Here is a 115,343-nt window from a genome sequence, read left to right as displayed (position 1 = left end):
AATTTCAATAAAAAGAGCTGGTGCAAAAATGATAATCACCTACCATGCAAAAGAAATGGCAAAAAAATTGAGGGGAGAAATATAATGAGTCTTTTTGACCAAGCAAAAAAATATATACCAGGCGGAGTAAATTCTCCAGTAAGAGCCTTTGGAGCAGTTGGTGGCAATCCACTTTTTGCAAAATATGGAAAAGGATCAACAATCGTTGATGAAAATGACGAGGCTTATATAGATTTTATTTCATCTTGGGGACCAATGATTTTGGGCCACGGAAAAAAAGAATTAATCGAAAAAGCAAAAGGATATTTGGAAGAAGGCTTAACCTTTGGGCTTCCTACAAAAGTAGAAGTCGATATGGCAAAATTTTTGGCAGAAGCCTTCAACACCGATATGATAAGAATGGTAAATTCTGGAACAGAAGCAACCATGTCAGCCATAAGATGTGCAAGAGGATTTACTAAAAAAGATAAAATAATAAAATTTGAAGGATGCTATCATGGCCACTCTGATGGACTATTGGTAAAATCTGGATCGGGAGCATTGACTTTTAATGTAGCCACATCAGCAGGAGTTCCAAAAGAAGTAATAAAAGATACTCTGGTTTGCAAATATAACGATATAGAATCTGTCAAAAAAACAATTGAAGAAAACAAAGATCAAATTGCAGCAGTAATCTTAGAACCAATAGCAGGAAACATGGGAGTTGTTCCGATAGATTTGGAATTTGTAAAAGAGCTTAGAAAAATTACAGAAGAAAATAAAATAATTTTAATATTTGACGAAGTAATTACAGCTTTTAGATTAAAATTCGGATCAATTTCTACAGAATTTGGAGTAAAACCAGATATGTTTTGCTTTGGAAAAATTGTAGGAGGGGGAATGCCAGTTGGAGGCTTTGGAGGAAGACGAGAAATTATGGAAGTTTTATCACCAATTGGTCCAGTCTACCAAGCAGGAACCCTATCAGGATCCCCATTTATAATGAAAATGGGCCTAGATGTTCTAAGAATTTTAAAAGAAAATCCAGATATTTATAAAAGACTAGAAAAATACGCAAAAATGCTAGAAGAAGGATTCAAAGATAATTTAAAACAAACGGGAGTAGACGGATTTGTAACAAGGTATAAATCAATGATGTCAATATTTTTTGGAGAATTTGACCAAATAAAATCATACGACGACGTTCAAAAAGCAGACCTTGAAACCTATTCAAAATATTTTAACTACATGAAAGATAAAAAAATCCTCCTACCCCCAGCCCAATTTGAAGCCATGTTCATGTCAGACGCTTTAGATGAGGATATAATAAATTACACAATAGAACAAAACAAAAAAGCCCTAGAATATATTAAAAAAACAAAATAAAAAGAAAACCCATCTTGAAAATAAAAATTAAGATGGGTTTTTCTATGTATATATTAAATATTTTGGGATAAAATTTTTATAAAAAAATAAAAAATTCCTTAAAAACAAAGTAAATAAAAAGGACACAAATCTCGAGCGAACCAAGTGAGTTTATAAATCTTTTATTAAATTCAAATGAAAAAAATTTACTCTTTAGCAATTAAGTAGAATAATCCATACCCCATCTCGACCTTGTGGAGAGATCTCATAAATTAAATTAATCAAAAAATAAAACTAAGCTTTTAGCAAAGAAAACAAAAGAGATCTCTCTGTGCACTCCACTACGTTACGTTTAGTCGAGATGGGCGTTGGGGATATTTATTTAATAGCTAAAGTTTATATTATTAAAACGATTAGGAAAAATCTATTAAATACAATCTAAATTAAGATGATTATTTAGTAATAAAAAATTTCCAATTAAGCCCATCTCGAGCAGATAAATATGCCTTGATTTGGCATATTTATCCCTAAAACTAGTGCAGATTTATAACCGTTGATTTCGGTTATAAATCCTGAAAACTAGTGCGAGAGCACGGAGGAATTTACGTAGTAAATGAGTTTTCATAAGCACGGAAGAATTTGCGAAGCAAATGAGTTTTAGTAGTCGAGAGATCTCATTTATTAAATTAATCTAAGAATAAAACTAAGCTTTTAGCAAAGAAAACAAAAGAGATCTCTCCGTGCACTCCACTTCGTTACGTTTAGTCGAGATGGGTGTTTGGGATATTTATTTAATAGCTGAAGTTTATACTTATTAAAACGATTAGGAAAATATATTAAATACAATCTAAATTAAGGTAATTATTTAGTAATAAAAAATTTCCAATTTAGCCCATCTCGAGCGAAGTCGAGAGATCTCATGATTAAGTTTATCAAGAAACAGAATCAGCCTTTAGCAAAATATAAGAAGAGATCTCATAAATTAAATTAATCAAAAAATAAAACTAAGCTTTTAGCAAAGAAAATAAAAGAGATCTCTCCGTGCGCTCCACTTCGTTACGTTTAGTCGAGATGGGTGTTTGGGATATTTATTTAATAGCTGAAGTTTATACTTATTAAAACGATTAGGAAAATATATTAAATACAATCTAAATTAAGATGATCATTTAGTAATAAAAAATTTCCAATTTAGCCCATCTCGAGCGAAGTCGAGAGATCTCTTATCAAATTCAAATATAAAAAAAATCTATCCTTCAGAAATAAACCAAATAAAATCAGCACCCATCTCGACCTGATAAATATGCCTTGATTTGGCATATTTATCCCTAAAACTAGTGCGAGAGCACGGAGGAATTTACGTAGTAAATGAGTTTTCATAAGCACAAAGGAATTTGCGAAGCAAATGAGTTTTAGTGTGGAGAGATCTAATAAATTAAATTAATCAAAAAATAAAACTAAGCTTTTAGCAAAGAAAATAAAGAGATCTCTTATGCACTTCACTACCTTACCTTTAGTCGATATTGGCTATATATATCTTTATTAATTGATCAAAAAAATTCCTACCTAACATTTTTAAGCATCTTATACATAGGATCAAACTCATCATAATAAATTTTCTCCTTATCAAAAGCTTCCATAACTTTCTTGGTCAAAAATTTCTTATCAATTATCAATTCAAAAGTATTTTCCCTAAACCATTCGTCAGTCATGGAAAAATATCCATCCTTTCCGTCATCTTCTCCCCAGGAATTTTCGATTTTCCAAAACTTAACATCCTTTTTAATTTTATCAAAACCAGTTAAATTCATAGCGTGGCAGGCTGTTGAAAATCTTGAATTAATTCTTTCTTCCTTAGTCATTTTTGGAAAGTTTGTAAAAGTTTGGTCGAAATTAAATAAATTTTCATCCAAAACGCCACTTTCCCTGTCTTCATTTATATCAACATCACAGGCAAACCACATTGTCTCATTATTTTTTATAGATTTTTGGGCAAATTTACTCATGGTATCCATATCAACATTAATTCCATCAAGATCTGGAAGATCAACCGCATTTTTTGCGACCTTATCAACCAAAATCCTATTGTAAGGATGTCTTGGATCGTTTAATAATTTAACTTTTCCATCAAAAAAATCACCCACATACTTTTCAAAAAAAGATTTTGGAGTCATATTTTTTTCGATGTGATATTTGTCATCCTTGTCATAATATTTAAAATCAAAATTTTTCACAGGCTTTCCAATAGATTTAGCAAAAATATTATAGGCATAAGAAAGTCCTTTTCCCCTCAAAATTTCAATTTCTTTTTCATTATCCGTTGCCCTTATTTCCATGGCGATTTTTTTTAAGGCATATTCCAAAACATAAAACATAAACTGAGATACCTCAGTATGAAAAACTTCACCCATATTAGTTTTTGGAAGAATTCCATATTTTTTAATCAAATAATAGAAAAATTCAAAATACCCCCCGTCTTCAGGAGTAGAATAAAATACATCCTCAACTTTTCTATCCTTAATATCCAAATTTTTTGTATCAATAACCCTTTGCAAAAACAAATTTGTTTTTTCCATATTGTCATAAAAATACAAAAAAGACTCAGAAAGCTCAAATTTTTCCATATTAAGTTTTTTAGCAATATGCATCCTAACCATATTAAGCCCCGCAAACATCCAACATCTACCAGTCTTTTTTTGATTAGTCACATCTTTAGTTTCAACTTGGTTAGAAAAAATAAAATCGTGCTTGTTAATAATATTTTTATTAAGCGAAGCCTCCCTAATCCCCATATTTGAAATAGCATTTTCAATAACCTTGTTTTTAGGCTCAAGGTCATAAGTTTTTTCTAATTTATCAAAAATTTTGTCATCTAATATCATAAGTCACCTCTTTATAATGATTAATTATACTTTATTTGTTTTTTTGTAAAAATAAATTAGAAAAAGAAAAAAATTTAATATACTTTTTTAAATATTACAAAAGTGTAAAATTTCAAGGAACAAACATTATAATTCATTGACAAAAGTTACAAATTAGTATATTCTATATTGGAATAAGTACAAATTATGTACACAAGGAGAAATAGAAAATATGTCAAAGAGCATAATATCAAAAATTTCAATCATCTTATCTTCTATTGTTTATATAGGATTTTTTTATTTTTTGAATAAATATAATATCTTGCCACAAACAATGAGATTTATAATTTTGGCAATAATATTGCTTTTGATTTTGTGGTTTTCGTATTTGGTTTTTAAAAAGGAAAATGTAAGAGGATAGAAATAAAATTTCTAATTCAGTTAATGTAAAAATTAGAAATATTTGAAATTTTGAATTAAATAAAATAATAGAAAAGAAAAAGGAATAAAATGAATTCTAAAAAAATATTAAATAAAAAAACTTTTATACTATTAATGTTTGACATATTTATTGTTAACACAGCATATTTTTTGGCTCTATATTTAAGATTCGATATGAATTTTAGTCAAATTCCATTGATGTATTTAAATACTTTTAAAAATTATGCACTAATAAATACAGTTATTACTATAGCAATATATATTGTGTTTAGGCTCTATAGAATCATATTGGAGTATTCTTCATACAATGAATTAATAAAAATAACACAAGCAGTAGTTCTATCTCTATTAATTCATATTTTTGGCATATCAGTATTATTTCAAAGAATGCCAATTTCATATTTTGTATTTGGATTTTTAATTCAATACAATATGACAGTAGCTATTAGATTTTCTAAAAAAATGTTAATGCAAAAGGTCTATAATTCAATAGACAAAAATCCATCCTTTAAAAAGGCAATAATAATTGGAGCAGGTTCAGCTGGACAAACTATAAAAGAAGACATAAATAAATCTAATAAACAAAAAAACACTGCAATAAAAGTAGTAGCCTTTATAGACGACAATCCAGAAAAAAAAGGTCAATATATAGACGGAACCAAAATATTTGGTGGGAGAGACTTAATAAAAGAAATCGTTAAAAAAGAAGATATAGACCTCATCTTGGTTGCTCTACCATCAGCCCAAGAAAATCAAAAAAGAGAAATCCTACAAATATGCAATGAAACAAATTGTGAAGTAAAAGTCCTACCAGGAATTTACCAATTAGTTTCAGGAAGCGTATCAATGTCAGGAATGAAAGATGTCCAAATTGAAGATTTACTAGGACGTGATCCAGTGAAAATTTTCTCAAATGAAACCTTCGATTACCTAAACGACAAGGTAGTTCTTGTAACAGGAGGAGGCGGATCAATAGGGTCAGAATTATGTAGGCAGATTGCCCAATACGGACCAAAACTTTTGATAATATTTGATATATATGAAAATAATGCCTACGAAATTGAGCAAGAGTTAAAAAGAAATAATAAAGATTTAAAATTTATAACCTTGATTGGTTCAGTAAGAGACTATGCAAGAGTAAAAAAAGTATTCGAAACATACAAACCAGAAATAATATTCCACGCAGCAGCGCACAAACACGTTCCATTGATGGAAGTAAGTCCAGTAGAGGCAATAAAAAATAATGTAAGAGGAACCTACATAGTAGCCCTTCTTTCATTAATATATAATGCAAAAAGATTTGTCCTAATATCAACAGACAAGGCAGTAAATCCAACATCAGTAATGGGAGCAACAAAAAGAGTTTGCGAGAAAATAATCCAAGGAATAAACGATATAAGACAAAACAAAGAATACGAAAAACTAGCAAAAGTAACAATCAACGATGGAGATAGAATAGTTACAATAAATCCAAAAGATTACCTACAAGGAAAAACACCACAAACAGAATTTGTTGCAGTAAGATTTGGAAACGTCCTAGGTTCAAACGGATCAGTAATACCACTATTCAAAGAACAAATAGCATCAGGTGGACCAGTAACAGTAACTCACCCAGAAATAATCCGTTACTTTATGACCATAAAAGAAGCAGTAAAATTAGTATTACAAGCAGGCTCAATGGCAAAAGGCGGAGAAATATTTGTCCTAGATATGGGAGAGCCGGTAAAAATAGACTATTTGGCAAGGCAATTGATAAAATTATCAGGCTACAAACCAGACATAGACATGCCAATAGTATACACAGGACTAAGACCAGGAGAAAAACTATACGAAGAAAGACTAATGGATGAAGAATTATTATCAGATACAAAAGTAGAAGGAATATCCGTAGGAAGACCATTAGAATTTTCAAAAGAAGAATTTTTCCAAAAATTAGATAAGGTAATAAATCAAGAAAACATAGACGAATTAGACATAGTTGTTACGATAAATACTTTGATAAGTACATTTATAGGAAAAAATGATAAAAAGGTGAAATAAATGTTAAATAAAAATGAAAAAATTAAGCCTCTAGATAAAAAAGTTTGGTTATCATCTCCAACTATGCATGGAGATGAATTAAAATATATGACAGAAGCATTTAAAACAAATTGGATGTCAACAGTTGGAGAAAATATTAATAAGGTAGAAGAAGAAGTGGCAAAAATTACAGGTTCAAAAAATGCAGTTGGACTTGCAAGCGGTACTTCAACACTACACTTGGCTATAAAACTTGCGGGAGTAAAAAGAGGAGATAGAGTTTTTTGTTCTTCTATGACTTTTTCAGCAAGTGCAAATTCAATTTGTTATGAAGGTGCAGAACCTATATTTATAGATTCAGAATATGATACTTGGAATATGGATCCAAAGGCACTAGAAAAAGCTTTTGAAATATATCCGGATACAAAATATGTTTTATTAGTACATTTATACGGAACCCCAGCAAAATTAGATGAAATAATAGATATCTGCAATAAAAACAATGCTATTTTAATTGAAGATGCAGCAGAATCATTTGGTGCAACTTACAAGGGAAAAGAAACAGGAACTTTTGGTCTATATAATGCAATTTCATTTAATGGAAATAAAATTATAACAGGATCTTCAGGCGGCATGCTTTTAACAGATTCAAAAAAAGCAGCAGAAAAAGCTAGAAAATGGTCAACTCAATCAAGAGAAAATGCTCCTTGGTATCAACATGAAGAAGTTGGTTATAACTACAGGATGAGTAATGTTATAGCAGGTGTTGTAAGAGGACAAATACCTTATCTTAAAGAACATATTAGGCAAAAAAAAGAAATTTATTATAGATATAAAGAAGGATTAAAAGGTTTGCCAATTTCAATGAATCCTTTTGATGAAAAAAATTCAGAACCAAACTACTGGCTATCCTGTATGATAATAGATAAAGATTATATGTCTAAAGAAGTTAGAGGAGATTTTGACTATTTATATAAATCAGAAAAAGGAAAATCATCACCTCATGAAATATTGGATGCAATAGCAAGCATAAATGCAGAAGGCAGACCAATATGGAAACCAATGCATAAACAACCTATATTTAGAAATAATGATTTTATAAATAGATATGGAAAAGCAAAAGCTCTTACAAATGCATATATTAGAGGTGGATTTGTAGATGATAGAGACGATCTTCCAGAAGATATATGTTCAGATATATTTAAAAGAGGACTATGCCTTCCAAGTGATAATAAGATGGCAGAAGAAGAGCAAGATAAAATAATTGAAGTTATTAGAGCTTGTTTTGAGTAGGAGATATATTTGAGTAAGAAGAGACAAAGCATATATCAAAAATATATTAAAAGATTATTAGATATAGTTATTTCTTTGTTGGCTATTGTTGCATTGTTGCCTGTTCTTTTAATTGTTGCTATAATAGTAAGGACAAAATTAGGTTCGCCTGTAATTTTTACCCAGAATAGACCTGGAAAAGATGAGAAGATTTTCGAATTATATAAATTCAGATCAATGACAGATCAAAGAGATAGTGAGGGCGAATTACTATCTGATGATATAAGATTAACAAGTTTCGGAAGAAAACTTAGATCAACATCACTTGATGAATTACCAGAGCTGTTCAATATTTTAAAAGGCGATATGTCTATTGTTGGGCCTAGACCACTTCTAGTAGAATATTTAAATCTATATAATGAAGATCAAAAACATCGACACGATGTAAGACCAGGGCTTACTGGACTTGCTCAAGTAAATGGTAGAAATGCAATAAGTTGGGAAGAGAAATTTGAATTAGATGTCGATTATGTAAATAATACATCTTTCATTAGAGATATAAAAATCATTTTAGATACAATTAAGGTTGTGCTAAAAAAAGATGGTATAAGTTCAGATACTTCATTTACTATGGAAAAATTCAGAGGTAATTAATAATATGAATAATCAAGATACTAAGAAGTTAATATTAGTTGGTGCAAGTGGATTTGGTAGAGAAGTTGCATGGCTAGTTGAAAGAATAAATTCAGAAAAACAAAGTTGGGAAATTTTAGGATTTTTAGATGACAACCAAAAACTAGTAAATGAAAAAATAAATGGATATAGAGTTCTTGGTCAAATAAAAGATGCTGTCAACTATAAAGATGAATATTTTGTTTGCTGTATTGGTTCATCAATGATTAGAAAAAAAATCATTGATGAGTTAGTTCATTCAAATCCAGAAATTAAGTTTGCTAAACTTGTAGATCCTGATGTGATAATGTCCAACTATGTAAATATAGGTGAAGGTAGTATTATCTGTGCAGGTACAATACTAACTGTAAATATTGATATTGGCAATCATGTTATAATTAATTTAGATTGTACAATAGGACATGATGCGATATTGAATGACTATGTGACACTTTATCCTAGTGTAAATATTTCGGGTCAAACAGTAGTAAAAAAATGCACAGAAATAGGCACGGGTTCTCAAGTAATACAAGGCAAAAATATAGGTCAGAATTCAATAATAGGAGCTGGCTCAGTTGTAATTAACGATCTAGAGAGCAACGTTACTGCTGTAGGAGTTCCTAGTATACCTATAAAAACTATACATTAGTAGAGGTTAAAGGTGAGAATGTTAGCTGTAACAACAATTATTGGAAAATATACATGGATAGGTTTATGTAGTAATGTAATAAATAATGTTACGATAGCAGAAAAATGTATGATAAGGGCTGGATCTTGTGTTATAAGTGATATTTATTATAGATGGATTTATATAGGAATTCCTGCTAAGAGTTTAGATTTTTAGATTCTGTATAAATAGAAATATTTTAAAGAGGAGAACAAATGAAGATTTTATTAATATCTAATTTTGCAAGAGGTCTTTATAATTTTAAAAAAGAATTAATTCAAGAACTACTACACCCAAATTCATATTTGAATAATAATTATTTAAGTAAGAATGAAGTGTTTATATGTGTACCCCATTCTGAAATTGATGCTAAGTTTGAAGAATTAGGATGTTTTGTTATCAATGTTGATATGGAAAGAAGAGGTACTAATCCTTTTAAAGACTTCGTTTTATTAAAAAATTATCACAATATAATTAAGAAAGTTAAGCCAGATGTTGCTATGACATTTACAATAAAGCCTAATATATATGCGGGAATCGCAGCACAATTAACACAAACAGAATACATATCAAATGTAACAGGATTGGGGTCATCTATTAGGAGTGATAGCAAACTTAAAGGTTTTATTAGTAGACTTTATAAAATTGGAGTTAAGGGTGCTAAATATATTAACTTTGAAAATCAATCAGATTTGGATTTTTTTAATGACTATATTTACATAAACAATAAGTCTAAATTGATGGCGGGATCCGGTGTGAATTTTGACAGATTTAAATTTCAAGAATATCCAAGTGGTAAAAAGAATATAAAATTTCTTACAATCGGCAGGATAATGAGGGATAAAGGTAGTTTTGAACTGTTAGAAGCAGCAAAAGTTATAAAGGAGAATTATCCGAATGTAGAGTTCAATTTAGTAGGAAGTTATGAAGAGGGTTATTTTAAAGACATTATTAAAGATTATGCTGGTAAAGGAATTATAAACTACCTTGGTGTAAGAAATGATGTGCCTGATTTAATTAAAGATTGTCATTGCGTAATACACCCATCATATCATGAGGGTTTATCAAATGTTTTATTGGAGGCGGCCGCATCTGGTAGACCTGTAATTGCAAGTGATGTTCCAGGTTGCAGAGAAACTTATATAAATAATGTTACTGGATTATCGATTAGTCCTAAAAATATTGAGTCAATAGTGGAAGCAATAGAAGACTTTATTGAGAAAGATTATGAATCAAAAAAACTTATGGGGATAAAAGCGAGAAAATATATAGAAGATAGGTTTGATAGAAAAGATGTTGTAGCAAAGCACATTGAGCAAATTAATAACATAACATTTAATGATTGAATTAAATGAAAAAATAGTCTATTCATTAATTTGAACCATGTGCCCTAAATGATATGTTTAAAGACTAATTTGTTAATGTAAGAAGTAAAGTATAATTAACTACAAGCTAAGCTTATATATAAATATTTATATATTGGATCACATAACTTTATAATGGAATTTATTGCTAACTACTAATATTTTAATCATTGTTATCTGATTATAAGAGATTATAAGTAATTTAATTTAATTATTAATCCTTTTTGTGGTACGAGATTTTGCAGAGTTATACTTTAAATATTTTGTATCGGTGCAAGAGAGATTTTTAAGAAGAATATAAAAATAATTATAACTTGAAACATATTTATTATAAAAACATGACAGAATATACTTATAAACTAATAAGCATTGTAGTATTTTAAGGTTTTTTTGGAGGGATTTTGGTATATTTAATTTCTATGATTATGTGTTGCTTTTTTTATGCAATTTCAAAAAGGTCAACGATAAGATTGGGTAAAGTAAAATTTAAATTTAATATTGCAGAATTACTCACAGTTATAATTTTTACAAGTTTAACAGCTCTAAGATCTTATTCTGTAGGAACTGATACTATTAATTATTATTTCAGTGCCGAAAATATTTTATATAAATATGATAGCATGTTTTCAATAATTAGTAGCTACTATATTGAGCCAGGATATGGAATACTGGAGTACTTTGTAATGAAAAATTTCGGTGACGTGCACTATCTATTCATGATTGAATCCATAGTTTTATTTATAGGGTTATTTGGTTTCCTACACTATTTTGATAAAAAAACACCTGTAGCTATGTCACTGTTTTTGTTTCTTACCTTGTATTATAATACTTCATTAAATATAAGCAGGCAGTTTATTTCAATTGGTATAGGATTATATTCAATTAAGTATTTATTTGAAAATAATAAAATTAGGTATTTTTTATTTTGTATAATAGCCTCAATATTTCATAAAACTGGTTTAATTTTGTTTGCTTTATATTTTTTAAAAAGATTTTTTCAAGATATAGATAATGAAGTAGATTACTATAAAAAAATTCTGGTGATGCTATTTTTAGTTCTATCTTTTATTATATTACTTAAACCGATAGCTAACTTACTCTTAAATATGGGATTATTATCATTAAAATATTATATTTATATAGTAAATACAGAAATGCAATCATCCTTAATATTTAATATTGCATCATGTACACCAATGCTATTAATAATAATGTTTTATCATAAAAAGTTGATAAATCATGATGAAAGAAATAAAGTTTTAATTGTTTTTTATTTATTAGGAGCTGGCATTACGATATCAAGTTCATTTTATATTGTAGTTGGAAGAATGGCTTTGTACTTAATATCCGTTCAAATTATATTATACCCTCAGTTTTTATTTAGTATTGGTAAAAATAAAAGTCAACTTTTTAAACTGATAATTTATTTATTATCCGTTGTTTTTTTAGTGTCTTACTGGATATACTGTATTTATTATAGAAATTTTGGTGGAACTTACCCGTATGAATCAGAAATTCTACCACTACTTAATTTTAATATTTAATAATTAAATATTGATACTTTATAAAATAAGGAGAAAAGATGCATTATAATCATAAAGTTAGTATTATAATGGGTGCATATAATGAAGAAAAAAATATCGGGAAATGCATAGAATCTATTTTAAAACAAACATTTTCTGATTTTGAGCTGATTATTTGCGATGATTGCTCAACTGACAGCACACGTGAAATTATTCGATTTTATGCGAATAAAGACAATAGAATAAAGTTAATTAAGAATGAAAGAAATTTAAAACTTGCTGCTTCACTAAATAAGTGTTTAAAATATTCTAAATCCAAGTATATAGCAAGAATGGATGCGGATGATATATGTTTAGAAGATAGGATTTTAAAACAAGTAAGGTTTCTTGATGAGCATCCTGAATATGAAATGGTTGGAGGAGGTGCTAGAATATTTGATGGCAATAATATATCAGAGTTAAGATTACCTAAAGAATACCCATCTAAAAACGATGTTATATATGGACCGCCATTTATACACCCTACGATTATGATTAGAAAGGATATTCTATTAAGTTTGCAGGGATATGATACATCTGATAGAACTATAAGAGGACAGGATTGGGATCTTTGGTTTAGATTTTTTTCAAAAGATTATAGTGCATATAATATTCAAGAGCCATTAATAATATATAGCGAAACTAAAGAGGATTTAAAAAAAAGAACATTTAAAACATCTATAATGTATTATAATACAGCTATCAATGGTTATAAATTGTTGAATGTACCTAAACAAAAATATATATTTGCACTTAAACCAGTTGTATTTCACTTTATGCCTAATAATATAAAGAAAATTATTAGGACTAGATTAAATAAAAATAACTAAGGAGTAGTAATAATTATACTAAACTAAAATGAAAAATAACATGTTAACAAAAGCGTACAAATTAATAAAGAATCCTAAACTAATAACTTTAGCTATTTCGAAATTTGGTCTATATAATAGTATGGATGATAAGACATATATAGAAAAAATGTTCAAATCAATTATGGGTCATCCTATTAATTTAAAAAATCCAAATACTTTTAATGAAAAACTACAATGGCTGAAGTTATATAATAGAAAACCTGAATATACCATGATGGTTGATAAATACAAGGTTAGGGATTATATATCTGAAAAAATTGGGGAAGAGTATCTAATACCTTTATTAGGAGTATGGGATAGTCCTGATGATATTGATTTTGATTCATTACCAAATCAATTTGTTTTAAAATGTAATCACAATTCTGGTAGAGTATATATATGTAAAGACAAGGAAAGCTTTAAGATAATTAAAGTTAAAAAAGAACTAAAAAAAGATTTAAAAATTGATTATTATTTGCCTGGAAGAGAGTGGCCTTATAAAAATGTTCCAAAAAAAATTATTTGTGAGAAATATATGCAACAAGAAACAGGTGAAGATTTGATTGATTATAAATTTTATTGCTTTGATGGTCAAGTTAAATTAGTCGGGATATATTCAGGAAGAAATTCCAAGGCTGGAACAGTAGTTGATTATTTTGAAAAAAAATTTAATTGGGTGGATATCAATTGGGGCTACGATCATGCTGAAATTAGACCTAAAAAACCCGAAAAATTTACTGAAATGGTTAGATTAGCAGAAATCTTATCTAAAGACATACCTCATTTAAGAGTGGATTTTTATTATACAAATAATAAAATTTATTTTGGGGAATTAACATTTTTTGATGGCAGCGGATTTGATAAAATTGAACCAATAGAATGGGATTATAAACTAGGTGGCTGGATAAAATTACCAGATAAAATTATAAAAGGTGTATAGAATACATGAATAGAAAAAAACTCTTAGCGCTTAACACAATTTCATCATTGGCATTACAGCTGGTTTCCATTATTAGTGGATTTATAGTTCCTAGATTGATTCTTCAATCCTATGGATCTGAGGTAAACGGACTTATTAATTCTGTAACACAATTTCTAGCAATTATAGCTTTTCTTGAATTAGGTGTAGGAGCAGTGATTCAGTCGTCGTTGTACAAACCATTATCAGAAAAAGACGATGAAGAGATTAGTAAGATTGTTGTTTCTGGACAGAAATTCTTTTCTAGGCTTGCAACTATTCTCCTAGTTTATGTGATTATACTTATTGTTATTTACCCTCTTGTAGCGAAAAGTGATTTTGGTTTTTTATATACAGCTACAATGATTCTAGTAATAAGCATAAGTTCATTCGCACAATATTATTTTGGAATTGTCAATAGTTTGCTTATAACAGCAAATCAAAGAGGGTATTTTTCTTTTAATATCCAAACTGTGACATTGATATTAAACACTATAGCCTGTCTTATCCTAATAAAATTAGGAGCTTCTATTCATATAGTAAAGCTAACTACGTCTTTAATATATCTACTTAGACCGATATTGCTTTCTCTATATGTTAAGAAAAATTATAATATTGATTGGAATGTTAAATACTCAGGAGAGCCTATTAAACAAAAATGGAATGGAATAGCCCAACATGTGGCCTCTGTAATACTTGATGGTACCGACAATATTGTCCTAACTATTTTCATGGGGCTAGAAGCTGTATCAATTTATTCTGTATACAACTTGGTAGTATCTGGAGTTAAGAAATTGTTATTATCTATGACAAACGGAATACAGTCTTTAATGGGAGAGATGCTTGCAAAAGAGGAATTCGATAAATTAAGAAAATTTTTCGGTTGGGTTGAATGGAGTATACATACAGGGACTATATTTATATTCGCTGTGACGAGTGTTCTAATAGTTCCATTTGTAGAAGTATATACATCAGGAATAAATGACGCAAATTATACACAACCGATGTTTGCTTTGCTTATAGTAGCAGCGAATGCAGGGCATTGTTTGAGGCTACCATATAACTTAATGATACTAGCAGGGGGTCATTATAAACAAACTCAGAGCAACTATGTAGTAGCATCTATTTTGAATATTGTTTTTTCGATATTATTAGTTAAATTTTGGGGGCTAGTCGGAATTGCTATTGGGACATTAATAGCTATGCTTTATCAAACTATATGGATGGCGATTTATGATTCCAAGAATTTTATAAAATGGCCTATTAGAAATTTTGTAAAGCAGTTTCTGATAGACTTCATTACCGCTATAATGATAATTTTGATTGGAAAGATAATTAGTATAAATGATATAACATGGGCTGGTTGGATATTATATGCAATAAAAGTCTCTTTGATTGCTGTTGTATTTATTTTATTGATTAATTACATTTTCTATAAATCTTATATAATCAAGATGTTCGATAAGATAAAGAGATAGTTTTTAAAATTAGTAATATATTATAAAAGATTTTGATTTATTGATTAACAAAAACCTTAAGAAATTAAATTAAATATTTCTTAAGGTTTATTTTTGTATACTATTAGATTTTAATCAATCAAATCTCATAAAATTCCTTATACCATTCAGCAAACATTCTAATTCCATCTCTAAGGCTAGTATTAGGCTTAAATCCGAAATCTTTTTCTAAGGGTTTGGTGTCAGCGTATGTTATTGGGACATCACCTGCTTGCATTGGGACTAGTTTTTTATGAGATTCGAAATCGTAATCTTCTGGCAATACTTTTGCTCTTATTAATTCTTCTTGAAGTATTGTTACAAAATCTAGTAAATTTTCTGGATTGTTGTTTCCGATATTGTAGACTTTATATGGTGGAATTGGTAGTCCATCTTCTCCATTTTTTCTTTCTGGTGCTTTTTGCATAACTCTTTTTACACCTTCAACAATATCGTCAATATAGGTGAAATCTCTTTTGCAATTTCCATAATTAAATATTTCTATTGTTTGATCATTTAAAAGCTTGTTTGTAAAGCCAAAATATGCCATATCAGGTCTTCCTGCAGGTCCATAAACTGTAAAAAATCTTAAGCCAGTTGATGGAATATTGTAAAGTTTACTGTAGGCGTGAGCCATAAGTTCGTTGGATTTTTTTGTTGCAGCATAAAGTGAAACAGGATTGTCTACCTTATCATCAGTGCTGTAAGGAACTTTTTTGTTTGAGCCATAAACTGATGATGAAGAAGCATATACAAGATGTTCAACACCTTTTGCACCATTGTCATAAGAGTGACGACAAGCTTCCAAAATATTATAAAATCCAATCATATTTGAAGAAATATAGGCATCTGGATTTGAAATCGAATATCTTACTCCAGCTTGGGCACCCAAATTTACAACTATATCTGGTTTGTAATCTTCAAATATTTTGTCAATAATCTCTTTATTTGAAATATCTTCTTGGTAGAATTTGTAAGTAGACTTCGAATTTTCTTTTAGACACTTTTCAATTTCTTCAAGTCTCCATTTTTTTATATTCACATCATAATAATCATTCATATTATCAATCCCAATAATATTAATTGGTGATTGAGTTTTCAATAGCTCAAGTATTAGGTTTGATCCTATAAAACCTGCAGAACCTGTAACAAAAACTGTTTTATTTTTTAAATCTATATTATTCATTTTTTTACCTTAATCTCTTTTAAAAATATCTCTTGTGTAAACTTTGTCAATTACATCATCAAGACAAGAATCATATCTATTCGCAATAATTGCTTGGCTTATTTTTTTAAATTTCTTTAGGTTATTTACTACTTCTGAACCGTAAAAAGTTTCTCCGTTTTTAAGAGTTGGTTCATATATAACGACCTTTGCTCCCTTTGCTTTAATTCTTTTCATAACGCCTTGGATTGATGATTGACGGAAATTGTCCGAATTAGATTTCATAGTTAATCTGTATACACCAATAACTTTTTCACTTTCTTTTTCTGGATCCCATTTGCTATTTGAAACATAGGCACCAGCTTTTGCTAAAACTTGGTCAGCAATAAAATCTTTTCTAGTCCTATTAGAATCTACAATAGCAGAAATCATATTTTGTGGAACCTTATCAAAATTTGCAAGAAGTTGTTTGGTATCTTTTGGAAGACAATAGCCACCATAACCAAAAGAAGGGTTGTTGTAATGAGAACCAATTCTTGGATCAAGACAAACACCATTGATAATCTCTTCAGTATTTAAATCTTTGCTTTCAGCATAAGTATCAAGCTCATTAAAATATGAAACTCTTAGGGCAAGATAAGTGTTTGCAAATAATTTTACAGCTTCAGCCTCAGTAAATCCCATAAACAAAGTATCAATATCTTCCTTAATAGCACCATCTTGTAAAAGATGAGCAAAAATCTCGGCCTTTTCACGACTTTCATCATCACAAGAAACTATTATTCTTGAAGGATAGAGATTATCATACAAGGCTTTGGATTCTCTTAAAAATTCCGGAGAAAAAATTATATTTTTTGTATTATATTTTTCTCTAACAGACTTGGTATATCCAACTGGTATAGTTGATTTAATAATCATAGTAGCTGAAGGATTAACATTCAAAACCAATTCAATAACAGATTCAACAGCAGAACAATCAAAAAAGTTCTTCTTAGAATCATAATTGGTAGGAGCAGCAATAACAACAAAATCAGCATCCCTATAAGCAGCCTCACCATCAAGAGTAGCAGTCAAATCAAGGTCTTTTTCCCTCAAATATTTTTCAATATATTCATCTTGGATAGGAGATTTTCTCTCGTTAATCAAATCCACTTTTTCTTTAATAATATCAACAGCAGTGACATGGTTGTGTTGAGATAACAAAGTTGCAATAGAAAGACCAACATAACCCGTACCAGCAACAGCGATATTATATTTTTTATTAGAAAAATTCTTAGAAGTTTCCCTTTTCTCCTCAACAAACAAATCAACAACATCAAAATCCAAAACCTCACCAAGCTTTTGAAGTTGATCAATAGAAGGAGTATAGTCGAGGGATTCAAGACGACTAATCATAGTCCTATTAATTCCAGAAATTTCAGCAAGCTTAGTTTGAGTAATATTTTTTTCTTTTCTTTTATCAGAAACAGTCTTAGCCATTTTTTCAATAGATAATTTTTTCATATATTCTCCATTTCAAATTATAAATTGTATAATAATATTACCAATTTCACCAAGTTGTGTCAATTTAAATAACAAATGTTTATATCAAATTTTAAATTCACCAAAATGTGTCACAATTAATAACAAATATTTTTTGATATTCTGATAATTTAATTTTATATTTTTTAGAGAATAATTGCTATAAAATATTGAAATTTGTATTATTTTGTTATAAACTAAAGGGTAGTGAGAATTTTTATGTTCTTTTGAGTTTAAAAAAATTTATATAAAGGAGAGATAAATGGATCAAGAAAATATTGATTTATTGGAATTGGTTAGGAAGTTAAAAAAGCATCTGTTTTCGATTGCTTGTTTGGCTATTATATTTGCCGCTTTATCTTATGCAGCTTCTGTTTTTATTATTACACCTAAATATGAGGCTGTTACTACTATGATTGTTAGTAATTCTAAAAATGAACAAAATCAAAAAGATGGAGATGTGGATATTAATCAAATCAATGCTAATAGAGCTTTGGTTTCTACTTATTCTGAGATTGTTAAGAGCAAGGGCGTTGCTGATAAGGTAATTAATAATTTGAAACTTGATATGGATTTTGAAGAATTTTCTAAAAAAGTTTCTATTGAACCTGTTAAGGATACTCAAATTATTTCTGTTAAGGTTGTTGATACTGTTCCTGAAAGATGTATGGATATTGCTAATGCAACTTCTATGGTTTTTAAGGATTCTGTAACAAAGATCATGAAGGTTGATAATGTTCAAATTCTTGATAAGGCTAATTTGCCTGAAGAACCTTCTTCACCTAATGTTAAAAAGAATACTGCTATTGGTTTGGTTTTAGGTTTTGTTATTGGTGTAGGACTTTCTTTGTTTAGGGAACTTATGGATACAACTTTTAAGACAACTGATGATATTGCTGAGGCTTTTGATATTCCTGTTCTTGGCATGGTTCCAGATAAGAGTAAAGGAGAGTAAGATGGCGAAAAAACACGGTTATTATAGCACTTCTTCTGTTTTTGATGAGGCTATTCGTTCTGTTAGAACTAATATTCAATTTTCTGATATTGATGATAAGAAAAGGGTCATTGCTATGACTTCTTCTAAACCTAGTGAGGGCAAGACTACTGTTTTGTATTCTATTGCTAAATCTTTTGCTGAAAATGGAAATTCTGTTGTACTTTTGGATTTTGATTTGAGAATGCCAAAGGTTGGCAAGGTTGCTGGTATTGAAACTAATATGGGTATTACTAATGTTATTACTGGTAAGGTTGATCTTAATAGGGCTTTGATTAAAGATCAAAAAGAGGATAATCTTTTTGTTTTGCTTTCTGGTCCTGTTCCTCCAAATCCAGCTGAAATTTTGGCTTCTAATCATGTGAAAGAATTGATTAAGGAGCTTTCTCAAAGATTTGATTATGTATTTTTGGATACTCCTCCTGTTGGGTTATTTACTGATGCTTCTATCGTTTCAACTTATTGTGATGGGGTTATTTTTGCTATTAAATCAAATGATACTAAAAAGGAAGAAGTAAGCCACGCTCTTGAGAATTTGAAAAAGGTTAATGGTAAAGTTTTGGGAGCTATCCTTACTTTTGCTGACTTGAATGAATCTACTTACAAGGGTTATTATTAATGATTGACGTTCACAATCATATAATTTACGGGGTTGATGATGGATCTAGGTCTTTGGATGAATCTTTGAAGATGATTGAGCTTTTTATGGCAAATGGTTTCAATAAAATTATTGCCACAAGTCACTATGATCCATCAAGATATATGGTAAAAAAGGAAGATATTTTGGAAAAATCTTCTATTTTAAATGATGAGATTAAAAAAAGATCTCTAGATTTTAAAATTTATCCAGGTCATGAAATTCAAGTTGATCCTAAAATTTTGAATAAAATTCGTGATGGCAAGCTTTTAACTTTGAATAATTCTAGATATGTTTTGTGTGAGCTTTCTTTTGTAAATAAGCCTTTATTTTTGAGGGATTTGTTTTATAATCTTTCTCTTGAAGGATATGTACCTATTATTGCTCATGCTGAAAGATATCCTTATGTTGAAGCTCATACTTCATTCTTAGATGAATTTATAAAAATGGGAGCTCTTGTTCAGATTAATTTTTCTTCTATGAATTCTCATAGAAAAACCACCCAAAGGCTATTAGAAAAAAATATGGTTCATTTTATTGGAACTGACTCCCACCAATCTGAGTGGAGAAGTCCAAATATTCAAAATGAAAAAAGAGAAATTATTGAAATAATTGGACAAGATAAATTTGATGAACTGACTTTAATAAATCCTAAAAAAGTTATAAATGATGAATTTATAGCAAGTCATTATGATGATATTGTAAGAGATGAGGATAAGAAAAAGAAAAGTAAGAAGAAAAGCTTATTTAATTTTTGGAGAAAAAAATGAAGATAAAATATATTGTTTGCTCTTTTGCTCTTATTCTTGCCCTAAGCTCATGTGAAAAAAAGCAAGAAAAATATGAAAAAAGAGATGTAAAGATTGATACTGTATTTGACAATTCAAATTCTAATGTAGAAAATGTTGATCAAAACAACAATCTTGAAGTAAATCCAAGTGAAGAAAATACTGATCTAAATAACAAGGATGGGGAAACTTACAGGGTTACAACAAGTGTAAATTTGAGAGAAACTCCTACAGTTGACGAAGATAATTATATTGATGCAATTCCAGCAAATACCAAAGTTGTTTTTATTGAAGAAGTTGAAAATAATCTTGGTGAGTCTTGGTCTAAAATCACTTATAAGGGTAAAACTGGTTTTGTTGCAAGTAATTTCTTGGAAAAAATCGTTGAAAATTAGGCTTAAAAGTAATTTTATTAATAATTTTAAAAGAGCTTTTGTAAAATTTTGATTTTTTATAAATCATTATTTTACAAAAGCTTTTTTGTTTGATAAAAACTTAAAAAAATTCGCACGGAAATTATTTTAAATTTTAAAGTTTAAAAAATTTTAAAAACTACATAAAAAATCAAAAAGAAGGCTTATAAATATAAGGCTTGATTAGCAAAATAATTGACAAATGTTGTGAATTAGTATATTCTATTGTGAGAATAAATAAGATAGTATAAGGGAGATTATTATTTAAATGTTTAAAAGTTTGATATCAAAAATTACAATTTTTTTGGCAACTATAATTTATGTTGTATTTTTTTATTTTTTAAATAGATACAATATTTTGCCGTTGAGATATAGATTTATATTATTAGGGATAATTTTATTTATTATTTTAATTTTTTCTTTATTAATTTTTAGAATAAAAATAAAGGATAAGCCATTAAAGGCCTTTTTTATATTTTTACTTTTCTTAATTAGTGCAGTTGAAGCTTTGTTTATGTCTTATGCAAGTACTTCAATCCAAACTGTTGAAAAAATCAACCAAAAAAAGAGCGATAATAGGATAAAGATGTCTTTGGTTGTTTTAAGAGAATCACCACTTGAAACTTTGAATGATTTGGAAGATGTTCAAGTTGCTATTGCAAAAAATATGGATAGCAAAAATATCAATCAGGCTTTGAAAAAATATAAGAAAGAAACTGGTGAAGACCTAAATGTTGAAGATTATGGTGATTATTTAAATTTGGGTCAAAGTTTATTAAATGGAAACACACAAGCAATATTACTAAATGAAAACTTTAGACAAATGCTTGATGAAACTCTTGGTGAATTTAGCAAACAAACTAGGGTTATTAAATCATTTTCTGTTAAAGGTGATGATAAATTTAATGAAAATAAAGAAGTTAAAAAGGGCGAGAGTTTCAATGTTTATATTTCAGGAATTGATACTTACGGAGATCTTTCAACAGTATCAAGATCTGATGTAAACTTAATTGTGAGCGTTAATCCTAAAGAAGGAAAAATTTTGATTACAACAATTCCAAGAGATACCTATGTAAATATAGCAGGACTTGGAGATTATGCAAATGATAAACTAACACATGCAGGCTTATTTGGAGTTGATACTTCAATAAAAACTTTAGAAAATTTCCTTGATATAAATATAGACTATTATGCAAAAGTGAATTTCACAACTCTAACTCAACTAATTGACTTATTAAATGGAGTTGACGTAGAAAATCCGGTGGCTTTTGAAGCCAATGGTGGGAAATATTTCCCACAAGGCACAATTCATATGGATGGAGAAATGGCTTTGGCATATTCAAGAGAAAGATATCATTTGGCAGAAGGCGATTTTGATAGAGGAAAAAATCAAGTAAGAGTAATGACAGGAATAATTAGAAAATTGTTGTCAACAGAAACTCTTTTGAATTTCAATTCTATAGCAGAAGTTGCACTAAATTCAGTAAATACAAATATGCCTTATGACAAAATGATTGAAATGGCAAACGGACAAATAGATCAACCAAAGAATTGGAAGATAAAAAGTCAAGCTGTAAGAGGTCAAGATGCGACAGGATTACCATCATATCTAATGCCAGGAAGTAATTTATATATGATGAAAGCAGACGATGAGTCAATCGATAAAATTCATGATGGGATTTTGAGAAATAATAAAAATAAAATAGAAAATTAATACTATATAAGGGTAAGATATATAAATTTTTATGATTTTTTTCAAAATTATAAGTCAAAATTTTTAGCTTACCCTATGTATATTTTTAGGTCTATTAATGATAAAATATATAAAGTGGGCATTTTATCCACTTGAATTTGCTATACATAATTTATATTTATGTTTAAGGACAATTAAAAAATAAATATTTAATAAAAAGGAATAAAAATGGAAACTAAAAAAATATTAAATAAAAAAACATATATACTTTTAGTTTTTGATATTATAATCATAAACTTGGCATATTTTTTAGCCTTGTATTTGAGATTTGATGGAAGTTTTATCCAAATACCAAAAATATATCTACAAGCATTTAAAAATTATGCCCTAATAAATACGATAATTACTTTGGCAATATATTCAGCATTTAAGCTTTACAGGATAATACTAGAATACGCATCTTATAACGAATTAATAAAAATAACACAAGCAGTAGTTCTATCCCTATTAATTCACGTATTTGGCATATCAGTATTATTTCAAAGGATGCCAATATCATATTTTGTTTTCGGATTTTTAATCCAATACACTCTAACAGTTGGAGTAAGATTTGCCAACAAAATGATTATCCAAAGCAAATACAACATTATTGACAGAAATCCAGAATTTAAAAGAGCCTTAATAGTTGGAGCAGGTTCAGCTGGACAAACAATAAAAGAAGATATAAACAAATCAAATAGAAAAGAGAATATAGGAATAAAAGTAGTAGCCTTTATAGACGATAATCCAGAAAAAAAAGGTCAATATATAGACGGAACCAAAATATATGGTGGAAGAGACTGCATAAAAGAACTAGTAAAAAAAGAAGATATAGACCTGATACTAGTAGCCCTACCATCAGCCCAAGAAAGTCAAAAAAGAGAAATCCTACAAATATGCAACGAAACAAATTGTGAAATAAAAGTTCTACCAGGAATTTACCAATTAGTATCAGGAAGCGTATCAATGTCAGGAATGAAAGATGTCCAAATTGAAGATTTATTGGGACGAGATCCAGTGAAATTTTTCTCAAATGAAACATTTGATTACCTTAATGACAAGGTTGTTCTTGTAACAGGAGGAGGTGGATCAATAGGGTCAGAATTATGTAGGCAAATTGCCCAATATGGACCAAAACTTTTGATAATATTTGATATATACGAAAACAATGCCTACGAAATCGAACAAGAGTTAAAAAGAAACAACAAAGATTTAAAATTTATCACCTTGATTGGTTCAGTAAGAGACTTTTCAAGAGTAAAAAAAGTATTCGAAACCTACAAACCAGAAATAATATTTCACGCAGCAGCGCACAAACACGTTCCATTGATGGAAGTAAGTCCAGTAGAAGCAATAAAAAATAACGTAAGAGGAACCTACATAGTAGCCCTACTTTCATTAATATACGATGCAAAAAGATTTGTATTAATATCAACAGACAAGGCAGTAAATCCAACATCGGTAATGGGAGCAACAAAAAGAGTTTGCGAGAAAATAATCCAAGGAATAAACGATATAAGACAAAACAAAGAATACGAAAAACTCGCAAAAGTAACAATTAACGATGGCGATAGATTAGTTTCCATAAATCCAAAAGAGCTTTTGCAAGGAAAAGATTCAAAAACAGAATTTGTTGCAGTAAGATTTGGAAATGTATTGGGTTCAAACGGATCAGTAATACCACTATTCAAAGAACAAATAGCATCAGGAGGACCTGTAACAGTAACTCACCCAGAAATAATCCGCTACTTTATGACCATAAAAGAGGCTGTAAAATTAGTTTTACAAGCAGGTTCAATGGCAAAAGGTGGAGAAATATTTGTGCTAGATATGGGAGAGCCGGTAAAAATAGACTACTTGGCAAGACAATTAATAAAATTATCAGGCTACAAACCAGACATAGACATGCCGATAGTATACACAGGCCTAAGACCAGGAGAAAAACTATACGAAGAAAGACTAATGGACGAAGAACTCCTATCAGATACAAAAGTAGAAGGCATATCCGTAGGAAGACCATTAGAATTTTCAAAAGAAGAATTTTTCCATAAGCTCGACAAAGTAATTAACCAAGAAAACATAGACGAGCTAGATATAGTTGTTACGATAAATACTTTGATAAGTACATTTATAGGAAAGGGTAATAAATAATGACAAAAAAAATGAACATACCATTCTCACCACCAGATATTAGTGATGAAGAAATAAAAGAAGTTATCGACGCATTAAAATCAGGTTGGATAACAACAGGACCAAAAACAAAAAAATTAGAAAAAGATTTGCTAGAATTTACAGGAACAAGCAAAGGAGTTTGCCTAAATTCCCAAACAGCAGCGGCAGAAATGACCCTTAGAGTTTTAGGAATAGGACAAGGTGATGAAGTAATCACAAGTGCTTACACCTACACAGCAACAGCCTCAGTAGTAGAACACGTTGGAGCAAAATTAGTTTTAGTAGATACCCAAGAAGAAAATTTAGAAATGGACTATGAAAAATTAAAAGATGCCATAAACGAAAAAACCAAAGTAATAATACCAGTAGATTTAGGTGGAGTACCTTGCGATTACGATAAAATTTTCCAAATAGTAGAAGAAAAGAAAAATTTATTCAAAGCAAACAATGAAATCCAAGAAGCCTACAACAGAATAATTGTAATGGCAGACACAGCTCACGCTTTAGGAGCAGAATACAAAGGAAAAAAAGTAGGATCAATAGCAGATTTTTCAAACTTTTCCTTCCATGCAGTAAAAAATTTCACAACAGCAGAAGGTGGATATGCAACATGGAAAGACAAAGAAGGAATAGATAACGAAAAATTATATAAAAAATATCAACTCCTATCCCTTCACGGCCAATCAAAAGATGCCCTAAGCAAAACAAAACTAGGTTCATGGGAATATGATGTAGTAGGCCCTTGGTACAAGTGCAATATGACAGATATATTAGCAGGAATAGGACTTGCCCAAGTAAAAAGATATCCATTACTTTTAAAAAGAAGAAAAGAAATAATAGAAAAATACGACCAAGCCTTTAGACCATTAGGAATAAAAAGTCTAAACCACTTTGACCAAAATCATAAATCATCAGGCCATCTTTATATATCACAAATTCCAGGAATAGATACAGAACAAAGAAATAAAATAATAGAAGAAATGGCAGAAAAAGGAATAGCATGTAACGTTCACTATAAACCACTTCCATTATTAACAGCCTACAAAAATCTAGGATTTGAAATAAAAGATTATCCAAACGCCTACAATCACTACAAAAACGAAATAACCCTCCCACTACACACAAAACTTTCAGACGAAGAAGTTGATTATATTATTGAAAGTTTTTGTGAGATTGTAAAGAGATATAAATCATTTTTATAAAAGATATAGGTTAGAGGGAGGATGACAAAATGTATATAATAATAGGTGCTTCAAGCTTTATAGGTGTCTATACAGTTGATGAATTTCTAAAGCAAGGTTGTAAAGTTGTTGTTACAGGAAGGAACAATAAATTTAAAGAATATTATGATAAACTAGGAGTAGAATATATAAACTTAGATTTGGTTAATAAAAAAGATTTTGATTTACTTCCTACAGAAGGTGTTGAGGGAGTAATATTATTAAGTGGATTATTACCAGCAAATTCTAAGGCTGATTTAAACAAAAAAGAAAATGCTGCAGATTATTTTCAAGTAAATACCATAGGAACTATAAATTTACTTGAATATTGTAGAAAAAACAAAATAAAAAGAGTTATATCAACCTGTTCCTACGCTGATGTGAAAGGCGCTTGGGGTAAAAAGGTTATAAGTGAGGATGAACCTCGTGATTATATATATCATGGAGATCATGCAGTTTATGTGTTTTCTAAAAATGCTGCAAATGATATAATGCAATACTACAATGAACAACATGGTATGAAAAATGCATGGTTTAGATTTCCTCCTGTATATGGAGTTGGTCCTCATGATTATATTTATATAAATGGAAAATTAAAAAAATCAGGACTAAGGACTTTTATTGATAATGCAAGAGAGGGAAAAGATATTTGCATTTTTGGAGATAAAAATTTGAGCAGGGATGTTACTTATGTAAAAGATGTGGCACATGCATTTTATCTTGCTATAAAAAGTGAGAATGCAGAAGGACTTTATAATATGACATCAGGTCGTGGAGTTACTCTACAAGAACAAGCTGAAATAATATCAGAAATCTGGGCTCCCAATATAGAAAAAAAGTCTAAAATAACTTATAAACCTGAAGTAAATAATAACACTAAATCTTATCTATTTTCAATGGAGAAAGCTAAGAATGATTTTGGATATGTTCCTAAATATGCTGATTTTAAATTGATGATGCAAGATTATAAGAAGGATTGGGATAACAATAAATATCAGGAGCTTTTTGGATATGTCGAATAAAATGAAACGATCAGGTAACTTAGTATTTAGATTTATAAAAAGAACATTTGATATAATTCTTTCTTTAATATTAATTATACCTGTTATCTTTATTATTATAATATCATATATATTTATAAAGATTGAAGATGGTGGGGCTATATTTTACAAAGCGGATAGAACGGGACTCTTTGGAATACCTTTTAAAATGTATAAATTGCGTTCTATGAAGGAGAATGCACCAGACATAAGATTAGAAGATGGCTCAACATTTAATGGAGACAATGATCCTAGAGTTACAAGATTTGGTAAATTTGCAAGAAAAACAAGTATAGATGAGCTTCCACAAATCATAAATGTTCTAAAAGGAGATATGAGTTTTATTGGACCGAGACCAGACACTCCTATATATTTAGATAAGTATACAGATGAAGAAAAGATTATTCTTACAGTACGTCCAGGGATTACAGGGTACAATCAAGCTATTAATAGGAACTCTGTTTTAACAAAGGAAAAATTAAAAAATGATGTCTATTATGTTAATAATTTATCATTAGTTTTCGATTTGAAGATAATATTTATGACTTTAAATACAATAATTAGACGAAAGAACGTAAACAGAAATACCTCTGAAAGAGGAAATGCTTTTGTTGAAAATGAATAAATCATTGGGGTAATTATATAAAATGAAAAAAATAATGATATTAGGAGCAAGTATTTTACAAGTTCCAGCTATTCAAAAAGCTATTGATATGGGACTAGAGGTTATTGTAGTAGATATGAATCCAAAAGCATTAGGATTTGAAATTCCAAATGTCAAAAAAGAAATCATTAGTACAATAGACATTGATTCTGTCTTGAGCGCTGCAAAAAAACATAATATTGATGCAATAATAACAATAGCTAGCGATATGCCGATAATGACTGTTGCAAAAGTTTCTGAAGAATTAGGTTTAGTCGGTGTTGATTTAGATACAGCTATAAAAGCTACAAACAAATCAAAAATGAGAGAAGCCTTAAAAAAATCAGGTGTACCTGTTCCTTTATTTTTTAAAGTCAATAACTTAGAAGAATGCTTAAGAGCTGTAAAAAAAATAAAAGAGGAAGGTTATAGATGCATTTTAAAGCCTTCTGATAATTCTGGAAGCAGAGGAATAGTTTTATTACCTGATTTTGATGAAGATACAATAAAAAAATCTTATGAGTATAGTAAAAGTAATTCTAGGAATAAAACTGTAATGGTTGAAGAATTTATGGAGGGTCCAGAAGTTAGTGTAGAAACAATAAGTGTAGATGGAAGATGTTATATAATTCAAATTACTGATAAAATTACAACTGGAGCACCTTATTTTGTTGAAATGGGGCATTCTCAACCAAGCCAATTGCCTGATGATATAAAGTATAAAATCAAAGAAGTTGCGATAGCAGCGAATAAAGCTATAGGTATAAAAGATGGACCATCTCATACTGAGATTAAAATTACAAATAGTGGCCCTAAAATTGTAGAAATAGGTGCAAGACTTGGAGGAGACAATATAACTACACATCTGACACCATTATCTACAGGTGTTGATATGGTTGAAAACTGTATAAGAATATCTTTGGGAGAAAAACCAGATATAAAAATAAAATATAATAAATCATCTGCAATAAGATATTTAAGTCAAAGCTACGGTAAAATAAAGACTATAGAAGGTATAAAAGAAGCTGAAAAAATTCCAGGAATAAGACAAGTATCAATTATTCATCGAGAAGGGGAAACATTAAATGGAATAAAAAGCAGTTCGGATAGGGTAGGATTTGTGATAGGGCAAGCAGACAATATTAAAGATACTATTTCAATAATTCAAAAGGCTTTAAGTCTTATAAAAATAGAATTTTTTTAGTATCTAAACTTATATAGATGGAGTTTCATTAATGAAAATTGCTATAATGTGTAATGGATTTAGTTCTAAAGGATTTGATAGAACAGAATTGGTAGATATGTTAAATGAAGAAGGCTACGAAGTATATTTAGGCCTAATTAATGATGGGAAGATAAATGCTTGTTATGAAAAAATTAATACTAAATTATTATTTATAGATGCAAATAGGAATAACATCAACCCTTTTGTAGAGCTTAAGTCATTATTAAACATAAAGAATAAATTAAAGAATGAACATATAGATTCGGTTATTATATATGGAGTTAAAAATCATATATCAATGATTTTAGCAGCGAAAATAGCTAGAGTAAAAAAAATAATATGTGTTGTTAATGGCAAGGGTAATCTTTTTATACTAGAAGGTTTAAAATGGACCTTAGTTAGAGCAATATCATTTCCGATGCTTAAATTAGCATATAGTTTAGCTGACTATATATGCTTTCAGAATAATGATGATAGAAAAGAATTTATAGATAAAGGCTTAGTTAAAAACACATCAAAAATCTTTTTGACTGGTGGATCTGGTGTTAATTTAGAAAAATTTCCACAAATGGATTTTGTAAACGAAAATTCATTTTTGTTTTTATCAAGAATAACAGAATCTAAAGGACTTAAAGAATATATTCAAGCTGCAGAAATTGTCAAAAAAAAGTATCCATCGGCTGTTTTTAATGTTGTTGGTCCGTTAGACAATACGGTAGAAGAGTCAAATCTAAATAAATTTTTAAAAAAAGCAGAAAAAGACAATATTGTAGTATATCATGGTGAAACAAGAAATGTACAAAAATACATGGCAAATTCTAGATTTTTTATATATCCTTCATATTACCCAGAAGGTATTCCAAGATCAGCGCTACAAGCTTTGGCAACTGGTAGACCAATTATAACTTTTAATACTCCAGGCTGTAAAGAAACTGTCAAAAATGGAATAAATGGTTTTGTAGTTGAAAAAAAAGATATAAGAGCATTAGCTGATAAGATGATTTGGATGATTGAACACAAAAAGGAAATAGAAATTATGGCATTAGAATCTAGAAAATTTGCTGAGGAAAAATTTAATGTATACAAAGTTAACGAAAAAATAATAAATAAACTGAAATAACTCAAGGAGAATAATGATTAGAGTATTACATGTATTAGGTGGATTAAATAGAGGTGGTGCAGAAACCATGGTAATGAATTTCTACAGATCAATGGATAGGAATAAAGTCCAATTTGATTTTATTATTCATAGTAATTCACAAAACGATTATAGAAAAGAAATAGAAGAAATGGGTGGTAAAATATATGTATTTCCTAAATTTAAAGGATACAATATTATGAATTATAGAAAAGTTTGGAAAAATTTTTTTGAAAACCATCCAGAATACAAGATTATACATTCACATATAAGAAGTTATGCAAGCCTATTTTTTCCAATTGCTAGTAAATATGGTTTAAAAACAATTATACATAGCCACAGCACTTCAAATGGTAAGGGGTTTATGTCTATTATAAAATATATATTACAAAAACCCTTAGCAAATCAGGCTGATTATTTATTTGCTTGTTCTGAAGAAGCTGGAAGATGGTTATACGGATCAAAAAAAATTAAAGGGGATAATTATTTTTTGGTGAAAAACTCTATAAATGTTGAAAATTATAAATATAATGAAAACATCAGAAATAAATACAGAGACTATCTAGGTATAAAAAATAATATAGTATTAGGTCATGTGGGAAGACTATCTGGTCCAAAAAATCATAAATTTTTATTGAGAGTTTTTAAAGGTGTTTTGGAAAGAAATGAAAAATCAGTTTTATTAATTGTTGGAGATGGCGACTTAGAAGATGAAATAAATAAAAAAATTAATGAGTTGAATTTAGAGGGAAAAGTCTATATGTTGGGCTCTAGAGATGATATAAACTGTATATTACAAGCTATAGATATTTTTTTATTTCCATCTATTTGGGAAGGATTACCAGTTGCAGTTGTTGAAGCGGAGTCATCAGGACTTCCTTGTATAGTATCAGAAACTGTAACAAATGAGGTGAAACTATTGCCTACTCTAAAATACTTGCCTATAAATAAAGGAGAAGACATATGGATAAAAACCGTTTTAAATACAAATTTATCCAGATTCAAAGGGGCATCTGAGGTAATAAAGTCAGAAGGATTTGATATAAGAGAAACATCTAAATGGCTATTAAAATTTTATAAAAGTTTGATATGCTAATAAATTTTTAGGACAGCAATCTATTAAATTGTAAATTCAAATATTTAACTAATAAAATTTTTATAACCATTACAGAAAACAACAAAATGATTTTTAAAAAGGAGTTTTTTTTGAAAATTTATATAATTTTATTAGCATTCATTTTATTAAATATTTTTTTAGAGGTTTCATTTTCATATTTAATAATATCTAGAGTAAAGATTAATACAAGAAAATTGAGTTTTTTCTTATGCTTTATTTCTATACTTATTATAGGACTTATGAGGAGCGAATATTTAGGTGTAGATGTAGCTAATTATAGGAATTATTTTTTAAAATTTTATCCTAGTAAAGATATTACGTTTTTTCTATTAAATTTTAAATATGATATAGGATATGTTTTGTTAAATAAATTTGTTAGGTTGTTTACAAGTAATTTTAGAATATTTGAAAATATAGTGTTTTGTATAAGTTTTTGTATTTTTTCTTATATTATATATAAAAAATCAAGCTATCCAGCCTTAAGTTTTTTGGTTTATATTGGATTAGGATTTTTGGGGACTAATTTGTGCATTCTTAGACAATCTATTGCATGCTCAATTTGTTTCTTGGGATTTGATTTTCTGAAAAGAAATAAGAAACTGTTTTATTTTTTATTAATATTCCTTGCTATTTCATTTCATAAGACAGCTATTTTTTTCATTTTGTCTTATGTTATTACAGATACTAATTATAAAAAAATAATGTTGATCAAAAAAAATATATTAATTTTAATAGCTATTTTAGGTTCCATGTATGTTATACCTCATTTGTATAAATTTTATTCAAATGATTATTCTAATACATCTGTATCAGGTAATGGTTATAATTTATTACTTTTTTATATAACTGTATCTTTTATATTAAGTATAATAATAGATCAAAAAAATGTAAGAGATGAAATTAAAGATTACGAAGGTTCATTCGGCTCAATATATCTTCAAATCGGAGCCTTAAGTTTTTCGTTGTTTGCCAGAGTAACAAGATATTTTGAACTGATATATACAATGTCAGTTCCTAACATAATCTATAGGTCTAAGTATAGTAGATTTTATGCATTTGTATTTTCTATAATATTTTCTATTTTATATATCTATGGGTTAATTAAAGATGGTTGTCAAATAGTGCCATACGTTTTTTTCTTTATGTAAATTTTTTATTTTTTAGGAGAATATTATGAAAATTTTATTTTATATAAATACACTAGGAAAAGGAGGGGCCGAAAGAGTAGTTACAAATTTAGCAAATCAATTTGCGAATAAAAATTATGAAGTATTACTAGCTACATCTTATATAGTTGAAGAAGAATATAAAACAAATTCAAATGTAAAGAAGATAATCTTAGGAAATCGCAATAAGTCTTCAATGAATAGAATTTTTAAGAATATAAATATTATAAGGCAATTAAGAAAAATAATTGAAGATGTGAAACCAGATTTAATGGTTTCATTTATGAGAGAACCAGTAGTTAGGGCATTAATTGCTTCTAGAAAACTGGATGTTAAAAATATAATATCTATCAGAAACGATCCAAGTAAAGAATATCCAGGGATAATAGGAAAAATTATATCAAAATACTTATTACCAAAAGCAGATGGTTGTGTATTTCAAACGGAAGATGCAAAAAAATATTTTCCAAAAAGATTACAAGAGAGATCAAAAATTATATTCAATCAAGTAGATGAAGAATTTTTCAACATTAAAAGAAAAGATCCTGAATATATAGTATCGATTGGAAGATTGACTAAACAAAAAAATCATATAATGCTAATAAATGCATTTAAAAAAGTTGTAGAGAAGTATCCTAGTGAAAAACTTTTTATATATGGGGAAGGGACCCTAAAAGAATTTTTGAAAAATCAAATAGAAGAAAAAGACTTGGAAGATAGAGTTATCCTAAAAGGAGTAACTAATAATGTTAGTGAAGTATTATCAAAAGCGAAGATATTTGTATTATCGTCAGACTACGAAGGAATGCCAAATACGCTTTTAGAAGCTATGGCGGCAGGAGTACCGTCTATTTCTACTGATTGTCCTTGTGGTGGTCCTAAAGCTATAATAAGTCCAGGAGAAGATGGTTTTCTAATTAATGTCAAAGACGAAGAGGAATTAGAAAAAAAGATTTTACTATTATTAGACAACAAAAAATTGTCAGAAAAAATTAGTAGAAATGCGAAAGAAAAATCTGAAATATTTAAACCTAATCAAATATTTGAACAATGGGAAGATTATTTCAAAGATGTTATTAATAAATAGAAAGGAAATTGTACAAAAAATACAATTACAATAAAATGCCAAAAAATATTTTGAAAAAGATAAATAAATATATATTAGATAAAGAATATAGAGTGAGAGTAAATTCGAAGCTTGGACTATATAAAAACCTAGATGATAAAAAGTTTATAGAAAAAATGTTCGCAGTTACAATGAAATATCCATTAAATTTAGAAAACCCTAAAACATTTAATGAAAAATTACAATGGTTGAAGCTATATGACAGAAATCCTTTATATACAAAATTAGTAGATAAATATAAAGTTAGAGAATATATAGCAAAAAAAATTGGAGAAGAGTATCTAATTCCTTTATTAGGAGTATGGGATGATCCAAGTGATATTGATTTTGACATATTACCAAATAAATTTGTTTTAAAATGCAACCATAATTCGGGACTTGGAATGTGTATATGTACAGATAAAAGTAAACTTGATATAAATAAAGTGAAAAATGAATTAAAGAAAGGCCTAGAACAAGATTATTATCTTAATGGGAGAGAATGGCCTTACAAAAATGTTCCTAGAAAAATAATTTGTGAGAAATATATGGCTAATGACAGCACAGAAGGACTGGATGACTATAAATTCTATTGTTTTGATGGACAAGTAAAATTATTAGGCATATTTCGAGGAAGAAATACAGATAGACTTACAACAGGAGATTTCTTTGATAGAAACTATGAATGGCAAAATATGAAATATGGTTATCCAAACTCCAAGCAAAAACCAAAGAAGCCTAATAAATTTGAAGAAATGGTAAAATTAGCAGAAATTCTATCTGAGGGATTTGCAGAAATAAGAGTAGATTTATATCTGTGTGGAGAAAAAATATATTTTGGTGAATTAACATTCTTTGATGGTGGTGGTTTTGATGAAATAGAACCAGTCGATTGGGATTATAAATTAGGAAGTTATATAAATTTAGAAAATCCAAATAAAAGTTAATATTTAGGAGAATTATTTGTTATGGGAAGAAAAAAACTATTAGCATTAAATACAAGCTCATCGCTTATATTCCAGGTTACGACGATTATTTGTGGTTTTATATTACCTAGACTTATACTAGAATCTTATGGATCAGAAGTTAATGGTTTAGTAAATTCTATTATGCAATTTTTGGCTATTATATCTTTTTTAGAACTTGGAGTAGGTGCTGTAATACAGTCATCTTTATATAAACCATTAGCAGATAAAGATTATGATCAGATAAGTAGGGTTGTAGCTTCAGGGCAAAAATTCTTCTCAAGATTAGCGATGATTCTTCTGTTTTATGTATTGATTTTGATATGTGTATATCCATTAATAGTTAAAGCTAATTTTGGATTTTTATATACAGCTACAATGATTTTAGTAATAAGCATAAGTTCTTTTGCTCAATACTATTTTGGAGTTGTAAATAGCCTATTAATAACAGCCAATCAAAGAGGGTATTTTTCTTATAATATCCAAACAATAACATTAATACTTAATACTATTGCGTGTTTTATCCTAATAAAATTAGGTGCTTCAATTCATATAGTAAAATTAACAACATCTTTGATTTATTTAGCTAGACCTTTGATTCTTTCGTTTTATGTAAAGAGGAATTATAAAATAAATTGGGATGTAAAATATGATAAGGAACCAATAAAACAAAAATGGAATGGAATAGCACAACATGTGTCAGCAGTAGTATTGGATGGTACTGATAATATTGTACTCACAATATTTATGGGACTTGAAATAGTCTCAGTTTATTCGGTATATAATATGGTTGTTATGGGAGTTAAGAAACTTCTTATGTCTATGACAAATGGAATTCAATCCCTAATGGGAGAACTTCTTGCTAAAAGAGAATTTGATAAATTAAGACTTTTTTTTGGATGGGTTGAATGGAGTATACATACAGGAACAACTTTTATATTCGGAGTTACATCAATTTTGATTATTCCATTTGTACAAATATATACATCTGGGATAAATGACACAAATTATGTTCAGCCATTATTTTCTATATTAATAGTAGTAGCAAATGCGGGTCATTGTCTACGCTTGCCATACAATATTTTAATATTAGCAGGAGGTCATTATAAACAAACTCAAAAGAATTATATAATTGCAGCTACGATAAATATTGTTATATCAATATTATTTGTTAATATTTTTGGTTTATCAGGAGTTGCAATAGGAACATTATTGGCAATGTTTTATCAAACTATATGGATGGAAATATATGATTCTAAAAATTTAATACATTGGCCTATAAAATACTTTATAAAACAACTATTAGTTGATTTTATTACAATTTTATTTTTTGCTATTATCGCTAGATTATTAAGTATAGATGAAATCACTTGGGTTTCTTGGCTAATATATTCAATAAAAGTTAGCATAATTTCTTTGTTTTTTGTTGGAATAGTTAACACAATATTTTATAAAAGATATATTATGCTTATTTTAGAAAAAATATTTAAAAGGTAAAAATAATGGATAGAAATATTAAAAGTAAATTATATTCGGATTTGTGTAGGTATGGTGGAGATTACAAAAAAATTCCTAAATTCCAAAAATGGTTTAGAAAATATCAAAATTCAAAAAATCACTTATTGAAATTTATATATAAAGTTTTATTTGTCTTAGATAGAAATAAAAACTTTATTGAAATGTCTGCTGAATCTAAAATAGGAGAAGGATTATATATAGGGCATCCTTTTGCAATCACAATAAATCCTCAAGCCATTATTGGCAGAAATTGTAATATTCATAAAGGGGTTACAATAGGTCAAGAAAATAGGGGAAGAAAAAAAGGAGCTCCTATAATTGGCGATGAAGTATGGATTGGAATTAATTCAACAATTGTTGGCAAAATTTTCATAGGTAATGACGTGTTAATTTCTGCAAATTCATTTGTGAATTTTGATGTTCCAGATCATTCTATAGTTATAGGTAATCCTGGAAAAATTATTCCTAGAGAGAATGCTACAGATTCTTATATTAATAACAAATATAAAGATATATAAAAAGGTAAAAGTCCATAATATTTCTTAAATGATCTAGCGAAATATTATGGACTTTGTTAATGTGAAAATTAAATTTTAATAAAGGATTATTTTTTAAATTTAAGTTATTATCATAATTATGTTGTCTATTTTAAAACAAATTATATCTTGTAAAACTCTTTATACCACTCAGCAAATTTTCTGATCCCCTCTCTTAGGCTTGTATCGGGTTTAAAATCAAAGATTTTTTCTAGTGGAGTAGTATCTGCGTAAGTTATTGGAACATCACCTGCTTGCATTGGGACTAATTTTTTATGAGATTCGAAATCATAATCTTCGGGTAATACTTTTGCTCTTATTAATTCTTCTTGGAGTATTGTTACAAAATCTAGTAAATTTTCTGGATTGTTGTTTCCAATATTGTAAACTTTGTATGGTGGAATTGGTAGTCCATCTTCTCCGTTTTTTCTTTCTGGTGCTTTTTGCATAACTCTTTTTACACCTTCAACAATATCATCAATATAGGTAAAGTCTCTTTTACAATTTCCATAATTAAATATTTCTATTGTTTGATCATTTAAAAGCTTGTTTGTAAAGCCAAAATATGCCATATCAGGTCTTCCTGCAGGTCCATAAACTGTAAAAAATCTTAAGCCAGTTGATGGAATATTGTAAAGTTTACTGTAGGCGTGAGCCATAAGTTCGTTGGATTTTTTTGTTGCAGCTATAAAGTGAAACAGGATTGTCTACCTTATCATCAGTGCTGTAAGGAACTTTTTTGTTTGAGCCATAAACTGATGATGAAGAAGCATATACAAGATGTTCAACACCTTTTGCACCATTGTCATAAGAGTGACGACAAGCTTCCAAAATATTATAAAATCCAATCATATTTGAAGAAATATAGGCATCTGGATTTGAAATCGAATATCTTACTCCAGCTTGGGCACCCAAATTTACAACTATATCTGGTTTGTAATCTTCAAATATTTTGTCAATAATCTCTTTATTTGAAATATCTTCTTGGTAGAATTTGTAAGTAGACTTCGAATTTTCTTTTAGACACTTTTCAATTTCTTCAAGTCTCCATTTTTTTATATTCACATCATAATAATCATTCATATTATCAATCCCAATAATATTAATTGGTGATTGAGTTTTCAATAGCTCAAGTATTAGGTTTGATCCTATAAAACCTGCAGAACCTGTAACAAAAACTGTTTTATTTTTTAAATCTATATTATTCATTTTTTTACCTTAATCTCTTTTAAAAATATCTCTTGTGTAAACTTTGTCAATTACATCATCAAGACAAGAATCATATCTATTCGCAATAATTGCTTGGCTTATTTTTTTAAATTTCTTTAGGTTATTTACTACTTCTGAACCGTAAAAAGTTTCTCCGTTTTTAAGAGTTGGTTCATATATAACGACCTTTGCTCCCTTTGCTTTAATTCTTTTCATAACGCCTTGGATTGATGATTGACGGAAATTGTCCGAATTAGATTTCATAGTTAATCTGTATACACCAATAACTTTTTCACTTTCTTTTTCTGGATCCCATTTGCTATTTGAAACATAGGCACCAGCTTTTGCTAAAACTTGGTCAGCAATAAAATCTTTTCTAGTCCTATTAGAATCTACAATAGCAGAAATCATATTTTGTGGAACCTTATCAAAATTTGCAAGAAGTTGTTTGGTATCTTTTGGAAGACAATAGCCACCATAACCAAAAGAAGGGTTGTTGTAATGAGAACCAATTCTTGGATCAAGACAAACACCATTGATAATCTCTTCAGTATTTAAATCTTTGCTTTCAGCATAAGTATCAAGCTCATTAAAATATGAAACTCTTAGGGCAAGATAAGTGTTTGCAAATAATTTTACAGCTTCAGCCTCAGTAAATCCCATAAACAAAGTATCAATATCTTCCTTAATAGCACCATCTTGTAAAAGATGAGCAAAAATCTCGGCCTTTTCACGACTTTCATCATCACAAGAAACTATTATTCTTGAAGGATAGAGATTATCATACAAGGCTTTGGATTCTCTTAAAAATTCCGGAGAAAAAATTATATTTTTTGTATTATATTTTTCTCTAACAGACTTGGTATATCCAACTGGTATAGTTGATTTAATAATCATAGTAGCTGAAGGATTAACATTCAAAACCAATTCAATAACAGATTCAACAGCAGAACAATCAAAAAAGTTCTTCTTAGAATCATAATTGGTAGGAGCAGCAATAACAACAAAATCAGCATCCCTATAAGCAGCCTCACCATCAAGAGTAGCAGTCAAATCAAGGTCTTTTTCCCTCAAATATTTTTCAATATATTCATCTTGGATAGGAGATTTTCTCTCGTTAATCAAATCCACTTTTTCTTTAATAATATCAACAGCAGTGACATGGTTGTGTTGAGATAACAAAGTTGCAATAGAAAGACCAACATAACCCGTACCAGCAACAGCGATATTATATTTTTTATTAGAAAAATTCTTAGAAGTTTCCCTTTTCTCCTCAACAAACAAATCAACAACATCAAAATCCAAAACCTCACCAAGCTTTTGAAGTTGATCAATAGAAGGAGTATAGTCGAGGGATTCAAGACGACTAATCATAGTCCTATTAATTCCAGAAATTTCAGCAAGCTTAGTTTGAGTAATATTTTTTTCTTTTCTTTTATCACAAACGGTCTTAGCCATTTTTTCTATAGATAATTTTTTCATACATTCTCCATTTCATATTTATAAATTGTATAATAATATTATCAAGTTAAGCTCATATTGTCAATTTAAATAACAAATTTAGCAGATATTTTCCAATAAAAACATTAACGAAATTTTAAATAACAAAAAATACTGATTTTATTATAGGATGTATATGTATAATTTTATATAAGTATTGATATTAAGCAGAATTTATAATAAACTATAAGGTGATGAGAATTTATAAATTAAAAAATAAAATGTTTTATTTAAATAAGGAGAAAAATATATAATGAACGATAATGAGTTAGATATATTAGAAGTATTGAGGTTATTTCTAAGAAATATTTATAAAATAATTTTTATATCAATAATGTGTAGTTTGATTTTTTTTACTGTTGGTAAGGTAAAATTGAAACCAGTTTATGAAACATCTACAACCATAATGACTGAAAAATCCTCTAATGATAGTATTAATGATACTTATGCTAATTTTTCAAAATCAAATATACTAGTATCAAAAGTAATAAAAGATCTTGATTTAAATATGTCATATGAAGAATTTACAAATAAAGTTGTAGTTGAACCTGTGTCTAATACTAGAATGATAAATATAAAAGTGAATGACACAATACCAGAAAGAGCTGTAGATATTGCTAATAAAACTGCGATAGAATTAAAAAATACTATTGGAAAGATTAATAAAAATAGAGTTATAATTGTTGATAAGGCTAGGTTGTCAAAACAACCAATAAATAAAAATTTGAAAAAGGAAGCAGCGGTAGGATTTGTTCTTGGATTTTTTATTTCTACACTTTATATTTTGATAAAAGATTTTACTAATACAAAAATTAAAAATATAAAAACTTTAAAACAGAAAATTGACCTACCTATCCTGGGACTTATGTCAAAGGAAAATAAAAAGGAACAAAAAAATTCAGATAATTTTTATGAAGACTCAATACTTTACATAAAAGCAAAGCTTCAACTTAATCAAAATTATAAATCAAAAAAAGTAATAGGAGTCACATCTTCTAAAGAAAATGAAGGTAATGAAAATATCTTGTATTCTATAGCAGAATCTATGGCTTCTGATGATTTAAAGGTAATAATGATTGATTTTGATTTGAAAAATTGTAAATTAGAAAAACTATGTGAATCAGAAAAAAAGGTTGAAATTTTTGATAAGACTAATTATGAGGATGTATTATATAAAGATAAAAATACAAAAAATCTATATTTATTGAATAGAGAATCTATTATCAAAAACAATAATAAATCTATCTCATCAAAAAACATCAAAACTTTAATAAATGAATTAACAAATACATTTGATTATGTATTTGTTAACATCCCTCCAGTTTGCTTATATGCTCATGGATTAATAGTTTCAAATTTCTGTGATGGAATAATTTTGACTGTTAAGTACAATGACACAAAAGAGGAAGAGCTTGAAAGTACAATAGATAATTTTGAAAATATTAATGCAAACATTATGGGTCTAATAGTAAGTAATTTTGATAAAAAAATTGATCCTCATAAAATTAATATTAATTAGTAAAAATAATGATAAGTTTCATTTTAAAATTTTAAAAAATCAAATTTGGAGAAATATATGAAATTAAAAAAAATACTATGCTTTCTAGTAATTATTATTAGTTTAAGCTCTTGCAAAGCTGAAAAAGAGAAATATAAGAGTAAAAATCTTGAAGTAGATACAATATTTGATAGTAATTTTTCTTATAATTACTCAAATGACGATGATGAGGAGTTAGAAAATTTAGGCAGGTTAATTAAGGATAAAGCTGACGATATATCGGATACTGATATAATAAATGAAAAAAAAGATTCTAACTTAGAAGTTTCTAAAGAATTCACTACAAAAAAAGAGATTGAATTTAGAAAAAATCCGTTTGAAGACGAAGATAATATTATAGAAAAAATACCAGAAAACACAAAGGTTGAAGTGATTAAAAATGTAAGTGTAGATGGCAAAAAATGGTCTAAGATTTCATATAATGGAAATACAGGCTATGTAAAAAGAGGTTTTTTAAAAGCAATAAAATAATAATGATAAGTCAAATTCTTTTAGAGTTTGACTTTTTCTTTTATTATTTTTGAAATTTCTTTTTGAAATGAGATTTCTAAATGAATATTTTGATTAAATCATCTAATATAAAAATTCAATTATTAATTGTTTGTTTATTTTAATAAGCAAAAAGTATATTGGTGTTATTTATATAACAATAATAAGCTTTAAGATGAAAATAATGTTGACAAATATGAACAAACTCATATAATAATAGTGATAAAAGATTAACAAAGAAAATACATAAGGAGAAAAAAATGACTATTACAACATTCCAAGTTCCTAGAACTATTGTTCACGGTGTGGACAGTCTTGAATATCTTAAAAATCTTGAAGGCAAGAAAGCTGTTCTTGTTACTGGTGGACATTCTATGAAAAAATTTGGCTTTTTGGACCAAGCTAAAAAATATTTGGAAGAAGCTGGTATGGAAGTTATGATTCTTGATGGGGTTGAACCTGATCCTTCTGTAAAAACTTGTCTTGAAGGCGGCAAGAAAATGGAAGAATTTGGTCCTGATTGGATAATTCCAATTGGTGGAGGTTCTGCAATGGATGCTGCAAAGGCTATGTGGATTTTCTATGAACATCCTGGATATAGTTTTGAAAAATTGGCAGCTTTTGATAACCCACCACTTAGAACAAAGGCAAAAATGGCTTGTATTCCATCAACATCAGGAACTGCTTCAGAAATAACAGCATTTTCTGTAATTACTGATACAGAAAAAGAAATTAAATATCCATTGGTTCATCCTGATTTTGTTCCAGATGTAGCAATTTGTGATCCAGTTATTGCAAGCAAAATGCCACCAAGAATTACAGCTCAAACAGGAATGGACGTTATGACTCACGCAGTTGAAGCTTTCGTTTCAACAGCAGCAGATGATTACACATCTCCACTTGCAATTAGAGCAATCGAACTTGTTTTTGGAAATCTTAAAAAAGCATATGATAATGGCGAAGATATAGATGCAAGAGAAAAAATGCACGACGCATCAACACTTGCAGGAATGGCATTTTCAAATGCATCTCTTGGAATAGTTCACTCAATGGCTCATAAAATCGGAGGAATTTTCCACTTAACTCACGGTGAAGCAAATGCAATTATGCTTCCATACATCATTGATTACAATAGAAAATCAACAGATAGATATGATGAATTGGAAAAAATTCTTGGAATTGATGATATAGCAGAAGAAATTAGAAAATTAAACGAATCAGTAGGACTAACTGCAAATATAAAAGACGGTAAAAATACTGTAATAGAAGAAGATAAATTCTTGGAAGTTTTGGATAAAATGAGTGAAAATGCGTTCAAAGATGCTTGTACTCTTACAAACCCAAGAGAAACTTCACCAGAAGATATAAAGAAAATCTACGAGGCTGCATATTACGGCAAAAAAATAGATTTTTAAGAAAATAAATTTTAAACATCGTAATTACTAAAAAATATAAATTGATTAGTAAAAACAGGAGCGAGAGTTCCTGTTTTTATTTTTTTCTTTTAGGTTAGAATTTTTTCCAAAGGATTGGTAAATAATTGGATAAAATTAATATAAGAGATCTCTCGACACTAAAATCCATTTGCTACGCAAATTCATCCGTGCTTATGAAAACTCATTTACTACGTAAATTCTTCCGTGCTCTTGCACTAGTTTTTAGGATTTATAACCGAAATCAACGGTTATAAATCTGTACTAGTTTTAGGGATAAATATTCCAATTCAAGGCATATTTATCGGCTCGAGATGGGTGTTGAGTGGATTGGTTTAATTACTGAAGTCTCAACAAAACTGTAATATATTTATGATAAGTTATTTATTTTTGTAGAACTTTTATTAATTTAAGTAATTATAATTATTTATTTTTGCTAAATTTTTCTGAATGAAGTTTTAATGACACTATAATTTCATTTATTAAAATTTGATTTAAATTTATTCAAAGTATAAAACTATAGCAATATTAAACCCATCTCGACCAAACGTAACGAAGTGAAGTGCGTGGAGAGATCTATTTTGTTAGTTTAGGCTTATATTTTATTTGAATGCCTACAATTTCTTCTGCCTTAGTTTTTGCATGAGATCTTTCGACAGGCTCGAGATGGGTGTTGATTGGATGGGTTTAATTACTGAAGTTTCAACGACACTATAATTTTATTTATTAAAATTTTATTTAAACTTCTTCGCAGCAAAAAAGTATAGGGTATAAACCCATCTCGAGCGAATGTCATGAGTCGAGAGATCTCTTTTGTTATATTTAGATTTTATTTCAAATTCTACTAAAGACATTTTTCTTCTTATGCCTTGGAATGAAATTAATTCTTTTGAAATTGATGAGAGATCTAATAAGGCTTTTATAAATTTTTCTCATCTTGGCAAAAAAATATCCTATGAAATTTCTTTTAAGGGGAAAATGTGCGAAGATAATGTGGAGAATTTTAAAAATTTGAAGGAAAATAATTGGCACAGGCTATAAATTTTTATTTATAGTCTATATATTTGAAAAAATCATTAAAAATTGTATAGTCTATAGTAAGTAAATAGGACTTATAGGATTTACAGTAGGAAAAATTTGGGATAATTTTTTTGAAATTACAGGATTCTTTGTCCAAAGTTGGTTTTCTACTTAGTGAAAGCGTGGAGTATAAAAAGAAGTGGTACCGCATTTAGATGCCTTCTTATGCTCTTTTTTTGTGCTTAAAAATAAAGAAAATTTTAAAAATAAAGGAGAAATATATGAAATTTAAATACCCAAAAGAATATGATTCAGTTTTTGATGAGCTAAAAGATCGTGGATATTTTGAGGCTTCTACTGATGAGGAAGAGTTAGCTGAGAAATTAAAAAATGAGAAAATAACTTTTTATTGTGGGTTTGATGCAACTGCAGATTCTTTGACAGTTGGTCACCTTATCCAAATTATGGTTATGATGAGGATGCAAAATTATGGTCACAGACCAATTGCTCTTCTTGGTGGAGGAACTACAATGATTGGAGATCCTTCTGGTAGAAGTGATATGAGAATGGTTATGACCAAAGAGAGAATTGACCACAATGCAAATTGTTTTTATAAACAATTTCAAAGATTTTTGGAATTTGAAAATGAAGGAGAAGATTCTGGCGACAAGGCTATAATGGTAAACAATGGAGATTGGTTATTAAATCTTCCATTTGTAGATTTTTTAAGGGATGTTGGATCAAATTTCCTTGTAAACGAAATGCTAAAAAAAGATGCTTATAAAAATAGGATGGACAAGGGTCTTACATTTTTTGAATTTTCCTACATGCTTTTACAATCTTACGATTTTCTAGAATTATACAGAAGACACAACTGCACCCTTCAAATCGGTGGATCTGACCAATGGTCAAATATTATCGGTGGTTATGATTTGATTAGAAAAAAAGAAGATGAAAAAGTTTATGGAATGACTTTTAAACTTTTGACAACTGCTGATGGAGTAAAAATGGGCAAAAGTCAAAAGGGAGCTGTTTGGCTTGATGAAGAAAAAACTTCAGCCTACGAACTTTTCCAATACATGAGAAATGTTGACGATAGGGACGTAGAAAAATTCCTCTTGATGCTAACCTTCCTTTCAACAGAAGAATGTAGAAGGCTCGGAAACGGAAAAGATGCAAAAGAAATTAACCATGCAAAAGAAGTTTTGGCATATGAAATCACAAAATTAATTCACGGGGAAGAAAAAGCAAAAGAAGCCCTAGAAGCATCAAAAGCCCTATTTTCTGGTGCTGGAGACGAGTCAGCAATGCCAACAACTGAAATTAAAAAAGAAGAGCTTCCAATGGGAATTTTGACTCTTTTAACAAAACTAGGCTTAACCAAATCAAATTCTCAAGCAAGAGATTCAGTAAAGGGCGGTGGAGTAAGCATCAATGATGAAAAAATAACCGACCCAAGATTTGAGATAAAGGAAGATTTGTTTGAAGAAGGAAAAATAATAGTAAAAAAAGGCAAAAAAACCTTCCACAAAGTTATAATAAAATAAAAATATTTTAAATTTTAACATAAAAAACCCATCTAAAGGATGGGTCAGACTGTTGACAAACTAAATTTTTTCCCATTTCGAGCGAACGTAGTGAGTCGAGAAATCTCGTGAGATCTCTCCATGCGTTCGTTTCACTCACACTAAAACACGTTTGCTTTGCAAACTTTTCTGTGTTATCACACTAGTTTTAGGGATAAATGTGCAAAATCAATGCACATTTATCTAGTCGAGATGGGTTAGATATTAATTTAATTCTAAATTACTAATAATTCTTAATAATTAGACTTTGTCTACGCTCTGGCCCATCCAAAGGATGGGTTTTTTATGTTGGTATTGTTGACAAAATTAATTTAAATTTATTTATTATTAAAATAAAATTAATTTACATATATTTTAATTTCATCAATTTGCTTTAATATTTTATTTTGATATAATAAATTTAAGAATATATAAGGAGGCTTACGCGAGTAAGAAATTGTTATGAAAGGGAAAAATTTAAATAAGTTAGCTATAGTAATGGCTATGTCAACTGCGTGTCTTTTTAGTAATGCAAAGGTTTCTTTAGCGGATGAAAATGTTGATTCTAATATCCAAACAAAAGAAGAAACAAACAAATCAGCCTACAAGGAAGTTAAAGATAATTACGATAAAGCAGAAGAAAATTATCAAAAAGCAGATTCTAGCTTAAAAGATGCACAAAAATCTTATGACAGTGAAAAACAAAATCAAGATAATCTTCAAAAAGAATATGAAGAGGGAAAAAATAATCTTGATTCAAGTAAAAAAGATTTAGAAAATGAAATAGATCAAAACATTAAAGATCAAGAAAACAAGGTAAAGCAAGTTAGTGAAAATATTACAAATAATGAAAAAAATTTAGATCAGGCGAAAAAAGATTTAATTGAAGACAAAGATAATATCACTTCAAAACAAGAAGCCAAAGACCTTGCAGATAAAAATTTAAAAGAAGAAAAGGAAAAAAATCCTAATATTGAAGAAATAGTAAAAGAAGATGAGAAAAATTTAAATGAAGCTAAAGCTTCAAAAGATAACTCTCAAAAGGCTTTTGATGAGAAATCTAAAGAATTAGATGGAAAATCCAATGATTTAAAGGATTTAGAAAAGAAAAAAGAAGATATAGGAAAAGATATTTCTACTAAAAATGAAGAATTATCAAAAATAAAAGAAAAAGAAGCAAATCTTAAAAAAGAGATTTCTGAAATAAAAGAAAAAATTTCAAACCTACCTGAAAATTCTGAAGAGTTGAAAAAATTAAAAGATCAATTGGATCTAAAAGAAAAAGAAATAGAAGAGATATATAAAAGTATTAAAAATAAAGAAGCTGAAAAGGCTAAGGCAAAAGAAAATCTTGATAAAATTAATGCTGATATTGAAAATCTTAAAAAAGACAACATTGAAGTTCAAAATAAAATTGATGCTTTAAATTCTAATAAAGAAAATAAAGAAAATGATAAGAAAAGTGAAGAAGATAAGCTAAGCCAAAACGAGAAAAAATCTCAAGAAATTTCAAATGAAAATAAAGAAATTGATAGTTCAGTAAAAGAAAATGAGTCTAAGATAAATGCTTTAAATACTGAAAAGACAAATGATCAAAATAATAAAACTAAACTTGAAAGTGAAAAATCTTCTTTAGAACAAGATCTTTCGGATAAAAAGAAAGAATTAGAAGAGTTAGAAAAAAATAATAAGGCTCAAGTAAGTGAAGAAGATAAGAAGAAAGCTCAAGCCCAATGGAATAGAGGCTCAATTGGATTTTTTGAAAAAATGGGATCTGATAAGGCTTTAAAAGTATTTACAGAAATTCCAGAACGAAGCAAAAATAATGAAAATAGATTTGAGTATATAGAAAGAAATAAATATGACGAAAATACTATTCTTTCTAAAGAAGATTCAAGAAGTCTTGAATATATGAAAGAAGCCATCCAATCAATAAAAGCTGTAAATGAAAAAAGAAAAAATGATGTTGGAATTGATAATAGAAAACTATCAATTGTGGGCATTACTGATTATGATATGGCTGTAGCTCAAGCCAACGCTAACTTTTCATTTGATAAATTTAAACATGCTAGTATGCATGAACCAACTGAAAATCTTGCTTGGGGACCAAGTACTAGGGCAGATCAAATTATGAACGTAAAACCTAGACCTATGAGCCATATAGAAGGTTGGTGGGATGAAGAGAAGAAAACTTTTGATTATTTGAGAAATACCTTACATCTTAAATCAAGAGATGAAATGGATGATTACTTAGATGTAGAAGCAAATAGTAAAGAATTGAAAAAAGAAGGTTATACTGATCAAGTTGGCCATTACACAAATCTAGTTGATGATTTGATGTGGAAAGAAGATGAATTAAGACAATTGAACGAGCCTAAATTGGATAGTAAAAGTGCCGGTTATGCAGTAAGACCTGGTTTATATGGATATGTTCAATCAATAGTTTTAAGTAACACTGATAATAATGGTGAGATTTATTCTGTTGAAGATTATGAAAAACGTCTTGATGCATATATGAAAAATTTACAAGACATTATCAATGGTAAAGCTTCTGTAGTTGATCAAGATACTCAAAATAAAATAATTAATTTAAAAGTTGAAATTAGTAAGCTTGAAGAAGAAATTAACGAAAAAGAAAAAGAAATTGAAAAAGTAGAAGCTGCTATTAATGATAAAAACAATCAAATAAACTTACTTCAAAAATCTAAAACAGAAAATGAAAATAGATTAGCTTCAAAGAAAGAAGGAGTTAATAAATTATCAGAAGAAAAAGCGAAAATTTCACAAAACATAAGTAATTTAACAAAGGAAATAGAAAGCTTAGACCAAGAAATAGCAAGCATAAAAGATGCTAATAAGGACTATGCAGAAAAATTAGAAAATCTAAATAATAAAGCAAAAACTTATTCGGATTCTATAAATAATATTGATGGTGAAATAAATAGCCTAGAAGCTAGTAAAAAAGAAAAAGAAAATCAAAAAGATGAAATTTCAAATAAATTAAAAGGCTTATCAAGCGATGCACAAAAACTTTTAGATGAGCAAAATGCCAAGGAAGAAGAATTAGAAAATTTAGAGATATCTTCAAATACTCTTAACGAAAAACTAGAAGAAGATAAAAAAGATTTTTCTACAATAGATCAAAATATTAATAAATTAAATGAGGAGATTAATAATATCAAAAATGAGAAAAAATCTTTATCTGAAAAATTAGAAGAAAATAAAAAATCACTTTTAAGTGCTGAGAATAAATATAAGGAAAGTAAAAAATCTTTAGACCAAGTTAATAAGGCCTTAGAAAATGTGAAATCTTGTGAAAAAGACCTTGAAGATGCGAAAAAGACATTTGAAAATAGGAAGAAATTAATTCCAAGCTTAGAAAAACAAGTTGAAGATAGCAAAGTCTATCTAGAAGAAGCTAAATCTTTAAGTGAAAAGGCGAAAAAAGTTGATATAAATGATCCAGAAACCTACAAAGATTTTGAAAATATAGGCAAAAAAATTAAAAATATCAATCTCCTTGAAGAAAAAACTGAAAAACTTGAACAAAGCTTAAATCTTGCAAAAGAAAACACAAAAAATGCTCTTGAAAATCTAAATAAGGTCAAGGAAAATCAAAAATCAGCTTTAACAGAATTTACAAAAGCTAAAAAAGCTTTGGAAAGTTTAGAAGCAAAAGAAAATAAAAATTATCAAGGAAATAGCGCAGAAAGTTCAAAAGAAAATAAGAATAAAAACCAAAGGACAGGAGAATCCTCACTTGGTGCAAAGAGAAATGAATCTCAAAGTCAAGGACAAGATAATAAAACAGGCTCAAGGCTATCATTAAGAGGTCAAAATAGTTCAAATAATAATTTACAAAATCAAAATCTATTGAGTTTAAACCAAGATAATAAAAACAAAGACTTAGAAGAAAAAGAAGATTTGGATAAAAAAGATAGTGAAGCTAAAGAAAAAGATAAAAAAGATAAAAAAGACGAAAATAAGAAAGAAACAAAAAATGATTTTTCAAGCGATGAAGAAAATAATGATTCAGAAAAATCAGAAAGTAATGTTGATGATGATAAAAAAATTGATAATAAGTCAAAGGAAAATAATAATGGAATATTTAAAATAATAATTCCACTTATAGCTGGAGCCTTTGCTATATTATTTTTTAAAAAAAGAAAAAAAGATAAATAATTAAAATAAGGGGCTTTGACCCCTTCAGTTTGTAGACAAAGTCTAATAAAAAAATTATGAGTAATTTAGAATTAAATTAAGCTCTAACCCATCTCGACTAAGTGAGTGAAACGAACGCATGGAGAGATCTCATGAGATTTCTCGACTCACTACGTTCGCTCGAAACCTGCTAGGAAAAATCAAGTCTTTTTTTTCGAGTACGGGTGTATTATCCCAAATGGGCTGCGTCTGTTACCTTCATTATATTAAAAAAAGTGTAGGTAGAAAGTTTTTTCTACTTACACTTTTATAGTACTAAATGGGTGAAAATTTAGTTTGTCAACAGTCTAATAAGGGGCTTTGCCCCTTATTTTAAATTGGAAAAAATGGACAAAAACGCTATAATATAATTATATATAAAATGAAAATAGTTTAATTATTTACAAAGGAGAATTTATGGAAAAAAATACCTACTATATTACCACACCGATTTATTATCCTAACAGTAATCTTCACATTGGTAATGTTTATACTTCAGTTATTGCTGATGTTTTGAAACGATATAAAACTTTAAGAGGATTTGATACTTACCTTACTACTGGAACTGATGAGCATGGTCAAAAAATAATGAACGCAGCTCTTTCTCATGGATCTAAGCCTCAAGAATTTGTTGATAGAATTGCAGGAGAAACAAAAGTTTTGCTAAAAAAACTTGATATTGATTATGATACTTTTGTAAGATCTACTGATCCAAAACACGAAGAAAATGTAAAAAATATTTTCCAATATCTTTATGACAAGGGAGATATTTATAAGGGAAAATATGACGGATATTATTGCGAATCTTGCGAATCATATTTTACTGAAAGTCAACTTGATGATGGAAATTGTCCTGATTGTGGAAGAGCAGTTGACCACCATTTGGAAGAATCATATTTTTTCAGACTTTCAAAATATACTGATAAATTAAAAGAACTTTTCAAAGACCATCCTGAATTTCTTGAGCCAAAATTTAGGCAAAATGAAATGTTAAATAACTTTATAAACAAGGGCCTTGATGATCTTTCTGTTTCAAGAAATACTTTTGATTGGGGAGTTGATGTTCCTTTTGACAACGAACATGTTGTTTATGTTTGGATTGATGCCTTATCTTGTTATTTGACAGCTATTGGTTATGGCTATGATATGGAAAAATTCAATAAATATTGGCCAGCTGGAGTTCATTTAATTGGAAAAGATATTGTAAGATTTCATACAATAATTTGGCCAGCACTTTTGATGGCTCTTGATATTCCACTTCCTAGAAAAGTTTTTGCCCATGGTTGGATTTTGTTTGATAATGACAAGATGAGTAAATCTAAGGGAAATATTATGTATCCAGAACCACTTGTAGAATTATATGGAACAGATCCTTTAAAATATTTCCTACTTCGTGAATTTAATTTTGGTTCTGATGGAAACTTCCTTTCAAAGAAATTTATGGATAGGTACAATTCTGATTTGGTAAATGATTTGGGAAATTTACTTTCAAGAACTGTTTCAATGATTTCAAAATATAATGATGGAATAATCAAAAAAGGTACTGAAACTGATGAGTACGATGAAGACTTAATTAATCTTTGCCACAAAACTTATGATGATTTCACAAGATTAATGGATGAATTTAAATTTAATGAGGCATTGGAATGTTTGTGGAATCTTGTAAGAAGATCAAATAAGTATGTTGACCAAACTGAGCCATGGATTTTGGGTCGTGAAGAAAAATATGACAGATTAAATACAGTTTTATATAATCTTGCTGAATCTTTAAGAATTGTTGCCCAAATGCTTGAACCTGTTATGAGAAATACAACTAAAGAAATTTTAAAACAATTGGGAGTAGAAAACCAAGGTTTTGAATCTGCAAAAGAATTTGGCCTAATTAAAGAAGGTACAAAAGTAAGTAAGGGCGAAAATTTATTTAACAGACTTGATACAGAAAAAGAACTTGAAAAACTTCATGCTCTAAATAATAAATTAATTGAAGAAAGACTTGGAGTTAAAAAGGAAGAAAAAGAAGAAGAAACTCAAGGCAAAGCACAAATTAAAATTGATGATTTTGACAAGCTTGACCTTGTTGTTGGTAAAATTTTAGAAGTAAAAGACCATCCAGATGCTGATAGACTTCTTGTTTTTAAAGTTGATATCGGAAGTGAAACTAGGACAATTGTTTCAAGTATAAAAGAATTCTACAATAAAGAAGACCTAGTTGGAAAAAATATCGTAATAATTAAAAACCTAAAACCTGTAAAAATGAGAGGAATTTTATCAGAAGGAATGCTTCTTGCTGCAGGAGACGATGCAGTTTTACTTACAACAATCAAAGACTGCAAACCAGGTACGGTGATTTCTTAATGAAATTAATAGATTCACACGCCCATTTAACGAGTGATGATTTTAATGAGGACAGATCTTTTCTTATAAAGGATCTGTCTAATTTTGCCGTAAATTATGTGGTAATGCCAGCTTGCGATTTAGAAGATTCAATTGATGTTTTAAATCTTTCAAAAAAATATGACAATTTATTTGCCCAAGTTGGTTTTCATCCTCAAAATATAGATTCTTTTAAAGATGGAGATATAGAAAAATTAGAAAATTTGGCAAAAGATCCAAAAGTTCTCGCGATTGGAGAAATTGGTCTTGATTATTATTGGCAATATGACAACAAGGATGAGCAAAAAGAAATTTTTATTAAGCAATTAGACCTTGCAAGAAAATTAAAGCTCCCAGTAGTGATTCATTCCAGAGATTCAATTGATGATTGTTTGGAAATTTTAAAAGATTATTCAGATTTAAAAGTTCAAATTCACTGTTTTTCTTATTCATATATCCACCTTATGGAATGTATGAAAAGAGGATATTATATTTCAATCGGGGGAGTTGTAACTTTTAAAAACGCAGAAAATGAAAAAAATGCAGCTATAAATGTGGATTTGGATAGGCTCATGCTTGAAACAGATTCCCCATACCTTTCCCCCGAACCTTACAGGGGAATGAGAAATGATCCGAGAAAAATTGTGGAAGTTGCAAGAGAAATTGCAAATCTTCGTGGGATGAAATTATCAAAACTTGCAAAAAGAACAAGCAAAAATGCCATGGAATTTTTTAATATAAAGTAGGTAATATGATAAAAGAAACAATAGTAGTTGAAGGAAAAGACGATATAACAAACATTAAATCAGCAGTTGATTGCGAACTTATTGCGACAAACGGCCTTGCTTTTGGCAAAGATTTGATTGAAAAATTAAAAGAAATTGACAAAAGATGTGGAATAATAATTTTTACCGACCCAGATTTTGCAGGAAAAAAAATCAGGGCGAAAATTTCCAAAGAAATTCCAAACGCAAAGCACGCCTATCTTGATAGGAAAAAAGCAATCAAAAAGGGAGATTTAGGAGTGGAAAATGCCTCAAAAGAAGATATAATAGAGGCACTAAAAAACGCCCACGCCTCAACTTGTAAGAAAAGAGAAGAATTTACCATGAAAGACCTCTTGGACAATAATCTAACCCTTACAGATGATAGCAGAAACAGAAGAGAAAAGCTCGGCGATATACTTTCTATAGGATATTTTAATTCCAAGCAACTTTTATCAAAACTAAATTCCTTTGGCATAAGTCGAGAAGAATTTGAAAGAGCGGTTGAAAAATTATGAAAAAATTATATTCACCAAAAACAATAAAATTAATCCAAGACCTCTATGGTTTTAAATTCACAAAATCTTTGGGCCAAAATTTTTTAGTAGATAAAAATTTTGTAGATAAAATTATAGATTTATCAGAAGTTTCTGGCGAAAATATTTTGGAAATTGGGCCAGGAATTGGAACAATAAGCCAAGAAATGGCAAAAACTTGCAAAAAACTTGTGCTTATAGAAATAGATAGGACCCTTATTCCAATTTTAAATGATAATTTGGGCGAATTTTCAAATGTTGATATTATAAATGCAGATATTTTAAAAACTGACCTTAAAAAAATTGTAAAAGAAAAATTTAATGGCGAAGATTTCAAAGTCGTTTCAAATTTGCCATACTATATAACAACCCCAATAATTGAAAAATTATTTGAAGAAGACCTTCCTTGCAAGGACATGACTATTATGGTTCAAAAAGAAGTGGCAGATAGGATGAAGGCGGATGAAAAAAGCAAGGATTATTCATCACTTTCAGTTTTTATAAAATATTATGCAGAAATTACTGGTCAATTTAAGGTTCCAAAATCAGTTTTTATGCCCCAACCAAAAATAGATTCCCAAGTTTTAAAATTAAATTTGAGATTGTATGATGAGGAAGTTAATAGGAATATTTTATTTTCTATAGTTAGGGCAGGTTTTAATAAAAGAAGAAAAACCATACTAAATTCCCTATCAAGCGTTATTGAAAAAGAAGATTTAAAAGAAATTTTTGAAATCTTATACCTAAAAGAAAATCTAAGAGCAGAAAATCTTTCCCTTAATGATTTTATAAAAATAGCAAACGAATACGAGAAAATAAAAAAATAAAATTGAAAGAGATTATCATTTGAGTATAATAATGATGTTAGAAAAATAGATTTAAAAGAAAAAAGATTGGAGAAAATATGAAAAAAGTAACAGTTTATACATCAAACACCTGCCCACACTGCAAGGCAGCAAAAAATTATTTAAAAGAAAATAATATAGATTTTGAAGAAAAAAACGTAGACGAAGATAGGAGTGCAATCGACTATCTAGTAGAAAAAGGCCACAGAGGAGTTCCAGTAATAAACATAGACGGGGAAGACATTGTAGGCTTTAATAAAGAAGTAGTAGATGAAAAATTAGGATTATAAATAAAAACCTATCTGGGCAAAGAGAAATCTCAAGATATGTTAAATAAATAGAAATATTTAACCAAAGAGATCTCTCGACAAGCTCGAGATGGGTTATTTTTTTCTTTATGTAATTACTTCGAATTTATTTATTACTTATTTAAATTTTATTTTTTAAAATTAGCAATTAGCTTGTTAAATTAAAAAAAATTAAGTTGTAATAAAATACAAAGGCACTAGGCTAAGTAATAAACAAATTGAAATTAAATAAAACTTTAGAATTAAAATAAAGAGAGTAGACACCCGCCTCGAGCAGATAATTATGCCTTGATTTGGCATAATTATCCCTAAAAATTAGTGGTAAAGCACGAAAAAGTTTTCGAAGAAAACTGGTTTTAGTAGCCGAGAGGTCTCATGGAAAAAAATTAACCCAAAATAAAATATAAACTTTAGCATAAAAATAAAGCACAAAAAAACCCATCTGAGCAAAGAGAAATCTCAAAATTAGTCAAATATATATAAATATTTAACAAAAGAGATCTCTCGACTACTGCTCGAGATGGGTATTTTTAATTACTTATTCAAATTTATCAAAAATTTAATCAACTACTCCAAGTATTTCGTTAATTTCATTTTTGTATAATACTGCCTTTGCTCCGTAGATTACTTGAACTCCTCCTGGGACATCAAGGACTCCGGTTGCTCCTGTTTGTTTTAATATATTTTTATCAACAATTTTTGGATCTTTTAAATTTACCCTAAGTCTGGTTATACAAGCGTCAACATCAATTATATTTTCACTTCCACCGAGGGCATCTAAAATTACAAGTGCTTCTTCATGTAAGTTTGAATCGGAATCTGTTTTAACTTCTTTTTCGTCAGCTACTTCATCATCGCCTCTTCCTGGTGTCATTATATTAAATTTCTTTATTAAGAAAGAGAATGAGAAATAATAAAGAGCTGCCCATATTAGTCCAAATGGAATTTCTAATAACCAGTGAGTTTTTTCGTTTCCTTGTAAAACACCAAACAATATAAAGTCAATTACACCACCAGAGAAGGTGTTTCCTATATTTATATTTAATAAATCAGCAATCAAGAATGATAAACCATCCAAAAATGAATGGAAAACATATAAAAGTGGTTGAACAAAAAGGAACATATATTCAAGAGGTTCTGTAATTCCAGTTATAAATGAAGTTAAAGCTACTCCCAAAAATAATCCTTTTAATTTTTTCTTGTTTTCTTCTTTTGCATTATTGTACATGGCAAGGGCTGCAGCAGGCAAACCAAACATCATTGTTGAAAATCTTCCTGCAAAAAATCTTGTTCCTTCTGTAAAAAGTCCAACGTGATTTGGATCAGCTAATTGAGCAAAAAATATTTTTTGAGCTCCTGCGACTTGTTGACCTGCAACCATTTCAACTCCACCAAGTTCTGTGTACCAAAACATTGGATAAATCATGTGGTGAAGTCCAACAGCTCCAGATAATCTCATAAGCATTCCATATAAAAATGTTCCAAAAACTCCAAGTTTTGCAATAGATTGTCCAGCAGAAATCAAAAGGCGTTGGAAAGGTGGCCAAACTATAAAGAAAAATGTACCAACAATAATTGCAACAAAAGATGTAATTATTGGAACAAATCTTGATCCACCAAAAAATCCTAGAACTTGTGGCAATTGAATATTGTAATAATTATTGTGAAGATAAACTGCAATAAGTCCAATAACCAAAGCACCAACAACACCAGTATCAATTGGATCTCCGTCAGGATTAAAAATTGAAAGAAGAGTTGATATAGTTGCATTCATTACCAAAAATCCAACTGCACCAGCAAGAGCTGCAACTCCTTTTTCCCTGTTTGCAAGACCGACCATAATACCAATACATAAAAGCATGGCAAGATTTGCAAAAACTACATTTCCAGCTCCAGCCATAACCTTAAAAATAGTTTGTAAAACGCTATTTCCTAAAAAAGGATAGGCATCAATTGTGGCTTGTGATGAAAAAGCACCACCAATACCCAAAAGTAAACCTGCGGCAGGGAGCAATGCTATTGGAAGCATAAAAGCCTTGCCGACTTTTTGTAAATATTTAAACATAAGTCCTCCTTAACTAATTACTTTATTTAATTATATAAAAACAAAAAAATGTTTTCAATATAAAAATATAAAATGAAGTTTATTTCAAAAAAATAATTAAAAACTATTTATAAAGAAAGATTTTTGAAATTACTTTCAGTTTGTAAAGAAAAAAATCGAAAATTATTTTCGAATTATTTTTTAAAAATACAAACGTTTTTACGCTTAATTTTTTTGAACATTTCAAAAAAATCAAGAAAAAACGCGAGTAAAGATTGAAATTTAAATATTTAATTTATTTGCTTTATTTTTCAAATTATTTTATAGAAAAACATTCTTTTTTTTATAGCTTGTGATATAATTTAAGAAAAAGGAGGCATTTTATGTTTGATTTTAAAAGTGCAAAAAAAAGAGTAGACGAAGCTATTAACCCAACGCATTTATTTTATTCTGAAATTTTTTCAGATTTATCAAAAAACAATGTGTACATAAAACCAGAAAATTTACAAAAAACTGGTTCTTTTAAGTTGAGGGGAGCTTATAACAAGATTTCAAAAATGGATGAAGAATCAAAATCTGTTGGAATCGTAACCGCATCTGCAGGAAACCACGCTCAAGGTGTAGCTTTTTCTGCAAACCATCAAGGCATCAAGGCAATTGTTTGCATGCCAGAAACAACTCCAATGATAAAAATTGATGGAACTTTAAAATATGGAGCTGAAGTTGATCTTCACGGACAAATTTTTGACGAAACAAATACATACGCTCAAAAACTTGCAAAAGAAAAAGGCTATACTTTTATTCCTCCATACGATGACGAAGATGTTATCGAAGGACAAGGAACAATTGCTCTTGAGATTTTGGAAAAATTAGAAGATGCTGATTATATTTTAGTTCCAATCGGAGGCGGTGGATTAATTTCTGGTATTGCAAAATGTGCAAAAGAAATTAAACCTGATATCAAAATTGTTGGAGTAGAACCAGCAAATGCTGCATCAATGCAAGCTGCTATGGAAAATGGCGGTCCAATCACTTTAGATTCAGCTGACACAATCGCAGACGGTACTGCTGTTGCAAGAGTTGGAGATATTACTTACGAAATTTGCAAGGAAAATGTTGATGAATATATTTCTGTAACAGAAGAAGAAATCATGGTAGCCTTGACTACTTTGATGGAAAAACATAAACTAGTAGCAGAGCCTTCAGGAGCATTAAGTCTTGCTGCAAGTAAAAAACTTGGTTGCAAAAATAAAAATGTAGTTTGTGTAATCAGTGGTGGAAATATTGATATGTCATTTATTTCTCAACTAATCCACAAGGGACTTTACGAAGATGGAAGAATTGCAAGATTTACAGTAGAGCTTCAAAATGCACCTGGAAAACTTAGAGATCTTCTTGATGTTATAGCTTACACAAAGGCAAATATTGTTGAAGTAATTCACGATAGCCTTGCTGCAACTAGCAGATATAAAAATATCCAAGTTGAAATAACCCTTGAAACAAATGGAAAAGACCATATCAGGAAGATTAAAGAATTACTTACTGAGAAAGGATACAATATTCATTAAATGAAAATAGAAAAGATACTAAAAGAAATTTCCTACATTTCAAAAAATATTCAAAATGATAAAGAAATTGTAGGAGTTTCTTCAAACTCAAAAGAAATTAAAAAAGATTTTATATTTGTTGCAATAAAAGGATTCGAATTTGATGGCCATAATTATATAGAAAGTGCCCTAGAAAATGGAGCATCAACTATTGTTTATACAAAAGATGATTTAGAATTTGTAGATGGGATCAATTATATAAAAGTTGAAGATGCTAGACTAGCTCTTGCCCAAATTTCAAATTTCTTATCAGACTATCCATCAAAATCTTTTAGAATGATTGGAGTTACTGGAACAAATGGTAAAACAACTACAGCAAATATAATTTATTTTCTTTTGAATGAACTGGGAGAGCCTTGCGCAAATATAGGAACAGATGGTGCGTTTTTTAATGGAAAAACTTTACCAACTGAGCATACAACACCAGAAATTACAGATATAAACTATATTTTAAGTGAGATCAAAAAAGAAGGAATTAAAAATGTAGTTATGGAAACTTCATCACATGGTTTGTGCCTAAAAAGAAATTATGGAATAAATTATGAGTATGGAGTTTTCACAAATTTATCTCCTGAGCATATGGATTACCATAAAACTATGGACAACTATTTTATGGCAAAGATGATTTTACTTAATCATTCAAAAAAACAAGTCGTAAACTTGGATGACGATTATGGGAAAAAAGCCAAAAAAATGTTCAAAGATGCCCTAACAATTTCAATAAATGAAGCTTCAGATTATAGGGCTGAAAATATAAAAAGAGTTGATATGGGTCTTGAATTTTATGTAAATGGCGTTAAATTTTATTTGAAAAGATTTGGCATGTATGACATTTACAATGCTCTTTGTGGGATAGCTATAACAAACAACCTTGGTTTTAAATTGGAAGAAATTTCCAAAGCCTTGGAAGGTTTTAAGGGAGTAAAATCAAGATTCGAATTTATAGAAAATAAGCTAGGTATTAATATAGTAGTAGATTTTGCTCACACAACAACATCTTTTGAAAGTCTCTACAAAGACTTGCCAAAAGATAAGAAAAAATTTGCTGTTTATGGAATAAGCGGCGACAGGACTCCAGATATAAGAAGGGGCTTGGGTAGAATTTCAGCAAAATATGGAATTTTTTCTGTAATTACAACAGATGATCCAAAATTTGATACTTTTGAAAATATTTCAAATCAAATAAAAGAAGGTGTCGAAGAAAATAATGGTGAGTGTATTATAATAAGAAATAGAAAAGAAGCCATAAAATATGCAATCACCCATGCCAAAAAAGGAGATTTTGTTTTAACCCTTGGCAAGGGCGAGGAAGATTTCTTAAAATTAAAAAATAATATTAAAACCTACTACAGCGAAAAAGAAACCATAAGGGAAGTTCTAGAGGAGCTATGAAAATTTTTGTAATAGGAGCAGGGGTAAGTTCGCTTGCCTTCTGCTCTTTTTTAGATAAGAAAAATATAAGAGTATTAGATTTAAATAAGGATTGCGGAAGAAAACTCCTTGCAACAGGAAATGGGAGGTGTAATTTTACAAACTTAAAGCTTTCCTACGAAAATTATTATTCAAATAAAAAAGATTTTATAAATTATTCATTAGATAATTTTTCCAACAAGGACTTGTTAGAATATTTTGAATATTTGGGAATAGAATGGACAAGTTTACCATCTGGAAGATGCTACCCTAAAACTATGAGCTCACAGACTGTAAAAGATTCTCTCATGATGAAGGCCGAAGAAAATGCAAAATTTATTTTTGACCAAAAAGTTTTGGATATAGATTTTGACAAAAAATTAATCATAACAGAAAAAAATAAATACAAATACGATATCCTCGTTATTGGGTCAGGAGGGATGACTTTAAAAAATTCTGGATCAGATGGGTCAATTTTAAAAATTTTAAAAAACTATACAAAAATTGAAGAGATGACTTTTGGAATAACAAATTTCAAGGCGAAAAATCCCCTATCAAAAAAAGCCAAGGGTGTGAAAGTTAATGCTAAGGCAAGTTTAAAAGTAGATGGAAAATTTATAAAATCTTCAAGTGATGATGTAATTTTTCAAACTTACGGCCTTACTGGAACGGCAATTTTGGACCTTTCAAATTTGATTTCTCTAGCCCTTAAAAATGGAAGAAAAGTTTGTCTTGACATTGACTTTTATCCAGAGTATAAAAAAGATGGACTTTTAATGAAATTAGAGGAAAAATCAAAAAGATTTCCTAATAGAAGTGTTGAAGAATTATTAATAGGAAATTTAGACAAAAAACTCATAATTGATATACTTAAAAGGGCTAAAATAAATACTGGTCAAAAAAATATAAAAAGAAAGGATTTGGAAAAACTTTCAAATATTTTGAAAAATCTTTCTTTTGATATAATAGACATAAACGACAAGAACAATGCCCAAGTGACTTTGGGAGGAGTATCTTGCGAGGAAATTGACAAAAAAACCATGAAATCTTTAAAAATTAAAGATTGTTATTTTATAGGTGAGGTCATGGATGTGGCTGGAGATTGTGGAGGATATAATATTCAATGGGCCTTCTCATCAGCAAAAACTGCCTCAGAGGATATAAGGAGATTAAATGTTTAAGATAAATAGAAAGCTAAAAGAATTAAAACACAATGGAGAAAGAATTTCTTTGGCAATAATTGGTTGCGGAAAAATGGGAGCAAGCTTAATTAACCAATTGGGAGATATAGATGCAATCGAAGTTGGATTAGTAGTTGAGCATACAATGAGTAAAGCAAAAACAGCTCTAATAGAATCAGGAATTTCTGAAGATAAAATTATAAATACGGATTCTTATGACGAAGCATACGAGGCTTTAAACAGAGGTTTTGTTGTAGTAAGTTCAAATTACAGACTTGCCTACAAACTTTTACAAATCACAGCCGTAATAGATGCAACAGGAAATCCACCATTTGGTGCAGAAATTGCAGCAAAATCAATTCAATATCATAAACATTTTATTACCTTAAATGTAGAATGTGACGCAGCAGTTGGACCAATTCTTTACGATATGGCAAAAAAAGCTGGAGTAGTTTATACAGGAATTGCAGGAGATGAGCCAGGTTCAATAATTGAGCTTTGCGATTTTGCCTATGGAATTGGACTTGAAATTTTAGTTGCAGCAAAAGGAAAAAATAATCCATTAGACAATTATGCAAATGCAGAGATTTTAAAAGAAAGTGCAAAAGAAAAAGGACTTTCACCAAGAATGCTAACAAGTTTTGTCGATGGAACAAATACCATGATAGAATTAAATTCAGTTTGCAACTGTCTAGGATTTTTGCCAGATACTTTTGGATGTCACGGAATTCCTACAAGCCCAGAAACAGCCGTAGAAGATTTCAAATTAAAAGAAGATGGTGGAGTTTTATCATCATATAAAACAGTAGAGTTTTCACCAGGAATGGCACCTGGAGTATTTTTGATTGTAACAAGCGATAAAAAAGAAGTAAGAGATTTGATGAAATTTTTAGGCTTTGGAGATGGACCAAATTATTTATTAAATAGACCTTACCACCTAACAAGTCTTGAAACACCAATTACAATTTATAATGCAGTAATAGAAAATGAACCAACAATTGCTCCACTTCATGGTCAAGTTGCAGATACAGTTTCAGTTGCAAAAAGAGATATAAAAAAGGGAGAATATTTAGATGGAATAGGTTCAGATAAGGTATTTGGAAAATTAACCGACCACACAAGATCAATAAGAGAAGACCTACTTCCAATAGCCCTAATCACAGAAAAAACAAAAGCCATAGTAGATATTCCAAAAGATACAGTAATAGACTTATCAATGATAGAACTTGACGAAGAAGCAACAATAACAAAATTAAGAAGAAGACAAAATTCAATGAAATTATAAAAAGAATAAAGACTGCAAATGAAGTTTCATACTTTTGATAAACTAAATTTATCCCGATTCATCGTGTGCAACGAGCGAAGAAATCTCAAGAGATCTCTCGACTAGGCTCGAGATGGGTTTTAGCGTAATTTTATTTTGAAATCATTAGTAAATTACAAAATCAATTTTGTCAACATTCTAAGGCTGCAAAAGCAGTATCAGACTGTTGACAAACTAAATTTTCACCCATTTCGAGCGAACGTAGTGAGTCGAGAAATCTCATGAGATCTCTCGACTACTAAAACCAGTTTTCTTCGAAAACTTTTCCGCGCTTTCGCACTAATTTTTAGGGATAATTATTCCAAATCAAGGCATAATTATCTGCTCGAGATGGGTTGTAGCGTAATTTTATTTTAAAATAAGTAATGAATTATAAAATCTATTTTGTCAACAGTATGAGACTGCAAAAGCAGTCTTATTTTTTTGCCTTTTATATTTGTAATTTTTTTTATTATTTTCAAAACCGATTAGAAATTTTTAAAATAAAAATTTATTCTGTGAACTTAAAATTATTTTATTTTACCAATCTACATTAGTTTTAAGTTATGGTTTTCATCAAATTTTAAAATAGAAAAATAAAATGATAAATGATTGACAAGCATTGGGATATAAATTAAAATTAATATGTAATGACAGACAAAATAAAAAAATTTTTAAAATAAGGAGGACTCTATGAAAGGGTTTGCAATGTTAGGAATTGGTAAGACAGGTTGGATCGAAAAACCGGAACCAGAAATGGGACCACTAGATGCTCTTGTTAAACCAATAGCTTTGGCTCCATGTAGTTCAGATATTCACACAGTTTGGGAAGGCGCTATTGGAGATAGACACGATATGATTTTGGGCCACGAGGCTGCAGGAGAAATTGTAAAAGTTGGTGAATTGGTTAAGGATTTTAAACCTGGTGATAGGGTTTTGGTTCCAGCTATTACTCCAGATTGGTCATCTCTTGAAAGCCAAGCAGGATTTCCAATGCACTCAGGCGGAATGCTTGCTGGATGGAAATTTTCAAACTTTAAAGACGGTGTTTTTGGAGAAATTTTCCATGTAAATGATGCTGATGCTAACCTTGCTTTAATTCCTGAAGGAGTAGATCCAGTTTTAGCTCCAATGTTATCAGACATGGTTACAACAGGATTTCACGGAGTTGAACAAGCAGATGTTCAATTTGGTGACGAAGTATTGGTAATTGGAATTGGACCAGTTGGTTTGATGTCAGTTGCAGGAGCTAACTTAAGAGGAGCAAGTAGAATTTATGCAGTAGGAACTCGTCCAAATTGTGTAGAAGCTGCTAAATTTTATGGAGCAACAGATATAATTTCTTACAAAGACGGATCAATTTCTGAGCAAGTTTTAAAACTTACAAACGGGAAAGGAGTTGATAGAGTTATAATTGCTGGTGGAACAGTTGATACTTTTGAAGAAGCAATCAAGGCTATGAAACCAGGTGCAAAAATTGGTAACGTAAACTATCTTGACGGTGGAGATTACATTAAAATTCCTAGAGTTGAATGGGGAGTTGGAATGGGCCACAAAGTAATTAGTGGAGGCCTAACACCAGGTGGAAGACTTAGAATGGAAAAACTTGCTAAACTTGTTTCTTGTGGAAAATTAGATCTTTCAAAACTTGTTACCCATAAATTTAATGGATTTGAAAAAGTTGAAGAAGCTTTATACTTGATGAAAGATAAACCAAGAGATTTAATTAAACCAGTAGTAATAGTAGCAGAAGATTTAATGGAAGAATAGATGAAAATAATAATAGTATCAGGATTTTTGGGAAGTGGAAAAACAACCTTTATAGAAAAATTATCAAAAAAATTGGATGAGGCAGTAATTTTAGAAAATGATTATGCCAAGGCAAATGTAGACAAAGATTTATTGAAAAATACTGGAAAAGAAATTTTATCCTTGGAAGAAGGCTGCATTTGTTGTTCAAAACAAAAAGATTTTGCAACAACAGTTATGAGCATAGAAAATACAATAAATCCAGAATATTTGATAATTGAGCCAACAGGTTTGGGATATCTTTCTAAAATAATTGACAATATAAGTCCAATTGAATATGAAAAAATTAAAATTTTAAAACCAATAGCCATAGTTGACTACTATAGTATCGATAAGATTATGGGAGAATATAAAGAACTTTTCCTTGATCAAATCCAAAATTCATCCTATATACTATTATCAAAAACTGAAAATCTAAGTACAGAAAAAATCGAAAAAGAAGCAAAAAAACTTGAAGACTTAACAAAAGCTAAAGTTTTTACCACTCACTACAAGGATTTTGATAAAAAAGAATGGGACTCTCTTATTGGAGAATATGACAAGGAATCTCTAATAAGAGGGGACTATAAACATTTGCACCTTGATAATTTGGCATATGAAAATGTAGTTTTCAAAGATTTCAATGAACTTGGGACAAATTTTAATGCAGTTTGCCAAAATAGGTTTGGAAAACTAATAAGAGCCAAGGGTCTTGTAAATGTAGAAGATAAAAAAGTCAAGGTAGATGTGGTCGATAATAAATTTTCAGTAGAAAAATACGAAGGAGAATCTTTTACAAATTCTTTGATATTTATTGGAGAAAATCTAGAAGAAAAATCTTTTGATATACTTTTTAAAAAATAATTAAAAGAAGCGCAAAGGCTTCTCAAAGCATAGACAAAATATAGATTCCGCCCATTTAGTACTATAAAAGTGTAAGTAGAAAAAACTTTCTACCTACACTTTTTTTAATATAATGAAGGTAACAGACGCAGCCCATTTGGGATAATACACCCGTACTCGAAACAGTCTGCTACCTTCCATTATCAAGAATTCGATTAAGCAGGTTGGGTTAATACACCCGTGTAACGAGCTAAACTGAGTGGATAATTGTGTAGGTAGATAAAAATTTATTGGAGGTATTTATGATTTCAATAGGAATTGATGTATCAAAATCTAAAAGTACAGTTGCAGCCTTAGGATTTGGGAAAGAAGTCATCTTTAAACCATTTAATATTTATCATGTAAAAAATGATGTAAATAAATTAATTGCTAAAATTAAATCTTTAGATGAAGATGTAAAAATAGTTATGGAAGCAACAGAAATTTATCATATTCCTATCTTAATTAGTTTAGTAAATGAAGGATTTTTTGTAAGCGTAATAAATCCATTAAAAATGAAAAGATTTTGCCAAGCCTTAAGTTTTAGAAATGTAAAAACAGATAAAAAAGATGCTATACACATAGCTGAATATGGTTTAATGAACTGGAATGATCTAATACAATTCAAAGAAGATAAAGAAGAATATGTAAGATTAAAACAATTAAACAGATCCTATCAACATTACCAAAAACTAAGAATAAATCACTTAAACTATTTAGACAAAGAAATAGAAAAAAGACATCCAGGACTAAAAAAACTAATCCCCCATGCAAATGGTAATTATCAAAAAGATAAACTAATAGACTTTGTAGAAAGATGGACTAATAGTGAAAAGATATTAAAAAGAAGTCAAGAGCAATTTGTAAATGATTATGAAAAATGGGCAAAGAAAAAGGGATATCATCCAAACGCACAAAAAGCAATAACCATTTACCAAAATGCCTTAGAATCAATCCCAACAATCTCATCTAGTAACTCAAAAATAGATGCGAATGTCCTAGACTCGATTGAATTTCTAAGAGTAATAAACAAAACTCTTAATAATATTCTATCACAAATGAAAGAAATCGCCACAGAATTAGAAGAATACAAAATAGCAAAAGAATTTTCAGGCATAGGAGAAAAATTAGCCATACAAATAACAGCAGAGATAGGAGATATAAGAAAATACAAAAACAAGAAAAGTCTAATATCATTTGTAGGAATAGATTCACCACCATATCAATCAGGAAACTTTAGTGCAAAACAAAGAAAAATATCCAAAAGAGGAAATCCAATCCTAAGAAAAGTACTATACATGGCAATGTTATGTATGAAAAAAGCAAAAGATGAAAGCAATTCGGTATATAAATATATAATAAAAAAAGAAAGAGAAGGCAAGGCAAAAAAAGTATCAAACATAGCAGGAATAAACAAATTTTTAAGAATATATTATGCGAAAGTAATGGAGGAAAAAAACAAGGAAGAATTACTAAAAGCTGCATAAAAAAATAGAAAAAAAAAGCCCAAACAAGAGGGCTTATTTCCTATGGTCAAATTTAGTAATAAAATTATTTGATTTTTTTAAAAAAAGACTTGATTTTTCCTAGCAGGTTTCGAGCGAACGTAGTGAGTCGAGAAATCTCTTGAGATCTCTCGACTACGCTCGAGATGGTTTATAGCGTTATTTTATTATTAAATTATTAATGAATAACTAAGCTGATATTGTCTAAATATGGAGAAGCCGAAAGGCTTCTTTTTTTGTGAAAATTTTCAAAAACTAAAAAATCTATTATAATAATTTTAAGGAGTTATTATGGATATATTTATTGTTGAGGATGATAAAAAAATTTGTGAGGAGCTTTGTTTTCAGCTTGAGCTTTTGAGATATGCTTGTTTTGTGCCGGATGATTTTTCTAATATTTTGGATGAATTTCAAAAAAGGGAGTATAAGCTTGTTTTGATGGATTTGAAACTTCCTTTTGAAAATGGATTTTATTGGTGTGAGAAAATTAGAGAAATTTCAAATCTTCCTATAATTTTTCTAACAAGTGCAGCTGATGATATAAATTTAATTAATGCTATAAATTATGGGGCAGATGATTTTATTTCAAAGCCTTTTTCAATGCAGGTTTTAAATATGAAAATAAAGGCTCTTCTTAGGAGGTCTTATGATTTTTCTGGGAAAAATTTAGATCTTTCTTATAAAAATATTTCTTTAATTAAAGATAAGATGATTTTAAAAGTTGATGATAAAGAAATAAATCTTTCTAAAAATGAATTTTTGATTTTGGAAATTCTTATGGAAAATCCTCAAAAAATTGTTTCAAGAGAAGCTATTATGGATAAGCTTTGGGCGACTGATTCTTTTATTGATGATAATACTTTGACTGTAAATATCAACAGACTTAGGAAAAAATTAAAAAATCTTGGTTTAGATGATTTCATTCAAACAAAAAAGGGAGTGGGATATTTTATAAAATGAAAAATTTTAAATTATTTTTTAGCATTAATAGGGCTTATATTTTCTCCTTTTTTATTTTTCTTATCTCATCCTTAATATTTTCTTTAGCCTTTTCTTTAGATTTTAGGATTTTTTCCTATTGCTTATTAATTTTATTTTTTATATTTTTATTTATAGGAATTTTTAGATTTTTTAAGGCGAAAAAGTGTTTGGAAAAAAATTCTTTTTCTTTTTTTGAAAAAAATCTTTATGAAAGGTATTTGAAAGATATTTTTGAAAGTAAGGAAAAAGAAATAGAAAATCTTAGAATTTCTAGCAAACTAAGGCAAAATGATTTGGAAAATCTTTTGACTATTTGGACCCATCAAATAAAAACGCCCCTTTCAAGTATTTCTCTAATTAGTGAAAGGGAAGAAAATTATGATATAAAAAGAGAGCTTATTAGGATTGATGATTATATTGCATCGATTTTATCTTTTATAAAATTGGGTCAGGACAGTCTGGACTATTCTTTTAAATCTTTTTCTATTGAAAAGCTTATTAAAGATATTGTAAAAAGATATAGGATTTTTTTTATCCATAAAAACTTAAAATTAATTCTCGATATAGAAGATGAAAATATAGTTTCAGACCCAAAATGGCTTGGTCTTGTCCTTGAGCAGGTTTTGTTTAATTCTATAAAATACACAGACAAGGGATATATAAAAATTTCCTATCATGATTTTATTTTAAAAATTGAAGATTCTGGAATTGGTATTAAAAAAGAAGATTTGAAAAATATTAATAAATTTGGATTTAGTGGAGATAGTGATAAAAGAGATGCAAATTCAACTGGTATAGGACTTTTTTTGGTAAATGAAATATTAAAAAAACTTGGCTATGCTTATAAGATTGATTCTAAAGAAAAAGAGGGGACTATTTTTTCACTAAATCTTAAAAAATCTAATATTATAGAAAATTAATCGGCATTAGTCTATTTAGTATTTTGTTAAACTAAAAATTTTCCCATTTAGTACTATAAAAGTGTAAGTAGAAAAAACTTTCTACCTACACTTTTTTTAATATAATGAAGGTAACAGACGCAGCCCATTTGGGATAATACACCCGTACTCGAAACAGTCTGCTACCTTCCATTATCAAGAATTCGATTAAGCAGGTTGGGTTAATACACCCGTGTAACGAGCTAAACTGAGTGGATAATTGTGTAGGTAGATAAAAATTTATTGGAGGTATTTATGATTTCAATAGGAATTGATGTATCAAAATCTAAAAGTACAGTTGCAGCCTTAGGATTTGGGAAAGAAGTCATCTTTAAACCATTTAATATTTATCATGTAAAAAATGATGTAAATAAATTAATTGCTAAAATTAAATCTTTAGATGAAGATGTAAAAATAGTTATGGAAGCAACAGAAATTTATCATATTCCTATCTTAATTAGTTTAGTAAATGAAGGATTTTTTGTAAGCGTAATAAATCCATTAAAAATGAAAAGATTTTGCCAAGCCTTAAGTTTTAGAAATGTAAAAACAGATAAAAAAGATGCTATACACATAGCTGAATATGGTTTAATGAACTGGAATGATCTAATACAATTCAAAGAAGATAAAGAAGAATATGTAAGATTAAAACAATTAAACAGATCCTATCAACATTACCAAAAACTAAGAATAAATCACTTAAACTATTTAGACAAAGAAATAGAAAAAAGACATCCAGGACTAAAAAAACTAATCCCCCATGCAAATGGTAATTATCAAAAAGATAAACTAATAGACTTTGTAGAAAGATGGACTAATAGTGAAAAGATATTAAAAAGAAGTCAAGAGCAATTTGTAAATGATTATGAAAAATGGGCAAAGAAAAAGGGATATCATCCAAACGCACAAAAAGCAATAACCATTTACCAAAATGCCTTAGAATCAATCCCAACAATCTCATCTAGTAACTCAAAAATAGATGCGAATGTCCTAGACTCGATTGAATTTCTAAGAGTAATAAACAAAACTCTTAATAATATTCTATCACAAATGAAAGAAATCGCCACAGAATTAGAAGAATACAAAATAGCAAAAGAATTTTCAGGCATAGGAGAAAAATTAGCCATACAAATAACAGCAGANAATAGGAGATATAAGAAAATACAAAAACAAGAAAAGTCTAATATCATTTGTAGGAATAGATTCACCACCATATCAATCAGGAAACTTTAGTGCAAAACAAAGAAAAATATCCAAAAGAGGAAATCCAATCCTAAGAAAAGTACTATACATGGCAATGTTATGTATGAAAAAAGCAAAAGATGAAAGCAATTCGGTATATAAATATATAATAAAAAAAGAAAGAGAAGGCAAGGCAAAAAAAGTATCAAACATAGCAGGAATAAACAAATTTTTAAGAATATATTATGCGAAAGTAATGGAGGAAAAAAACAAGGAAGAATTACTAAAAGCTGCATAAAAAAATAGAAAAAAAAAGCCCAAACAAGAGGGCTTATTTCCTATGGTCAAATTTAGTAATAAAATTATTTGATTTTTTTAAAAAAAGACTTGATTTTTCCTAGCAGGTTTCGAGCGAACGTAGTGAGTCGAGAAATCTCATGGGATCTCTCGACTACTAAAACCAGTTTTCTTCGAAAACTTTTCCGTGCTTTCACACTAATTTTTAGGGATAATTATGCCAAATCAAGGCATAATTATCTGCTCGAGATGGGTTCTAGCATAATTTTATTTTTAAAATTTTAATAAATAATTAAACTAACTTTGTCTACGATTTGAATCGGCATTTGCCGATTTTTTTTAATCTTACAAAATGTAAGTTTAGGAGAAAAATTGTAAGTTTAGATTAGGGATTTTTTATTTTATTTTTTGTAATATAGACTTAGGAGGATTATATGAATATATTAGAAGTTAAAAATTTAAGAAAAGTTTATAATAGTGAAAATAAAAATACAGAGGTTGTTGCCTTAAAAGATATTAATTTTGAGGTTGAAGAAGGAGAATTTGTTGCCATAATGGGTGAGAGTGGGTCTGGGAAATCTACACTTTTAAACTTAATTGCAACTTTGGATAAACAAACTTCTGGAGATGTGATTTTATCTGGTGAAAATACAAAAAATAAAAGTGACAAGGAGAGGGCGAAATTTAGGAGGGAAAAATTGGGCTTTGTCTACCAAGATTTTTCGCTTTTATCTTCTTTAAACAACAGGGACAATATATTTTTGCCTTTGGTTTTGGCAAATGAAAAATACAAAATTATGGAAGAAAAATTAGCTCCTATTGCAAAGGCATTAAAAATTTCTAATCTTTTGGATAAATTTCCTTACCAAATTTCTGGAGGACAAAAACAAAGAGTTGCTGTTGCAAGATCTCTTATTACAAATCCAAAAATATTACTGGCAGATGAGCCAACAGGAGCCTTGGATTCAAATTCTTCAATGGAGCTTTTAAATATTTTTGAAAAAATAAACAAAAATGGTCAAACAATTCTTATGGTAACTCATTCAACCATGGCTGCTGCAAGGGCCTCTAGGGTTTTATTTATAAAAGATGGGAAAATTTTCTATGACCTTTATAAGGGAGATAGGACCAATGACCAAATGTATGAAAAATTGGTCAAATCTCAAATGATGATTTTATCTGGAGGTGAGGGATTTGAACAAGCTTAATTTTAAAATGGCTACAAGGGGAATAAAAAATAATAAATTTTTGTATTTTCCTTACATTTTGGCATCAAGTTTTATGCTTTTCATTTTTAATCTTTTAATAGATTTAAAAAGTGAAAAATTTATCTTGGAAACTAGGGGAAGCGAAATTATAAAAACTCTTTTGGAAATGGGTTCATGGATTGTGGCAATTTTTTCTCTAATTTTTCTTGTCTACATGGCAAAAACCATTGTCAAAAATCGCTATAAAGAATTGGGACTTTTGTATGGACTTGGCATGGACAAAAAATCTTTGAGAAAAATTTTGATTATAGAAAATTTAATTCTAGGAATTTTAATTTTGATAATTGGAACATTTTTTACAATTCTTTTGGGACCTCTTTTTATAAATTTAGTGGCAAGAATTTTAAAAATTCAAACTCAAATCAAACTTTCTGTAAATTTTTCTAAGTTAATTTTAGGACTTATTATTTTTGCTATAATTTTTATTTTAATAACTTTGATAAGTTTAAATTCAATTAGAAAAACAAATCCAATAGAGCTTTCAAAACTTTCCCAAAAAGGAGAAAGTGAACCAAAAGCGAATGTAATTTCTATGATTTTAGCCATAATTTTAATTGGATATGGGTATTACACAGCCCTTTCAATTGATGGGGGAATATTTCAAGCTCTTCCAAAATTTTTGCCAGCAAGTATTGCTGTAATAATCGGAACATATTTTTTCTTCAGGTCTCTTGTGATTTGGATTTTAAAACTTTTAAGAAAAAATAAAAAAATCTATTACAAATCTACAAATATGACCTTTATAGGAGAGCTTATCAAAAGAAGCAAGGAATCTGCCATGGCCCTTTCATCAATTACCATTATTTCATCACTTTTTCTAATAAGTTTCGTGGTTATGAGTGCTATGTTTGTTGGAAAAAATGATTTATTAGATAGGATTGCTCCAAATGATTTTTTGATACAATACGAAAAAAATGATAAGGAAAGTGAAAAATATACAAAAAATTTCCTTGAAAAAAATATAGGAAAAGAAAAAATAAAAAATCTTGGAGAATTTAAAAGAAAAGGTCTTGTAGTTAGCGAAAAATCAGCCGGAAAATTTTCTATCCTAAAAGATGATGATTTAAGAAAAACAATAATGGATGAAAAAACTAAAATTATTTCCCTAACAGATATAAAATCTTTTAATTTGGCAAATAAGACAAATATTTCTCTTAAAAAAGATGAGGCTATAGTTTTTGATTCAAAAGCAAAAAAATACGATAAAATTTATATAGAAAATCAAAATTTGAAAGTAAAAGAAAATGTTAAAAATACCTCCTATGTCTTGATGGATCCTACAACAAGTCTTTTTCATAATATTGTCCTAGTTGTAGATGATTTGGATGAATTTTCAAAAAAAATATCTGATGGCAAAAATATTAAGACTTTCCCTAGTGTGTCAGGAATATATTTTGACTTAAAAGATAAAAGTCAAAAAAATATTGACTACATGGACAAAAATTTGAATGAAAATATATCTGATAAAGATAAAATTTTAATAAAAAATTCCATAGAAAATAGGATGGAATTTAACAAAATTCACACAGGAGCCTACATTGTAGTTGTTATTTTATCCATAGTATTTTTAATCTCAACCATAATTGTAATTTATTACAAACAAGCCGCAGAAGGCCTTGAAGATGGAAGAAATATAAAGATTTTACAAAAAGTGGGAATGAGCAAAAAAGAAATAAAAAAATCAGTCAAAAAACAAAACTATTTCACGTTTTTTGGACCCCTAATAATTTCAATAATCCATATTCTAATCGCATCAAAACTTGCCTTTGGCATGATTCAAATGTTTGCCATGCTTGATCTTAGAAAATTTATAGAAATAGAGGCGATTTGTATAATAATTTTCTCATTAATCTATATAATGATATTTAGAATAACCCTACCAATATATTTTGAAATGGGAAAATTAAATAAGGAGTAAAAATGAAAAAAATATTTAAAACTCTACTATATATAATAATTTCAATTTCAGTATTAGGATTTTTGTTTATATTTTTGTGGACAAAAATTCCGGAATTTAAAGCCAAAAAAGAAATCTCAGATTTAGGAAAATATGCTCAAAAAATAGAAGATATAAAAATTGACGACCAAGTAGAAATTATTGGTCTTGGCGAGGCTACACATGGAAACAAAGAATTTCAAGAATTAAAATTAGACTTATTAAAAAAATTAGTAAAAGATGCAAATGTTAGAGCCTTTGCCTTGGAATGTGATTTTTCAGAAGGGATGGAGATAGATTCTTATGTAAAATCAGGAAAATTTCAAAAAAATCCATCAAAAATTTTCTCCTTTCCAATTTACCATACAAATGAGATGAATGATTTAATAAATTGGATAAAAAAATATAACCAAAATCACGACGAAAAAATTTCCTTTTACGGTTTTGATATGCAAAATCCAGAAAAATCCATAAAACTTTTAAAAGATTTTGTAAAAAAAGAAAATATTGATTTTGACATAAAAAGTCTGGAAATTTTAGAAGAAGACAAAATTTCAATAAAAGATCCAAAGATGAAAATATTGGAAGAAAATTTAAAAAAATTAAATGAAAAACTTGAAAAAAATACCAAGGAAAAAAGACTTATAGAAAATATTCTATCAAGTTTTCCATATTATAAAATGGTTGATGATTATGTAAAATCAAGTGAATATAGAGATAAAAAAATGGCAGAAAATGTTTCTTGGATAAAAGATTATGAAAAAAATTCAAGAATAATGATAGCAGGCCACAATGGTCATATTGGAAAAAAAGAAGCACTTTATAAAAATATGGGAGAAAATTTACTGGAAAAATATAAAAAATCATATTTTCCAATAGGAACAGATTTTTATAAAACAAAGGTAAATATAAAAACTATGCAAAAAAATCAAAGGACAATACAAAAATTTATATCAGCAGATCCTTTTGCATACGCGGCAAAAAATTATAAGAATGCCTATTATTTAGATTTTTCAAAAGTAGAAGATGGAGATAGCAAAAATCTCTTAGATTCAAAAATAAAAATGGGTTCATTAGGCGAAGGCTACACCCCAATAATGAAATTTGTCCCATACTCATACAGAATAGAAAAATCTCCAAAAGAAATTTTTGATTCAATGATTTTTGTATATCAAGCAAGTCCGATTGAAATTATAGAAAATTAAATTTAATATAAAAATTGCCTAGAAATAAATTTTTCTATGCGATTTTTTGTTTTATCTTATGAATTTTTTTTAATTACATCCTTTATAGAATAAACAGTAAAGCCATTTTTGCCAACTACGGTCTTTGCGTGATACAAAGAGGACAAAACTGATTCACATACGCTATCTCCAACTGCTGTAAATAGAAGGTCAATTGCATCATCACTTATTGATTTTAAATTTAAAATTTTATTTGAGTCGTGTTTAATTATATTTGCAGTTGAGAAGGCTATTACAATTTCACCACTGCCATTTGAAATATAGGAACCATTTCTGCAAAGGCCTGCAACAGCTCTTTTGGCAAGTCTTTTAAGTTGTCTTGAGCTTAAAGGAGCGTCAGTTGCAAGTATGGTAATTACAGACCCCTTGTCTTTTTCGTTTAAAACCTTGTGAGGATATTTATCGGAAAAATATTTGCCATCAATTACTAATTCATTAAATCTTCCGTGGTTAGTCATCACCAAAGATCCAAGTGTATATTCTTTTCCATCAAGTTCAAAAACTCTAGATGAAGAACCAATTCCGCCTTTTAATTCATAACATTTCATTCCTCTTCCAGCCCCAACTGCTCCTTCTTCAAAGATTGAATTGGCATTTTTTATTGCATCAAAAATATCCTCTTCTTTTACATTTAAGGCTCTTATATCATTTAATCTCATGTCATTACATTCCAAAACTAGGGGATTTACAGTTCCTGTGCTTTCTCCAATTTCGGGATTATTTTTTAGCATATATTTTACAAGCCCTGTAAGAGCAGTTCCAACACTTAGAGTATTAGTTAAAATTATTGGAGTTTCTAAAGTTCCAAGCTCATCAACTTGAACCAAGCCAACGCTTTTTCCAAAACCATTTATTACATGAGAGGCACAAAGAAATTTTTCCTTAAAAATATTATTTTCCGTGGGAATAATAGCTGTAACACCGGTTTGAATATTTCCATTTGCTAAAGTTTTATGGCCGATTTTTACACCTTTGACATCTGTAATTAAATTTAATTTTCCTTTTTTAAGACGCCCAATTTTTTTGTCAATTCCCATTATTTTTCTCCTTTTTAGATTTTAATATTACTGCAATCATATTACTTATTATATTTACAAAGGATAGAGGGCTTACCCAAGAATTGTTAAATATATCGCTGTGAGTTTCACAAATTATTTTATTGTTTGTATATTTTGAAGCTGGACTATTTTTTGAATCTGTAATAAGCAAAAAATCATCAGATTTTTTTGATAAGCCTTCCCCAATTTCTTCACTTCCACAAAAATATTTAGGAAAACTAAAAAATATTGGATAATCATTTTTATCTATTGACTTAATAATATAATCAGTATGGATAAGGTCATTAAGATTTACCAAAATTGAAGATAAATTTAAAGATCTCAACCTTTCATTTAAAAATTTTCCCATATTGTAGGACCAATCGTGGCCAAAAATAATTATATACCTACTTGCTATCATTTTTTTTGAAATAGCAATAATCTCGTCAACTTTTATTGAATTGTACAAATTATTTAAGTAACTTGCTTCCGATTCTAATATATTTTTATAAAATTCCTCTTCCAAAATTGAATTATTATAATCTTTGGTTTTGTAAGATATCTTTTTGGAATTTTCTTCTATGTATTTAATAAAAGTATTTTTAAAATCAGTAAAGCCATCAAAGCCAATTTTTTTGCAAAAATTTAAAAAAGTTACCTCAGTGCAACCACATTCCTCGCAAATTGTAGCTAGACTTAGAAAGCAAATTCTAATATGGTTGTCGGTTATATATTTGGCAAGAGATTTTTGTTTTTGTGTATAATTGTCATCATCTTTAATTTTATTTAACAAATTCAATAGTTCCAAAATCACACCTCCCTAAACTAAGTTCATTATAGCACAAAAAAATTATAGTAAAAACTTTAAAAAATCAAAAAAAATCAAAAAAATTTAGATAAATAAAACAAATACTAGATTTATTTTTTTAAAAGTGCTATATTTTAATTATAATGGTAAGCTTATCATTAAATAAAAATTAGGAGGCGAATTATGGAAGATTTAGTTTTAATGAAAAAAAGACCGACTTTTGGATACTCCTTACTTTTGTTAGTATCTTTGGCGGCAATGCTAATTGTTGGATTAACAATTTTGAAAGCGCCACTTGCTGTAGTGATGTTTTTAGCGTGGTTAGTTGTAAATTTATTTGCAATTAAATTAGGTTATACATACAATGAGCTAGAAAAAATAGGAATAAAACAAGTTGGAAAATCTTTGCAATCAGTTGTAATAATGCTTGCTGTTGGAGTTTTGATTTCATCATGGATAGCATCTGGAACTGTACCAACAATTATTTATTATGGACTTAAAATTATTAATCCAAAATATTATTTAGCAACAACTTTGATTATTTGTGCTATAGTATCAATGTTTACAGGAACTTCATGGGGAACAATTGGTACGGTTGGAGTAGCTCTTTTAGGAATTGGAATTAGTATGGGAATAAATCCTGGAATGGTTGCAGGAGCATTAATTTCTGGATCATGGTTTGGTGATAAACTTTCACCTTTGTCAGATACAACAAATTTTCAATCTGGAGTAATGGGCGTTCCATTAATGACCCACGTTAAGCACATGTTGTATACAACAGTTCCTGCATTTATAATTTCTTTGATTTTATTTTTGATTTTGGGTAGCGGCCAAACTGCTGATGCAGATATTCATGCGATTGAAGTTGTTGGTGAAAGTTTAAAAAATTTTTACACAATAAGTCCAATAACCCTAATTCCCTTAATTGTAGTTGTAATTTTATTGGTAAAACAACGTCCAGCATCTCAATCAATTCTTATTGGTGGAGTTTTAGGAATGATTTTAGCTATTTTTTATCAAAAATTTGACGCAACTTTAGTTTTAAATTCTGCCCTTAAAGGTTTTGAATATGATTTTAAAGATGAATTTTTAAATACCCTATTAAACCGTGGTGGAATGGATAGCATGACAAGAACTATACAAGCTCTTATTTTCACAACGGCTTTAGGTGGAATGATTAGAGAGATGGACATATTAAATGTAATAATTGAACCAATAGGTAAGAAATTAAAATCAACTTTCTCATTGATTTTTTCAGCCATGTTCGTAGACTACTTATCAATTGCTTTGACAGGTTCTCACATGTTTGGAGCAATTATGGTTGAATCAACTATGCTTGATTTATTTAAAAAGAACAAATTAAAACCAGAAAATGCTTCACGTATTAGTGAGGATTGTGGAACTTTGGGAGTAACCTTAATTCCTTATGGAGTAACAGCAATGTTTATTGTTGATACCTTGGGAATTGATTTTGCAACTTTTATACCTTTTGTATTTTTCTGCTACATTAGTCCGCTTTTCAACTTAGTTTGTGCAGTAACCGGAATAGGAATAGCAAGATATACTGATGAAGAATTGGAAGAATTAGAAAGATTAGAAGAATTAGAAAGATTAGAAGAATTGGAAAAATTAGAAATGAAAGAAGAATAATTATGGAAGATAAAATGGATTTATTATTAAAAATTTATAGGGGCAAACTCGAAGATTTATATACATTTGGATCATTAGTAGTTGTAGACAAAGATGGAAAAATTGTTTTTTCTAAAGGAAATCCTGGTGAAATATCTTTTCCTCGTTCAAGTGCTAAACTTATGCAAGCTATGGTTCCTCTTTCACTTGGAGCTGTTGAAAAATTTAATCTTAGTCCAAAAGAAGTTGCACAAATTTGCGCATCACATTCAGGGGAAGATTTTCATATAAAAACAGTATCAGGAATACTCAAAAAAATTGGCCTTGACGAATCTTATCTAAAATGTGGTCCTCATTATCCATTTAAAAAAGATGTTACAGAAAATATGATTAAAAATAATGAGAAGCCAAGAGATATTCACAATAATTGTAGTGGAAAACATTCAGGCATGTTAATGTCAGCAATAATTTTAAATGAAAGTTTGGATGATTATTACAAAATTGACCATCCTGTGCAAAAATTAATTACCGAAATGATTTCAAATCTTTGTGAATTTGATATTACTAGAGATTATATTTCTGTAGATGGTTGTGGAGTTCCAGTTCACGCTCTTCCATTATATAATTTTGCACATGGGATGGCTAAGTTATCAGACTATGAAAATTTACCAGAAAATCTTTCAAAACACGCTAAAGAAATAATTGAAGATATCAGCGAAAATTCAGTTTATACTTCTGGCTCAGATAGGATTGACCATTTGTTAATAGAAAAACATAAGGGAGAGTTAATTGTAAAATCTGGAGCAAATGGATATTTTGGTGGTTTGTTGCCTGATAAAAAATATGGATTTGCCATAAAAACCTATGATGGAAATTCTGAAACAAGAAATGTTATATTGATTCATTTGCTCAAAAAATTGGGAGTAATAAAAAAGGATGAATATGATTACTATGACAAAATAGCTGATAAAACTATTAGAAATCATAGGGGAGAAAAAGTTGGAGAAATTGTTCCTCAATTTTAAAAATAAAAAACTGATCTTAAATTGATTTTTTTCAATTTATAGATCAGTTTTTTTATTTCTTACATACCAAAAATTTCTTTTCCAAGTTTTGTATTTTTTGGATCTTCGTCTTCAAATACTATCTTCTTGACATCATTTTGGAATTTTATGTCTTTGTAGAGGATGCCTCCTACAAAATTTTCGTCTTTTTTGAATAATTTGTAGACTTTTTCTCCGTCTTCTTTTTTAATTTCTTCGATTCCTTCGCCTGAATTAAAGCCTGCTGAAAATAATTTTATATCACCAAGTAAAAGTGATGAGAATGGTTTTGGTGTTTGGTAGGTTTTATTATCCCCTGTCATATTGCTTCCAGCAATTTCTCCCATTTCCATTGATGCTGTCCAAAGGCCTATTGTAGCTTTTCCTAATTGCATACAATCTCCTGCTGCATAAACATTATCATCACTTGTTTTTAAGTTTTCATTTACAAGGATTCCACGTTCAATTTCAAGTCCAGATTTTTCTGCAATATCTAGATTATTTCTCACACCTGTTTGAACCAAAATTGTATTTGCTTTGATTTCTTCTCCATCTTCAAGTTTTATTCCACAAACTTTACCGTCTTTTTCTAAAATTTCTGCAGTATTTTTTCCTGTAGAAGTTTTGATTCCTGCATCATTTAATTCTTTTTCTAATTTTTTGGAAAGCTCATTATCAAGTTGTTTTCCCAAAATATAGTCAAAAGTTTCAATAACAAGAACTTCACAACCAGCATTTTTTACAGAAAAAGCAGCTTCAAGACCCAAAAGTCCACCACCAATTACTACAACTTTTTTGTTTTCATTGATGTGGTTTTTGAAAGAATTTAAATCTCCAACACTTCTAATTGCAAAAACTCCATCAGCGTCAATATTTTTTATTGGTGGCACAAATGGATGAGATCCTGTTGCTATAAGAGCTTTTTTGTATTCTATTTCTTCACCGCTTTTTAAAATTGCCTTTTTATTTTCAAGGTCAAGTTTTTCTACTTCACATTCAAGTTTTTCTTCTATATTATTTTTTTCGTACCAATCTGGTTTTTTTACTAAAATTTCATCATTAGTAAAATCTTTTGCTATTAGCTCAGATAATTTTGTTCTCCAATAAGTATGTTCATAAGATTTTGAAATTATTATAATAGAAGAATTTTCTTCTTTTTTTCTAATTGTTTCAGCAGCCTTTAGGCCGGCTATTCCATTTCCAATAATTAAGTAATCGTACATATATTTTCTCCTTTGTTAACTTTTATACTAATCTCTATCTATTAATTTACCCAAATTTTGTAAATTTATCTATAAAATGGGTAAATAATTAAAGTAAATAAAAATTTTAAAAATTAAAGGAGATTTATATGATATATGATTTTGTAGTAAAAAATAACAAGGGTGAAGATGTTAAACTTGAAAAATATAAGGGAAAAGTTTTACTAATTGTAAATACAGCAACAAAATGTGGATTTACTCCTCAATATGAGGGACTTGAAAAACTTTATGAAGAATATCATGAAAAAGGCTTTGAAATTTTAGATTTTCCATGTAATCAATTTAAAAACCAAGCTCCAGAAAATGACCAAGAAATTGATTCATTTTGCGCACTTAATTTTGGGACAAAATTTGACAGATTTCAAAAAATTGATGTCAATGGAGAAAATGAAGATCCGCTTTATACATTTTTGAAAAAAGAAGAAGGAGGAATTCTTGGTGGAAAGATAAAATGGAATTTTACAAAATTTTTAGTTGATAGGGATGGAAAAGTTGTAAAAAGATTTGCCCCAACTACAAAACCTGAAAAAATTAAAGAGGATATAGAAAGTTTATTGTAATGGATGCTCATATCAAACTTGCTTATGATGCAATTGAATATTATTTAGAAAATAAAAGCTACCTTAGAGATTTTGACGAAAAATTTAAAAAAAATTCAAATGGGATTAGGATTGAAGTAAAAATCAAAGGAAGGCTTAAGGGTATTTCAGGCTCGATTTTTCCGACTAGGAAAAATCTGGGTCTTGATATAGTCCATGAAGCAGTAAACGCAGGATTTTTTGATTTAAAATTTAATCCAATTAAAAAAGAAAATTTAAAAGATTTAGAGATAAAAGTTTTTGAATATTTTGATGTAGAAAAACTTAGATTTATTGAAGATTTCAAAGATTATGATGGAATAATGCTCTCTTTTATGGAAGAAAACTATTATGTCTATAGAAAAGACTTTGCTTCTGATATAAAAATGCTAGAAAAAGCTTTAGAAATTTCTAATGTTGATAGCTGGGATAATTTTTCTATTGATAAATTTAGAATGAAAATACATAAATAAGGGAGATATTATGTGGCTTTTACTTGCGATTTTTTCATCAATTTTTGCAGCTCTAACTTCAATTTTGGCAAAAGTTGGAATTGAAGGGGTAAATTCAAATCTTGCAACTGCAATTAGGACTTTTGTAGTTTTAATAATGAGCTGGGGCATGGTTTTTATTACTTCTTCATTTTCTGGAATTTATAATATTAGCAAAAAATCCTGGATATTTTTAATTTTATCAGGCCTTGCAACTGCAATTAGTTGGCTTTGTTATTATGGAGCCTTAAAATATGGAAATGCCTCAAAGGTTGTTCCAATTGATAAAATGAGCATAGTTTTGACTTTGATTCTTGCATTTTTATTTTTGGGAGAAGAATTTTCAGTAAAATCTATAATTGGATGTATTTTAATTACAGCAGGAACTCTTTTTATGGTTTTATAATATACTTTCTATTAATTTATAAATATATATTTTTTCAGATAAAAATCAATTTGACTTTTTTCTTTAAAAATAGTAAATTAGTCAGTAGATATAAGCAATTAAAAGAAGAGTAATTTTAAAAAATAATTAACAGAGAGGCCTTTAGGTGAAAGTGGCTATGCATTTTTTATTATGAAGATCATCTTTTAGCTTAATAAATGAAAAAATTAGTTTATTACGTAAGATAGGCGTTAACTTCATACTCAATTTTTGGGTGGACCGTCCCTTCTGGGGGCGTTTTTTTATTATAATTTATTTTAAAAGAAAAATTTATGAAAAAGAAAGGGAATTATGGCAAGTTTTAAATCATTAGATACAAAAAATACTAAACAAAGAGAACTTGATCTTTCCAAATACTGGGCTGATATAGACCTATTGGATAAGACTTTTACAACAAGAGAAGATACTGAAGAATATATTATTTATGATGGACCTCCAACTGCAAATGGAAAACCAGGAATCCACCACGTTATAGCAAGAACCTTAAAGGATATGACCTCAAGATATAAAAATATGAGGGGCTTTAAGGTTTTAAAAAAAGCTGGATGGGATACACACGGACTTCCTGTAGAAATCGAAGTTGAAAAAGAATTAGGTTTTACAGAAAAAGATCAAATCGAAGCTTACGGCGTTGAAAAATTCAATCAAAAATGTAAGGATTCAGTTTTTAAATATTCAGACATGTGGAGAGATATGTCAGACAGAATGGCTTTTCTTTATGATATGGACAATCCTTATATAACTTTGGACAATGATTATATAGAAACTGAATGGTGGCTATTAAACCAAGCTTTCAAAAAAGGATTAATTTATGAAGGCGCAAAAGTTATGCCATATTGCCCAAGATGTGGTACAGGTCTTGCAAGTCACGAAGTTGCTCAAGGCTATCAAATGGATAAGGCCATAACTTTAATTTGTAAATTTAAGAAAAAAGAAGCTGATAATGAATATTTTCTAGCTTGGACAACAACTCCATGGACTCTTCCATCAAACGTAGCTTTGACTGTTCATCCAGAACTTGACTATGTAAAAGTAAATGATAAAACTGATGGATGCTATTATTATTTGGCAAAATCTTTGCTTGAAAAAGTTATGGCAGATCATGAGTATGAAGTTGTTGAACAGATGAAGGGAAAAGATCTTGAGTATGTTGAATATGAACAATTACTTCCTTATGTAAAGCCAGATGGCAAGGCATTTTTCCTAACTTGTGCTGATTATGTTTCAGCAGAAGATGGAACAGGAATTGTTCACACAGCTCCAGCCTTTGGTGAAGACGACTACCAACTTGGAAGAAAATATAATTTACCATTCGTTCAACCAGTTGACCTTGAAGGATGTTTTACAGAAACTCCTTGGAAGGGCAAATTTATTTTTGATACAAACGAAGAAATTTTCCTACATTTAAGAGATGAAGGAAAAGTTTATAAAAAACAAACAATCGAACACAATTATCCTCACTGTTGGAGATGTAAAACTCCACTCGTTTATTATGCAAAACCATCTTGGTATATAGAAATGAGCAAACTTTCTGAAAAAATGGTTGAAAATAATAACGGAGTTAATTGGTATCCACAAACAATTGGGGACAAAAGATTTGGAAATTGGCTTGAAAATGTAAAAGATTGGGCAATTTCAAGATCAAGATATTGGGGAACTCCACTAAATCTTTGGAGATGTGACGATTGTGGTCACGTTGAATCAATCGGTTCAAGAAAAGAATTGGCTGAAAAAGCAAGAGAAGATATAAGTGAAGATATAGAACTTCACAGACCATATGTTGATGATGTAACAATAACTTGTCCTGATTGTGGAAAAGTAATGCACAGGGTTCCAGATGTAATTGACGTTTGGTTTGACTCAGGAGCAATGCCATTTTCACAAGTTCATTATCCATTTGCAAAGGGAGAAGATTTTGAAAATTATTTCCCAGCAGATTTCATTTGTGAAGGAATCGACCAAACAAGAGGATGGTTCTATTCACTAATGGCAATTTCAACAATAATTACAGGAAAAGCACCATACAAAAATGTTTTGGTAAACGACTTGGTTGTTGATAAAAACGGACAAAAAATGTCAAAATCAAGAGGAAATACCCTAAATCCATTCGAATTATTTGATAAATACGGGGCAGATGCAGTAAGATTTTATTCTTTATATGTATCACCTTGCTGGGTTCCAACAAAATTTGACGAAAAAGGCCTAATCGAAGTTAAAAATAATTTCTTCAGAACAATAGAAAATGTTTATAACTTCTTTGTTCTTTATGCAAATACAGATAATATAAGCCTTGATGAGATTAAAAATTTCAAAAATGTAGAACTTGAAGAAATCGACAAGTGGTTATATTCAAGATTAAATTCACTTTTAAAAGCTTATTATGAACAAATGGAATCTTTTGACTACAACAAGGTAGTTCATTTGGTAAATGATTTTGTTGTAGAAGATTTATCAAATTGGTATATAAGAAGAAATAGAAAGAGATTTTGGAGAGAAGATTTAACAGAATCTAAAAAAGCAGTTTATAAAACATGCTTTGATGTTTTAGTAAGTCTTTCAAAAATGACAGCTCCTATAGCTCCATTTATTTCAGAAGAAATCTACAGAAATTTAACAGGCGGACTTTCAGTTCACGTTGAAAAACTTGATGAGGTTAATGAAGCTTTAATTGATGAAAAATTAGAAGAGAAAATGGATCTTGTAAGAAAAATGGTTACACTTGGTCGTGCATCAAGGGAAAAAGAATCAATCAAGGTTCGTCAACCTCTAGAAAAAATAATTGTAGATGGATCATTTAAAGACACAATCGGTGATTTAACAGGATTAATCAAAGAAGAATTAAACATAAAAGAAGTTGAGTTTGCAGATGACCTTTCAGATTTTATGGATTATTATCTAAAACCAAACTTCAGAAAAGTTGGACAAATTTTTGCTAAAAACGTGGGAGCTTTTGGAAAGTTCTTGGCTGGCGTTGATGCAAAAGAATTTGTAGAAAAGGTAGAAAATTCTCCACAAGAAATTGAAATAAATGGAGAAAAATACACAGTTGAAAAAGATTATCTTGACGTAAGAATTCAAGCAAAAGAAGGATTTGATGTTGAAATGGACGGAAATGTCTTTGTAGTTTTGGATACAGAAATCACAGAAGAGCTTAAAAAAGAAGGATATGCAAGAGAATTTGTATCAAAAATCCAAAATCTTAGAAAAGACAATGGCTATGAAGTTACAGATAGAATCGACATATTCTTTAGTGCAGACGATGAATTGAAAAATGCCTTAAAAGAATTTGAAGAAGAAATCAAAAAAGAAACTTTAGCTGATACAATGGAAGTAAAAGATCTTGATACAGAAGAATTCGAATTAAATGATAAAAATGTAAAAATTGAGCTTGAAAGAAAATAAGAATAAAAATAAAGGGAAGTGAGGAAACTTGCTTCCTTTTTTTGTGGATTGGAGAAAAAAATGAAAATTAGACTTATGAATATGGTAAAAATTTACGATGAAAAAAATAAAAAAGTTTTAGTTTTAGATAAAAAGAAAAAATACGGCTGGGAGGGCCTAACTTTCCCTGGGGGAAAAGTTGAAAAAAATGAATCATTTGAAGAATCAGTAATAAGAGAAGCAAAAGAAGAAACAAATTTAGATATAAAAAATCCTAAGCTTGTCGGAATAATTACTTGGACCTTTACAAATGATGAAGGAGAATTTCAAAAAGATGTAGGACTTTTATATCAAACAAATGATTTTTCTGGAAAATTAATTGAAACTAACAGAGAAGGAAAATTATTTTGGCAAGATTACGAAGAATTTAAAAAAATGGATAAGATGAGCGATTCGATGCCGGAAATTTTAAAAATTTATGATGGAAAATATAGGGAAATTTATTGGGATATAGACAAAAATATAAAAAAATTTTTTAATTTATAAATATTTATGAGTGAAAATATCTAAAAAAATTTAGTAAAAAAATAAAAACTTTTACGTAAAGGTAAGAGTTAAGTGAGAAATTAGCAAGCTAAATGACAAAAAAATATCAATCGGAAGTTAAAATTTCAATGAATGTCTTAATTTTAACAAAAAAAGTTGACTTTTACGTTAGGTATATTGTTAATATTTAATCAAGGAAAACATTTAGATGTTTCCAAATTAAGAAAGGGAGACGAAGTGGTGGAAAAAACAAAAAATTATACGAATGCTGTCAGCGATGCTGAAGCCACTAAAAAAAAGCTTGATAAAAATTATTTTAACAAGGGATTAAATATCGGTATTCAATCTGGTATTTATTATGGACTTTACACAGCATTAGTTACTACAGCCACAGTATATGGAATATGGAAGTTTTGGTATTCGGGTGAAGCTGGACTTTCAGATATTACCGTTGCTTTTATTCTTGGAACTCTTGCAACAGGAATAAATGATTTGACATCAGCAATCTGGGCTATAGTAAATTCAATTATTAAGGGGAAATTTTCAGATTTCCTAAAAACTTTAAAAACAAAACCAGGAATGATAATGGTTTTTGCAGCTGTAGTCGGAGGACCTATAGCAGGAGTTACATATATTCTTGCTGTTCAAATGGGAGGACCAGTTGTTATTCCAATAGCAGGTCTTAATGTTGCCATAGGGGCAATACTTGGAAGAGTAATTTTAAAACAAGAATTAACAGCTAGAACAATTCTAGGAATTGTTATTTGCCTAGCATCATCTCTATTAATAGGTGCAACAAGCCTTACTGGAGAAGTTAAAGATGGAATGGTTTTAGGAATAATTCTTGCAATAATTGCAGCTTTTGGCTGGGGACTTGAAGGAGTAATAGCAGGATTTGGTACATCAATGATTGATTCTGAAATTGGAATTGCAATTAGACAAACAACATCTTCATTAGCAAACCTATTTATAGTCTTACCAATTTTTGGATTGATTGAAGGAAGTGGAATTCATCTTATTTCAAGTCTTTTCTTTAAGGCTTTCACTGATCCAACTATTTTAATCTTATTTGCCAGTGGATTTTTTACTTTTATATCATTTGCTTTTTGGTATAAAGGAACTTCAATGTGTGGAGCAGCCTTGGGTATGGCTTGTAATGGTACATATACTTTTTGGGGACCATTTTTCTGCTGGATTATACTTGGAATAATTTTAAAAAATCCAGGTTATGAAATAGCACCAATAGCATGGCTAGGATCAGTTCTTATGGCTTTAGGAATATTTATAATGAGTGTAAACCCACTTGATTATTTAAAAAGAGGTAACAAATAATGAGAAGACCATTAAATTATGAAATATTAAAATATTTTACTAGAGTGGATAAGGCAAGTGCAAATGATGTTTATAAAGCTTTGGAAAATGAATTTAAAGATCACAAGGCCTTTACTAAAGAAAATATAATAGAAAGTCTTATGACTGCAAAAGAAAATGGCCTAGTGGATGAAGATTCTTATACCCTAATTAATGATGAGCTAGTTGTTTATTACAAAGCAAGTGAAGATCAAAAAAATACTATAAATTCTTATATTAAGTAGGTGATGATATGGAATACGAATCACAAGCAATAGGTCTTATAGAGACTTTGGGTATGTTGCCAGCTATAAAGGCATTAGATGCTATGCTAAAAGCAGCAGATGTAAAACTTGTATCCTATGAAAATGTAGGATCAACTCTAGTTACTGTAATAGTAAGAGGAGATGTTGCATCCTGTATGAGTGCAGTAAAAGCCGGAGTAGCTGAAGGCGAAAAAATTGGAAAAATAACAGCTCATAATGTTATGAAACGACCAGTAACAAATGTAAGTAAAGTAATTTCAGTTCATAAAGTAGAAGATTAGGAGAAAAGATGCAAGCATTAGGAGGCATAGAAACTTTCGGTTTAGTGTATGTGCTAGAAGCTGCCGATGCAATGGAAAAAGCAAGTGGAGTAGAAATAGTTGGCTATGAAAATGTAGCCAGCGGATATATTTCAGTACTTGTCAAAGGCGATGTTGCTGCAGTTGAATCTGCAGTAGATGCAGGAGTAAAGGCAGTAGAAGAAATGGGAGCAGAAGTTTATTCAGCACTTGTAATCCCAAGCCCACATCCAGATTTAGAAAAAGTAACCGAAATTTATAATTTAGATAATTTGATTTAGGAGGGACTATGAAAGTAATAGATACAGATCTTCTTTCAGTTCAACAAGCAAGAATTTTACTAGAGCAAGCAGAATGCTCCAAGGAAAATCTTCTTGATATTGATAAAGAAACAAGAGATGACCTATTAAAAAAAATAAAAGAATATTACAAAACTAACATAGACCAACTTGCAAAGATGTCTTTTGAAGAAACATCCTATGGAAAATATGAAGATGAGATAAAACTTGGAAAATATTATCTAGATAATTTAGAAAATGAAATAAATTCCTACCCTCAAATATTTGACATAGTAAATGAAAAAAATTCAAAACAAGTTGCTCTTTCAAAAGGTGTAAGTCTTGTATTTATAGCCCCATACCTATCAACACTTACTAGTTTTCAGGCAATATATTTTGCCATAAGGGCTTTAAATCCTCTTATTATAGTAAGTGATGTAAGATGTAGAAAAACAGTAACAAAAATGGTTTGTGATATTAAAAAAATCTTAAAAGAAAATTTTTATCCAAGAGGTTTTTTAGATATTTTAACCTACAATTCTAATTTAGGAGAAAAAACCTTATATGAAAGTGAGAAAGTTTCCTTTATATTAGAAAATCTTCTAAGTGAGAATAAAAGAGAAATTCAAAACGAAAATGCTCAAATTTTTAAAGCTGAAATAGGAAATAACATTGTATTTATTGATAAAGATTGTGATAAAGACAAGGTTAGTTATGAAGTTATAAATTCAAAAGCCTTTAACAATGGACTATTGCCAGGAGTTGAGCAATCGGTAGTAGTAGAAGAAAATGCCTATGAAGAAGTAGTTGAAAAATTCAAAGAATATGGTGCATATTTTCTAAGCAAAGACGAACATATAAAACTTGAAAAATTTTTATATGACCAAAACTATAATTGCAGGAAAGAGCTTATAGGAAGAAGTGCAAAAGAATTAGCTGAAATTGTAGGAATAAAGGTTGATTATGATACAAAAATTTTAGTTGTCACAAAACCTTATGTATCAGAAAAAAGCCCTTATTCAAAAGAAAAATATAATCCTATACTTTCCCTATACATTGAAAATGATTGGTTAAATGCTTGTGAAAAATGTGTTGAACTTATTTTAAACGACAAAAAAGGCCAAAGCCTTTCAATATATTCCAACGATTCATATGTAATAGAGCAATTTATAGAAAAAAAACCTGTAGCAAGAGTCTTAGTAAATGCTCCGACAGGTTTGGGATCGGTAGGAATAGGAACAAACCTTCCTATAAGTTTTAGCCTATCAACAAAAAAAATAGAAGGATTAGATCAAACATCACTAACACCAAATCACTTTATGAAATTTAGAGAAATAGGTTTATGCGATGAAAAAGATATAAACTCCTTTCTAAACAAAAAAACAATAAAAAAAGACAAAGATTTATTTGAAAAAATATTAAATTCATTAGAAAAAAATTATTAGGAGGAGAAATGGACTTAAGAGAATTTTCTAAGAAACTGGCAATGGCAACAGAACATATGTCAGACTCAGAAAAAGAAAGTGTACGTCAATTATTTGAAAAAGTACAAGATCAATTAAACAAAAAAGATAACAACAATTACGATTTAAGCGTAGGAATTCAAAGTGAAGGAGAAAATATTCCTGATGGTCCTACTCAAAGACTTGTTGATTTAAAAGCAAACTTTTTAAAACAAGTTCCAACTATAACCTTACATAGGGCAAAAATAGTAACAGAGCTTACAAAAGAAAATCCAGGTATGCCAAAAAATGTTCTAAGGGCAAAAGCTTTTAGAAGAAATTGTGAAACAGCACCACTTGTAATTCAAGATAATGAATTAATAGTTGGTTCACCTTGTGGGGCTCCAAGAAGCGGAGCATTTTCTCCAGATATTTCTTGGAGATGGTTAAGAGATGAATTAGACACAATTGAAAACAGACCTCAAGATCCATTCCACATTTCAGAAGAAGACAAACAATATTGTAAAGATGTATTATTTCCATTTTGGGAAGGAAGAAGTCTTGATGAAGTTTGTGAAGACCAATACAGAGATGCTGGAGTATGGGAATTGTCAGGAGAATCTTTCGTATCAGACTGTTCTTACCACCAAGTAAACGGAGGTGGAGATTCAAACCCAGGATATGATGTAATTTTAATGAAAAAAGGAATGAAAGATATCCAACAAGAAGCAAGAGAACACTTAGAAAAACTTGATTACTCAAATCCAGAAGATATAGATAAAATTTACTTCTACAAATCAGTAATAGAGACAGCTGAAGGAGTAATGATTTATGCTAAAAGATTAAGCGAATATGCAAATGAATTAGCTCAAAAAGAAACAGATCCAAAAAGAAAACTTGAATTGGAAAAAATAGCAGAAGTAAATGCTCATGTTCCAGCAAATAAACCTAGAACATTCTGGGAAGCAATTCAAGCAGTTTGGACAATAGAATCCTTACTTGTAGTTGAAGAAAACCAAACAGGAATGTCTATAGGAAGAGTTGACCAATACATGTATCCATTCTACAAAAATGATATCGAAAGCGGAAGAATGAATGATTACCAAGCTTTTGAACTTGCAGGATGTATGCTAATTAAAATGAGTGAGATGATGTGGCTAACAAGTGAAGGATCATCAAAATTCTTTGCAGGATACCAACCATTCGTAAATATGACAATTGGTGGAGTTACAAGAGAAGGTGTTGATGCAACAAATGATTTAACATATCTTTTGATGGATGCAGTAAGACACGTAAAAGTATACCAACCATCACTTGCAACAAGAATTCACACAAAATCTCCAGAAAAATATCTAAGAAAAATCGTAGATGTAGTAAGAGCTGGAATGGGATTCCCTGCTTGTCACTTTGATGATACTCACATAAAAATGATGCTTGCTAAGGGAGTAAGCGTAGAAGATGCTAGAGATTATTGTATGATGGGATGCGTTGAGCCACAAAAATCTGGAAGATTGTATCAATGGACATCAACTTCATATACACAATGGCCAATAGCAATTGAATTAACTTTAAACCACGGTGTTCCACTTTGGTATGGAAAACAAGTTACTCCTGATTTAGGAAGTCTTTCAAATTTTGATACATGGGAAAAATTTGAAAAAGCTGTTAAAGAACAAATTTCATATATAACAAAATTAACAGCAGCTGCAACAACAATTTCTCAAAGAGTTCACAGAGACATGGCACCAAAGCCATTAATGTCAATTATGTATGAAGGTTGTATGGAACATGGTAAAGATGTTTCAGCAGGTGGAGCTATGTATAACTTTGGACCAGGAGTTGTTTGGTCAGGACTTGCAACTTATGCAGATAGTATGGCAGCAATCAAAAAATTAGTTTATGAAGATAAAAAATACAGCCTTGAACAATTAAATGAAGCATTAAAAGCAGAATTTAAAGGCTACGATCAAATAAAAAGAGATTGCTTAGACGCTCCAAAATATGGAAACGACGATGACTATGCAGATGAAATTTGTAACGATATTATAAACTTTACAGAAAGAGAACATGCAAAATATAAAACACTTTATTCAAGACTTTGCCATGGAACACTTTCAATATCTAACAACACTCCTTTCGGACAAATGACAGGAGCTTCTGCAAATGGTCGTGATGCTTGGACACCTCTATCAGATGGAATTTCACCAACTCAAGGAGCTGACTTCAACGGACCAACAGCAATCATCAAATCAGTATCAAAAATGGCAAATGATTCAATGAATATGGGAATGGTACACAATTTCAAAATTCAAAAAGGAATTTTAGATTCAATAGAAGGAGAAAATGCTCTTGTAACTTTATTGCGTACAGCTTGTATGTACGGAAATGGAGAGATGCAATTTAACTACTTAGATAATGAAACTATGCTAGATGCTCAAGCTCACCCAGAAAAACACAGAGACTTAGTAGTTCGTGTAGCCGGTTACTCAGCATTTTTCGTTGAATTATGTAAGGATGTTCAAGACGAAATTATAAGCCGTACAATGCTTGAACATTTCTAGACTAGAAAGGAATATAAATGGATGTAGATTCAAAAAAAGATGGGATTGAAAGAAGTGCGAGAATTTTCAATACTCAAAAATACAACGTCCATGATGGTCCAGGAGTAAGAACATTAATATTTTTCAAGGGTTGCCCACTTAGGTGTAAGTGGTGCTCCAACCCTGAAGGATTAAAAAGCGAATATCAAGTAATGATCAAAAAAAATGCTTGTATAAATTGTGGTCAATGTGTTGGTGTTTGTCCTAAAAAAATTCATTATATGGAAAACGGCATACACAAAGTTCACAGAGATATAACTTGCATTGGTTGTAGAAGATGTGAAAAAAATTGTCTACAAAAAGCCATAGAAATTGTCGGTGAAGATAAAACAATAACAGAGTTGATGGATATTGTTAGAGAAGATAAAGATTTTTACATGATGAGCGGTGGGGGATTAACAGTTGGCGGTGGAGAATGTAGCGCCCAAGCTGAAAGTTTAAAATCTTTACTTGAAGCAAGTCACATGGATGGAATTAATACAGCCATAGAAACTTGTGGTTATACGCCAAGAAAATCTTTAGATTTAATAAAAGATCATGTAGATTTATTTTTATTTGATATTAAGCAAATGGATCCTGTAAAACATAAATATTGGACTGGAGTAAATAATGAAAGAATCTTATCCAATTTAAGATATTTACTCGAAAGTGGAAAAAAAGTTAGGGTAAGGATGCCAATTTTAAAGGGCGTAAATGACAGCCACGAAGAAATAAAAGCAGTTGTTGATTTTCTAGAAGATTTTAAATATTTTAAAAATTTCGATGGCATAGATTTACTTCCTTATCATAGGTACGGAGTTGGAAAATATGAGCAGCTCGATATGGACTATCCAATGGATACTGAAATGGAAGGCGAATTTGCCTTATCAAATGAAAAACTTGATCAGATTCAAAAATGGATTGATGAAGAAAAAATTGAAGTAAACTTAGTAAGGCATTAGGTGATAAGATGGAAAATTTACAAAGAATAGTTCAAGAATCTGTACCAGGCAAACAAATAACCCTTCTTCATCTTATTTCATCTCCCGATCCATCAGTAAATGAGAAAATCGGTTTGGATAAGGGAAATGCCATTGGAATTATGACCCTAACCCCAACAGAAAGTTCTATAATAGCAGCTGATGTAGCAGCAAAGGCTGCAAGCGTTGAAGTTTGTTTTATTGATAGGTTCAATGGATGCGTTCTTTTACAAGGAGATAACGAAAGTATAAAGCAGGCTTTGGAAGAAGTTAAAAATACTTTCGAAAATATGCTAAAATTTACCTCTTGTCCTGTGACAAAGTCATGAGAAGAAAGTGGTTGATAGCTGGCAATGATGGGGTGGGAAAAACAAGCCTTGCAAGCTTAATTGAAGGAGTTGACCTTAAAGCAAAAAAAAGTTTAGACCTACAATTTAGAGATAAGACTATAGAAGTTTCAGAAGGCTATATTGAAAATCCTTACTTAAATAGTGCCTTGATTATGGTTGGTCAAAATCAAGCTTTAGTAAATATTTTCGTGATAGACCTAGAAAAAGATTGTCATTTCCCACCAAACTTTGCCAAGTCATTTACTAGACCAACTATTACTGTAATTAATAAGATTGACTTATATGATAAAAAACAAGTTAAAAAATTAAGACAAATAGCTGAGGCTATTGGAAGCGATCATATATTTGAAATATCTATTAAAAAAGGTACGGGTCTAGATAAGTTAAGAGAATATATAAAAGAAATTGAGGATGAAAGATGCTTTTTATAACAGAAGAAAATTTAAGATACCAATACAAAAAAAGCCCTTTTGACTCATACATCATTGAAAAAGGTAGTAAGCTAACTCCACAAGCTAGACAATTTCTTTTAGATTTTAGAATTGACATAATTGATAAGTCAAAGCCTAAAAAAATAAAAAAAGAAGAAATTAAGCTAAAGGATAATCCAGATTCTAAAAAATCGGATGATGATAAATTAGATAAGAAAGCAATCCTAATAATTAAAAAACTAGCTCTTGAGCTTAGGGATTTTGATCATGAATTTGCAACTTATCTAAATAACTTAGCGATAAAAATTTATAAAAATGAAAAAATAGACCTAGAAGAAAAAGAAGGTAAAAAAGAAGAGGCTATTAATATCTACATAAACATGAACCTTGATAATCCATATCTTAAAAGCTTTGTAAGTATTGATGAAGCAATTGAGAAACTTAATAAAATCAAAGAAGAAAACAATGAAGATTTCATAGATAAATTAGCTTCTATACTTTATATCTGGTTTATAAACATTAGCAAAGGAGGATAAGCTTATTAATTTAGAAAATGTAAATAAAGTCATAAAAGACTTTGAACAATCAATAGAAAAGCCCATAAAAACAAAAAATAAAAAACTCTATACAGGTATAGACATAGGAACTGCTTTTATAGTCTTATGCGTCTTTGATGAAGACAAAAGACCAGTTGCAGGAGCTTATGAATTTGCTCAAGTAGTTAGGGATGGAATGGTTGTAGATTATATAGGAGCTTGCGATATAGTAAGAAAGTTAAAAAATCAACTAGAAGAAAAGCTAGGAGAAGAACTTCTTATAGCAGGATGTGCTATACCACCAGGAACAGAGAATATAGACGGTGGAGCCGTTAAAAATGTTGCTGAATCAAGTGGTTTTATAGTGGAAAAAGTCCTAGATGAACCAACAGCTGCAAACAAATTATTAAATCTTGATAATGGAGCTGTAGTTGACATTGGTGGTGGTACAACTGGAATATCAATAATAAAAAATGAGAAAGTAGTTAAAGTTTTAGATGAGCCTACAGGGGGAACCCACTTCTCATTAGTCCTATCAGGAGCATATAAAATAGACTTTGATAGTGCGGAAAAATTAAAAAGAGATTTTTCTAAACATAAGGAAATATTTCCTGTTGTAAGACCTGTTATAGATAAAATAATTTCTATAATTGAAAATTCAAGTAAAGACCAAGAAATCGATCAAATTGTTTTAGTAGGTGGTACAGCACTTTTAAGTGGAATGGAAGATTATGTTTCTAAAAAGACAAATATAAAAACTCTAAAACCATCAAACCCTATGTTTGTAACACCAATAGGCATAGCCTTATCACTAATAGAGGATTAAAAAAATGGATATTAGACTAATAAAGGCGCCAAGCCCAGCTACACTTGATATTGTTAAAAACAGATCAAAATTAAAAATCGAAACAAATCCTGGAGCAATGGGACTTGTTCAAGGAAAATTAATTGAAATGACTCTAGCAAGTGACATAGCTTATAAAACTAGTGGAGTTGAAGTTATAGATGTTAGAGGATCATGTCCACAAAATATGATTATGCTTGCAATAATTGGAGAGATGGAAGAAGTTAAAGTTGCCCTAAGAAATATTGAAGAAAAAATTAAGGAAAAAGATATATGGTAATCGCAAAACTTATAGGCAATGTATGGGCTACAAGAAAATATGATTCACTAAATGGTCTTAAATTTATGCTAGTAGAAATTTTAGATGGAAGTGAGAAAAATAAAAAAATTGTAGCAGTAGATACAATAGGAGCTGGAAGAGGAGATAGGGTTATTATAACTCAAGGCTCATCTGCAAGAGCTATCCTTGAGGAAAATCAAAATCAAAAAATTCCTGTAGATGCTGTTATAGTTGGAATAATAGATGAGGATTGTGATTTCTAGGAGGTTTTGATGAAAAGACTCATAAGTCAAGAAGAAGTCTTAAAGAAAAAAAATGAAAAAGAAATCTATATCGATGACAACACTATAATCACAGCTGCTGCCAAAGACTTGGCAAAAGATCTTGGCATAGAATTTAAAAAATGTGATTGTAAAGATCAAAAAAATGATATAGAAGAAAAAAAAGAAAGCAAAGACTATAAACAATCATCAGCAGTCTTATCAGAAGATCAAATATATGAAATACTTAAAAAAAGTATAGAAAAAGGCCTATTATCTGAAAATGATATTGAAAGGATGATAGGATAGGATGAATGAATTAAGTCAGTTGCTAGAAAGTTTAGTAGACAATTATAAAAAAAATGAACAAAAAGTTAATATAGACCTTTATAAAATTACTGTAGGAATATCAGGAAGACACATTCACTTATCTCAAGAAGATTTAGATACTCTTTTTGGGAAAGGATATAAGCTTACACCAATAAAAAGCCTATCACAACCAGGACAATTTGCATGCAAGGAATGCTTAACAATTGCAGCAAAAAAAGGTTGTATAGAAAAAGTTAGAATAATTGGACCAACAAGAAATAAGACTCAAGTAGAAATACTAAGATCAGATGCCTTTAAACTTGGTATAAAACCTGTACTTAGATTATCAGGAGATTTAAAAGATACTCCAGGACTAACAGTAATAGGACCAGAAGGATCAGTCATTTTAAATGAAGGCACAATAGTTGCTCAAAGACATATACATTTTAATAATCTTCAAGCAAAAGAAAGAGGATTTAAAAATGGAGATATAGTTTCAATAAGAACTAGAGGCGAAAGATCAGCAGTACTTGAAAATGTAAGTGTTAGGGTTGGAGACAATGGATATCTTGATTGTCATATTGATCAAGAAGAAGCCAATGCTCTAGGCTTAGGTCCTAAAGACTTTATAGAAATTATTAGATAAGGGGTTTAGATGACAGAAAAAAAACAAGTAGAAGTAAAAAAAACTGAGCCTATAAAAGATGAAAAGGCAAATACAGAAGTAAGAAAAAAAATCACAAATAAAAATATAAAAAAAGAAGAAAAAAAGGAGATTAAAAAAATGGCACAATTAGACGCATTAGGAATGATCGAAACAAAAGGATTAGTAGGAAGTATTGAAGCAGCAGATGCAATGGTAAAAGCAGCTAACGTTACACTAATTGGAAAAGAACACGTTGGTGGTGGACTTGTAACAGTTTTAGTTAGAGGAGATGTAGGAGCAGTAAAAGCAGCAACAGATGCAGGAGCTGCAGCAGCACAAAGAGTTGGAGAATTAGTATCAGTACATGTAATTCCAAGACCACACACAGAAGTAGAAACAATCTTACCACACAAAGAATAATTAAAAATAATAATATAGAAAGAAGGTAAGTATGACAGAATTCGATTTTGATCTTTCTTCAATCCAAGCAGCAAGAGATCTTGCTAGAAAAGGAGCTGAAGCAGAAAAAAAATTAAGAAATTATACATTCGATCAAATTGATAGAATTATAAAAGCAATCGCAGAAGCTGGAGAAATTCACGCAAAAGAATTAGCAGAAATTGCTGTAGAAGAAACAGGATTTGGAAAAGTAGAAGATAAAATTTATAAAAACCACATGGCTAGTGGACTTTTATATGAAGAAATTAAAAATCAAAAAACTATAGGAATAGTTGATGCTGACGAAAAAGGTCAAGTTATTACTGTAGCAGATCCAGTTGGTTTGGTAATGGGAATTGTTCCATCAACAAATCCGACAGCAACAGTTTTATACAATTCAATGATTGCTATAAAATCTAGAAATCCTATAATTTTTAGCCCACACCCAAAAGCTAATAGATGTACATCAAGAGCAATTGAAATTGTAAATGATGCAGCTGTAAGAGCAGGAGCACCAGAAAATATAGTACAAGGATTAACAAAACTTTCAATGGATGCAACAAATGAATTAATGCATGCTGATGAAGTTAAATTAATCATAGCAACAGGTGGTCCAGCAATGGTAAAAGCAGCATATTCTGCTGGAAAACCAGCTATAGGAGTAGGAGCAGGAAACTCTCCAGCTTATATAGAAAGAACTGCTGATATCAAAAAAGCTGTTAGAAATATAATGGCATCAAAAACTTTTGATAATGGAACAATTTGTGCTTCAGAACAATCATTAATTGTCGAAAGATCAAATAGACAAGAAGTAGTTTCAGAATTTGAAAAAGCTGGGGCATACTTTATGAATGACGAAGAATGCAAAAAAGTATGTGCTTTATTATTTAGAAATGGAACAGCAATGAATCCTAACTTTGTAGGAAGAAGCGCAAAAGTTATAGCAGATGCTGCAGGAATTAGCATACCAAGTGGAACTAGAGTTCTTGTTGGTGAACAATATGGAGTTGGAAAAGAATATCCATTATCTTATGAAAAATTAACATCAGTACTTGGTTTTTATACAGTAAATGATTGGAAAGAAGCTTGCGATCTTTCATTTAAACTATTAGAAAATGGAATAGGTCATACAATGAGCCTACATACAGAAGATAAAGAAATAGCAAGAAAATTTGCTATAAAACCAGCAAGCAGAATTCTTGTAAATACTGGTGGAACAATGGGAGGAACTGGACTTACAACTGGACTTCCAATTGCCTTAACTTTAGGTTGTGGAACAATGGGAGGATCAAGCGTATCTGAAAATGTTGGTCCAAAACACCTTGTTAATTTGAAAAAATTAGTTTATGGAACAATAGATGCTGATAAAGTTGTTCAAGAAGACAAAATATTTAAAAAATATCACGGAAATGATTGTTCATTAAATAATAACTCATTACCAAATTATGGAAACCAAGCAAAATATTTTGAATATTCAACAGGTTGTAACAATTGTAAAACTGAAGAAGAAAAAAGATCTTCAAACTTTAATGAAACAGGTGAGATAAACTTAGAAGAATTAAAAGAAATGGTTGACTCACTAGTAAATGCCTTCAAAGGTAAATAAATAAGTTAATAAAAAAATAAAAATATAAAGGAGAGAAAAAAATGAACGAAGCTTTAGGAATGATTGAAACAAAAGGATTAGTAGGAAGTATTGAAGCAGCAGATGCAATGGTAAAAGCAGCTAATGTTACTCTTGTAGGAAAAGAACACGTTGGTGGAGGACTTGTAACAGTTTTGGTTAGAGGAGATGTAGGAGCTGTAAAAGCAGCAACAGATGCAGGAGCTGCAGCAGCACAAAGAGTTGGAGAATTAATTTCAGTTCACGTAATTCCAAGACCACACACAGAAGTAGAATCAATTTTACCAAAAAATAAATAAGAATCATGAAATATGATTTATCAAACTTTTATAAAGATTTAAAGGTAAAGTTTAATAAATCAAATGGCAAGGAAATTCTTCTATTTTTGATGGAAGAATTTTCTAAAACTATAAGTTTAAAAGATGAAAGAGCCATTATCGCTGTTGGTAATGAGCTCGCATCTTTTCTTAGAGTAAAGGGTCAAACAGACTTTGCTTATAAGATTTATAAAGTAATAAAAAAATTAGTTTTAAATAGCTACGGATTTATTTCAAAAGATTACGCAAGCCTTCTTATTAATATTTCAAATTGTCATATAGTTGCTAAAAATTATGATTTGGCAATTGATGTTTTGAATGAGACTGAAAATATTTTAAATCAATTAGAAGATACAAAATATCTTATGGCAAGCGTATATAACAATAGGTCCCAAGCTTATAGGGCAAAAAATATGCTTGATTTAGCCCAAAAAGATATTGAAAATGCTCTAAAAATCATAGAAAATAAAGAAAAAATAGCTGTATCTAAAATTAATCTTGCAGAAATTTTGACACTCAAAAAGAAATTTGCCAAGGCCTTGGTAAATGCTAATGAGGCTATATTTTATTATGAAAAAAATAATTTAAGACTTCCTCACTTGGCTAATGCCTACGCAACAGCAGCCAATATTTATTATAATAATAAAGAATATTATACATCTGTGTATTATTACGAAAAAGCCTTAGAAGTATTTGACGAAACCGTTGGCGAAGGTCCAATTAAAGATATTTTAATTAAAAATCTAAATCAAGCTAAAAAACAAAGGGATATATAATGAATGGTATAGATTTATCAAAAAAATATTTTTATGATATAGCTTATCCTATTTTCAAAAAAAATTGTCCAGAAATTTTAGATATTTCATCAATTGGTCTTGTTGGAGAAGGATCTGAGTGCTTTGGTCTTGATGATGACATATCAAAAGATCATGATTTTGGTCCTGGATTTTGTATTTGGCTAAGAGATGATGATGTAAAAATTTATAAAAATAAAATCGAATCTTTATTGGAAAAAATGCCCAAGGAATTTTTGGGATACAAAAGAATTGATTCAAAAATTGTTGATAAGAGAGTGGGCTTATTTTCTGTAGAAGATTTTTATGAAAAATATACATCAGCTAGAAAGTTTCCAATTAATGATATAGATTTTTTAAAAATTCCAGAATCTTTTCTTGCTACTGTAACTAATGGAGAAATTTTTTTAGATAATTGTAAATTATTTTCAGCTTATAGAAAATACTTATTAGATTTTTATCCAGAAGATGTAGTTAGAAAAAAACTTGCAGCCTATCTTTTTCAAATGGCTCAAGCTGGGCAATATAACCTAAAAAGGTCTCTTGATAGAAGTGATATTTCAGCAGTTTTTTTTGCGAAGGCTGAGTTTATGGAAGCTTTATTTGGAGTACTTTTTTTATTTGCAAAAGTTTATATGCCTTATTATAAATTAAGATACAAAAGATTGGCACAAATTAATTATTATCCTTGTGATTTACTTAATGATATGAATAAATTTATGGAATCAAATGAAAAAAATGATCTTCTTTATTTAAGTGAAAAACTAAGCATATATGTAAAAGATATATTAAGATATAGATCTATTACAAAGTCAGATGATGATTTTTTATTGGCTCATGCTATTGAAGTCCAAAATTCAATTATAAATCCATAAATTAAGGCTATTAATTTGGTGAAAGGAAATTGATATGAGATATTTATTTACAAATATTGACAAGAACTTGATGAAAGATATACTTAGAGATTATAATTTATTATGTGTTTTCGATGAGCTTTCCTGGATTTTAGATTTTGAATGGAAAAACTTTGATGAAATCAGAGGGATTAATGGTAGGGCTCTTTGTCAAGATTCGCCTAAAGAATTTTTTATTATGAGACTTGCTCAATATTTGGCTTATAATAGAAAACTTATAGGTTATTTATATGAAGATTTAAAAAAAGCAGAAAAAAATGATTTTAATCCTATTTTTGATAAGTATGCCAGGATGATGGAATTTACAGATAAGGATAAGTTTGAAATTATTAAAGAAAACTTAGAAGACTTATCACCGGTTAAGATTCATTTATTAGAAAAGATTAAAAATATTCTAAACTCAAAGTCAATTGATACTCCAAAAGAGTTAGAAAAAATAAGACCTAGAGAGTCTGAAGATAAGAAAATTTCATCTTATGATTATTACATAGCTGAAATTTCTTTCTTGTCTTTAAAAACTTTGTGGGCTATTGAAGAGATGATAAAGTATCCTTCTTTTAACTTAGAAGAAAATATTTATGAAAATACAAAATATTTATTTAAAAGATTAAATATTAAGGGGTAAAAATGATCAACAAAGAAAAACTATACTCAATTGGTCAAGCTTCAAATAAAGCACAAGTATCTACAAGAACTTTAAGACATTATGAAAGTATAGGACTTATTAAACCAGATCTTGTTAAAGAAAATGGATACAGATATTATACAGATGAAACTATACTTATTATTTCTCTAATAAAATATTTACAATTTATGGATTTCACATTGGATGAGATTAGAAATTTTATTTTAAATGCAGAATATAATGATGTTAGTAAGACCTTTAATGAACTTATTAAAAGAACTAGTGATGAAATAAAAAAATTAGATGAAAGATTAACTATAATAAAAGATTGGAATGAACTAATATCTGAAGCATCTTCTGCTTTTTTAATTGGTAACAACACTCCAAGTATTAAATACATAAAGGAAAGTGAATTAATTTCCTATCCTATGGATTTTAAATTTTACTATGAAGATACTGTCTTAGATTTAGATTTTGCAAATTTTGTAAAAAGCAAAGATAACAAGATTACAGGTCCTGTTATGTTTTATTTTGATTCTTATATTGATAGATTAAAGTGTGAAAAAGAAAATAGGCCTATAAAGGGTCTATACATTCAAAAAACTGTTCAACCTATCCAAGATGAAAAAAATATTTTCACTATAAAAGATGGATTTTATGGATCTATTTATCATTTTGGAAAATATGAAAATTTAAGTAAATCCTATGAAAAACTTAGAAATTGGGCTAAAAAATATAGGTATAAATTATCACAAGATGTTATAGAAAGATTTGTAGTGGATTCTTGGACTTTTAGAGATGAAGAAAAATATGTAACAGAGATACTAATACCGATAGAAATGAAAGTAGAGGAAAATAAATGACATTTTCAGTAAAACCTACTATAAATGTTGGAGATGATAGCCTAGAAATTTTAAATTCTTTAGACGTTAATAAAATATTTTTTGTAACAGATCCATTTGTAGTAGAAAGTAAAATGATAGATCAAGTAACAAGATTATTAGATAGAAATATTTCTTATGATATTTTTAGTGAAATCAAACCAGATCCAAGCCAAGAATTAGTTGAAAAGGGAAAAAAAGCATTAAAAGCTTCAAATCCTGATTTAATTTGTGCAATTGGTGGAGGATCTGCGATAGATGCTACAAAGGCTATTATTTATGATATATACAAGGAAGAAAAAGTAAAGAAAACTTTTGTTGCCATACCAACCACAGCAGGTACAGGAAGTGAGTCAACAAATTTTGCAGTTGTAACAGTAGGAAATGATAAAAAAGTATTAATAGATGATATAATGCTTCCAGATTATGCCCTTTTAATTCCAAAATTTACAAAAACCGTGCCAAATTTTATTACAGCTGATACAGGAATGGACGTATTAACTCACGCAATAGAAGCCTATATTAGTAAAAACTCATCAATATATACTGATACATTTTCAAAAACTTGCATAGAAACAGTTTTTGAAATTTTGCCAAAAGTATATGATGATGGAGATAGGTTAAAACTTAGAGAAAAAATGCTAGAAGTTTCAAATATGGCAGGAATTGCCTTTAACAATGCAGGACTTGGAATAAACCATTCCCTAGCCCATACAATTGGTGGAACTTTCCATATTTCTCACGGAAGATTAAATGCAATACTCCTTCCTTACGTAATAGAATATAATTGCAAAAATTCCGATGATGCTAGAAAAAAATTAAATGATTTAGCTCAAAAATTAAATCATAGAGATTACACTTGCCTAATAAAAGTAATTAAAGAAATGAATAAAAAATTCAAAATTCCAGAAAAATTAAGTGGCCTTGGAAAAATTGATGAAAGAGCTTACCAAGATTCAATAGATAAAATGGCACTTACAGCCCTAAATGACAGATGCACACCAACAAATCCAGCCTTAGTGACAAAATTTGATTTAGCAAATATCCTAAGAGATGCTTTTTAAATTTTAAAATTTCATGTGTAAAAAAACTGACCTTAAAAGTTAGAAATTTAACTTGATAGGTCAGTTTTTTTATGAAAAAATTTAGAAAAATTATTTGCTTTCGTATTTTAAAAATTTATTAGATAGGTAAAGGGATATTATTAATTCACCCAGGGCAAAAATACCTAGTATGGCTAAATCATGTGAGTTTATATATCTAAAATTATTTGATACTATTGCTAGATAGCTTAATCCTATTATTTTAAGGGCCTTGTAGGCTGTGGCAAAACCAAGCACGGTAAAGACGCTGGATAAAAGCACTATGATTCCAAAAGATCTAAACCTTATAGCAAGGGCACCGAATATCCCAATAATAGGCAAAGCCAGCAAGATGCTAAGGCCTGTATAATAAATATATATGTCAAAGTCAATTCTCGAAAAACCACCTATAAATTTTCCTCCTAGATAGAAGAGTCCTAGAAAGTATATTTGGCAAAGGCAAATTATTATAAAGGCCAAGATTATCTTTGCAATTGCAAAGTCCATATTTTTCTTTGGACTAAGCCTGATAAATTTAAGCCCTGCCTTGTGTTCACTTGCCCAAAGGCTTGCTATTACTATTGCAATTAAAGGGATGTAGAAAAATAAAAAGTAAAACAAGCTAACCTGGGTCCACAAAGATTGCCATTCGTGGGTCAAGATCTCCCTATTTCCCATATAATTTATAAGGCCAAAGGCGTTGGCTAGTAGAGGTATTATCAGACTTACTAGCAAGATATTTGTAAATTTTATTTTTTTAAATTCTAATTTTAACATAAGTCCTCCTAGTCCTTGTATAGATTATAAGTTTTCATTGCCTTTAAGTAGCCAAGGCAGACTATTAAAAGAATAAGGGCAATTATTGGTGTATAAAAATTTATTGGATTTAGAACCTGGATAAATTTCTCACCTTCTCTTACATAGGAAAGATTTAATAAACTTGCCATCCAAGCAAAGGGATTTACAAAGCCAAGAGTATGTGATGTGAGCATGGTGATTACTCCAGTTAGTCCTCCAATTATTGAGATAAATGATAGGGTGTAGACATTTTTTGTCTTCATACCTATTACCATAAATAGGGCCATAAAAAATAAATTTATTATTATGGCGGATATGTTTACCAGGCCAAATCTTAAGATCATGTCAGTGTCCATATTAAAATGACCTGACTTTTTTGCAAGTAGGAGAAAAACAATAGCTTCTACTATTTGCAATAAAACTAGCTTTAAGGATAGGGTTTTAAATTTATTTATGAGTATAGAGTTTACTTTTTCTCCAAGACTTACTTGCAACTGCCACATCTTGTTTTTTTCCTCGATTTCAATCACTTTTTTAACCAAAGATGAGATTAAAATTGGATTTATCAATAAGGAAATAAATAAATAGGTGTCTAAAATGTCGGCTAGGGGATAATTTCCCTCCGCAAATGATTTTGAATGGCTGAACCCTGCTACCATTAGCATTTGAGCGAAAAATACTATTAGTATTAAAAAATTTATCCCAAGTCTTTTGTATTTTTTTCTTTCTAAATTTGCCATATTAAGACCTACTTTCTTCGATAAAAAGTTTTTCTAGGCTTTCTTTTTCTTCTTCAATCCTGTATATATCAACCTTACCATGTAGGAAATTTACTATCTCAGAAATTTTTGGGTTAGAAACTTTGCCCAAAATAATCTTTTTACCATCTATCCTTACCTGATCTAAGTCTAAAAGATTAACAGCTTTTTGATTGTCAGATGTTTGAATAGAAATAAATGGCGGATGGAGTTTTCTATAGTCTTCCAAACTTCCATTATAAGTTAATTTCCCTTCCTTGAGGATGCCGATGTGGGTGGAGATTTTTTCCATCTCATCAAGGATGTGTGAAGAAATCAGAATGCTTGTGGAAGTGTTTTTTACTATATTTTTAAATAAATTTCTCATCTCTTCGATTCCCTGAGGGTCAAGACCGTTAATTGGCTCGTCTAAAATCAAAAGTTTAGGATTTCCAATAAGAGCGATGGCAATACCTAGTCTTTGCTTCATGCCTATAGAATAATCCCTGGCCTTCTTCTTGCCCACATTATGAAGATCAACAAGGTCCAATGTTTTTGAAATTTCTCCTTTATCTATTCCCTTAAGCTCGCAAATTATTTCAAGATTTTCATAGCCACTTAAGTGGTCGTAAAAGGATGGATTTTCAATTAGAGCTCCGAGATTTTTATTAAGGTCTTTTTGGTTTTTAGGACTTACTTCCTGACCAAAAACCCTAATTTCTCCTCCGTCTTTTTTAACAAGTCCAAGTATAAGCTTCATAAGAGTTGACTTACCAGCTCCATTTTTACCTATTAGACCATAAATAGCTCCTTCCTCTATTGCCAAAGAGTCAATATCTAGGACCTTCTTCTTGTTATATGATTTTTGTAGATTTTTTATTTCTAAGATTTTTTCCATAATTATTCCTCCTACAAAAAGGATACCAGTCTAAGATAAAAATAAGCTTTAAGCAAGGTCACTTTTACATCACAAAAATCAAAAAATCAAAAGTCTGGTGTATAATTAGGGTAGCAAGGAGGACTTATGGATTTTAGAAATAATTTTTCTATACTAATAGTAGATGACGAAACAAATTTATTGGAAAATTTATATAATTTTTTGAAAGACAAGGGTTTTAAAAAAGTTTATACCGCCAAAAACCTTAAGGAATCTAGATTTAAATTAGAAAACTTTAAAATTGATTTAATAGTTTTAGACTTAATGCTTCCAGATGGAAGTGGTTTTGACTTATTAAAGGAAGTTAGACAGACTTCTGATATTGCCATTATAATTTTATCTGCTCTTGATGGAATAGATGATAGGAGAGAAGGCTTTGAAAACAAGGCAGATGATTATTTAGTCAAACCTTTCTTTCCAGATGAACTTCTTTGGAGAATTGATGCGGTTTTAAGAAGAAGCAAAAAAATTAAAAGTGAAGAAAAGATAAGTTTGGGAAATGTGATTTTCGATAAATCGAAGGGAATACTTGAAAAAAATGGAGAAGAAATTGTATTAACTGCCACACAATTTAAAATCCTAGATTACTTATCTGAAAATATAAACATGATAGTTTCAATTGATAGAATTTTAGAAAATATTTGGAAAGATTCTTATGGCTATGAAAACACGCTAATAACTCACATATATAGGTTACGTGAGAAACTAGAGGATAATCCAAGAGATCCTAAAATCTTAGTCACCATAAAAGGACTTGGTTATAAACTTGTTAAAGAGGATTAATAATGTTTAATTATATTTTAAAAAGGTTTAAAAAAATTGTTATAAGAATACTCTCTTTAATGTTTTTTCTAATGTTTTTGCTTGTGATGTTTCTCTACCTAAACTACAGATTAAATAATAAATATCCAAGGCCAAATGATATTTTTTCCTATGTGGAAGACAATAAAAGCAAGATTTATCTAAACGAAAAAAATAAAGAATTTTTAAAAGAAAAAGATATTTGGGCGATAAGACTCGATAAAAATGGAAGAGTAATAGAAAGTTTTAATAAGCCAAAAAATCTTAAAGATAAATTTGAACTTATTGATGTTGCAAGATTTACTAGGTTTTATTTGGCTGACTATCCTGTTTTTACCTACATTGTTGGAGATGGTTTGATTTTATTTGCCTATCCAAAAAATTCTTTGGATAAATTTCCCTTCAACTATTATAATTACAAGAACCTTATTTTTAATTTTAAATTATTTATAATTTTTGCACTTTTGTTTTTCTTATTAGTTTATATTTTTTACAGGATTGATATTAAAAACATCTTAAAAAATACCCTGCCATTTCAAAAAGCAATAGATAGGATTTATGAAGATGATTATGAAAGCTTGGATGAAAATGGAGAATTAAAAGATTTGGCCATATCCATAAATAAGGCAAATGAAAAATACCATAATTTAAAAAAATCCCAAAATAAGTGGATTAGAGGCCTAAGTCATGATGTAAGGACTCCCCTTGCAAAAATTTCATGGGAGCTAAGTAAAGAAAATAAAGAAAATTTTGATATAGAAAATATGAAAGACCAAGTCCTAAAAATTTCAAATATCTTGGAGGGCTTAAATCTCACCTTATCACTTTCTAACATAAATAAAGAAAATTTTAAGGAAGAAAATCCTATAAAAATAATCAGAAAACTTATAGTAGATAAATTAAATGAAAATCCAAACAGGGAAATTATTTTTGAAAATAAGGTGGAAAATAAAGATATAAAGCTTAAAATGGATGAGAATTTGTTTATAAGGATGCTTGAAAATATTTTAAAAAACTCCCTAATTTATACACATGGAAAAATTAAACTTACAATTTCAGATTCTAATGATAAATTAGAAATTAAAATTATAGATCAAGGAAGGGGAGTATCTGAGAAGATAATAGAAAAAATTAACAAGGAAGATTTGACCGATGTTACAAGACATGGTTTGGGTCTTTTAATTTCTAAACAAATTGCCGAATTACATGATGGAAAATTTTTTATAAAAAATAAAAATAAAGGTCTTGAAGTATCTTTTATATTTAATTATACGAATTTAATTTTATCTTTATATTAAAGATAAAAGCTTAAAAATTTGGATATTGTGAGTGTTTTTTATTTTTTTATGTTATACTTTTAATTGTAATTAATGGGGGTGGTCTTGTGTGTGAAAATTTAGATAAATATTCTGTAGTTTTAAAGAATGTTTCTAAGTCTTTTGATGATGAAATGATTTTAAAATCGGTTGATTTGGAGCTTGAGAAGGGGAAATTTTATACGCTTTTGGGGCCTTCTGGTTGTGGGAAAACTACAATTTTAAATCTTATTGCAGGCTTTTTGGAAGCAAATTCTGGTGAGATTTATATTAATGGAGAAAATGTTTTGGATATTCCTGCAAGTAAGAGAAAGGTTAATACGGTTTTTCAAAATTATTCTCTTTTTCCTCATATGAATGTTTTTGATAATGTGGCTTTTGGTCTTGAAATCAAAAAAACTGACAAAAAAATTATAAAAAAAGAAGTTGAAAAGGCTCTTGATATGGTGAATTTGTCTGGTTTTGAAAAACGTGAGGTTTCTCAAATGTCTGGTGGGCAAAAGCAAAGAGTTGCCATAGCTCGCGCTCTTGTAAATAAACCTGATGTTCTTTTACTCGACGAGCCCTTGTCTGCTCTTGATATGAAGCTTCGTAAATCTATGCAAGTTTTGCTTCGTGATTTGCAATGGGAGCTTGGGATTACTTTTGTTTTTGTAACTCACGATCAAGAAGAAGCTCTTGCCATGAGCGATTGGATTTTTGTAATGGATAAGGGAGAAATTGTTCAACAAGGAAGCCCAAAAGATATTTACGATGAACCAATCAATCGCTATGTTGCTCAGTTTATTGGTGAAAGTAATATTTTAAAAGCAAGAATGGTTGATGATTATAAGGTTGAATTTGCAAATAAAACTTTCGCTTGCTCTGATGCTGGAATAAATAAAAATGAAAGGGTTGAGGTTGTAATTAGGCCTGAAGATATAAATCTTGTGTCAGTTGATGATGCTGATATTGTTGTAAATATTGATAATATTTTGTACAGGGGAGTTTTTAATGAATTAATTTGTTTTGATTCTTCTGATTTTAGGTGGAAAATTCACACAACAAGAACTTTTGAAGAAGGCGATGATATTGGAATAAAAATTGATGCTGACAACATCCACGTTATGCGTTATAACGAAAGCGAGGATGATTTTGATAAAAGAATTGAAAAATATGCGATTGGAGAAGATGATGGCTAAAAAATACCAAAAATTATCAGCTATTTATTATATTTGGATTTTAATTTTTATAATTGCTCCAATCCTTCTATTGGTTTACCAATCATTTTTTGATATTTATGGAAATTTTACTTTAAACAATTACATTTCCTATTTTTCAAATAAAAATTATATGATTATGACCTTCAATTCTATTTTAACTGCATTTTTGATAACTACCTTTACACTTTTGTGGGCCTATCCATTTTCGTATTTTTTATCCAAGACCAAGCACAAAGACTTTATCTTGCTTTTGGTAATTCTTCCAACTTGGATAAATTTGGTTTTAAAGGCCTACGCTTTTATTGGACTTTTTAATAAAAATGGAAGCATTATGGGATTTTTGGGACTTGCAAGTGAGGGGATTTTGTTTACAAATCCTGCCTTTATTTTGGTTGCTTCCTACGTCGAACTTCCCTTTATGATAATTCCAATTTTTAGGGCGATTGATTCTATTCCAAATGAATATATAATTGCAAGCGAAGATTTGGGAGCAAGTAAGTTTCAAACTTTTAGAAAAATAATCATTCCCCTTTCTATGGATGGAGTAATGGCAGCAAGTCAAGCAGTTTTTATTCCTTCTCTTTCACTTTTTCTTATAACAAGAATTATTGGAGGAAATAAAATTATAACCTTGGGAACTGCAGTCGAAGAGCATTATTTGGTTACTCAAAATTGGGGCATGGGATCAACCATTGGCCTTGTTTTAATTTTTATGATGTTTGCAGTTATTTCTATTTTAAATAAAAAGGCGGTCAAAAATGGAAAATAAAAAAAATAGGCTTGGAAATTTATATTTATTTTTTGTCTTTATAATAATGTATTTGCCTCTTATTTACTTGATTTTTTATTCATTTAATAGCGGGGGAAATATGAATGTTTTTGAAAGCTTTACATTAAAATATTATAAAAAAGTTTTTGAAGACGAAAGGCTTATAAATATTGTAATAAATACCCTAATAATTGGACTTTTGTCGTCTTTAATTGCAACAATTATTGGAACGCTTGGTGCGATTTCAATTTATTATATGAGAGATAAAAATTTAAAAAAGAAAGTTTTAGGTCTAAATTCAGTTTTGATGGTTTTGCCAGATGTAATGATGGGAGCATCATTTTTGATTTTATTTTCTTTTTTATTAAAAATTCCCATGGGTTTTTACTCGGTTTTGCTCTCCCATATTGCCTTTTCAATTCCAATTGTGGTTTTGATGGTTCTTCCAAGACTTTATGCCCTAAATTCTGATATGATGAAGGCTGCGGAAGATTTGGGAGCAAATGATATTACAATTTTAAATAAAATTATCCTTCCAAATATTGCAAGCGGAATATTTGCAGGATTTTTTATGGCTCTTACTTATTCTTTGGATGATTTTGCAGTTACATTTTTTGTAACAGGATCAGGATTTTCTACTCTTTCTGTTGAAATTTATTCAAGGGTTAGAACAGGAATTTCTCTAGAAATTAACGCCCTATCTTCAATGATTTTTATTTTGTCCTTGATTTTGGCAATAGGCTATTATCTTATACAAAGTAGAGAAGAAAAAAGGAGGGCAAGATGAACAAGGTTTATAAATTTTTTATAGGAATTTTGGCCCTTTGCCTTCTTTTATTTTTGGGACAAAAAAAATTAAATGCAAAAGAAAAAGATCAAGATTCAAAAAATATTTATTTTTATAATTGGGGCGATTATATTGACCCTGAAATTATAAAAGATTTTGAAAAAGAGACAGGCTATCACGTAATTTATGAAACTTTCGATTCAAACGAGGCCATGATGGCAAAAGTTGAGCAGGGAAAAACTTCCTATGATTTGGCATTTCCTTCAGAATATACGGTTGAAATGATGAGGGATAAAAAACTTTTAAAAAAATTAGATCACGAAAAAATAAAGGGCCTTGATAATATTGACCAAAGATTTTTAAATTTATCCTATGATCCCAACAACCAATATTCAATTCCATATTTTTGGGGATCTTTTGGTATAATTTATAACAATAAAAAATACAAAAAAGAAGATTTTTCATCTTGGAAAAATTTGTGGGATAAAAAATTTGAAGGAGAAGTTTTATCTTTTGATGGGGCAAGAGAAACTTTAGGGATTGGACTTTTGGCAGAAGGAAAATCCATAAATGAAAAAGATGAAAAAGTTTTAAGACAAACCAAGGATGAATTGGTTGGTTTTATGAAAAATGTAAAGGCAATTCTTGCCGATGAAATAAGAATGTATATGGTCCAAGAAGAGGCTGATATAGCAATTACATTTTCAGGAGAAGCTTCAATGGCAGAGTCTATAAATCCAAATCTTTCCTACACAATTCCAAAAGAAGGATCAAACATTTGGTTTGACACCATGGTTATTCCAAAAACCTCAAAAAATACCGAGGGAGCCTACGCTCTTATAAATTATCTATTAAGACCAGAAGTTGCCGTAAAAAACGCTGATTATGTTAGGTATCCAACTCCAAACAAAAAGGCAATGAAATATATTGACAAAGAAGCAAGAAATGATAAGACCTTGTATCCAGACGATGAAGATATAGATAAATTAGAAGTTTTCAAAAATTTGGGCAAGGAAACAACAATTTTATACAATGATTTGTTTTTGGATTTAAAAATATCACCTCAAGCAGATTAATTTTTCCTTGAAAATTTGCTAGATAGTAAGTTTTCAAGGATTTTTTTAATTAATTTATTGTATAATAAATTAAAGAAGTAAATTTGAATTGATAAGAAAGGTTTTCATAAAAATAGGAGAAAAATATGGTAGAAAAAAATATTAATGAATTTGTAAGAGAAAATGCTCCTTGTTATATTTATAAAAAGGATATTATTGACAAATCTTGTAAGATTTTAAAGGAAAAATTTGAAAATATTGAATTTTTATATTCAATAAAGGCAAATCCCTTTATGCCGGTAATAAAAACAATAAAGGAAAATGGAATTGGTTCAGATGCTGCATCAAGTAATGAAGTTTTAATGTCGATTGAAGCGGGTATGGAAAAAAATCATATTTATTATTCTGCTCCAGGAAAAACAATGGAAGATTTAAAAAAAGCTTGGGGTAAGTGTATCTTTATAGCAGATTCTTTCCACGAGCTTGATTTGATAGATGATTTGGCAAAAAAACACGGGGAAATTTTAGAAATTGGTTTGAGAATTAATCCAAATTATTCTATGAAGGATAAAAAAGCCCATCCAAGTAAATTTGGTGTTGATGAGGATAAAATTTTTGATTTTTCTTGGACCTATAAAAATTTAAAACTTGTAGGTCTTCACGTTCACGTTCAAAGTCAAATTCTTGATACAAATCTTCTTTCAAATTACTACAAAAATACCTATGATTTGGCAGTAAAATTTTCAAAACTCGACTTTGTAGATTTAAAATTTATAAATTTTGGTTCAGGAATTGGCGTTTCATATGATAAGAAAAATGAAAAAGATGTGGACTTGGATATTTTGGCAAAGACCATGAAAGATATGTATGAAAAAAATGAAAGAGAACTTGGGGTAAAATTTTTAATTGAAAGCGGAAGATTTTTGGTGATGAATTCAGGGACCTACTATACACCTGTAATTGACAAGAAATATTCCCAAGGAAAAACCTATCTTGTAGTAAAAAATGCCATGAATGGTTTTGTTAAGGCTTCAATGAAAGAAATGTTGAAAGATGCCTTGGGCAAAGAATGTGAAAGAGCCTTTGAGCCACTTTATACAGGTATTAATCAATGTGAATTTGAAATTATTGGAGATTCTTTGGAGAAAGAAAGAGTTGATATTGGTGGTCACTTGTGCACAAGTCTTGATTTATTGGCAAGAGATATTGAATTAAAAAAGGCAGATATTGGAGATATTTTAAAAATTACAAATGCAGGAGCCTATTCCTACAGTATTTCAATTTTAAATTTCGCAAGACACGATTTGCCAAAAGAATTTTTGATTTAAAATGTAAAAAAAAGGACTTTTCAAAAGTCCTCAGTCTGTTTACAAACTAAAAATTTTCCCATTTCGAGCAGATAAACAACCGTTTATTCGGTTGTTTATCCCGATTTATCGTACGTAGTGAGTCGAGAAATCTCACGAGATCTCTCCGTGCGTTCGTTTCACTCGCACTAAAACACCTTTGCTTCGCAAACTCATTCGTGATTTATCACTTAGTTTTAGAGATAAATGTGCAAAATCAGTGCACATTTATCTAGTCGAGATGGGTTATTAGTAATTTAATTCTAAATTACTAATAATTCTTAATAATTAGACTCTGTCTACGCTCTGGGACTTTTTAAAAGTCCTTATTTTATTTGATCTTCTAGATCTTTAAATTCCATATCTTTGGAAAGATTTTCTATGGTATCTATTGTTGATTGCCAATTTTTTACAAGTGCAGCTCTTGCTTTTTCAAGATTTTTTTCTTTTAAGGCGTTAATTATATCCATATGCTCATTGTAAGTTGTGAAATTTTCTTCGCCTGTTTCAAAAAAATAAATTTCCATTCTTTCAACTCTTCTTTTGAGCTTGTCGACTATTGGTTTTATTTCTACATTTCCAGAAAGTTCAATAAAAGCGTTGTGGAATTCATTGTCTTTTTTTATAGTTTTTATTTGGTCATTTTTTCTGTGAAAATATTTAATATCTTCATTTAAATCTTCGATCTTTTCTAAAAATTTTTCATCGATTTTTTCGAAAGATTCAATAAGAGCAAGCTCTTCCAAACTATAAATTATTGGATAAATATCTTTTGCTTCGCCTGGATTAATTGGAGCAACAATGGTCCAGCGATTTGCCTTGGTCATGACTAACCCCTCGCTTTCAAGTTGTAACAAGGCTTCTCTTACTGGAGTTCTAGAAATTCCCAAATCATCTGAAAGTTCTTGAACCCTAAGTCTTTCACAAGGTTTAAGCTCTCCATTTATAATTTTTTTTGCAAGCAAATTGTAAGCTTCATCTTTTACAAAAGTCCTGCTAATTTTTTTAATCTTAACTTTATTTTTATCTTTTTCACTCATAGATTCCTCTTTTTCAATTGTTTCATATAAAAATATTATAACAGAAATATATTTTTGCACAATCGTTTTATTGAAATACTAAAAGTGGTATGTTATACTTTACATAGATATAATGGAGGAAAAAATGAAACTTGTTGCTGGATTTGAAACGACAAGCCAGGCTATTTTGATGGAAAATTTTTGTAAAAATAAAAATATAAAAGGCGAGATGATCCCAGTTCCAGAAGAATTTGGATCAGGCTGTGGTCTAGCTTTTAGCTTTGAAAGCAAAAATTTTGAAAAAATAAAAAAAATCCTCGATGAGGAAAATATTTCATATAAAATTTTAAAAGTTTTAGATATATAAATTAAGAAAATTTTTAAGGGGAATTTTAATAGTTTCTAATTGTATAAATATTTTTAAGAAAGTTATAAAAATGTACAGGTTAAAAAATCTATTAGACTTGTAGTAGAAAATACAAAACCTTCTTATATGAATTTAAAAAAAATCTCAGACAATATAGGATGAATATTGCAAAAATTGCAGCTTTTATAGAAATGCTTTAGGCTAATTGTGAACTTGTTTTAAAAGGGCAAATTTTTATTTTTATTATTTGGTAAAAATTTGTCTTAGGCAAGTTCACTTTTATTTTTTAATTTTAATTCTTGAAATACTTTGTGAAAATGTTTTATTTTAAAAAAATAGTATATTATAAATATAGAAAGTAGTTGATTATATGCTAGATAGATACGAAAGAAAAATAGATTATTTGAGAATTTCTCTTACAGACCGTTGCAATTATAGGTGCAAATATTGTATGCCAGATGGTATTTCTTGTAAAAAAAATCATGAAGATATGCTGACTTTAGAAGAGATAAATGAAATTAGCAAAATTTTTGTAAAAAAAGGCATAAAAAAAATAAGACTTACAGGCGGCGAGCCTTTGGTTAGAAAAAATGTAGAAAGTCTTGTAAAAATGCTTGCTGAAATTGATGGATTAGAAGATTTGGCAATGACTACAAATGGATATTTTTTAAAAGAAAAGGCAGAAATTTTGTGGGAAAATGGACTAAAAAGATTAAATATTTCTCTTGATAGCCTAGATTCTGAAAAATATAAAATGATGAGCCAAGGCGGGGATTTGGAAAAAGTTCTTGAGGCCATAAAATACGCCAAAAATTTTGGATATGCCATAAAAATAAATACTGTTTTAATCAAAGGATTTAATGATGGGGAAATTTATGATCTTATAAAATTTTCCAAAGAAAATGGCCTACAATTAAGATTTATTGAGCTTATGCCAATAGGTGGGACGGCAGATTTTTCAAAAGATAAGTTCATTTCAAGTGATGAGATTATAAAAAAATTGAATCTTATTCCAATAGAAAATCCTGATACTCATTCGCCAACAAGCCTTTACAAGGTCCCAGATTTTGATTATACATTAGGACTAATTGAGCCTTTAAGCCACAAGTTTTGCTCTACTTGCAACAGATTAAGACTTACAGCTGACGGGAAAATTAGACCTTGTCTTCATTCGGATTTACAAATAGATTTGAAAAAGGCCATAAGAGAAAATAAAGATATAGAAAAATTGATTGATGAGGCTCTTATGAAAAAGCCTCAAAGACATCATTTGGAAAATGAAATTATAAAAGAATCTATGTATAGGATAGGAGGATAAATGTTTACGCATTTAGATAAAAACGGCAGGGGGCAAATGGTTGATATTTCAAAAAAAGAAATCAGCCAAAGAGAAGCCATAGCCAAGGGTTCAATTGAACTTAAAAATCAAACCATAGAAGCCATAAAAAATGAAAAAATAAAAAAGGGAGACGTCCTTGCTATTGCCCAAGTTGCAGCAA

The 115,343-nt window shown here is 29.3% G+C and carries 109 protein-coding genes and 1 pseudogene (2 of these 110 running past the window's edge); 96 read left to right on the top strand and 14 right to left on the bottom strand.

Translation table 11 applies throughout. The features are described from left to right. Together hemB and hemL are read left to right on the top strand one after the other, a co-directional pair. Positions 1-85 carry the end of a porphobilinogen synthase gene (hemB, locus tag BN2087_RS02240; RefSeq protein ID WP_209320238.1) on the top strand. The gene continues 881 nt to the left of window position 1, outside the view, so the window shows 85 of its 966 coding nt (coding positions 882-966); the start codon falls outside the window, past its left edge; the stop codon is at positions 83-85. After that, positions 85-1,365: a glutamate-1-semialdehyde 2,1-aminomutase gene (gene hemL / locus BN2087_RS02235; RefSeq protein ID WP_049690269.1), complete on the top strand. Its 1,281-nt coding sequence runs from the start codon at positions 85-87 to the stop codon at positions 1,363-1,365. The genes hemB and hemL overlap by 1 nt, the downstream gene beginning before the upstream one ends. A 1,538-nt stretch (positions 1,366-2,903) precedes the next feature. Here the strand turns inward: hemL and BN2087_RS02230 are convergent. Next, complete coding sequence (locus BN2087_RS02230; protein WP_049690268.1) at positions 2,904-4,223, bottom strand: C1 family peptidase; 1,320 nt, start codon at positions 4,221-4,223, stop codon at positions 2,904-2,906. Between the two features lie 211 nt (positions 4,224-4,434). Here BN2087_RS02230 and BN2087_RS02225 point away from each other — a divergent pair, with 211 nt between their 5' ends. The 11 genes from BN2087_RS02225 to BN2087_RS02180 all read left to right on the top strand — a co-directional run bounded on the left by BN2087_RS02225 (position 4,435) and on the right by BN2087_RS02180 (position 15,486). After that, positions 4,435-4,623 carry a hypothetical protein gene (locus tag BN2087_RS02225; protein WP_049690267.1) on the top strand — a complete coding sequence of 63 codons (189 nt, stop codon included), beginning with the start codon at positions 4,435-4,437 and terminating at the stop codon, positions 4,621-4,623. Between the two features lie 89 nt (positions 4,624-4,712). Then, the gene (locus BN2087_RS02220) at positions 4,713-6,683 is read left to right on the top strand and encodes a polysaccharide biosynthesis protein (protein ID WP_049690266.1); all 1,971 of its coding nucleotides are present in this window, start codon (positions 4,713-4,715) and stop codon (positions 6,681-6,683) included. Then, a complete protein-coding gene (locus tag BN2087_RS02215) occupies positions 6,684-7,955 on the top strand; it encodes a DegT/DnrJ/EryC1/StrS family aminotransferase (protein WP_049690265.1) in 1,272 nt (423 codons plus the stop codon). Positions 7,956-7,964: 9 nt separating this feature from the next. Then, entirely contained in the window at positions 7,965-8,588 is a 624-nt protein-coding gene (locus tag BN2087_RS02210; protein WP_280641572.1) for a sugar transferase, read from the top strand. Between the two features lie 4 nt (positions 8,589-8,592). Beyond that, positions 8,593-9,255 (top strand): acetyltransferase, encoded by a 663-nt coding sequence (locus BN2087_RS02205; RefSeq protein WP_049690264.1) that lies wholly within the window; start codon positions 8,593-8,595, stop codon positions 9,253-9,255. 12 nt (positions 9,256-9,267) lie between these two features. Next, on the top strand, positions 9,268-9,450 hold the full coding sequence (locus tag BN2087_RS09175) for an LbetaH domain-containing protein (protein ID WP_148485515.1): 183 nt from the start codon (positions 9,268-9,270) through the stop codon (positions 9,448-9,450). Positions 9,451-9,488: 38 nt separating this feature from the next. Next, positions 9,489-10,619 (top strand): glycosyltransferase family 4 protein, encoded by a 1,131-nt coding sequence (locus tag BN2087_RS02200; protein ID WP_049690263.1) that lies wholly within the window; start codon positions 9,489-9,491, stop codon positions 10,617-10,619. A gap of 419 nt (positions 10,620-11,038) precedes the next feature. Further along, positions 11,039-12,181: an EpsG family protein gene (locus BN2087_RS02195; protein WP_049690262.1), complete on the top strand. Its 1,143-nt coding sequence runs from the start codon at positions 11,039-11,041 to the stop codon at positions 12,179-12,181. A gap of 38 nt (positions 12,182-12,219) precedes the next feature. Continuing rightward, positions 12,220-13,029: a glycosyltransferase family 2 protein gene (locus BN2087_RS02190; RefSeq protein ID WP_049690261.1), complete on the top strand. Its 810-nt coding sequence runs from the start codon at positions 12,220-12,222 to the stop codon at positions 13,027-13,029. Positions 13,030-13,057: 28 nt separating this feature from the next. Beyond that, the gene (locus BN2087_RS02185) at positions 13,058-13,990 is read left to right on the top strand and encodes an ATP-grasp fold amidoligase family protein (protein ID WP_082144166.1); all 933 of its coding nucleotides are present in this window, start codon (positions 13,058-13,060) and stop codon (positions 13,988-13,990) included. Between the two features lie 5 nt (positions 13,991-13,995). Continuing rightward, entirely contained in the window at positions 13,996-15,486 is a 1,491-nt protein-coding gene (locus BN2087_RS02180; protein WP_049690260.1) for an MATE family efflux transporter, read from the top strand. A 118-nt stretch (positions 15,487-15,604) separates the two neighbouring features. Here BN2087_RS02180 and BN2087_RS02175 read toward each other — a convergent pair whose 3' ends face one another. Together BN2087_RS02175 and BN2087_RS02170 are read right to left on the bottom strand one after the other, a co-directional pair. Next, entirely contained in the window at positions 15,605-16,690 is a 1,086-nt protein-coding gene (locus tag BN2087_RS02175; RefSeq protein WP_049690259.1) for a GDP-mannose 4,6-dehydratase, read from the bottom strand. Between the two features lie 9 nt (positions 16,691-16,699). Then, positions 16,700-18,172, bottom strand: coding sequence for a nucleotide sugar dehydrogenase (locus BN2087_RS02170; protein ID WP_049690258.1), 1,473 nt, complete (start codon positions 18,170-18,172; stop codon positions 16,700-16,702). A gap of 280 nt (positions 18,173-18,452) precedes the next feature. On the opposite strand from BN2087_RS02170, the gene BN2087_RS02165 reads away from it, so the two are divergent. From BN2087_RS02165 to BN2087_RS02085, 17 genes are all read left to right on the top strand, one after another. Continuing rightward, on the top strand, positions 18,453-19,145 hold the full coding sequence (locus BN2087_RS02165; RefSeq protein ID WP_049690257.1) for a YveK family protein: 693 nt from the start codon (positions 18,453-18,455) through the stop codon (positions 19,143-19,145). 1 nt (position 19,146) lies between these two features. After that, positions 19,147-19,803 (top strand): CpsD/CapB family tyrosine-protein kinase, encoded by a 657-nt coding sequence (locus tag BN2087_RS02160; RefSeq protein WP_049690256.1) that lies wholly within the window; start codon positions 19,147-19,149, stop codon positions 19,801-19,803. Then, complete coding sequence (locus BN2087_RS09250) at positions 19,803-20,591, top strand: tyrosine-protein phosphatase (RefSeq protein ID WP_049690255.1); 789 nt, start codon at positions 19,803-19,805, stop codon at positions 20,589-20,591. Before BN2087_RS02160 ends, BN2087_RS09250 begins: the two co-directional genes overlap by 1 nt. Further along, entirely contained in the window at positions 20,588-21,004 is a 417-nt protein-coding gene (locus BN2087_RS02150; protein WP_049690254.1) for an SH3 domain-containing protein, read from the top strand. Before BN2087_RS09250 ends, BN2087_RS02150 begins: the two co-directional genes overlap by 4 nt. 286 nt (positions 21,005-21,290) lie before the next feature. After that, a complete protein-coding gene (locus tag BN2087_RS02145; RefSeq protein WP_049690253.1) occupies positions 21,291-22,736 on the top strand; it encodes an LCP family protein in 1,446 nt (481 codons plus the stop codon). Positions 22,737-22,943: 207 nt separating this feature from the next. After that, complete coding sequence (locus BN2087_RS02140; protein ID WP_049690252.1) at positions 22,944-24,905, top strand: polysaccharide biosynthesis protein; 1,962 nt, start codon at positions 22,944-22,946, stop codon at positions 24,903-24,905. 11 nt (positions 24,906-24,916) lie between these two features. Next, positions 24,917-26,128, top strand: a complete 1,212-nt coding sequence (locus BN2087_RS02135; protein ID WP_049690412.1) for a DegT/DnrJ/EryC1/StrS family aminotransferase — start codon at positions 24,917-24,919, stop codon at positions 26,126-26,128. A 29-nt stretch (positions 26,129-26,157) separates the two neighbouring features. Beyond that, on the top strand, positions 26,158-27,168 hold the full coding sequence (locus BN2087_RS02130; RefSeq protein WP_049690251.1) for an NAD-dependent epimerase/dehydratase family protein: 1,011 nt from the start codon (positions 26,158-26,160) through the stop codon (positions 27,166-27,168). After that, on the top strand, positions 27,158-27,811 hold the full coding sequence (locus tag BN2087_RS02125; RefSeq protein ID WP_049690250.1) for a sugar transferase: 654 nt from the start codon (positions 27,158-27,160) through the stop codon (positions 27,809-27,811). Before BN2087_RS02130 ends, BN2087_RS02125 begins: the two co-directional genes overlap by 11 nt. A 22-nt stretch (positions 27,812-27,833) precedes the next feature. Further along, positions 27,834-29,033 (top strand): ATP-grasp domain-containing protein, encoded by a 1,200-nt coding sequence (locus BN2087_RS02120; protein ID WP_049690249.1) that lies wholly within the window; start codon positions 27,834-27,836, stop codon positions 29,031-29,033. Positions 29,034-29,064: 31 nt separating this feature from the next. Then, positions 29,065-30,174 carry a glycosyltransferase family 4 protein gene (locus BN2087_RS02115; RefSeq protein ID WP_049690248.1) on the top strand — a complete coding sequence of 370 codons (1,110 nt, stop codon included), beginning with the start codon at positions 29,065-29,067 and terminating at the stop codon, positions 30,172-30,174. 13 nt (positions 30,175-30,187) lie between these two features. After that, positions 30,188-31,288 (top strand): glycosyltransferase family 1 protein, encoded by a 1,101-nt coding sequence (locus BN2087_RS02110; RefSeq protein WP_049690247.1) that lies wholly within the window; start codon positions 30,188-30,190, stop codon positions 31,286-31,288. A gap of 110 nt (positions 31,289-31,398) precedes the next feature. Beyond that, a complete protein-coding gene (locus tag BN2087_RS02105) occupies positions 31,399-32,457 on the top strand; it encodes an EpsG family protein (protein ID WP_049690246.1) in 1,059 nt (352 codons plus the stop codon). Between the two features lie 25 nt (positions 32,458-32,482). After that, entirely contained in the window at positions 32,483-33,562 is a 1,080-nt protein-coding gene (locus tag BN2087_RS02100) for a glycosyltransferase family 4 protein (RefSeq protein ID WP_049690245.1), read from the top strand. A 35-nt stretch (positions 33,563-33,597) separates the two neighbouring features. Beyond that, positions 33,598-34,527: an ATP-grasp fold amidoligase family protein gene (locus BN2087_RS02095; RefSeq protein ID WP_053094090.1), complete on the top strand. Its 930-nt coding sequence runs from the start codon at positions 33,598-33,600 to the stop codon at positions 34,525-34,527. Positions 34,528-34,548: 21 nt separating this feature from the next. Beyond that, positions 34,549-36,042, top strand: coding sequence for an MATE family efflux transporter (locus BN2087_RS02090; RefSeq protein WP_049690244.1), 1,494 nt, complete (start codon positions 34,549-34,551; stop codon positions 36,040-36,042). 5 nt (positions 36,043-36,047) lie between these two features. Continuing rightward, positions 36,048-36,581, top strand: coding sequence for a serine acetyltransferase (locus BN2087_RS02085; protein ID WP_053094089.1), 534 nt, complete (start codon positions 36,048-36,050; stop codon positions 36,579-36,581). A gap of 140 nt (positions 36,582-36,721) precedes the next feature. Here the strand turns inward: BN2087_RS02085 and BN2087_RS09505 are convergent, their stop codons facing one another. From BN2087_RS09505 to BN2087_RS02075, 3 genes are read right to left on the bottom strand one after another with little or no spacing between them, the layout of a single operon-like run. Next, a complete protein-coding gene (locus tag BN2087_RS09505; protein ID WP_280641571.1) occupies positions 36,722-37,258 on the bottom strand; it encodes an NAD-dependent epimerase/dehydratase family protein in 537 nt (178 codons plus the stop codon). Continuing rightward, complete coding sequence (locus BN2087_RS09500) at positions 37,239-37,808, bottom strand: GDP-mannose 4,6-dehydratase (protein ID WP_280641570.1); 570 nt, start codon at positions 37,806-37,808, stop codon at positions 37,239-37,241. The genes BN2087_RS09505 and BN2087_RS09500 overlap by 20 nt, the downstream gene beginning before the upstream one ends. A gap of 9 nt (positions 37,809-37,817) precedes the next feature. Then, positions 37,818-39,290, bottom strand: coding sequence for a nucleotide sugar dehydrogenase (locus BN2087_RS02075; RefSeq protein ID WP_049690243.1), 1,473 nt, complete (start codon positions 39,288-39,290; stop codon positions 37,818-37,820). Positions 39,291-39,561: 271 nt separating this feature from the next. Here BN2087_RS02075 and BN2087_RS09295 point away from each other — a divergent pair, with 271 nt between their 5' ends. The 11 genes from BN2087_RS09295 (at position 39,562) to BN2087_RS02020 (ending at position 54,381) form a co-directional block, all read left to right on the top strand. Then, on the top strand, positions 39,562-40,827 hold the full coding sequence (locus tag BN2087_RS09295) for a tyrosine-protein kinase domain-containing protein (RefSeq protein ID WP_082144164.1): 1,266 nt from the start codon (positions 39,562-39,564) through the stop codon (positions 40,825-40,827). A 57-nt stretch (positions 40,828-40,884) separates the two neighbouring features. Further along, positions 40,885-41,337 (top strand): SH3 domain-containing protein, encoded by a 453-nt coding sequence (locus BN2087_RS02065; RefSeq protein ID WP_049690242.1) that lies wholly within the window; start codon positions 40,885-40,887, stop codon positions 41,335-41,337. Positions 41,338-41,615: 278 nt separating this feature from the next. Continuing rightward, the gene (locus tag BN2087_RS02060) at positions 41,616-42,770 is read left to right on the top strand and encodes an iron-containing alcohol dehydrogenase (protein ID WP_049690241.1); all 1,155 of its coding nucleotides are present in this window, start codon (positions 41,616-41,618) and stop codon (positions 42,768-42,770) included. Positions 42,771-43,601: 831 nt separating this feature from the next. Next, positions 43,602-43,829: a hypothetical protein gene (locus BN2087_RS02055; protein ID WP_082144163.1), complete on the top strand. Its 228-nt coding sequence runs from the start codon at positions 43,602-43,604 to the stop codon at positions 43,827-43,829. A 260-nt stretch (positions 43,830-44,089) separates the two neighbouring features. Beyond that, the gene (tyrS, locus tag BN2087_RS02050) at positions 44,090-45,355 is read left to right on the top strand and encodes a tyrosine--tRNA ligase (protein WP_049690240.1); all 1,266 of its coding nucleotides are present in this window, start codon (positions 44,090-44,092) and stop codon (positions 45,353-45,355) included. A gap of 480 nt (positions 45,356-45,835) precedes the next feature. Further along, positions 45,836-49,555: a hypothetical protein gene (locus BN2087_RS02045; protein ID WP_049690239.1), complete on the top strand. Its 3,720-nt coding sequence runs from the start codon at positions 45,836-45,838 to the stop codon at positions 49,553-49,555. Positions 49,556-49,990: 435 nt separating this feature from the next. Next, positions 49,991-51,928, top strand: coding sequence for a methionine--tRNA ligase (metG, locus tag BN2087_RS02040; protein ID WP_049690238.1), 1,938 nt, complete (start codon positions 49,991-49,993; stop codon positions 51,926-51,928). Then, entirely contained in the window at positions 51,928-52,692 is a 765-nt protein-coding gene (locus BN2087_RS02035; protein WP_049690237.1) for a TatD family hydrolase, read from the top strand. Before metG ends, BN2087_RS02035 begins: the two co-directional genes overlap by 1 nt. Before the next feature lie 5 nt (positions 52,693-52,697). Further along, positions 52,698-53,228: a ribonuclease M5 gene (gene rnmV, locus BN2087_RS02030; RefSeq protein WP_049690236.1), complete on the top strand. Its 531-nt coding sequence runs from the start codon at positions 52,698-52,700 to the stop codon at positions 53,226-53,228. Next, entirely contained in the window at positions 53,225-54,073 is an 849-nt protein-coding gene (gene rsmA, locus BN2087_RS02025) for a 16S rRNA (adenine(1518)-N(6)/adenine(1519)-N(6))-dimethyltransferase RsmA (protein WP_049690235.1), read from the top strand. The genes rnmV and rsmA overlap by 4 nt, the downstream gene beginning before the upstream one ends. 77 nt (positions 54,074-54,150) lie before the next feature. Further along, positions 54,151-54,381, top strand: coding sequence for a glutaredoxin family protein (locus tag BN2087_RS02020; RefSeq protein WP_049690234.1), 231 nt, complete (start codon positions 54,151-54,153; stop codon positions 54,379-54,381). Between the two features lie 577 nt (positions 54,382-54,958). On the opposite strand, the gene BN2087_RS02015 is transcribed toward BN2087_RS02020, so the two are convergent. After that, positions 54,959-56,464: a PTS transporter subunit EIIC gene (locus BN2087_RS02015; RefSeq protein WP_049690233.1), complete on the bottom strand. Its 1,506-nt coding sequence runs from the start codon at positions 56,462-56,464 to the stop codon at positions 54,959-54,961. A 362-nt stretch (positions 56,465-56,826) separates the two neighbouring features. On the opposite strand from BN2087_RS02015, the gene ilvA reads away from it, so the two are divergent. The 15 genes and pseudogenes from ilvA (at position 56,827) to BN2087_RS01945 (ending at position 73,926) form a co-directional block, all read left to right on the top strand. Continuing rightward, positions 56,827-58,011 carry a threonine ammonia-lyase gene (gene ilvA / locus BN2087_RS02010; protein WP_049690232.1) on the top strand — a complete coding sequence of 395 codons (1,185 nt, stop codon included), beginning with the start codon at positions 56,827-56,829 and terminating at the stop codon, positions 58,009-58,011. After that, entirely contained in the window at positions 58,012-59,442 is a 1,431-nt protein-coding gene (locus BN2087_RS02005; protein WP_049690231.1) for a UDP-N-acetylmuramoyl-L-alanyl-D-glutamate--2,6-diaminopimelate ligase, read from the top strand. After that, positions 59,439-60,641, top strand: coding sequence for an aminoacetone oxidase family FAD-binding enzyme (locus BN2087_RS02000; RefSeq protein ID WP_049690230.1), 1,203 nt, complete (start codon positions 59,439-59,441; stop codon positions 60,639-60,641). Before BN2087_RS02005 ends, BN2087_RS02000 begins: the two co-directional genes overlap by 4 nt. Further along, positions 60,634-61,926 (top strand): NAD(P)H-dependent oxidoreductase, encoded by a 1,293-nt coding sequence (locus BN2087_RS01995; protein ID WP_049690229.1) that lies wholly within the window; start codon positions 60,634-60,636, stop codon positions 61,924-61,926. The genes BN2087_RS02000 and BN2087_RS01995 overlap by 8 nt, the downstream gene beginning before the upstream one ends. Before the next feature lie 711 nt (positions 61,927-62,637). Then, the gene (locus BN2087_RS01990; protein WP_049690228.1) at positions 62,638-63,714 is read left to right on the top strand and encodes an NAD(P)-dependent alcohol dehydrogenase; all 1,077 of its coding nucleotides are present in this window, start codon (positions 62,638-62,640) and stop codon (positions 63,712-63,714) included. Beyond that, a complete protein-coding gene (locus BN2087_RS01985) occupies positions 63,715-64,596 on the top strand; it encodes a GTP-binding protein (protein WP_049690227.1) in 882 nt (293 codons plus the stop codon). It abuts the gene before it with no gap. Between the two features lie 281 nt (positions 64,597-64,877). Then, positions 64,878-66,101, top strand: coding sequence for an IS110 family RNA-guided transposase (locus BN2087_RS01980; RefSeq protein WP_049690226.1), 1,224 nt, complete (start codon positions 64,878-64,880; stop codon positions 66,099-66,101). 309 nt (positions 66,102-66,410) lie between these two features. Then, complete coding sequence (locus BN2087_RS01975; RefSeq protein WP_049690225.1) at positions 66,411-67,079, top strand: response regulator transcription factor; 669 nt, start codon at positions 66,411-66,413, stop codon at positions 67,077-67,079. A gap of 188 nt (positions 67,080-67,267) precedes the next feature. Next, positions 67,268-68,020 carry a sensor histidine kinase gene (locus tag BN2087_RS01970; RefSeq protein WP_245190769.1) on the top strand — a complete coding sequence of 251 codons (753 nt, stop codon included), beginning with the start codon at positions 67,268-67,270 and terminating at the stop codon, positions 68,018-68,020. Positions 68,021-68,293: 273 nt separating this feature from the next. Then, on the top strand, positions 68,294-69,271 hold the full coding sequence (locus tag BN2087_RS01965; RefSeq protein WP_245190768.1) for an IS110 family transposase: 978 nt from the start codon (positions 68,294-68,296) through the stop codon (positions 69,269-69,271). Next, positions 69,237-69,320, top strand: a pseudogene (locus BN2087_RS09345) (hypothetical protein); the annotation flags it as partial. The gene BN2087_RS01965 and the pseudogene BN2087_RS09345, both read left to right, overlap by 35 nt. Positions 69,321-69,344: 24 nt before the next feature. Next, positions 69,345-69,518, top strand: a complete 174-nt coding sequence (locus BN2087_RS09340) for a hypothetical protein (protein WP_245190767.1) — start codon at positions 69,345-69,347, stop codon at positions 69,516-69,518. A gap of 433 nt (positions 69,519-69,951) precedes the next feature. Then, a complete protein-coding gene (locus BN2087_RS01955; RefSeq protein WP_049690223.1) occupies positions 69,952-70,725 on the top strand; it encodes an ABC transporter ATP-binding protein in 774 nt (257 codons plus the stop codon). Beyond that, entirely contained in the window at positions 70,712-72,703 is a 1,992-nt protein-coding gene (locus tag BN2087_RS01950; RefSeq protein ID WP_049690222.1) for an FtsX-like permease family protein, read from the top strand. Before BN2087_RS01955 ends, BN2087_RS01950 begins: the two co-directional genes overlap by 14 nt. 2 nt (positions 72,704-72,705) lie before the next feature. Next, the gene (locus BN2087_RS01945; protein WP_049690221.1) at positions 72,706-73,926 is read left to right on the top strand and encodes an erythromycin esterase family protein; all 1,221 of its coding nucleotides are present in this window, start codon (positions 72,706-72,708) and stop codon (positions 73,924-73,926) included. A 56-nt stretch (positions 73,927-73,982) separates the two neighbouring features. Here BN2087_RS01945 and BN2087_RS01940 read toward each other — a convergent pair whose 3' ends face one another. Both BN2087_RS01940 and BN2087_RS01935 read right to left on the bottom strand, forming a co-directional pair. Beyond that, complete coding sequence (locus tag BN2087_RS01940; RefSeq protein ID WP_049690220.1) at positions 73,983-75,002, bottom strand: DmpA family aminopeptidase; 1,020 nt, start codon at positions 75,000-75,002, stop codon at positions 73,983-73,985. Beyond that, positions 74,992-75,810 (bottom strand): MurR/RpiR family transcriptional regulator, encoded by an 819-nt coding sequence (locus BN2087_RS01935; protein WP_049690219.1) that lies wholly within the window; start codon positions 75,808-75,810, stop codon positions 74,992-74,994. Before BN2087_RS01935 ends, BN2087_RS01940 begins: the two co-directional genes overlap by 11 nt. A 183-nt stretch (positions 75,811-75,993) precedes the next feature. Between BN2087_RS01935 and nhaC the strand changes: the two genes are divergently transcribed. Together nhaC and BN2087_RS01925 are read left to right on the top strand one after the other, a co-directional pair. Beyond that, positions 75,994-77,460 carry a Na+/H+ antiporter NhaC gene (nhaC, locus tag BN2087_RS01930; RefSeq protein ID WP_049690218.1) on the top strand — a complete coding sequence of 489 codons (1,467 nt, stop codon included), beginning with the start codon at positions 75,994-75,996 and terminating at the stop codon, positions 77,458-77,460. Positions 77,461-77,462: 2 nt separating this feature from the next. Further along, complete coding sequence (locus BN2087_RS01925) at positions 77,463-78,464, top strand: asparaginase (RefSeq protein WP_245190766.1); 1,002 nt, start codon at positions 77,463-77,465, stop codon at positions 78,462-78,464. Positions 78,465-78,523: 59 nt separating this feature from the next. On the opposite strand, the gene BN2087_RS01920 is transcribed toward BN2087_RS01925, so the two are convergent. Next, the gene (locus BN2087_RS01920; protein ID WP_049690217.1) at positions 78,524-79,705 is read right to left on the bottom strand and encodes an NAD(P)/FAD-dependent oxidoreductase; all 1,182 of its coding nucleotides are present in this window, start codon (positions 79,703-79,705) and stop codon (positions 78,524-78,526) included. Positions 79,706-79,833: 128 nt separating this feature from the next. Here BN2087_RS01920 and BN2087_RS01915 point away from each other — a divergent pair, with 128 nt between their 5' ends. From BN2087_RS01915 to BN2087_RS01780, 28 genes are all read left to right on the top strand, one after another. After that, positions 79,834-80,304, top strand: a complete 471-nt coding sequence (locus tag BN2087_RS01915) for a glutathione peroxidase (RefSeq protein ID WP_049690216.1) — start codon at positions 79,834-79,836, stop codon at positions 80,302-80,304. After that, positions 80,304-80,795: an AMMECR1 domain-containing protein gene (locus BN2087_RS01910; RefSeq protein WP_049690215.1), complete on the top strand. Its 492-nt coding sequence runs from the start codon at positions 80,304-80,306 to the stop codon at positions 80,793-80,795. The genes BN2087_RS01915 and BN2087_RS01910 overlap by 1 nt, the downstream gene beginning before the upstream one ends. A 10-nt stretch (positions 80,796-80,805) precedes the next feature. Beyond that, entirely contained in the window at positions 80,806-81,219 is a 414-nt protein-coding gene (locus tag BN2087_RS01905; protein WP_049690214.1) for an EamA family transporter, read from the top strand. 330 nt (positions 81,220-81,549) lie between these two features. Then, positions 81,550-84,660, top strand: coding sequence for an isoleucine--tRNA ligase (ileS, locus tag BN2087_RS01900; protein ID WP_049690213.1), 3,111 nt, complete (start codon positions 81,550-81,552; stop codon positions 84,658-84,660). 60 nt (positions 84,661-84,720) lie between these two features. After that, a complete protein-coding gene (locus tag BN2087_RS01895; protein ID WP_049690212.1) occupies positions 84,721-85,185 on the top strand; it encodes an 8-oxo-dGTP diphosphatase in 465 nt (154 codons plus the stop codon). Between the two features lie 237 nt (positions 85,186-85,422). After that, the gene (locus BN2087_RS01890) at positions 85,423-86,517 is read left to right on the top strand and encodes a DMT family transporter (protein ID WP_049690211.1); all 1,095 of its coding nucleotides are present in this window, start codon (positions 85,423-85,425) and stop codon (positions 86,515-86,517) included. Then, positions 86,517-86,780, top strand: coding sequence for a hypothetical protein (locus BN2087_RS01885; RefSeq protein WP_049690210.1), 264 nt, complete (start codon positions 86,517-86,519; stop codon positions 86,778-86,780). Before BN2087_RS01890 ends, BN2087_RS01885 begins: the two co-directional genes overlap by 1 nt. An 8-nt stretch (positions 86,781-86,788) precedes the next feature. Beyond that, positions 86,789-87,082, top strand: coding sequence for a BMC domain-containing protein (locus BN2087_RS01880; RefSeq protein ID WP_049690209.1), 294 nt, complete (start codon positions 86,789-86,791; stop codon positions 87,080-87,082). A gap of 8 nt (positions 87,083-87,090) precedes the next feature. Beyond that, positions 87,091-87,381, top strand: a complete 291-nt coding sequence (locus BN2087_RS01875; RefSeq protein WP_049690208.1) for a BMC domain-containing protein — start codon at positions 87,091-87,093, stop codon at positions 87,379-87,381. A gap of 8 nt (positions 87,382-87,389) precedes the next feature. Beyond that, a complete protein-coding gene (locus BN2087_RS01870; RefSeq protein WP_049690207.1) occupies positions 87,390-88,823 on the top strand; it encodes an aldehyde dehydrogenase family protein in 1,434 nt (477 codons plus the stop codon). A gap of 8 nt (positions 88,824-88,831) precedes the next feature. Next, positions 88,832-91,381: a choline trimethylamine-lyase gene (gene cutC / locus BN2087_RS01865; RefSeq protein WP_049690206.1), complete on the top strand. Its 2,550-nt coding sequence runs from the start codon at positions 88,832-88,834 to the stop codon at positions 91,379-91,381. A gap of 17 nt (positions 91,382-91,398) precedes the next feature. Next, complete coding sequence (gene cutD, locus BN2087_RS01860; protein ID WP_049690205.1) at positions 91,399-92,361, top strand: choline TMA-lyase-activating enzyme; 963 nt, start codon at positions 91,399-91,401, stop codon at positions 92,359-92,361. Between the two features lie 8 nt (positions 92,362-92,369). After that, on the top strand, positions 92,370-92,708 hold the full coding sequence (locus BN2087_RS01855) for a BMC domain-containing protein (protein ID WP_049690204.1): 339 nt from the start codon (positions 92,370-92,372) through the stop codon (positions 92,706-92,708). Then, complete coding sequence (locus BN2087_RS01850; protein WP_049690203.1) at positions 92,705-93,160, top strand: EutP/PduV family microcompartment system protein; 456 nt, start codon at positions 92,705-92,707, stop codon at positions 93,158-93,160. Before BN2087_RS01855 ends, BN2087_RS01850 begins: the two co-directional genes overlap by 4 nt. Then, positions 93,148-93,696 (top strand): ethanolamine utilization cobalamin adenosyltransferase, encoded by a 549-nt coding sequence (locus tag BN2087_RS01845; RefSeq protein ID WP_049690202.1) that lies wholly within the window; start codon positions 93,148-93,150, stop codon positions 93,694-93,696. The genes BN2087_RS01850 and BN2087_RS01845 overlap by 13 nt, the downstream gene beginning before the upstream one ends. 4 nt (positions 93,697-93,700) lie before the next feature. Next, the gene (gene eutJ, locus BN2087_RS01840) at positions 93,701-94,522 is read left to right on the top strand and encodes an ethanolamine utilization protein EutJ (RefSeq protein WP_082144161.1); all 822 of its coding nucleotides are present in this window, start codon (positions 93,701-93,703) and stop codon (positions 94,520-94,522) included. Between the two features lie 4 nt (positions 94,523-94,526). After that, on the top strand, positions 94,527-94,820 hold the full coding sequence (locus BN2087_RS01835) for a BMC domain-containing protein (RefSeq protein ID WP_004813771.1): 294 nt from the start codon (positions 94,527-94,529) through the stop codon (positions 94,818-94,820). Beyond that, the gene (locus BN2087_RS01830; protein ID WP_004837443.1) at positions 94,814-95,083 is read left to right on the top strand and encodes a EutN/CcmL family microcompartment protein; all 270 of its coding nucleotides are present in this window, start codon (positions 94,814-94,816) and stop codon (positions 95,081-95,083) included. Before BN2087_RS01835 ends, BN2087_RS01830 begins: the two co-directional genes overlap by 7 nt. 9 nt (positions 95,084-95,092) lie before the next feature. Beyond that, on the top strand, positions 95,093-95,389 hold the full coding sequence (locus BN2087_RS01825) for a hypothetical protein (protein ID WP_049690200.1): 297 nt from the start codon (positions 95,093-95,095) through the stop codon (positions 95,387-95,389). Between the two features lies 1 nt (position 95,390). Then, positions 95,391-96,035 (top strand): phosphate propanoyltransferase, encoded by a 645-nt coding sequence (locus BN2087_RS01820; protein WP_049690199.1) that lies wholly within the window; start codon positions 95,391-95,393, stop codon positions 96,033-96,035. 138 nt (positions 96,036-96,173) lie between these two features. Further along, on the top strand, positions 96,174-96,455 hold the full coding sequence (gene eutM, locus BN2087_RS01815) for an ethanolamine utilization microcompartment protein EutM (protein ID WP_040349628.1): 282 nt from the start codon (positions 96,174-96,176) through the stop codon (positions 96,453-96,455). A 31-nt stretch (positions 96,456-96,486) separates the two neighbouring features. Continuing rightward, positions 96,487-98,079, top strand: coding sequence for an acetaldehyde dehydrogenase (acetylating) (locus BN2087_RS01810; protein WP_049690198.1), 1,593 nt, complete (start codon positions 96,487-96,489; stop codon positions 98,077-98,079). Positions 98,080-98,120: 41 nt separating this feature from the next. Beyond that, positions 98,121-98,396, top strand: a complete 276-nt coding sequence (gene eutM, locus BN2087_RS01805; RefSeq protein ID WP_049690197.1) for an ethanolamine utilization microcompartment protein EutM — start codon at positions 98,121-98,123, stop codon at positions 98,394-98,396. Positions 98,397-98,401: 5 nt separating this feature from the next. Next, the gene (locus BN2087_RS01800; RefSeq protein WP_049690196.1) at positions 98,402-99,190 is read left to right on the top strand and encodes a tetratricopeptide repeat protein; all 789 of its coding nucleotides are present in this window, start codon (positions 98,402-98,404) and stop codon (positions 99,188-99,190) included. Then, positions 99,190-100,083 carry a DUF4037 domain-containing protein gene (locus BN2087_RS01795; RefSeq protein ID WP_049690195.1) on the top strand — a complete coding sequence of 298 codons (894 nt, stop codon included), beginning with the start codon at positions 99,190-99,192 and terminating at the stop codon, positions 100,081-100,083. The genes BN2087_RS01800 and BN2087_RS01795 overlap by 1 nt, the downstream gene beginning before the upstream one ends. 34 nt (positions 100,084-100,117) lie before the next feature. Continuing rightward, positions 100,118-100,747 (top strand): DUF4125 family protein, encoded by a 630-nt coding sequence (locus tag BN2087_RS01790; RefSeq protein ID WP_049690194.1) that lies wholly within the window; start codon positions 100,118-100,120, stop codon positions 100,745-100,747. 2 nt (positions 100,748-100,749) lie between these two features. After that, the gene (locus tag BN2087_RS01785; protein ID WP_049690193.1) at positions 100,750-101,610 is read left to right on the top strand and encodes a MerR family transcriptional regulator; all 861 of its coding nucleotides are present in this window, start codon (positions 100,750-100,752) and stop codon (positions 101,608-101,610) included. After that, the gene (locus BN2087_RS01780) at positions 101,607-102,692 is read left to right on the top strand and encodes a 1-propanol dehydrogenase PduQ (RefSeq protein ID WP_049690192.1); all 1,086 of its coding nucleotides are present in this window, start codon (positions 101,607-101,609) and stop codon (positions 102,690-102,692) included. Before BN2087_RS01785 ends, BN2087_RS01780 begins: the two co-directional genes overlap by 4 nt. 90 nt (positions 102,693-102,782) lie before the next feature. Here BN2087_RS01780 and BN2087_RS01775 read toward each other — a convergent pair whose 3' ends face one another. From BN2087_RS01775 to BN2087_RS01765, 3 genes are read right to left on the bottom strand one after another with little or no spacing between them, the layout of a single operon-like run. Then, positions 102,783-103,487 (bottom strand): ABC transporter permease, encoded by a 705-nt coding sequence (locus tag BN2087_RS01775; RefSeq protein ID WP_049690191.1) that lies wholly within the window; start codon positions 103,485-103,487, stop codon positions 102,783-102,785. Positions 103,488-103,495: 8 nt separating this feature from the next. Continuing rightward, a complete protein-coding gene (locus tag BN2087_RS01770; protein WP_049690190.1) occupies positions 103,496-104,248 on the bottom strand; it encodes an ABC-2 family transporter permease in 753 nt (250 codons plus the stop codon). A 1-nt stretch (position 104,249) separates the two neighbouring features. Then, complete coding sequence (locus BN2087_RS01765; protein ID WP_049690189.1) at positions 104,250-105,143, bottom strand: ABC transporter ATP-binding protein; 894 nt, start codon at positions 105,141-105,143, stop codon at positions 104,250-104,252. Between the two features lie 126 nt (positions 105,144-105,269). Between BN2087_RS01765 and BN2087_RS01760 the strand changes: the two genes are divergently transcribed. The 7 genes from BN2087_RS01760 (at position 105,270) to BN2087_RS01730 (ending at position 112,440) form a co-directional block, all read left to right on the top strand. After that, positions 105,270-105,965, top strand: coding sequence for a response regulator transcription factor (locus BN2087_RS01760; RefSeq protein ID WP_049690188.1), 696 nt, complete (start codon positions 105,270-105,272; stop codon positions 105,963-105,965). Positions 105,966-105,967: 2 nt separating this feature from the next. Next, on the top strand, positions 105,968-107,281 hold the full coding sequence (locus BN2087_RS01755) for a sensor histidine kinase (RefSeq protein ID WP_049690187.1): 1,314 nt from the start codon (positions 105,968-105,970) through the stop codon (positions 107,279-107,281). 86 nt (positions 107,282-107,367) lie between these two features. Continuing rightward, positions 107,368-108,480 (top strand): ABC transporter ATP-binding protein, encoded by a 1,113-nt coding sequence (locus BN2087_RS01750; RefSeq protein ID WP_049690186.1) that lies wholly within the window; start codon positions 107,368-107,370, stop codon positions 108,478-108,480. Further along, a complete protein-coding gene (locus BN2087_RS01745; RefSeq protein ID WP_049690185.1) occupies positions 108,473-109,270 on the top strand; it encodes an ABC transporter permease in 798 nt (265 codons plus the stop codon). Before BN2087_RS01750 ends, BN2087_RS01745 begins: the two co-directional genes overlap by 8 nt. Further along, positions 109,260-110,057 carry an ABC transporter permease gene (locus tag BN2087_RS01740; protein WP_049690184.1) on the top strand — a complete coding sequence of 266 codons (798 nt, stop codon included), beginning with the start codon at positions 109,260-109,262 and terminating at the stop codon, positions 110,055-110,057. The genes BN2087_RS01745 and BN2087_RS01740 overlap by 11 nt, the downstream gene beginning before the upstream one ends. Next, the gene (locus tag BN2087_RS01735) at positions 110,054-111,133 is read left to right on the top strand and encodes an ABC transporter substrate-binding protein (RefSeq protein WP_049690183.1); all 1,080 of its coding nucleotides are present in this window, start codon (positions 110,054-110,056) and stop codon (positions 111,131-111,133) included. The genes BN2087_RS01740 and BN2087_RS01735 overlap by 4 nt, the downstream gene beginning before the upstream one ends. Positions 111,134-111,258: 125 nt before the next feature. After that, positions 111,259-112,440: a type III PLP-dependent enzyme domain-containing protein gene (locus tag BN2087_RS01730; protein WP_049690182.1), complete on the top strand. Its 1,182-nt coding sequence runs from the start codon at positions 111,259-111,261 to the stop codon at positions 112,438-112,440. A 344-nt stretch (positions 112,441-112,784) separates the two neighbouring features. Here BN2087_RS01730 and BN2087_RS01725 read toward each other — a convergent pair whose 3' ends face one another. Then, positions 112,785-113,498 (bottom strand): GntR family transcriptional regulator, encoded by a 714-nt coding sequence (locus tag BN2087_RS01725; RefSeq protein WP_049690181.1) that lies wholly within the window; start codon positions 113,496-113,498, stop codon positions 112,785-112,787. 124 nt (positions 113,499-113,622) lie between these two features. On the opposite strand from BN2087_RS01725, the gene BN2087_RS01720 reads away from it, so the two are divergent. The 3 genes from BN2087_RS01720 to moaC form a co-directional block, all read left to right on the top strand. Then, the gene (locus tag BN2087_RS01720) at positions 113,623-113,844 is read left to right on the top strand and encodes a putative Se/S carrier protein (protein WP_049690180.1); all 222 of its coding nucleotides are present in this window, start codon (positions 113,623-113,625) and stop codon (positions 113,842-113,844) included. A 370-nt stretch (positions 113,845-114,214) separates the two neighbouring features. Next, a complete protein-coding gene (gene moaA / locus BN2087_RS01715; protein ID WP_082144160.1) occupies positions 114,215-115,162 on the top strand; it encodes a GTP 3',8-cyclase MoaA in 948 nt (315 codons plus the stop codon). Continuing rightward, positions 115,163-115,343, top strand: the start of a protein-coding gene (moaC, locus tag BN2087_RS01710) for a cyclic pyranopterin monophosphate synthase MoaC (RefSeq protein WP_049690178.1). Its footprint extends 290 nt past the window's final position; the window shows 181 of its 471 coding nt (coding positions 1-181); the start codon lies at positions 115,163-115,165; its stop codon lies beyond the right edge, outside the window.

Origin of the sequence: Anaerococcus jeddahensis (assembly GCF_001182725.1) — a bacterium.
GTDB lineage: Bacteria > Bacillota > Clostridia > Tissierellales > Peptoniphilaceae > Anaerococcus > Anaerococcus jeddahensis.
Note: the sequence above shows the minus strand (reverse complement) of the source record. Positions and strands in the feature narration are given on the sequence as shown.

What these genes read in the sequence shown, in the direction of transcription:
- hemL (WP_049690269.1), top strand. Translation starts at nt 85, where the DNA reads ATGAGTCTTTTTGACCAAGCAAAAAAATATATACCAGGCGGAGTAAAT.
- BN2087_RS02230 (WP_049690268.1), bottom strand. Translation starts at nt 4,223, where the DNA reads ATGATATTAGATGACAAAATTTTTGATAAATTAGAAAAAACTTATGAC.
- BN2087_RS02225 (WP_049690267.1), top strand. Translation starts at nt 4,435, where the DNA reads ATGTCAAAGAGCATAATATCAAAAATTTCAATCATCTTATCTTCTATT.
- BN2087_RS02220 (WP_049690266.1), top strand. Translation starts at nt 4,713, where the DNA reads ATGAATTCTAAAAAAATATTAAATAAAAAAACTTTTATACTATTAATG.
- BN2087_RS02215 (WP_049690265.1), top strand. Translation starts at nt 6,684, where the DNA reads ATGTTAAATAAAAATGAAAAAATTAAGCCTCTAGATAAAAAAGTTTGG.
- BN2087_RS02205 (WP_049690264.1), top strand. Translation starts at nt 8,593, where the DNA reads ATGAATAATCAAGATACTAAGAAGTTAATATTAGTTGGTGCAAGTGGA.
- BN2087_RS02200 (WP_049690263.1), top strand. Translation starts at nt 9,489, where the DNA reads ATGAAGATTTTATTAATATCTAATTTTGCAAGAGGTCTTTATAATTTT.
- BN2087_RS02190 (WP_049690261.1), top strand. Translation starts at nt 12,220, where the DNA reads ATGCATTATAATCATAAAGTTAGTATTATAATGGGTGCATATAATGAA.
- BN2087_RS02185 (WP_082144166.1), top strand. Translation starts at nt 13,058, where the DNA reads ATGAAAAATAACATGTTAACAAAAGCGTACAAATTAATAAAGAATCCT.
- BN2087_RS02180 (WP_049690260.1), top strand. Translation starts at nt 13,996, where the DNA reads ATGAATAGAAAAAAACTCTTAGCGCTTAACACAATTTCATCATTGGCA.
- BN2087_RS02175 (WP_049690259.1), bottom strand. Translation starts at nt 16,690, where the DNA reads ATGAATAATATAGATTTAAAAAATAAAACAGTTTTTGTTACAGGTTCT.
- BN2087_RS02170 (WP_049690258.1), bottom strand. Translation starts at nt 18,172, where the DNA reads ATGAAAAAATTATCTATTGAAAAAATGGCTAAGACTGTTTCTGATAAA.
- BN2087_RS02165 (WP_049690257.1), top strand. Translation starts at nt 18,453, where the DNA reads ATGGATCAAGAAAATATTGATTTATTGGAATTGGTTAGGAAGTTAAAA.
- BN2087_RS02160 (WP_049690256.1), top strand. Translation starts at nt 19,147, where the DNA reads ATGGCGAAAAAACACGGTTATTATAGCACTTCTTCTGTTTTTGATGAG.
- BN2087_RS09250 (WP_049690255.1), top strand. Translation starts at nt 19,803, where the DNA reads ATGATTGACGTTCACAATCATATAATTTACGGGGTTGATGATGGATCT.
- BN2087_RS02150 (WP_049690254.1), top strand. Translation starts at nt 20,588, where the DNA reads ATGAAGATAAAATATATTGTTTGCTCTTTTGCTCTTATTCTTGCCCTA.
- BN2087_RS02145 (WP_049690253.1), top strand. Translation starts at nt 21,291, where the DNA reads ATGTTTAAAAGTTTGATATCAAAAATTACAATTTTTTTGGCAACTATA.
- BN2087_RS02140 (WP_049690252.1), top strand. Translation starts at nt 22,944, where the DNA reads ATGGAAACTAAAAAAATATTAAATAAAAAAACATATATACTTTTAGTT.
- BN2087_RS02135 (WP_049690412.1), top strand. Translation starts at nt 24,917, where the DNA reads ATGAACATACCATTCTCACCACCAGATATTAGTGATGAAGAAATAAAA.
- BN2087_RS02130 (WP_049690251.1), top strand. Translation starts at nt 26,158, where the DNA reads ATGTATATAATAATAGGTGCTTCAAGCTTTATAGGTGTCTATACAGTT.
- BN2087_RS02125 (WP_049690250.1), top strand. Translation starts at nt 27,158, where the DNA reads ATGTCGAATAAAATGAAACGATCAGGTAACTTAGTATTTAGATTTATA.
- BN2087_RS02120 (WP_049690249.1), top strand. Translation starts at nt 27,834, where the DNA reads ATGAAAAAAATAATGATATTAGGAGCAAGTATTTTACAAGTTCCAGCT.
- BN2087_RS02115 (WP_049690248.1), top strand. Translation starts at nt 29,065, where the DNA reads ATGAAAATTGCTATAATGTGTAATGGATTTAGTTCTAAAGGATTTGAT.
- BN2087_RS02110 (WP_049690247.1), top strand. Translation starts at nt 30,188, where the DNA reads ATGATTAGAGTATTACATGTATTAGGTGGATTAAATAGAGGTGGTGCA.
- BN2087_RS02100 (WP_049690245.1), top strand. Translation starts at nt 32,483, where the DNA reads ATGAAAATTTTATTTTATATAAATACACTAGGAAAAGGAGGGGCCGAA.
- BN2087_RS02095 (WP_053094090.1), top strand. Translation starts at nt 33,598, where the DNA reads ATGCCAAAAAATATTTTGAAAAAGATAAATAAATATATATTAGATAAA.
- BN2087_RS02090 (WP_049690244.1), top strand. Translation starts at nt 34,549, where the DNA reads ATGGGAAGAAAAAAACTATTAGCATTAAATACAAGCTCATCGCTTATA.
- BN2087_RS02085 (WP_053094089.1), top strand. Translation starts at nt 36,048, where the DNA reads ATGGATAGAAATATTAAAAGTAAATTATATTCGGATTTGTGTAGGTAT.
- BN2087_RS09505 (WP_280641571.1), bottom strand. Translation starts at nt 37,258, where the DNA reads ATGGCTCACGCCTACAGTAAACTTTACAATATTCCATCAACTGGCTTA.
- BN2087_RS09500 (WP_280641570.1), bottom strand. Translation starts at nt 37,808, where the DNA reads ATGAATAATATAGATTTAAAAAATAAAACAGTTTTTGTTACAGGTTCT.
- BN2087_RS02075 (WP_049690243.1), bottom strand. Translation starts at nt 39,290, where the DNA reads ATGAAAAAATTATCTATAGAAAAAATGGCTAAGACCGTTTGTGATAAA.
- BN2087_RS09295 (WP_082144164.1), top strand. Translation starts at nt 39,562, where the DNA reads ATGAACGATAATGAGTTAGATATATTAGAAGTATTGAGGTTATTTCTA.
- BN2087_RS02065 (WP_049690242.1), top strand. Translation starts at nt 40,885, where the DNA reads ATGAAATTAAAAAAAATACTATGCTTTCTAGTAATTATTATTAGTTTA.
- BN2087_RS02060 (WP_049690241.1), top strand. Translation starts at nt 41,616, where the DNA reads ATGACTATTACAACATTCCAAGTTCCTAGAACTATTGTTCACGGTGTG.
- tyrS (WP_049690240.1), top strand. Translation starts at nt 44,090, where the DNA reads ATGAAATTTAAATACCCAAAAGAATATGATTCAGTTTTTGATGAGCTA.
- BN2087_RS02045 (WP_049690239.1), top strand. Translation starts at nt 45,836, where the DNA reads ATGAAAGGGAAAAATTTAAATAAGTTAGCTATAGTAATGGCTATGTCA.
- metG (WP_049690238.1), top strand. Translation starts at nt 49,991, where the DNA reads ATGGAAAAAAATACCTACTATATTACCACACCGATTTATTATCCTAAC.
- BN2087_RS02035 (WP_049690237.1), top strand. Translation starts at nt 51,928, where the DNA reads ATGAAATTAATAGATTCACACGCCCATTTAACGAGTGATGATTTTAAT.
- rnmV (WP_049690236.1), top strand. Translation starts at nt 52,698, where the DNA reads ATGATAAAAGAAACAATAGTAGTTGAAGGAAAAGACGATATAACAAAC.
- rsmA (WP_049690235.1), top strand. Translation starts at nt 53,225, where the DNA reads ATGAAAAAATTATATTCACCAAAAACAATAAAATTAATCCAAGACCTC.
- BN2087_RS02020 (WP_049690234.1), top strand. Translation starts at nt 54,151, where the DNA reads ATGAAAAAAGTAACAGTTTATACATCAAACACCTGCCCACACTGCAAG.
- BN2087_RS02015 (WP_049690233.1), bottom strand. Translation starts at nt 56,464, where the DNA reads ATGTTTAAATATTTACAAAAAGTCGGCAAGGCTTTTATGCTTCCAATA.
- ilvA (WP_049690232.1), top strand. Translation starts at nt 56,827, where the DNA reads ATGTTTGATTTTAAAAGTGCAAAAAAAAGAGTAGACGAAGCTATTAAC.
- BN2087_RS02005 (WP_049690231.1), top strand. Translation starts at nt 58,012, where the DNA reads ATGAAAATAGAAAAGATACTAAAAGAAATTTCCTACATTTCAAAAAAT.
- BN2087_RS02000 (WP_049690230.1), top strand. Translation starts at nt 59,439, where the DNA reads ATGAAAATTTTTGTAATAGGAGCAGGGGTAAGTTCGCTTGCCTTCTGC.
- BN2087_RS01995 (WP_049690229.1), top strand. Translation starts at nt 60,634, where the DNA reads ATGTTTAAGATAAATAGAAAGCTAAAAGAATTAAAACACAATGGAGAA.
- BN2087_RS01990 (WP_049690228.1), top strand. Translation starts at nt 62,638, where the DNA reads ATGAAAGGGTTTGCAATGTTAGGAATTGGTAAGACAGGTTGGATCGAA.
- BN2087_RS01985 (WP_049690227.1), top strand. Translation starts at nt 63,715, where the DNA reads ATGAAAATAATAATAGTATCAGGATTTTTGGGAAGTGGAAAAACAACC.
- BN2087_RS01980 (WP_049690226.1), top strand. Translation starts at nt 64,878, where the DNA reads ATGATTTCAATAGGAATTGATGTATCAAAATCTAAAAGTACAGTTGCA.
- BN2087_RS01975 (WP_049690225.1), top strand. Translation starts at nt 66,411, where the DNA reads ATGGATATATTTATTGTTGAGGATGATAAAAAAATTTGTGAGGAGCTT.
- BN2087_RS09340 (WP_245190767.1), top strand. Translation starts at nt 69,345, where the DNA reads ATGAAAAAAGCAAAAGATGAAAGCAATTCGGTATATAAATATATAATA.
- BN2087_RS01955 (WP_049690223.1), top strand. Translation starts at nt 69,952, where the DNA reads ATGAATATATTAGAAGTTAAAAATTTAAGAAAAGTTTATAATAGTGAA.
- BN2087_RS01945 (WP_049690221.1), top strand. Translation starts at nt 72,706, where the DNA reads ATGAAAAAAATATTTAAAACTCTACTATATATAATAATTTCAATTTCA.
- BN2087_RS01940 (WP_049690220.1), bottom strand. Translation starts at nt 75,002, where the DNA reads ATGGGAATTGACAAAAAAATTGGGCGTCTTAAAAAAGGAAAATTAAAT.
- nhaC (WP_049690218.1), top strand. Translation starts at nt 75,994, where the DNA reads ATGGAAGATTTAGTTTTAATGAAAAAAAGACCGACTTTTGGATACTCC.
- BN2087_RS01925 (WP_245190766.1), top strand. Translation starts at nt 77,463, where the DNA reads ATGGAAGATAAAATGGATTTATTATTAAAAATTTATAGGGGCAAACTC.
- BN2087_RS01920 (WP_049690217.1), bottom strand. Translation starts at nt 79,705, where the DNA reads ATGTACGATTACTTAATTATTGGAAATGGAATAGCCGGCCTAAAGGCT.
- BN2087_RS01915 (WP_049690216.1), top strand. Translation starts at nt 79,834, where the DNA reads ATGATATATGATTTTGTAGTAAAAAATAACAAGGGTGAAGATGTTAAA.
- BN2087_RS01910 (WP_049690215.1), top strand. Translation starts at nt 80,304, where the DNA reads ATGGATGCTCATATCAAACTTGCTTATGATGCAATTGAATATTATTTA.
- BN2087_RS01905 (WP_049690214.1), top strand. Translation starts at nt 80,806, where the DNA reads ATGTGGCTTTTACTTGCGATTTTTTCATCAATTTTTGCAGCTCTAACT.
- ileS (WP_049690213.1), top strand. Translation starts at nt 81,550, where the DNA reads ATGGCAAGTTTTAAATCATTAGATACAAAAAATACTAAACAAAGAGAA.
- BN2087_RS01895 (WP_049690212.1), top strand. Translation starts at nt 84,721, where the DNA reads ATGAAAATTAGACTTATGAATATGGTAAAAATTTACGATGAAAAAAAT.
- BN2087_RS01885 (WP_049690210.1), top strand. Translation starts at nt 86,517, where the DNA reads ATGAGAAGACCATTAAATTATGAAATATTAAAATATTTTACTAGAGTG.
- BN2087_RS01880 (WP_049690209.1), top strand. Translation starts at nt 86,789, where the DNA reads ATGGAATACGAATCACAAGCAATAGGTCTTATAGAGACTTTGGGTATG.
- BN2087_RS01875 (WP_049690208.1), top strand. Translation starts at nt 87,091, where the DNA reads ATGCAAGCATTAGGAGGCATAGAAACTTTCGGTTTAGTGTATGTGCTA.
- BN2087_RS01870 (WP_049690207.1), top strand. Translation starts at nt 87,390, where the DNA reads ATGAAAGTAATAGATACAGATCTTCTTTCAGTTCAACAAGCAAGAATT.
- cutC (WP_049690206.1), top strand. Translation starts at nt 88,832, where the DNA reads ATGGACTTAAGAGAATTTTCTAAGAAACTGGCAATGGCAACAGAACAT.
- cutD (WP_049690205.1), top strand. Translation starts at nt 91,399, where the DNA reads ATGGATGTAGATTCAAAAAAAGATGGGATTGAAAGAAGTGCGAGAATT.
- BN2087_RS01855 (WP_049690204.1), top strand. Translation starts at nt 92,370, where the DNA reads ATGGAAAATTTACAAAGAATAGTTCAAGAATCTGTACCAGGCAAACAA.
- BN2087_RS01850 (WP_049690203.1), top strand. Translation starts at nt 92,705, where the DNA reads ATGAGAAGAAAGTGGTTGATAGCTGGCAATGATGGGGTGGGAAAAACA.
- BN2087_RS01845 (WP_049690202.1), top strand. Translation starts at nt 93,148, where the DNA reads ATGCTTTTTATAACAGAAGAAAATTTAAGATACCAATACAAAAAAAGC.
- BN2087_RS01835 (WP_004813771.1), top strand. Translation starts at nt 94,527, where the DNA reads ATGGATATTAGACTAATAAAGGCGCCAAGCCCAGCTACACTTGATATT.
- BN2087_RS01830 (WP_004837443.1), top strand. Translation starts at nt 94,814, where the DNA reads ATGGTAATCGCAAAACTTATAGGCAATGTATGGGCTACAAGAAAATAT.
- BN2087_RS01825 (WP_049690200.1), top strand. Translation starts at nt 95,093, where the DNA reads ATGAAAAGACTCATAAGTCAAGAAGAAGTCTTAAAGAAAAAAAATGAA.
- BN2087_RS01820 (WP_049690199.1), top strand. Translation starts at nt 95,391, where the DNA reads ATGAATGAATTAAGTCAGTTGCTAGAAAGTTTAGTAGACAATTATAAA.
- eutM (WP_040349628.1), top strand. Translation starts at nt 96,174, where the DNA reads ATGGCACAATTAGACGCATTAGGAATGATCGAAACAAAAGGATTAGTA.
- BN2087_RS01810 (WP_049690198.1), top strand. Translation starts at nt 96,487, where the DNA reads ATGACAGAATTCGATTTTGATCTTTCTTCAATCCAAGCAGCAAGAGAT.
- eutM (WP_049690197.1), top strand. Translation starts at nt 98,121, where the DNA reads ATGAACGAAGCTTTAGGAATGATTGAAACAAAAGGATTAGTAGGAAGT.
- BN2087_RS01800 (WP_049690196.1), top strand. Translation starts at nt 98,402, where the DNA reads ATGAAATATGATTTATCAAACTTTTATAAAGATTTAAAGGTAAAGTTT.
- BN2087_RS01795 (WP_049690195.1), top strand. Translation starts at nt 99,190, where the DNA reads ATGAATGGTATAGATTTATCAAAAAAATATTTTTATGATATAGCTTAT.
- BN2087_RS01790 (WP_049690194.1), top strand. Translation starts at nt 100,118, where the DNA reads ATGAGATATTTATTTACAAATATTGACAAGAACTTGATGAAAGATATA.
- BN2087_RS01785 (WP_049690193.1), top strand. Translation starts at nt 100,750, where the DNA reads ATGATCAACAAAGAAAAACTATACTCAATTGGTCAAGCTTCAAATAAA.
- BN2087_RS01780 (WP_049690192.1), top strand. Translation starts at nt 101,607, where the DNA reads ATGACATTTTCAGTAAAACCTACTATAAATGTTGGAGATGATAGCCTA.
- BN2087_RS01775 (WP_049690191.1), bottom strand. Translation starts at nt 103,487, where the DNA reads ATGTTAAAATTAGAATTTAAAAAAATAAAATTTACAAATATCTTGCTA.
- BN2087_RS01770 (WP_049690190.1), bottom strand. Translation starts at nt 104,248, where the DNA reads ATGGCAAATTTAGAAAGAAAAAAATACAAAAGACTTGGGATAAATTTT.
- BN2087_RS01765 (WP_049690189.1), bottom strand. Translation starts at nt 105,143, where the DNA reads ATGGAAAAAATCTTAGAAATAAAAAATCTACAAAAATCATATAACAAG.
- BN2087_RS01760 (WP_049690188.1), top strand. Translation starts at nt 105,270, where the DNA reads ATGGATTTTAGAAATAATTTTTCTATACTAATAGTAGATGACGAAACA.
- BN2087_RS01755 (WP_049690187.1), top strand. Translation starts at nt 105,968, where the DNA reads ATGTTTAATTATATTTTAAAAAGGTTTAAAAAAATTGTTATAAGAATA.
- BN2087_RS01745 (WP_049690185.1), top strand. Translation starts at nt 108,473, where the DNA reads ATGGCTAAAAAATACCAAAAATTATCAGCTATTTATTATATTTGGATT.
- BN2087_RS01740 (WP_049690184.1), top strand. Translation starts at nt 109,260, where the DNA reads ATGGAAAATAAAAAAAATAGGCTTGGAAATTTATATTTATTTTTTGTC.
- BN2087_RS01735 (WP_049690183.1), top strand. Translation starts at nt 110,054, where the DNA reads ATGAACAAGGTTTATAAATTTTTTATAGGAATTTTGGCCCTTTGCCTT.
- BN2087_RS01730 (WP_049690182.1), top strand. Translation starts at nt 111,259, where the DNA reads ATGGTAGAAAAAAATATTAATGAATTTGTAAGAGAAAATGCTCCTTGT.
- BN2087_RS01725 (WP_049690181.1), bottom strand. Translation starts at nt 113,498, where the DNA reads ATGAGTGAAAAAGATAAAAATAAAGTTAAGATTAAAAAAATTAGCAGG.
- BN2087_RS01720 (WP_049690180.1), top strand. Translation starts at nt 113,623, where the DNA reads ATGAAACTTGTTGCTGGATTTGAAACGACAAGCCAGGCTATTTTGATG.
- moaA (WP_082144160.1), top strand. Translation starts at nt 114,215, where the DNA reads ATGCTAGATAGATACGAAAGAAAAATAGATTATTTGAGAATTTCTCTT.